General features: G+C 62.6%; 97 protein-coding genes. 37 read left to right on the top strand and 60 right to left on the bottom strand.

What is annotated here, in order from left to right:
- Positions 1–109: 109 nt before the first annotated feature.
- On the bottom strand, positions 110–565 hold the full coding sequence (locus BLP82_RS18915) for a hypothetical protein (RefSeq protein WP_092171453.1): 456 nt from the start codon (positions 563–565) through the stop codon (positions 110–112).
- Between the two features lie 376 nt (positions 566–941).
- On the opposite strand from BLP82_RS18915, the gene BLP82_RS18910 reads away from it, so the two are divergent.
- Entirely contained in the window at positions 942–3,017 is a 2,076-nt protein-coding gene (locus BLP82_RS18910) for an AsmA family protein (RefSeq protein ID WP_092171449.1), read from the top strand.
- A 130-nt stretch (positions 3,018–3,147) separates the two neighbouring features.
- Here BLP82_RS18910 and BLP82_RS18905 read toward each other — a convergent pair whose 3' ends face one another.
- Both BLP82_RS18905 and BLP82_RS18900 read right to left on the bottom strand, forming a co-directional pair.
- On the bottom strand, positions 3,148–3,678 hold the full coding sequence (locus BLP82_RS18905; RefSeq protein WP_092171445.1) for a ferritin-like domain-containing protein: 531 nt from the start codon (positions 3,676–3,678) through the stop codon (positions 3,148–3,150).
- A gap of 143 nt (positions 3,679–3,821) precedes the next feature.
- Positions 3,822–4,742, bottom strand: coding sequence for a LysR substrate-binding domain-containing protein (locus tag BLP82_RS18900; RefSeq protein ID WP_092171440.1), 921 nt, complete (start codon positions 4,740–4,742; stop codon positions 3,822–3,824).
- 136 nt (positions 4,743–4,878) lie between these two features.
- On the opposite strand from BLP82_RS18900, the gene BLP82_RS18895 reads away from it, so the two are divergent.
- The 4 genes from BLP82_RS18895 to BLP82_RS18880 all read left to right on the top strand — a co-directional run bounded on the left by BLP82_RS18895 (position 4,879) and on the right by BLP82_RS18880 (position 8,258).
- The gene (locus BLP82_RS18895; protein ID WP_092171436.1) at positions 4,879–5,517 is read left to right on the top strand and encodes an FMN-dependent NADH-azoreductase; all 639 of its coding nucleotides are present in this window, start codon (positions 4,879–4,881) and stop codon (positions 5,515–5,517) included.
- Between the two features lie 125 nt (positions 5,518–5,642).
- Entirely contained in the window at positions 5,643–6,533 is an 891-nt protein-coding gene (locus BLP82_RS18890) for an esterase/lipase family protein (protein ID WP_092171432.1), read from the top strand.
- Positions 6,534–6,731: 198 nt separating this feature from the next.
- Positions 6,732–7,013: a PsiF family protein gene (locus BLP82_RS18885; protein WP_092147012.1), complete on the top strand. Its 282-nt coding sequence runs from the start codon at positions 6,732–6,734 to the stop codon at positions 7,011–7,013.
- 231 nt (positions 7,014–7,244) lie between these two features.
- The gene (locus BLP82_RS18880; protein WP_092171427.1) at positions 7,245–8,258 is read left to right on the top strand and encodes an AI-2E family transporter; all 1,014 of its coding nucleotides are present in this window, start codon (positions 7,245–7,247) and stop codon (positions 8,256–8,258) included.
- Between the two features lie 103 nt (positions 8,259–8,361).
- Here the strand turns inward: BLP82_RS18880 and BLP82_RS18875 are convergent, their stop codons facing one another.
- Positions 8,362–9,627 carry an Hsp70 family protein gene (locus BLP82_RS18875; protein WP_092171423.1) on the bottom strand — a complete coding sequence of 422 codons (1,266 nt, stop codon included), beginning with the start codon at positions 9,625–9,627 and terminating at the stop codon, positions 8,362–8,364.
- A gap of 296 nt (positions 9,628–9,923) precedes the next feature.
- Here BLP82_RS18875 and BLP82_RS18870 point away from each other — a divergent pair, with 296 nt between their 5' ends.
- The 3 genes from BLP82_RS18870 to BLP82_RS18860 all read left to right on the top strand — a co-directional run bounded on the left by BLP82_RS18870 (position 9,924) and on the right by BLP82_RS18860 (position 16,477).
- On the top strand, positions 9,924–10,865 hold the full coding sequence (locus BLP82_RS18870) for a DnaJ C-terminal domain-containing protein (RefSeq protein ID WP_092171419.1): 942 nt from the start codon (positions 9,924–9,926) through the stop codon (positions 10,863–10,865).
- 175 nt (positions 10,866–11,040) lie between these two features.
- Positions 11,041–11,340, top strand: a complete 300-nt coding sequence (locus BLP82_RS18865; protein ID WP_092171416.1) for a chaperone modulator CbpM — start codon at positions 11,041–11,043, stop codon at positions 11,338–11,340.
- 112 nt (positions 11,341–11,452) lie between these two features.
- A complete protein-coding gene (locus BLP82_RS18860) occupies positions 11,453–16,477 on the top strand; it encodes an NEL-type E3 ubiquitin ligase domain-containing protein (RefSeq protein WP_092171413.1) in 5,025 nt (1,674 codons plus the stop codon).
- Between the two features lie 200 nt (positions 16,478–16,677).
- On the opposite strand, the gene ureC is transcribed toward BLP82_RS18860, so the two are convergent.
- The 21 genes from ureC to cbiE all read right to left on the bottom strand — a co-directional run bounded on the left by ureC (position 16,678) and on the right by cbiE (position 36,472).
- A complete protein-coding gene (ureC, locus tag BLP82_RS18855; protein WP_060743085.1) occupies positions 16,678–18,378 on the bottom strand; it encodes an urease subunit alpha in 1,701 nt (566 codons plus the stop codon).
- Between the two features lie 124 nt (positions 18,379–18,502).
- Positions 18,503–18,811, bottom strand: coding sequence for an urease subunit beta (locus BLP82_RS18850; protein ID WP_092171409.1), 309 nt, complete (start codon positions 18,809–18,811; stop codon positions 18,503–18,505).
- Positions 18,808–19,341, bottom strand: a complete 534-nt coding sequence (locus tag BLP82_RS18845) for a GNAT family N-acetyltransferase (RefSeq protein ID WP_092171405.1) — start codon at positions 19,339–19,341, stop codon at positions 18,808–18,810. The genes BLP82_RS18850 and BLP82_RS18845 overlap by 4 nt, the downstream gene beginning before the upstream one ends.
- Positions 19,342–19,348: 7 nt before the next feature.
- Entirely contained in the window at positions 19,349–19,882 is a 534-nt protein-coding gene (locus BLP82_RS18840) for a GNAT family N-acetyltransferase (protein ID WP_092171402.1), read from the bottom strand.
- A gap of 9 nt (positions 19,883–19,891) precedes the next feature.
- Positions 19,892–20,194 carry an urease subunit gamma gene (gene ureA / locus BLP82_RS18835; RefSeq protein ID WP_003197350.1) on the bottom strand — a complete coding sequence of 101 codons (303 nt, stop codon included), beginning with the start codon at positions 20,192–20,194 and terminating at the stop codon, positions 19,892–19,894.
- Between the two features lie 150 nt (positions 20,195–20,344).
- The gene (locus BLP82_RS18830) at positions 20,345–21,196 is read right to left on the bottom strand and encodes an urease accessory protein UreD (protein ID WP_092171398.1); all 852 of its coding nucleotides are present in this window, start codon (positions 21,194–21,196) and stop codon (positions 20,345–20,347) included.
- Between the two features lie 30 nt (positions 21,197–21,226).
- Positions 21,227–21,925: an urea ABC transporter ATP-binding subunit UrtE gene (gene urtE / locus BLP82_RS18825; RefSeq protein WP_092171393.1), complete on the bottom strand. Its 699-nt coding sequence runs from the start codon at positions 21,923–21,925 to the stop codon at positions 21,227–21,229.
- Positions 21,926–22,036: 111 nt separating this feature from the next.
- Positions 22,037–22,897 (bottom strand): urea ABC transporter ATP-binding protein UrtD, encoded by an 861-nt coding sequence (urtD, locus tag BLP82_RS18820; protein WP_092171388.1) that lies wholly within the window; start codon positions 22,895–22,897, stop codon positions 22,037–22,039.
- Positions 22,897–23,973, bottom strand: coding sequence for an urea ABC transporter permease subunit UrtC (gene urtC / locus BLP82_RS18815; RefSeq protein WP_092171384.1), 1,077 nt, complete (start codon positions 23,971–23,973; stop codon positions 22,897–22,899). Before urtC ends, urtD begins: the two co-directional genes overlap by 1 nt.
- Positions 23,973–25,475, bottom strand: coding sequence for an urea ABC transporter permease subunit UrtB (gene urtB, locus BLP82_RS18810; protein WP_092171379.1), 1,503 nt, complete (start codon positions 25,473–25,475; stop codon positions 23,973–23,975). Before urtB ends, urtC begins: the two co-directional genes overlap by 1 nt.
- Before the next feature lie 161 nt (positions 25,476–25,636).
- A complete protein-coding gene (gene urtA, locus BLP82_RS18805) occupies positions 25,637–26,902 on the bottom strand; it encodes an urea ABC transporter substrate-binding protein (protein ID WP_025211599.1) in 1,266 nt (421 codons plus the stop codon).
- A 381-nt stretch (positions 26,903–27,283) separates the two neighbouring features.
- Positions 27,284–28,663, bottom strand: a complete 1,380-nt coding sequence (locus tag BLP82_RS18800) for a PepSY-associated TM helix domain-containing protein (RefSeq protein WP_092171375.1) — start codon at positions 28,661–28,663, stop codon at positions 27,284–27,286.
- 176 nt (positions 28,664–28,839) lie between these two features.
- Complete coding sequence (locus BLP82_RS18795) at positions 28,840–30,966, bottom strand: TonB-dependent copper receptor (protein WP_092171371.1); 2,127 nt, start codon at positions 30,964–30,966, stop codon at positions 28,840–28,842.
- An 82-nt stretch (positions 30,967–31,048) separates the two neighbouring features.
- Positions 31,049–31,453 (bottom strand): DUF2946 domain-containing protein, encoded by a 405-nt coding sequence (locus BLP82_RS18790; RefSeq protein ID WP_092171368.1) that lies wholly within the window; start codon positions 31,451–31,453, stop codon positions 31,049–31,051.
- A 57-nt stretch (positions 31,454–31,510) separates the two neighbouring features.
- On the bottom strand, positions 31,511–31,990 hold the full coding sequence (locus tag BLP82_RS18785) for a copper chaperone PCu(A)C (protein ID WP_092171365.1): 480 nt from the start codon (positions 31,988–31,990) through the stop codon (positions 31,511–31,513).
- 46 nt (positions 31,991–32,036) lie between these two features.
- On the bottom strand, positions 32,037–32,435 hold the full coding sequence (locus BLP82_RS18780; protein ID WP_092171362.1) for a DUF2946 domain-containing protein: 399 nt from the start codon (positions 32,433–32,435) through the stop codon (positions 32,037–32,039).
- Positions 32,436–32,656: 221 nt separating this feature from the next.
- On the bottom strand, positions 32,657–32,947 hold the full coding sequence (locus tag BLP82_RS18775; RefSeq protein WP_024617344.1) for an addiction module antidote protein: 291 nt from the start codon (positions 32,945–32,947) through the stop codon (positions 32,657–32,659).
- Positions 32,948–32,950: 3 nt separating this feature from the next.
- Entirely contained in the window at positions 32,951–33,253 is a 303-nt protein-coding gene (locus BLP82_RS18770) for a type II toxin-antitoxin system RelE/ParE family toxin (protein ID WP_092171359.1), read from the bottom strand.
- Positions 33,254–33,445: 192 nt separating this feature from the next.
- Positions 33,446–34,174, bottom strand: coding sequence for a cobalt-precorrin-6A reductase (locus tag BLP82_RS18765; RefSeq protein ID WP_092171356.1), 729 nt, complete (start codon positions 34,172–34,174; stop codon positions 33,446–33,448).
- Positions 34,171–35,268 (bottom strand): cobalt-precorrin-5B (C(1))-methyltransferase, encoded by a 1,098-nt coding sequence (locus tag BLP82_RS18760; RefSeq protein WP_092171353.1) that lies wholly within the window; start codon positions 35,266–35,268, stop codon positions 34,171–34,173. The genes BLP82_RS18765 and BLP82_RS18760 overlap by 4 nt, the downstream gene beginning before the upstream one ends.
- On the bottom strand, positions 35,261–36,472 hold the full coding sequence (cbiE, locus tag BLP82_RS18755) for a precorrin-6y C5,15-methyltransferase (decarboxylating) subunit CbiE (protein WP_092171350.1): 1,212 nt from the start codon (positions 36,470–36,472) through the stop codon (positions 35,261–35,263). Before cbiE ends, BLP82_RS18760 begins: the two co-directional genes overlap by 8 nt.
- Before the next feature lie 373 nt (positions 36,473–36,845).
- Between cbiE and cobG the strand changes: the two genes are divergently transcribed.
- The 5 genes from cobG (at position 36,846) to BLP82_RS18730 (ending at position 48,710) form a co-directional block, all read left to right on the top strand.
- The gene (gene cobG / locus BLP82_RS18750; RefSeq protein WP_092171347.1) at positions 36,846–38,165 is read left to right on the top strand and encodes a precorrin-3B synthase; all 1,320 of its coding nucleotides are present in this window, start codon (positions 36,846–36,848) and stop codon (positions 38,163–38,165) included.
- Positions 38,158–38,784, top strand: a complete 627-nt coding sequence (locus BLP82_RS18745; RefSeq protein ID WP_060739362.1) for a precorrin-8X methylmutase — start codon at positions 38,158–38,160, stop codon at positions 38,782–38,784. Before cobG ends, BLP82_RS18745 begins: the two co-directional genes overlap by 8 nt.
- Positions 38,784–39,515 carry a precorrin-2 C(20)-methyltransferase gene (locus BLP82_RS18740; RefSeq protein ID WP_060739361.1) on the top strand — a complete coding sequence of 244 codons (732 nt, stop codon included), beginning with the start codon at positions 38,784–38,786 and terminating at the stop codon, positions 39,513–39,515. Before BLP82_RS18745 ends, BLP82_RS18740 begins: the two co-directional genes overlap by 1 nt.
- Entirely contained in the window at positions 39,515–41,212 is a 1,698-nt protein-coding gene (gene cobJ, locus BLP82_RS18735) for a precorrin-3B C(17)-methyltransferase (RefSeq protein ID WP_092171344.1), read from the top strand. Before BLP82_RS18740 ends, cobJ begins: the two co-directional genes overlap by 1 nt.
- 427 nt (positions 41,213–41,639) lie before the next feature.
- A complete protein-coding gene (locus BLP82_RS18730; RefSeq protein ID WP_092171341.1) occupies positions 41,640–48,710 on the top strand; it encodes a TcdA/TcdB pore-forming domain-containing protein in 7,071 nt (2,356 codons plus the stop codon).
- 13 nt (positions 48,711–48,723) lie between these two features.
- Here the strand turns inward: BLP82_RS18730 and BLP82_RS18725 are convergent, their stop codons facing one another.
- Entirely contained in the window at positions 48,724–49,320 is a 597-nt protein-coding gene (locus tag BLP82_RS18725) for a MarC family protein (RefSeq protein WP_092171337.1), read from the bottom strand.
- A 244-nt stretch (positions 49,321–49,564) separates the two neighbouring features.
- On the opposite strand from BLP82_RS18725, the gene BLP82_RS18720 reads away from it, so the two are divergent.
- From BLP82_RS18720 to BLP82_RS18710, 3 genes are all read left to right on the top strand, one after another.
- On the top strand, positions 49,565–50,374 hold the full coding sequence (locus BLP82_RS18720; RefSeq protein WP_092171333.1) for a hypothetical protein: 810 nt from the start codon (positions 49,565–49,567) through the stop codon (positions 50,372–50,374).
- Positions 50,375–50,437: 63 nt separating this feature from the next.
- Positions 50,438–51,163, top strand: coding sequence for a hypothetical protein (locus BLP82_RS18715; RefSeq protein WP_092171330.1), 726 nt, complete (start codon positions 50,438–50,440; stop codon positions 51,161–51,163).
- The gene (locus tag BLP82_RS18710; RefSeq protein ID WP_256576644.1) at positions 51,160–51,840 is read left to right on the top strand and encodes a hypothetical protein; all 681 of its coding nucleotides are present in this window, start codon (positions 51,160–51,162) and stop codon (positions 51,838–51,840) included. Before BLP82_RS18715 ends, BLP82_RS18710 begins: the two co-directional genes overlap by 4 nt.
- A gap of 38 nt (positions 51,841–51,878) precedes the next feature.
- Here the strand turns inward: BLP82_RS18710 and BLP82_RS18705 are convergent, their stop codons facing one another.
- The 7 genes from BLP82_RS18705 to prmA all read right to left on the bottom strand — a co-directional run bounded on the left by BLP82_RS18705 (position 51,879) and on the right by prmA (position 61,527).
- Positions 51,879–54,653 carry a hybrid sensor histidine kinase/response regulator gene (locus BLP82_RS18705; RefSeq protein WP_092171327.1) on the bottom strand — a complete coding sequence of 925 codons (2,775 nt, stop codon included), beginning with the start codon at positions 54,651–54,653 and terminating at the stop codon, positions 51,879–51,881.
- Positions 54,654–54,752: 99 nt separating this feature from the next.
- On the bottom strand, positions 54,753–56,048 hold the full coding sequence (purD, locus tag BLP82_RS18700; RefSeq protein WP_092171324.1) for a phosphoribosylamine--glycine ligase: 1,296 nt from the start codon (positions 56,046–56,048) through the stop codon (positions 54,753–54,755).
- Between the two features lie 142 nt (positions 56,049–56,190).
- Positions 56,191–57,798, bottom strand: coding sequence for a bifunctional phosphoribosylaminoimidazolecarboxamide formyltransferase/IMP cyclohydrolase (gene purH, locus BLP82_RS18695; protein ID WP_060739352.1), 1,608 nt, complete (start codon positions 57,796–57,798; stop codon positions 56,191–56,193).
- An 83-nt stretch (positions 57,799–57,881) separates the two neighbouring features.
- A complete protein-coding gene (gene fis / locus BLP82_RS18690; RefSeq protein WP_003186237.1) occupies positions 57,882–58,202 on the bottom strand; it encodes a DNA-binding transcriptional regulator Fis in 321 nt (106 codons plus the stop codon).
- Entirely contained in the window at positions 58,199–59,206 is a 1,008-nt protein-coding gene (gene dusB / locus BLP82_RS18685) for a tRNA dihydrouridine synthase DusB (protein ID WP_053181619.1), read from the bottom strand. Before dusB ends, fis begins: the two co-directional genes overlap by 4 nt.
- 185 nt (positions 59,207–59,391) lie before the next feature.
- Positions 59,392–60,618 carry a DUF3426 domain-containing protein gene (locus BLP82_RS18680; protein WP_092171319.1) on the bottom strand — a complete coding sequence of 409 codons (1,227 nt, stop codon included), beginning with the start codon at positions 60,616–60,618 and terminating at the stop codon, positions 59,392–59,394.
- 30 nt (positions 60,619–60,648) lie between these two features.
- Entirely contained in the window at positions 60,649–61,527 is an 879-nt protein-coding gene (gene prmA, locus BLP82_RS18675; protein ID WP_013692161.1) for a 50S ribosomal protein L11 methyltransferase, read from the bottom strand.
- Between the two features lie 192 nt (positions 61,528–61,719).
- Here prmA and BLP82_RS18670 point away from each other — a divergent pair, with 192 nt between their 5' ends.
- Positions 61,720–65,691: a dermonecrotic toxin domain-containing protein gene (locus tag BLP82_RS18670; RefSeq protein WP_092171315.1), complete on the top strand. Its 3,972-nt coding sequence runs from the start codon at positions 61,720–61,722 to the stop codon at positions 65,689–65,691.
- A gap of 80 nt (positions 65,692–65,771) precedes the next feature.
- Here the strand turns inward: BLP82_RS18670 and accC are convergent, their stop codons facing one another.
- The 5 genes from accC to gcbA form a co-directional block, all read right to left on the bottom strand.
- Positions 65,772–67,127 (bottom strand): acetyl-CoA carboxylase biotin carboxylase subunit, encoded by a 1,356-nt coding sequence (gene accC, locus BLP82_RS18665; RefSeq protein ID WP_060739349.1) that lies wholly within the window; start codon positions 67,125–67,127, stop codon positions 65,772–65,774.
- A 17-nt stretch (positions 67,128–67,144) separates the two neighbouring features.
- Complete coding sequence (accB, locus tag BLP82_RS18660; protein ID WP_053118072.1) at positions 67,145–67,609, bottom strand: acetyl-CoA carboxylase biotin carboxyl carrier protein; 465 nt, start codon at positions 67,607–67,609, stop codon at positions 67,145–67,147.
- Positions 67,610–67,633: 24 nt separating this feature from the next.
- Positions 67,634–68,089, bottom strand: a complete 456-nt coding sequence (gene aroQ, locus BLP82_RS18655; RefSeq protein WP_072410269.1) for a type II 3-dehydroquinate dehydratase — start codon at positions 68,087–68,089, stop codon at positions 67,634–67,636.
- Between the two features lie 252 nt (positions 68,090–68,341).
- A complete protein-coding gene (locus BLP82_RS32080) occupies positions 68,342–69,235 on the bottom strand; it encodes a methyl-accepting chemotaxis protein (protein ID WP_371914141.1) in 894 nt (297 codons plus the stop codon).
- 1,105 nt (positions 69,236–70,340) lie between these two features.
- Positions 70,341–72,011 carry a diguanylate cyclase GcbA gene (gene gcbA, locus BLP82_RS18645; protein ID WP_092171305.1) on the bottom strand — a complete coding sequence of 557 codons (1,671 nt, stop codon included), beginning with the start codon at positions 72,009–72,011 and terminating at the stop codon, positions 70,341–70,343.
- Between the two features lie 284 nt (positions 72,012–72,295).
- Between gcbA and BLP82_RS18640 the strand changes: the two genes are divergently transcribed.
- The 6 genes from BLP82_RS18640 (at position 72,296) to BLP82_RS18615 (ending at position 78,941) form a co-directional block, all read left to right on the top strand.
- Complete coding sequence (locus tag BLP82_RS18640; protein WP_060739344.1) at positions 72,296–73,363, top strand: DUF2333 family protein; 1,068 nt, start codon at positions 72,296–72,298, stop codon at positions 73,361–73,363.
- 3 nt (positions 73,364–73,366) lie between these two features.
- Positions 73,367–73,924: an NUDIX hydrolase gene (locus BLP82_RS18635; protein ID WP_060739343.1), complete on the top strand. Its 558-nt coding sequence runs from the start codon at positions 73,367–73,369 to the stop codon at positions 73,922–73,924.
- Between the two features lie 168 nt (positions 73,925–74,092).
- The gene (locus BLP82_RS18630; RefSeq protein WP_003197435.1) at positions 74,093–74,464 is read left to right on the top strand and encodes a translation initiation factor Sui1; all 372 of its coding nucleotides are present in this window, start codon (positions 74,093–74,095) and stop codon (positions 74,462–74,464) included.
- A gap of 210 nt (positions 74,465–74,674) precedes the next feature.
- Entirely contained in the window at positions 74,675–76,588 is a 1,914-nt protein-coding gene (speA, locus tag BLP82_RS18625) for an arginine decarboxylase (protein WP_060739342.1), read from the top strand.
- A gap of 254 nt (positions 76,589–76,842) precedes the next feature.
- Complete coding sequence (locus tag BLP82_RS18620; protein WP_092171300.1) at positions 76,843–78,150, top strand: type VI secretion system Vgr family protein; 1,308 nt, start codon at positions 76,843–76,845, stop codon at positions 78,148–78,150.
- Positions 78,147–78,941: a DUF4123 domain-containing protein gene (locus BLP82_RS18615; protein WP_092171297.1), complete on the top strand. Its 795-nt coding sequence runs from the start codon at positions 78,147–78,149 to the stop codon at positions 78,939–78,941. Before BLP82_RS18620 ends, BLP82_RS18615 begins: the two co-directional genes overlap by 4 nt.
- A gap of 2 nt (positions 78,942–78,943) precedes the next feature.
- Here BLP82_RS18615 and BLP82_RS18610 read toward each other — a convergent pair whose 3' ends face one another.
- Both BLP82_RS18610 and BLP82_RS18605 read right to left on the bottom strand, forming a co-directional pair.
- Positions 78,944–80,293, bottom strand: coding sequence for an MATE family efflux transporter (locus tag BLP82_RS18610; RefSeq protein ID WP_092171294.1), 1,350 nt, complete (start codon positions 80,291–80,293; stop codon positions 78,944–78,946).
- A 235-nt stretch (positions 80,294–80,528) separates the two neighbouring features.
- Positions 80,529–80,822: a hypothetical protein gene (locus tag BLP82_RS18605; RefSeq protein ID WP_003197447.1), complete on the bottom strand. Its 294-nt coding sequence runs from the start codon at positions 80,820–80,822 to the stop codon at positions 80,529–80,531.
- Positions 80,823–80,986: 164 nt separating this feature from the next.
- On the opposite strand from BLP82_RS18605, the gene BLP82_RS18600 reads away from it, so the two are divergent.
- Genes BLP82_RS18600 through BLP82_RS18585 form a run of 4 tightly spaced genes read left to right on the top strand, consistent with a single transcriptional unit; the run spans position 80,987 to position 83,259 of the window.
- Entirely contained in the window at positions 80,987–81,292 is a 306-nt protein-coding gene (locus tag BLP82_RS18600) for a MazG-like family protein (protein WP_092171291.1), read from the top strand.
- The gene (locus BLP82_RS18595) at positions 81,289–82,038 is read left to right on the top strand and encodes a methyltransferase (RefSeq protein WP_092171288.1); all 750 of its coding nucleotides are present in this window, start codon (positions 81,289–81,291) and stop codon (positions 82,036–82,038) included. The genes BLP82_RS18600 and BLP82_RS18595 overlap by 4 nt, the downstream gene beginning before the upstream one ends.
- Positions 82,039–82,063: 25 nt before the next feature.
- Positions 82,064–82,681, top strand: coding sequence for a DUF4136 domain-containing protein (locus tag BLP82_RS18590; RefSeq protein ID WP_092171285.1), 618 nt, complete (start codon positions 82,064–82,066; stop codon positions 82,679–82,681).
- Positions 82,682–82,701: 20 nt separating this feature from the next.
- Entirely contained in the window at positions 82,702–83,259 is a 558-nt protein-coding gene (locus BLP82_RS18585; RefSeq protein WP_092171282.1) for a DUF4136 domain-containing protein, read from the top strand.
- Between the two features lie 228 nt (positions 83,260–83,487).
- Here BLP82_RS18585 and BLP82_RS18580 read toward each other — a convergent pair whose 3' ends face one another.
- Positions 83,488–84,342, bottom strand: coding sequence for a MaoC family dehydratase (locus BLP82_RS18580; protein ID WP_092171279.1), 855 nt, complete (start codon positions 84,340–84,342; stop codon positions 83,488–83,490).
- A gap of 2 nt (positions 84,343–84,344) precedes the next feature.
- Positions 84,345–85,697, bottom strand: coding sequence for a 3-oxoacyl-ACP reductase (locus BLP82_RS18575; RefSeq protein ID WP_092171275.1), 1,353 nt, complete (start codon positions 85,695–85,697; stop codon positions 84,345–84,347).
- Between the two features lie 256 nt (positions 85,698–85,953).
- Here BLP82_RS18575 and BLP82_RS18570 point away from each other — a divergent pair, with 256 nt between their 5' ends.
- The gene (locus BLP82_RS18570; RefSeq protein WP_092171272.1) at positions 85,954–87,231 is read left to right on the top strand and encodes an acetyl-CoA C-acetyltransferase; all 1,278 of its coding nucleotides are present in this window, start codon (positions 85,954–85,956) and stop codon (positions 87,229–87,231) included.
- On the opposite strand, the gene BLP82_RS18565 is transcribed toward BLP82_RS18570, so the two are convergent.
- Positions 87,218–88,246, bottom strand: coding sequence for a bile acid:sodium symporter family protein (locus BLP82_RS18565; protein WP_092171269.1), 1,029 nt, complete (start codon positions 88,244–88,246; stop codon positions 87,218–87,220). The genes BLP82_RS18570 and BLP82_RS18565 overlap by 14 nt on opposite strands.
- Before the next feature lie 79 nt (positions 88,247–88,325).
- Here BLP82_RS18565 and BLP82_RS18560 point away from each other — a divergent pair, with 79 nt between their 5' ends.
- Complete coding sequence (locus BLP82_RS18560) at positions 88,326–89,117, top strand: AraC family transcriptional regulator (protein WP_092171265.1); 792 nt, start codon at positions 88,326–88,328, stop codon at positions 89,115–89,117.
- Positions 89,118–89,338: 221 nt separating this feature from the next.
- Positions 89,339–90,232 (top strand): PA4780 family RIO1-like protein kinase, encoded by an 894-nt coding sequence (locus BLP82_RS18555; RefSeq protein ID WP_014336406.1) that lies wholly within the window; start codon positions 89,339–89,341, stop codon positions 90,230–90,232.
- Positions 90,233–90,439: 207 nt separating this feature from the next.
- Here the strand turns inward: BLP82_RS18555 and cueR are convergent, their stop codons facing one another.
- The 3 genes from cueR to BLP82_RS18540 form a co-directional block, all read right to left on the bottom strand.
- Positions 90,440–90,841 carry a Cu(I)-responsive transcriptional regulator gene (cueR, locus tag BLP82_RS18550; RefSeq protein ID WP_072410319.1) on the bottom strand — a complete coding sequence of 134 codons (402 nt, stop codon included), beginning with the start codon at positions 90,839–90,841 and terminating at the stop codon, positions 90,440–90,442.
- Entirely contained in the window at positions 90,838–93,231 is a 2,394-nt protein-coding gene (locus BLP82_RS18545; RefSeq protein WP_092171261.1) for a heavy metal translocating P-type ATPase, read from the bottom strand. The genes cueR and BLP82_RS18545 overlap by 4 nt, the downstream gene beginning before the upstream one ends.
- Before the next feature lie 193 nt (positions 93,232–93,424).
- Complete coding sequence (locus BLP82_RS18540) at positions 93,425–93,808, bottom strand: hypothetical protein (RefSeq protein ID WP_092171257.1); 384 nt, start codon at positions 93,806–93,808, stop codon at positions 93,425–93,427.
- Between the two features lie 148 nt (positions 93,809–93,956).
- Here BLP82_RS18540 and BLP82_RS18535 point away from each other — a divergent pair, with 148 nt between their 5' ends.
- Entirely contained in the window at positions 93,957–94,154 is a 198-nt protein-coding gene (locus tag BLP82_RS18535; protein ID WP_092171253.1) for a heavy-metal-associated domain-containing protein, read from the top strand.
- Between the two features lie 95 nt (positions 94,155–94,249).
- A complete protein-coding gene (locus tag BLP82_RS18530) occupies positions 94,250–95,452 on the top strand; it encodes a multidrug effflux MFS transporter (RefSeq protein WP_092171249.1) in 1,203 nt (400 codons plus the stop codon).
- Position 95,453: 1 nt separating this feature from the next.
- Here the strand turns inward: BLP82_RS18530 and BLP82_RS31195 are convergent, their stop codons facing one another.
- On the bottom strand, positions 95,454–95,624 hold the full coding sequence (locus BLP82_RS31195) for a hypothetical protein (protein WP_170842341.1): 171 nt from the start codon (positions 95,622–95,624) through the stop codon (positions 95,454–95,456).
- Positions 95,625–95,887: 263 nt separating this feature from the next.
- Positions 95,888–96,901: a zinc-binding alcohol dehydrogenase family protein gene (locus tag BLP82_RS18525; RefSeq protein ID WP_092171245.1), complete on the bottom strand. Its 1,014-nt coding sequence runs from the start codon at positions 96,899–96,901 to the stop codon at positions 95,888–95,890.
- A 114-nt stretch (positions 96,902–97,015) separates the two neighbouring features.
- Here BLP82_RS18525 and BLP82_RS18520 point away from each other — a divergent pair, with 114 nt between their 5' ends.
- The 3 genes from BLP82_RS18520 (at position 97,016) to BLP82_RS18510 (ending at position 100,321) form a co-directional block, all read left to right on the top strand.
- A complete protein-coding gene (locus BLP82_RS18520) occupies positions 97,016–97,945 on the top strand; it encodes a LysR family transcriptional regulator (protein ID WP_092171241.1) in 930 nt (309 codons plus the stop codon).
- Positions 97,946–98,086: 141 nt separating this feature from the next.
- Positions 98,087–98,821, top strand: a complete 735-nt coding sequence (locus BLP82_RS18515; protein WP_060739319.1) for an ArsR/SmtB family transcription factor — start codon at positions 98,087–98,089, stop codon at positions 98,819–98,821.
- 117 nt (positions 98,822–98,938) lie between these two features.
- Positions 98,939–100,321: an MFS transporter gene (locus BLP82_RS18510; RefSeq protein WP_092171237.1), complete on the top strand. Its 1,383-nt coding sequence runs from the start codon at positions 98,939–98,941 to the stop codon at positions 100,319–100,321.
- 119 nt (positions 100,322–100,440) lie between these two features.
- On the opposite strand, the gene BLP82_RS18505 is transcribed toward BLP82_RS18510, so the two are convergent.
- From BLP82_RS18505 to BLP82_RS18495, 3 genes are all read right to left on the bottom strand, one after another.
- Complete coding sequence (locus tag BLP82_RS18505; protein ID WP_060739317.1) at positions 100,441–101,394, bottom strand: adenosine deaminase; 954 nt, start codon at positions 101,392–101,394, stop codon at positions 100,441–100,443.
- A gap of 84 nt (positions 101,395–101,478) precedes the next feature.
- The gene (locus BLP82_RS18500; RefSeq protein ID WP_092171234.1) at positions 101,479–102,444 is read right to left on the bottom strand and encodes a 2-oxoglutarate and iron-dependent oxygenase domain-containing protein; all 966 of its coding nucleotides are present in this window, start codon (positions 102,442–102,444) and stop codon (positions 101,479–101,481) included.
- A gap of 146 nt (positions 102,445–102,590) precedes the next feature.
- Positions 102,591–103,673 (bottom strand): BMP family ABC transporter substrate-binding protein, encoded by a 1,083-nt coding sequence (locus BLP82_RS18495; protein WP_092171457.1) that lies wholly within the window; start codon positions 103,671–103,673, stop codon positions 102,591–102,593.
- A 293-nt stretch (positions 103,674–103,966) separates the two neighbouring features.
- On the opposite strand from BLP82_RS18495, the gene BLP82_RS18490 reads away from it, so the two are divergent.
- A complete protein-coding gene (locus BLP82_RS18490; protein WP_092171231.1) occupies positions 103,967–105,058 on the top strand; it encodes a calcium:cation antiporter in 1,092 nt (363 codons plus the stop codon).
- Positions 105,059–105,183: 125 nt separating this feature from the next.
- Here the strand turns inward: BLP82_RS18490 and BLP82_RS18485 are convergent, their stop codons facing one another.
- The 3 genes from BLP82_RS18485 to BLP82_RS18475 all read right to left on the bottom strand — a co-directional run bounded on the left by BLP82_RS18485 (position 105,184) and on the right by BLP82_RS18475 (position 107,852).
- Positions 105,184–106,542, bottom strand: a complete 1,359-nt coding sequence (locus BLP82_RS18485; RefSeq protein ID WP_092171227.1) for an 8-oxoguanine deaminase — start codon at positions 106,540–106,542, stop codon at positions 105,184–105,186.
- Between the two features lie 247 nt (positions 106,543–106,789).
- Positions 106,790–107,476 carry an SDR family oxidoreductase gene (locus BLP82_RS18480; RefSeq protein ID WP_060739313.1) on the bottom strand — a complete coding sequence of 229 codons (687 nt, stop codon included), beginning with the start codon at positions 107,474–107,476 and terminating at the stop codon, positions 106,790–106,792.
- Positions 107,477–107,501: 25 nt separating this feature from the next.
- Positions 107,502–107,852: a MerR family transcriptional regulator gene (locus BLP82_RS18475; RefSeq protein WP_092171222.1), complete on the bottom strand. Its 351-nt coding sequence runs from the start codon at positions 107,850–107,852 to the stop codon at positions 107,502–107,504.
- Positions 107,853–107,932: 80 nt separating this feature from the next.
- Here BLP82_RS18475 and BLP82_RS18470 point away from each other — a divergent pair, with 80 nt between their 5' ends.
- Positions 107,933–108,361 carry a hypothetical protein gene (locus BLP82_RS18470; protein ID WP_092171218.1) on the top strand — a complete coding sequence of 143 codons (429 nt, stop codon included), beginning with the start codon at positions 107,933–107,935 and terminating at the stop codon, positions 108,359–108,361.
- A gap of 77 nt (positions 108,362–108,438) precedes the next feature.
- Here the strand turns inward: BLP82_RS18470 and BLP82_RS18465 are convergent, their stop codons facing one another.
- The 6 genes from BLP82_RS18465 to BLP82_RS18440 all read right to left on the bottom strand — a co-directional run.
- Complete coding sequence (locus tag BLP82_RS18465; protein ID WP_060739311.1) at positions 108,439–109,365, bottom strand: ABC transporter permease; 927 nt, start codon at positions 109,363–109,365, stop codon at positions 108,439–108,441.
- A complete protein-coding gene (locus tag BLP82_RS18460; protein WP_092171213.1) occupies positions 109,365–110,471 on the bottom strand; it encodes an ABC transporter permease in 1,107 nt (368 codons plus the stop codon). Before BLP82_RS18460 ends, BLP82_RS18465 begins: the two co-directional genes overlap by 1 nt.
- Positions 110,472–110,482: 11 nt before the next feature.
- Positions 110,483–112,036 (bottom strand): ABC transporter ATP-binding protein, encoded by a 1,554-nt coding sequence (locus BLP82_RS18455; protein WP_092171209.1) that lies wholly within the window; start codon positions 112,034–112,036, stop codon positions 110,483–110,485.
- 536 nt (positions 112,037–112,572) lie between these two features.
- A complete protein-coding gene (locus BLP82_RS18450) occupies positions 112,573–113,154 on the bottom strand; it encodes an IMPACT family protein (protein WP_092171205.1) in 582 nt (193 codons plus the stop codon).
- A gap of 7 nt (positions 113,155–113,161) precedes the next feature.
- Positions 113,162–113,812 (bottom strand): TetR/AcrR family transcriptional regulator, encoded by a 651-nt coding sequence (locus BLP82_RS18445; protein ID WP_060739307.1) that lies wholly within the window; start codon positions 113,810–113,812, stop codon positions 113,162–113,164.
- Positions 113,813–114,072: 260 nt separating this feature from the next.
- On the bottom strand, positions 114,073–114,357 hold a 285-nt coding region (locus BLP82_RS18440; RefSeq protein ID WP_139197878.1), incomplete at its 5' end, for an integrase core domain-containing protein.

Genomic DNA, 114,357 nt, shown 5'->3' with positions numbered 1-114,357 from the left:
GCTTTGCCGACGTCGAACGGTAGAGAGGGGGCGGGCGGGAAAAACGAGGGGTTTGAAAAGTCAAAAGCCCGATTGCAGGAATCGGGCTTTTTTCTGGGCCACCATGGGCTCAGCTCACTGCGCTGTTGCGTTCGATCACGCGATCACCACCGCCTTCGGCCACGGTATCGCCCATTTTAGTGCGAGAAGAACCGTCTTCGGCGAGGGTCTGGCCTGGGGTGCGGTCGGAACCGTCGGCTGCCAAGGTCTGGCCTGGGGTGCGGTCGGAACCGTCGGCTGCCAAGGTCTGGCCTGGGGTGCGGTCGGAACCGTCGGCTGCCAAGGTTTGGCCTGGGGTGCGGTCGGAGCCATCAGCTGCAACGGTATCGCTTTGCTTGGTGCGGTCATAACCGTCTTCAACCAGACCTTTTTGTTCCAGACGATCACGGCCACCTTCGGCAACAGTCTGGCTGTAGACAGAATGGCTGTCCTTGACCTGTGGCGTGGCTTGTTCGGAGGCTGGCAGCGCGAAGGCGGTAGAGGCCAGCAGTGAAAGGGACAGGCTCATCAGTAATTGGCGTTTCATGATCGTTGCTCCTTGGGAGGGCGATAAAGTGGGTACGAGGGCAATGCTACTCTCGATAAGTCGATATAAAAGTTCATAAACGCAATGGTAATAATCAACAGAATTGATTGTTCGGGGCGAAGGCTCTAGAACGGGCGTTTCCGAGGTGTTGTTTTGCACCGCAGTGGGTATTTTGTACCCATCACTGCCTCGCAAATGGGCGGCCGCGGTAACGGTTTTTTGGCTGTTCGGTCAGGATCCCGGGATTTTTTGTGCCGTTCATCGGCACCTGTTGGCGGTTCTACCAGTCCAACGCTTCATGGCGAACCGTCTACAGGTTCGTGTTTCCCAAGGCGTCGCGGTAGCGGACGCTGACTTGTCATCAGGAGTTTTGTGCATGACGCGCACCTCGAAAATCCTCGCCTGGAGCTTTGCCAGCCTTATTGTCCTGCTGGCGGTGCTGGTCCTGGTCCTCGCTTTCTTCGACTGGAACCGCATCAAGCCCCCACTCAATGCCAAGGTTTCCGAGGAGTTGCATCGGCCTTTCGCCATCAACGGCAACCTGGCGGTGGTCTGGCAGCGCGAACCGGAGGAAGGTGGCTGGCGCGCCTGGTTGCCGTGGCCCCATGTGGTGGCCGAAGACTTGAGCCTGGGTAACCCGGACTGGTCGAAAACCCCGCAAATGGTCACCCTCAAGCGTGTCGAGCTACGTGTTTCGCCCTTGGCCTTGCTGGCCCGGCGAGTGGCGATTCCGCGCATCGACCTGACGGAGCCCAACGCCAACCTGCAACGCCTGGCGGACGGTCGCGCCAACTGGACCTTCCAGTTCGACCCTAAGGACCCGGACGCCGAGCCGTCCAGCTGGGTGGTGGACATTGGCGCCATCGGCTTCGACAAGGGCCATGTCACCCTCGACGATCAGACACTCAAGACCCGCCTGGACCTGTTGATCGATCCGTTGGGCAAACCCATTCCGTTCAGTGAGATTGTGGGCGACAAGGCCGCCAAAAAAGCCCAGGACCAAGGCGCGACGCCGCAGGACTACGCGTTTGCCTTCAAGGTCAACGGGCAGTATCACGGGCAAAACCTGACGGGCTCCGGCAAGGTCGGTGGCTTGCTGGCCTTGCAGGATGCGTCACAACCCTTTCCGCTCCAGGCCCAGGCGAAGATCGGCGACACTCGCGTCGAACTGGCTGGCACTCTCACCGACCCGCTGAACCTCGGGGCCCTGGACTTGCGCCTGAAACTGGCCGGCAAAAGCCTCGCTCATCTTTACCCGCTGACCGGCGTGACCTTGCCGGATTCGCCACCTTACGCCACCGATGGCCGCTTGATTGCCAAGCTTCATGAGCCGGGTGGGGCGCTGTTCCGCTACGAGGCGTTCAACGGCAAGATCGGCGACAGCGATATCCATGGCGACCTGGCCTATGTCGCCAGCCAACCGCGGCCGAAACTCAGTGGTGCGCTGGTCTCCAATCAACTGCTGTTCAGCGACCTGGCACCGCTGATCGGTGCGGACTCCAATGCCGAGCAAAAGGCCCGGGGCGGCGCCAGCAAACAGCCAGCCGACAAGGTCTTGCCCGTGGAAGAGTTTCGCACCGAGCGCTGGAGCGTGATGGACGCCGATGTGGAGTTCACCGGCAAGCGCATCGTTCACAGCGAGCAGTTGCCGTTCAGCGATCTTTATACCCACCTGGTGCTCAATGATGGGCAGTTGAGCCTGGAACCCTTGCGCTTCGGCGTGGCCGGTGGCCGCCTCGATGCGCAGATCCGCCTCAACGGGCACACCCAGCCCCTTGAAGGCCAGGCGAAGCTGACGGCGCGGGGGTTCAAGCTCAAGCAACTGTTCCCCGGTTTTGAACCGATGAAAACCAGTTTCGGCGAATTGAACGGCGATGCTGACATCGCGGGGCGCGGCAATTCTGTGGCGGCACTGCTGGGCACGGCCAATGGCACGCTGAAAATGCTCATCAACGATGGCGCCATCAGTCGGGAATTGATGGAACTGGCAGGACTGAACGTCGGCAACTACGTGGTGGGAAAAATCTTTGGCGACAAAGAAGTGAAGATCAACTGCGCGGCGGCGGACTTCGACATCAAGACGGGCCTGGCGACCACGCGCCTGTTCGTGTTCGACACGGAGAACGCGATCATCTACATCGATGGCACGGCGAACATGGCGAGCGAACAACTGGACCTGACCGTCACCCCCGAGTCCAAGGGCTGGCGTCTGATTTCCCTGCGCTCGCCGTTGTACGTGCGCGGCCCGTTCGCCAAGCCCGCCGCTGGCGTCAAGGCCGTGCCCCTGATGCTGCGCGGTGCCGGGATGGTGGCGTTGGGCGTGATCGCCGCGCCGGCGGCCGGGTTGCTGGCGCTGGTGGCGCCCAGTGGTGGTGAGCCGAACCAGTGCGCGCCGCTGCTGGAGCAGATGAAGGCGGGCAAGGCGCCGGTGACGGTCAAGCCTACCCGGTAGCCCGGTTGTGCGGTGAGGTGGCTGGCCTCATCGCGAGCAAGCTCGCTCCCACAGGGGACCGCATTCCGTCTGAAAGAATGCGGTCAAAATGTGGGAGCGAGCTTGCTCGCGATTGGGGCCCTGAAGGCTATTACAGATCGGCCAGGATGTCGGCCATATCATCGGCATGTTCTTCTTCCTGAGCCAGGATGTCTTCGAAGATGCGCCGGGTGGTCGGGTCTTTTTCGCCGATGTACTGGATGATTTCCCGGTAGCTGTCGATGGCGATCCGTTCGGCCACCAGGTCCTCGTACACCATTTCCTTGAGGGTGTTGCCCGCGACGTACTGTGCGTGGGAATTGCGGGTCAACAGGTCGGGGTTGAACTCCGGCTCGCCCCCCAACTGCACGATGCGCTCGGCGAGTTTATCGGCGTGTTCGGCTTCCTGGTTCGCGTGTTCGAGGAACTCACTGGCCGCCACGCTGGCCTTGAGGCCGGTGGCCATGAAGTAGTGACGCTTGTAGCGCAGCACGCAGACCAGTTCGGTGGCCAGCGCTTCGTTGAGCAGGCGGATGACTTCCTGCCGATCGGCGCCGTAGCCTTCGGTCACTGCGCCGTTCTGCACGTTCTGCCGCGCACGTTCGCGCAGGGTGGTTACATCGGATAAGTGCATGTCGCTCATCTCGTTCTCCTGGAGGCTGATCCGGTTGGAGCGTCACGCTCTGCTGGCGCGATCACTTCTTAGGTGGAGTGAGGAACGAGGCAAAAAGTTTAATGAAATGTGTCAGTGCAATTCCCATGGGGAGGCGCAGCCTTCGGCAGCTCCTACGCCTGCGACATCGCAAGCACCGACGGAAATCCGGACAGCCGCGCTTCCTCTCCCAGCCACTGGAAAAATGCCCGCACCGGCGGATGGCGTTCACGGCCCGGGACGCACAGGGCGCTGTAGCTGGCGCCGTTGACCTGGACGTCCGGGCGATAGCCCACCAGCAACCCGCTGGCGATGCTTTCCGACGCCAGGATATTACTCGCCAACACCAGGCCCTGCCCGGCGATTGCCGCTTGCAAGGCGTAATGCTCCTCGTCGTACTCGCGCATGCACGGCTGTCGGGTGAGCCAGGTTTCCCCAGCCTGGGCGCACCAGGCATCCCAGCCATGGGCGTAGAGTTTGGAGTTGTACCAGCGCACGCTGATCAGCGTCGGCGGTTGCCGGGCTGCCAGGGCCACTTGTTCAGGTGAGCCGTAGGCCCCGAAGCTTTCATCGAACAGGCACATGCCGTACAGGTTCGGGTAGGCCTCCAGGCTGTAGCGCACCACCAGGTCGACGCTGGCGTCCTGGTGCAGGTCGATCACTTCGCAATGGGTGTCCAGGCGCACATTGATGTTCGGGTGGCGCGCATAAAAGCGTCCCAGGCGAGGCACCAGCCACAGGGCGGCAAACGCGGCGGTGGTGGACAGGGTCAGGTGGGTGTTGCTGCGTTGCGGGCGCAGGGTGTCGACGCTTTGCGCCACCTCCAGCAAGGCCCCGTGCAGGCTGTGGAACAAGCGTTGCCCACCTTCGGTGAGGCGTACCTGGCGTGGCAGGCGGTCGAACAGTATCAGCCCCAGCCAGCTCTCCAGCGCTCGAATCTGGTGGGAGACCGCGGTCGGCGTCACCGACAACTCCGCCGCGGCCGCCTTGAAACTGAGCAGCCGCGCGGCGGACTCGAAGGCGCGCAATGCGTTGAGCGGCAGGTTGGCGAACATTTGAATTCTCCTGGAGTGCAATGGATGAAATTAACTCATCCAGATGAACTAGCGCTCATTTGTCTGAAGGCAGCTCTGAGCTTCAAGCTGCAAGGCACAAGCAATGTTAATTGTAGCCGCATGAAAGGAGATTCAGATGAGCAAGATTCTTGTAGTGCATGGTAGTCCTCGGGGCGAGCGTTCTCATTCCCGGCGCCTGGCCGAGACCTTTGTCTCGGCGTGGCAGGCCGCCCATCCGCAACCCCACGTGACCCGTCGTGAAGTCGGACGCACGGTGATTGCGCCGGTCAACGAAGCCTTTATCGCCGCGGCGTTCTACCCCGAGCCCCAGGCTCGACCGTTGATCATGCAAGCGGACCTGGCCCTGAGCGATGCCTTGGTCGAGGAGCTGCAAGCCCATGACCGACTGGTGATCTCTGCGCCCATGCACAACTTCAGCGTGCCCAGCGGCGTGAAGGCCTGGATCGACCAGATCGTGCGCATCGGGTTGACGTTCAACCACAGCCTGGACAACGGCGTGTCGCATTACGAGCCGCTGGTGTTGGGCAAGAAAGCGCTGATCGTGACCAGCCGCGGCGATTTCGGTTTTGGCCCCGGCGGCCCGTTGGAGAGCATGAACCACGCCGACACGCTGTTGCACACCGTGCTGGGGTTTATCGGCATCACCGATGTGACGGTGGTGGCGGCCGAAGGCGAGGAGTCGGCCGAGCGCAGTTTTGCGTTGTCTTGTGCCGAGGCCGAGGAGCGTCTGCTCGCGCTGGCGCGGACCTTTTGAAGCGGCCCAGCGGGTGCAAGCGCCCTCGCCATGGACGCCTGCACGTACTTGAAGTGACACGGGTGTCATAGACGGGTCATCATCGGTACCGATGCTGATCACCTCTTGATCACAAGGATGTCGCCATGTCGCAACGTTGCGCCACTCGTTACCCGCTGGTACTGGTCCCGGGCATGTTCGGGTTCATACGCCTGGTGCTGTATCCGTATTGGTATGGGATCGTCTCGGCGTTGCGTCGCGGTGGGGCCGTGGCGGTGGCGGTGAAGGTGTCGCCGTTGCATTCGTCCGAGGTACGTGGCGAGCAGTTGCTGGCATTGATCGATGACATCCTGCGGCAAACCGGTGCGCAGAAGGTCAACCTGATCGGCCACAGCCAGGGCAGCCTCACCGCCCGTTATGCCGCCGCCAAACGCCCGGACCTGGTGGCGTCGGTCACGTCGGTGGCCGGCCCCAACCATGGCTCCGAACTGGCCGATTACCTGCAGGCCCACTACCCGGCCGACAGTGCCAAGGGGCGTGTGCTCAGTGCCGTGCTGTGCCTGATCAACGCCCTGATGAGCCTGCTGGACACCGGCTATCGCGGGCCGAAACTGCCAGTGGACATCCATGCTTCCCACGCCTCCCTGACCACCGCCGGGGTGGCGCTGTTCAATCAAGGTTATCCACAGGGCCTGCCGGTTACCTGGGGCGGCCACGGGCCGGAAGAGGTCAATGGTGTGCGCTATTACTCGTGGTCCGGCACCTTGCAGCCGGGCAAGACCGATAAAGGGCGCAATCTGTTCGACGGCACCAACCGCACTTGCCGTTTGTTTGCCCGCACCTTTGTCAGGGAAGCGGGGCAGTGTGACGGTTTGGTCGGCCGCTACAGCTCACACCTGGGCACGGTCATCGGCGATGACTATCCGCTGGACCACTTCGACATCGTCAACCAGTCGCTGGGGCTGGTGGGCAAGGGGGCCGAGCCGGTCCGGTTGTTTGTCGAGCATGCGCAGCGGTTGAAGGCCGCCGGGGTGTAGGGTTTCGGATCGAGTTGTCCGCCATCGCGAGCAAGCTCGCTCCCACAGGGATTTGCAGCGTTCGGCCCATTGTGGGAGCGAGCTTGCTCGCGATGGCGATAGACCCGGCACAGGAGATCCAACGGATGAAGGTGTAACAGGCGTTGTCTACACTGCATTTCATCGCCGTACCCTCGTGCGGCAGCCAGGAGAAACCCCATGAAGATGCTTCGTGTGCCTTTATTGATGATCGGTTTGCTGCTGTGTTCCCAGGGCTTCGCCGAGACGGCGCAGCAGACCAAGATGACCACCTGCAACGCCGACGCCACTGCCAAGGCCCTCAAGGGCGACGAGCGCAAGGCGTTCATGAGCACCTGCCTCAAGGCTGCGCCGAGCACCCCGCAGGAACGCATGAAGACTTGTAACGCCACGGCCACCACCCAGGCCCTGAAGGGTGATGCCCGCAAGGCGTTCATGAGTGAGTGCCTGAAGAAAAAATAACGGTTGGGTGTTCTTCAACCTTTGATGCCCTATCGCGAGCAAGCTCGCTCACACCGTGGATTTGTGTTGCCCGGTTCGTGGTGGGAGCGAGCTTGCTCGCGATGGGGGCGGCACAGCACCGCAAAAAAAACACCTGAACCCTGTCCAGGATCGGCCGATACAATGTCTAGTGCTGTTGGTGGATCGCTGGCAGACTGCCGATCCTTTCACGCCGTTTTGTCCTGAGGCTGTATGCCAACGTTTTCTCAGCGTCATGTGTTGTTGGTGATCAGTTGGGTGATCATTTTTGGTGGGTTGTTGCTGGTGCTGCCGCTGCGCCTGTTGCCGAGCCTGCTGGCCGGGCTGTTGGTGTTCGAGCTGGTCAACATGCTCACCCCGCAGTTGCAGCGCCTGATCGAAGGCCGCCGCGCCCGCTGGCTGGCGGTGGCATTGCTGGGCACGCTGGTGGTCAGTGTGCTGACGCTGATCTTCGCCGGAGCCTTCAGTTTCCTGCTCCATGAAGCGGAAAACCCCGGGGCCTCCCTGGACAAGTTCATGGCGGTGGTCGACCGCGCCCGTGGGCAATTGCCGCCGTTCATCGACGCCTACCTGCCGGCCAGCGCCGCCGAGTTCCGGGTGGCGATTGGTGACTGGGTGAGCAAGCACCTGAGCGACCTGCAACTGGTGGGCAAGGACGCGGCCCACATGTTTGTGACGTTGCTGATCGGCATGGTGCTGGGGGCTATCGTTGCCCTGCAGCGCATTCCCGACCTGACCAAGCGCAAGCCCCTGGCCGCGGCGCTGTTCGATCGCCTGAACCTGTTGGTCAAGGCGTTTCGCAACATCGTCTTCGCCCAGATCAAGATTTCCCTGCTCAACACTTTCTTCACCGGGATTTTCCTGGCGGTGGTGCTGCCGTTGTTCGGCATCCATCTACCGTTGACCAAGACCCTGATCGTGATGACGTTCCTGCTGGGGTTGCTGCCGGTCATTGGCAACCTGATGTCCAACACCCTGATCACCATCGTCGCCTTGTCGTTGTCGATCTGGGTGGCGGTTGCCGCGCTGGGTTACCTGATCGTGATCCACAAGCTTGAGTACTTCCTCAATGCCCGTATCGTCGGCGGGCAGATCAGCGCCAAGTCCTGGGAGCTGCTCATGGCGATGCTGGTGTTCGAAGCCGCGTTCGGGTTGCCGGGAGTGGTGGCGGGGCCGATTTACTATGCGTATCTCAAGAGTGAGTTGAAGCAGGTGGGGATGGTTTAGGAGCAGCGGCAAGTTTCCAGCTGCAAGCTACAAGTAGAAGCCAACCTGCTTTCACTTGCCGCTTGAAGCTTGAAGCTTGAAGCTTGAAGCTTGAAGCTGCTTCTCACCCATACCGCTTCATCGCCTCGATCGCCAGCCCGCTGCCAATGCTGCCGAAGATATTGCCTTCCACATGCCGCGCCTGGGGCAGCATCGCCGAGACGCTGTTGCGCAGCGCCGGGATGCCGCTGGAACCGCCGGTGAAGAACACCGTGTCGACCTGATCGACCCGCACGTCGGCATCGCCCAGCAACTGCGTGACGCTGCCGCGCACCCGCTCCAGCAAGCCGTCGATGGCCGACTCGAACAACGCTCGGCTCAGTTCCACGCTCAGGCCCGGCTCGATCCGGTCCAGGAGCAAATGACGCTGGTCGGTGTGGGTCAGCTCGATCTTGGTTTCTTCCACTTCCATCGCCAGCCAATGCCCGGCGCGCTGTTCGATCAACTTGAACAGCCGGTCGATGCCGCCGGTGTCTTCGATGTCGTAGCGCATGCTGCCCAGGGCCAGGGTGGACTTTTGCGAGTACACCGCGTTGATGGTGTGCCAGGTCGCCAGGTTCATGTGATGGCTGGTGGGCATGTAGGCGCCGCTTTTCATGCGGCTGCCGTAGCCGAACAGCGGCATCAGGCCGGCCAGGGAAAGTTGCTTGTCGAAATCGGTCCCGCCGATGTGCACGCCACCGGTGGCGAGGATGTCGGCGTGGCGGTTGTCGTGGGTACGGCGCTCGGGGGAGAGGCGCACCAGGGAGAAGTCCGAAGTACCGCCGCCGATGTCGACGATCAGCACCAGCTCTTCTTTCTCGATGGTCGATTCATAATCGAAGGCCGCCGCGATGGGCTCGTACTGGAACGAAACCTCCTTGAAGCCGATGGCGCGGGCGACGTCCACCAGGGTGTTTTCCGCTTCCTGGTCGGCCATTTCATCGTCATCGACGAAAAACACCGGGCGCCCCAGTACCACTTCTTCGAATTCCCGACCGGCGGTGGCTTCGGCGCGTTTCTTCAACTGGCCGATGAACAGCCCGAGCAAATCCTTGAACGGCATGGCCGTGCCCAACACGCTGGTGTCGTGCTTGATCAGCTTGGAGCCCAGCAAGCTCTTGAGCGAGCGCATCAGCCGGCCTTCGTAGCCTTCCAGGTATTCGTGCAGGGCCAGGCGGCCATACACCGGGCGGCGTTCCTCGAGATTGAAAAAGACCACCGAGGGCAGGGTGATCTTGTCGTCCTCCAGCGCGATCAACGTTTCCATGCCGGGGCGCAGCCAGCCGACGGTGGAGTTGGACGTGCCAAAGTCGATGCCGCAGGCACGGGCCGGGGATGCGTTTTTCATGTGTTTCGGGTTCCAGTTGAAAAAACGGCCGCGCAGTGTATGCCAGTGCGGCGCGGATTCGAAGGCCGGTTATCTGTTAATTCGCAATCACAGGCCTTGAAAGACGCCCTTATACCCCCAAACTTGCTGGCATGAGCCTGGTAGCCACAAGGCGGTACAAGAACCGCCACCGACTGCCGATAAACTTCTGCTGCACTGCCCGGTCACAAACCTTGAGATCGGTCAAACCCCAGGACTTGTATCACGAGCATGCTGCGGGTGGTGGTGCGATATCGATAACGGATGGTGATCCTTCGATGGACTTCAAAGACTATTACAAGATTCTGGGTGTGGAGCCGACGGCCGACGACGCCACGATCAAGGCCGCCTATCGAAAACTGGCGCGCAAGTACCACCCGGATGTGAGCAAGGAAAAGGACGCCGAGACCAAGTTCAAGGATGTCTCCGAAGCCTATGAGGCGCTGAAAAGCGCCGACAAGCGCGCCGAGTACGACGACCTGCGCCGCTATGGCCAGCACGGCCAGCCGTTCCAGGGGCCGCCGGGTTGGCAGAGCCGTGGCGGTTTTGGCGGTGGCCAGGACGCCGGCGACTTCTCGGATTTCTTCAGTTCGATCTTCGGTAATCGTGGGTCGGGTTTTGGTGGCGGACAGTCAGGTCGCAGCGCCGGCCGTCGGGGGCAAGACGTGGAAATGGAGTTACCGATCTTCCTGGAAGAGACCCTGTCGAGCGAGTCGAAGAAAGTCAGCTTCCAGGTGCCGCAATACAACGCGGCCGGCCAGCACGTGAGCAATACCAGTAAAAGCCTGAACGTGAAGATCCCGCTGGGCGTGACCGACGGCGAACGTATCCGCCTCAAGGGCCAGGGCGCGCCGGGTGTCGGTGGTGGCGCCAACGGCGACTTGTACCTGACCATTCGTTTCGCGCCGCACCCCAAGTTCGACGTCGAAGGCCAGGACCTGATCATCACCTTGCCCCTGGCACCGTGGGAATTGGCGCTGGGTACCGAAGTGGCGGTGCCGACCCTGACCGGCAAGATCAACCTCAAGGTCCCGGCCGGCAGCCAGAACGGTCAGCGCATGCGCGCCAAGGGCCACGGCCTGCGCAACAAGGCCGGCGAGCGCGGCTACCTGTTCGTGCAGCTCAAGGCCGTGATGCCCAAGGCCAACGATGAGGCGGTCAAGGCACTGTGGGCAGAGCTGGCGAAGAAAGCGGCGTTCGATCCGCGGGAGAATTTCTGACAGCGGCCAGTCTTTGTTGGTAGGAGCGTAGGAGCTGACGAGTGAAACGAGGCTGCGATCTCTTGATCTTTCGCTCTAGACTCAATGTGGGGTGGAAAGATCGCAGCCTCGTTTCACTCGTCAGCTCCTACGTTCTTGCACCCCTACACAGTTAAGGCATTGGGAGAAGCAGACCATGAACAACCCGATCATTGAACTGACCCTGACGGAATTCTGCGAGGCTGCCGCGTTGGCGGATGTCCATGTGATCGAGATCGTCGCCCACGGCATCCTCGAACCCCACGGCGCGGCTCCTGCGGATTGGCGTTTTACCGACTACGAACTGGTCCTGGCCCGCCGCGCGGCCAAGTTGCGCCGCGAGCTGGAACTGGAATGGGAAGGCGTCGCCCTGGCGTTGGACCTGCTGGAGGAAGTCCAGCAGCTGCGGGCCGAGAATCGTCGGCTGCGCCAGCAATTGGGCCGTTGGGTGGGATGACCGTGGCGGTTCGTATCCGTCATGTCTTGTCGAAAAAGCAATAAATAGTTACCGCACGCCTCGGCGGCACATTGGTTAGGCTCGGGTTTTCCATCGTCAAGGATGACCCGATATGCCAGGCTTCACTCCCCGTCTCGCCACTCCCCAAGGCGAGCATTTCGACCTGCTCAAAGCCCGCATTCCCGGCTGGTACAGCGGGGCCATCGTGCAGCGCCAGCAGGAACTGAGCGACCATGAACTGACGCTTCCGCACTGGTATGCGAAAGCCTCTCCCGACCTCTGGAACAGCCTCAAGGACAGTCATTCCCGCTACCGCGAACGCCTGAACCAGGTCGACAACCGGCTGGGCAATATCCAGGACATCCGCGCCTTTGCCGAACCCTTGCTCGAGCAGGCGCTCCTGGATGAGTTCAACCTCACGCTGAACGTCAACGAGGTGTATTTCGTCCGCAAGTACGAGCGCAAGACCCGCGATGATCTTTTTGGGGCGCTGGTCCTGGACAGCGAGGGCGGTCACTTCGCTCGCTACGAATATCGTGGCACCTCATTGCTGGAGGCGGCGCTGGCCAATTTCGCGCCGGAGGAAGCGCGCAAGCCCGCCTGCACCGATTGCAGCCTCATTACCACGGTGCGTCCGTCCCAAGGCGGCGCAGTGGTGCCTTTCATCGACGCCGTTCGCGCAGGCGCGTTGCCGATTGCCCCGCAAGCCTTCGCCAAGTTGTGCCGCACCCTGGACCTGGGGCGCCAGTATCAGGAGCACATCAACGCTGTCCTGCGGCCCGACGACAGCAAGATATACAACCCGTTGGATCATTCACTGGAGGAGCATCACCGGCAGGGCCTGGCGCTGAACATCGAGATCGCCTGGGCCAAGGCCGACATCAGTCCGGCGGTCTACGCGATGTTGCAGCAGGTGATCGACGGTGCCAGAAACGTCACCCTCGATGGCCAGGCCGTGACCTTCACCTCCTTGAAAGTGTTCGACATCGACCTGGTCGGCCCGCTGTTGATCGGCCCCGACCTTGAAAACAGTCGCCGGGTGGTGCCGGTCGTGGCCTACCTTCCGGGGGATCCCGAGCATCCCCTGAAAGCCTATGCCTCCAGCGCCGACTTCATGGCCGAACTGCGGCGACGCTTGCACGGTAGCGCCTACCGCCGCTTCTTCAGCCGTTTCGTGCCGCTGCGTCAGCAAGGGGTGTTTTTCCGGCAGTTCAAGCACTTCTATCAAATCTCCCCGACGGCCGATGACCAGGCCGATTACCCACTCAAATCGTCGTTGCGCAACCTGCCCATGGCCACGGCGCCGATTCCCGGCGACCTGTGGGGCTCGCTGCGCTTGCGGCAGATCGAGAAGATCCAGGCTGACGCGCGCGCGGTGGCGGTGCCTACCGGTGATGAAGACCAGAAAGCCCGCCTGGCGCGCCTGGACAGTTACCTGGACGCGGTGGTCGACGTGTTCAACATGGCGGCGTTCGTCGTGCCAGGATTGGGGCCGCTGATGTTGACGGTCGGGGCCGTGCAGATGTTCAACGAGGCCTTTGAAGGCATCGAAGCGTTCGAGCGTGGGGAGACCCGGGAAATGTGGGCGCATTTTTCCAGCGTGGCCCTCAACACGGCCTTCGTCGCCACCGGTGCGGCGGTGCTGCCGCACATTCGATGGTCGGGCGCGGTGGATCAGCTTGAGCCGGTGCAATTGGCCAACGGCGAATCGCGTCTGTGGCGCCCCGACCTGAGCGTTTATCAAAGTGAGCTGGCGCTTCCCCCGGCGTCGAGTCCGGATACCCGGGGCCTGTATCGGATCGACGACCGGCAGGTTCTGCCGCTGGGTGACCGATATTATGAAGTGCAGCAGGACCCGCAGACCCTTCGCTATCGCATTCGTCATCCATCCCGTCCGCAGGCCTACCAGCCCGAGCTGACGGACAACGGCAACGGTGCCTGGCACCACGAACTGGAACAACCGCGCACCTGGGAAGGCCTGACGCTGATGCGGCGCCTGGGCCACGGCGTCAAGGACTTCAGCGATACCGAACTGGAGCAGATCCGCCTCGCCAGCGCGACCCCGCAGGACGTGCTGCGACGGGTGCATGTCGAGGGCGAGCCGGTGCCGGCGTTGCTGGCCGACACTTTGGATCGTTTCGACCTTTGCCGACAAATCGACACGTTCATCGGGCAACTGCAAAGCGAGGAGCCGCTGGGTCATGACTTGGCCGAGCCGATGTTGCACCTGCTGACCCAATATGGCCCGTGGCCAAGAGGGCTGAAGCTGAAGGTCGTCGACGGCGCCGGGCGGACGCGCTGGGAATACGTCCGGCCCTCGGAAGGCGAGACCTCGTTTCGTGAAGCCAGCCTGACCGAGGCCAAGGTCCGCACACCTTCGTTGTTGAAGAACCTGATCGAAGCGGTGGATGCCGCAGGCGCCGACCTGTTGGCCACGGCGAGCCCGCCGATTGCGAAAACCAACATGGATGCTCGCGTCCGGCACCTGCGCCAGGCACTCGCCGAAGCGGCCGTAAATGAAAAGGTGCAGTTGCTCAACGATTACTACGCTATGGACGAAACGAGAGGTGACCCCCATGTCACGCTGATCAAGTCCCGCTTTCCCTCGGTTCCGGCAAAGGCGATCGAGCAGATCATCACCCTGGCCGGTACCGAAGAGTTGCAGCAAATGGCCGCCTGGGATTTCGACGAGGCCAGCCAGACCAAGCCCATCCCGCTGCGCATCGCCGAAGAGCTGCGTCATTATCAGCGCAGGGTGCGTTTGAACCGAGCCTACGAAGGCCTGTATCAGGACGCCTTGGCCACGGCGGACACGCCTCGATTGGTGTTGGCGACCCTGGAAACCTTGCCTGGCTGGAGCGACACGGTGCGCATCGAATTGCGCGAGGCCGATGTGTCCGGCGCCTTGATCGACAGCATCGGGCCGCAAAATGCGCCGCAGACCAAGGTCGTGGTCAAGGACGATGATCTCTACCAGGCCTTTGACGACAGCGGCAATGAGTTGAGCCATTGGGGCAGCGTCTTCGATGCCTTGCAGCATGCCCTGCCGGATGCCGAACGCCGGGCCATGGCTCGGCCCTCGATCCATCACGGCGACCGGTTGAGAGAGGCCATCGGCGCTTCGCCAGTGGACCGGGATGTGCTGGCGAGCCGCTTGAAGATGCCCGCGCTCAAGCCCGCCTTCCAATCACCGATGCGCCTGGCTTCGGGCAAAGTCGGCTACCCCTTGGGTGGACTGCGGGATTGGTTGCGCCTGGGCCGCTCGCCGGAGAGTCGGGTGCAGGAGTTGTACCCGAGCTACACGGCGGAGCAGACCGAGGCGCTGTTGCGATCACTGGGCAATGGCGCGGTGAGGGAACTCAAGCGACGTAAAGTCGAGTTGAAAATGCTGCGTCGGGATCTGGACCGCTGGGTCGCTACCCTCGGATGGCGTCACGTGGGTAATAGCTATCAGCAAGTACCGGCAGGGATCAGGCAGGCGGTGGCCGAACAAATCGAGCGCTGCTGGAGGCGTCAGACCCGGGTCGTTGCAGGGGCCGATGGCCGCCGGCTCGGGTATGAGCTTGATTTGAGCAGATTGAACATCGGCGCGTTGCCGGAGCTGACGGCCGACTTCAGCCATGTGGGTGTGCTCAAGATGTCTGACATGGGCCTGACGCTGTACTACTGCGACATCTTCCTCAGCAGGTTCTCTTCCCTCAAGCGCTTGGAAATGCCCAGGAACAGGCTGATGGATATTCCCGGAACCCTGGAGGGGATGCGAAATCTGGAGACGCTTCGACTGGCGAATAACCAGATCGGCCTGACACGGCGTAGCGTTGAAATCCTGCAAAGCCTTGGCCGGCTGAAAAATCTCGACCTGGATAACAACTTGCTGCTGCGCCTGCCGGACTTCAGCAGGCTACCTGACCTGGAACGATTGCACCTGAAGAACACCGGGATCACTGCCTGGCCCACCGGCCTGCGCGACCAACCGCTGGAGCTGATCGACTTGCGCGACAACGGCTTGGCCCAGGTGCCGGATCACCTGCTCGACCCGCCCGCCGAGCGTGCCCATGCTACCGCACGCCTCAATCGGGTGACGTTGTTGCAGGGCAACCCGTTGAGCGAGGGGGTCCAGCAGCGCATGCGTGATTATTGGGCGACGGTCTTGCAGACGCGTCCTGAATGGGCGGTCCTGCGTTTGCCCGAGGCGTTTGGGTTTTCAGCGCCGGTCGGGCCGGCGAATATGCAGCAATGGCTGCGCGACCTGCCTGCGGGCCAACTGGCGGAAAAAAGAGCCTTGTGGCAAAGCCTGGCGGATGAGCAGCACTCGGGAGAGTTTTTTGAGTTGTTGCATCGGTTGGCTAACTCTTACCAGGGGCTGGAAGATTATCCGGACCTCCAGGCCCGCGTCTGGCAGATGCTCGAGGCGATGGGCAACGCCACCGACTTGCGTCATGAGCTGTTCGACCTGGCCGGCCGACCGGCCTGTGAAGATCGCGCAGCCTTGTCGTTCAGCTACCTGGAAATCCGCTTGATGATCCATAACGCCAGGGCCTTGGCGGTTGGAAAGGATGAGGCGGCAACACTGGTCCAGCTGGCCAAGGGGCTGTTTCGCCTCGATGAGGTAGAGCGTATTGCCCTGCAGGATATCCAGCGGCGCCGTGATGCGATCAATGCCCGCACCGACCTGACCAACGATGAAAAGCGCGAAAACCTGGCGCTGATAGAAGAAGTCGAGGTCCGTCTGGCTTACCGTGTGGGGCTCAAGGATCGACTGGGGCTACCGGGGCAACCCGCCGGCGGGGCTTTTCTCACGCTGGGAGATGTCACCCCTGGAATGCTCGATGCTGCTGCCAATGAGGTGCTGGCGCTGGACGATTCCCCCCAGCAGTTTCAGTCGCTGGTGGGCCGGGATTTCTGGATCGATTATTTGAAGCAGGCCCATGGGCCCTCCTTCCAGGCGCTGAACGACACCCTTATCGCCAACCAGATCGAGCTGGATGAAGCGAAGGCCTCCGGGACCCTGGAGGAAGCCGACTACATCAGCCAGTCCGAGGCGTTGGGCCTGCAACACAAGATCAAGGAAGCGGAGCTGGTCCAGTCGTTGACGCGAACCGAGCTGGAGCAGTTGCCAGGCAGTACCGACCTGTAGGCTGACCCTTTCAGGCAATGAAAACCGTGGCGAGTACGCGTGCTCCCGCCGAATAGGAGCCGTAGGAGCTGTCGAGTGCAACGAGGCTGCGATCTTTCCCCAAACGCTTGAGTCCCAAGCGAAAGATCAAAAGATCGCAGCCTTCGGCAGCTCCTACGGTCCAGCGGGAGCAGCGCCCTCGCCACAGGAACCGCGCCGGTTCAAAACAGGAAATAACGCTGCGCCATCGGCAGCACTTCAGCCGGTTCGCACCACAGCAACACGCCGTCGGCCTTGACCTGGTAAGTCTGCGGATCGACGTCGATGCTCGGCAGGTAGTCGTTGTGGATCAGGTCGGTCTTCTGCACGTCGCGGCAGCCTTTGACCACGGCGATTCTCTTCTTCAGCCCCAGTTGTTCCGGCAACCCGGCCTCGGCGGCGGCCTGGCTGATGAAGGTCAGGCTGGTGGCATGCCGTGAGCCGCCGTAACTGGCGAACATCGGTCGGTAGTGCACCGGTTGTGGCGTCGGGATCGAGGCGTTGGCGTCGCCCATCAGGCTGGCGGCAATCGCTCCGCCCTTGAGGATCAGCGTCGGCTTGACGCCGAAGAACGCCGGGCGCCACAGCACCAGGTCGGCCCACTTGCCCACTTCGATGGAGCCCACTTCATGGCTGATGCCGTGGGTGATCGCCGGGTTGATGGTGTACTTGGCGATGTAGCGCTTGATGCGGAAATTGTCGTTGCCTTCGCCGTCGCCGGGTAGGGCGCCGCGTTGTTTTTTCATCTTGTCGGCGGTCTGCCAGGTGCGGGTGATGACTTCGCCGACGCGGCCCATGGCCTGGCTGTCGGAGCTGATCATCGAGAAGGCGCCGAGGTCGTGGAGAATGTCTTCGGCGGCGATGGTCTCGCGGCGGATGCGGCTTTCGGCGAAGGCCACGTCTTCGGCAATGCTCGGGTCCAGGTGATGGCAGACCATCAACATGTCCAGGTGCTCGTCGATGGTATTGCGGGTGAACGGCCGGGTCGGGTTGGTGGAACTGGGCAATACGTTGGGAAAACCGCAGGCCTTGATGATGTCCGGCGCATGGCCGCCACCGGCGCCTTCGGTGTGGTAGGTGTGGATGGTGCGGCCCTTGAACGCGGCGAGGGTGGTTTCCACGAAACCCGACTCGTTGAGGGTGTCGGTGTGGATCGCCACCTGCACATCGTACTGGTCGGCCACGCTCAGGCAGTTGTCGATGGCCGCGGGCGTGGTGCCCCAGTCTTCGTGCAGCTTCAGGCCGATGGCCCCGGCCTTGACCTGCTCGATCAACGGCTCCGGCAGGCTGGCGTTGCCCTTGCCGGTGAAGCCGATATTCATTGGGAAGGCATCGGCGGCCTGGAGCATGCGCGCCAGGTGCCACGGCCCGGAGGTGCACGTGGTGGCGTTGGTCCCGGTGGCCGGGCCCGTGCCGCCGCCGATCATGGTGGTGACGCCGCTCATCAGCGCTTCTTCGATCTGCTGGGGGCAGATGAAGTGGATGTGGGTGTCGATGCCGCCGGCCGTGAGGATCATGCCTTCGCCGGCGATCACTTCGGTGCTGGCGCCGATGGCGATGGTCACGTCGGGCTGGATGTCTGGGTTGCCGGCCTTGCCGATGGCGGCGATGCGCCCGTCCTTGAGGCCGACATCGGCCTTGACGATGCCCCAGTGGTCGATGATCAGTGCGTTGGTGATCAAGGTGTCGACGACCTCGGCGGCCAACAGTTGGCTCTGGCCCATGCCGTCGCGAATCACCTTGCCACCGCCGAACTTCACTTCTTCACCGTAGGTGGTGAAGTCTTTTTCCACTTCGATCCACAACTCGGTGTCGGCCAGGCGGACCTTGTCGCCGACGGTGGGGCCGAACATGTCGGCATATGCCTGACGACTGATTTTCATTTCTTCGGTCCTCGGAACTGAGCTGCGAGCTTCAAGCTGCAAGCCTCAAGTAAAAACAAAGTTAGGGGGGAGCGCCGCAAACTGCTTTTTCTTGCAGCTTGCAGCTCGAGTCTTGCAGCTGAAGTCAATCCAGGTCGCCCATGACTCGTCCCGCGAACCCGTAAACTCGCCGCAACCCAGCCAGATCGACAAGCTCGACTTCCCGACTCTGGCCCGGTTCGAAACGCACCGCGGTGCCGGCCGGGATGTTCAGGCGCATGCCACGGCTGGCGGCGCGGTCGAAGGTCAAGGCGTCGTTGGTCTCGAAAAAGTGATAGTGCGAGCCGACCTGGATCGGTCGGTCGCCGCTGTTGGCGACGTTCAGCGTGAGCGTGCGGCGACCGACGTTGAGTTCGATGTCGCCGGGCTGGACCTGGTATTGCCCTGGAATCATTGCGGTTGCCCCAAAATCTTGTAGTAAATGGCGGTCGGGGTGTAGGTCCCGTCCGGGCTCTGGCAGTAGTCGGGCAGTTCACCGACGCGGGTGTAGCCCATGGCGCGGTAGAAGGCCTCGGCCTCGGAACCGGCCTCGGTGTCGAGGTACAACAGGCCACGCTTGTGCTGGCGGGCGCCAAGTTCCAGGGCGCTCATCAATTGCTGGCCCAGCCCGCGGCGGCGAGCCTCACCGCGGACCAGCAGCTTCTGCACTTCGGCGCGGTTGAGGCCGTTGGGCTTCTGGCACAGGGCAAGCTGGACGCTGGCCTGTACCTGTTCATCCTTGACCACCACCCACAGCAGCAGGTGGCCCTGGTTGAGGCTTGCCTGGACCTCGTCGAAATGGGCGCGGGCCTGGACGGCATCGAGATCGGCCATGAACCCCACGCTGGCCCCGTAGCCGACGGCGTCGAGCAACAGATCGATCAGGCCCTGGCGATAATGCGCAAAGCTCTCGGCGTGGACCCGACGCAACTGGGCGGCGTTCATTGGCTTTTCACTCCTTGTTGATGGCAGGCGGTAACGCCCCGGGGTTGAGGTTCAACTGCATGAAGGTCAGGTCCAGCCAGCGGCCGAACTTGGTCCCCACCTCGGGCATCTGCCCGGTGATCACGAAACCGGCCCGCTCGTGCAGGCGAATCGAGGCCGCGTTGCCACTTTCGATGGCCGCGACCATGACGTGTTTATCGCAGGCCCTGGCACGTTCGATCAGCGCGTCCATCAGCAGCGGGCCAAGGCCATTGCCGCGTTGATCGCTGCGTACGTACACCGAATGCTCCACGGTGTGGCGGAAACCGTCGAACGGCCGCCAGTCACCGAACGAAGCGTAGCCCAGCACGTTGTCTTCGGCGTCGACGGCCACCAGCACCGGGTAGCCCTGGGTCTGCCGGGCGCTGAACCAGGCCTGGCGATTGCCCAGGTCCACGGCTTGTTCGTTCCAGATCGCCGTGGTGTTGAGGACGGCGTCGTTGTAGATCTCGCGGATCGCCGGCAGGTCTGCGGCACGGGCGTCACGGACATGGGCTGTCATGAGGTGGCCTCAGGCGATGGGTTGGTGGACGGTGACCAGTTTGGTGCCGTCGGGAAACGTTGCTTCGACCTGGATCTCCGGGATCATTTCCGGGATGCCTTCCATCACCTGTTCGCGGCTCAACAGCGTGGTGCCGTAGTGCATCAGCTCGGCGACGGTCTGGCCGTCACGGGCGCCTTCCAGCAGCGCGGCGGAAATGTAGGCCATGGCCTCCGGGTAGTTGAGCTTCAAGCCCCGGGCCAACCGTCGTTCGGCGACGAGGCCGGCGGTGAAGATCAGCAGCTTGTCTTTTTCGCGTGGGGTCAGGTCCATGTGCAATCCATAAGGGCAGATAAAAAATTCGGGCTAAAACATGTCCCCCTGTGGGAGCGGGCTTGCTCGCGAATGCGGGCTCACATTCAACAGTTGAGTTGGCTGACACACCGCCTTCGCGAGCAAGCCCGCTCCCACAGAAAAGCCAATTCAAGTACTCCAGATTCTCGGGGGCATGGCCTCCCGACCGAGCAGCGCCGGGCGCAGAAGCCGCCACAATTCAATCAACCACCCCCGCGCCAGCAACGCCTCGCTCGCCAGGCACCGCGCCACGACCAGGCCGGGCAATTGGGTCAGGTCGCCGCGCACGGCATGGCCCAGGGAGCGGCAGTGTTCCAGCCGTTCGCTGTCGATCTCGCCGGTCACCAGCAACGTGGCAAACACCGGATCACCGCCCAGCCCGATGGGCGAGTCCAGCAGCCCATCACCGCCCACAATGCGCTGGCGCTCATGCCACAGCAACTGGCCGTCGCGGCGAATGTCCAGTCGCGATTGAAAGTGCCCCAGGTCGAACCGCTCGCCGCTGGCCGGTCGGCCGAGGGCGACCATGTCCCAGTAGAACAGGCGTGCGTCGCCCTGCAGGTCGATACTCGTGCCGAGTTCGGCCTGGGCCGCGCTGAAGACGATGGTTTCCTGGGGCAGCCATTCCAGGGTCGCGCCGGGGGCCACGCTCAGGGTCAACTGTTGGTACGCCGGCCCGGCAGCGCGGTACCACTTGGCCGCGCCGGGGCTGGTCAGTTGCGCCCAGGCGCCAGGGCCGACGTGGGCCGAGATGTCCAGCCGGTCACCGCCGGCAATCCCGCCGGGCGGGTGGACGATGATGTGCTGGCACACCTCGGGACCTTCGGCGTACAAGTGCTTCTGCACCCGCAACGGGCCTTTGTGGCGGCGCTGTACCGGGCGTGTGCACTCGCCGAAGCGGGCGTAGCCCAATTCCAGCTCGGCGTGCCAACTGGGGGTGAACAGGGCCGAAGGCGCCAATGAACAGACAGGTAGATTCATGATTTCTGATTATCGTCAGGACGCTACAGACTAGATCGTAACCAGCCCGCGCACACCCTCGGCTTCCATATTTTCTCCGCGCCCCTGCTGCACGATCTCACCCCGGGACATCACCAGGTACTGATCGGCCAGCTCGGCGGCGAAGTCGTAGAACTGCTCCACCAGCAAAATCGCCATGTCGCCCCGGGCCGCCAGCTTTTTGATCACCACGCCGATTTCCTTGATCACCGAGGGCTGGATGCCTTCGGTGGGCTCGTCGAGAATCAGCAGTCGCGGGCGACTGGCCAGGGCCCGGCCAATGGCGAGCTGCTGTTGCTGGCCGCCGGACAGGTCACCGCCACGGCGTTGTTTCATCTGCAGCAGCACCGGGAACAATTCGTAGATGAAGGCCGGCACTTCCTTGGCTTCGGCACCGGGAAAGCGCGACAGGCCCATCAGCAGGTTTTCTTCCACCGTCAGCCGTCCGAAAATTTCCCGGCCCTGGGGCACGTAGGCAATGCCGGCATGCACCCGTTGGTGCGGCTTGAACGCGGTGATGGCCTTGCCTTCCCAACTCACCGCGCCTTCCTTGGCCGGCAACAGGCCCATCAGGCATTTGAGCAGGGTGGTCTTGCCTACGCCGTTGCGCCCCAGCAGGCACGTCACTTCGCCGACCTTCACGTCGAACGACAGGCCGCGCAGGATGTGGCTACCGCCGTAGTACTGGTGGAGGTGTTGGACCTGTAGCATTTGAACTCCGTTTTTTAGAGCTTCAAGCGGCAAGCTTCAAGCTGCAAGTAAGAGCAGGATGGTGTGCGGCTTTTGCTTTCAACTTGCCGCTTGAAGCTTGCGGCTCGACGCTCACCTACCCAAATAAACCTCAATAACCCGCTCATCGGCCTGCACCTGTTCCAGCGACCCTTCGGCCAGCACGCTGCCCTGGTGCAGCACGGTGACGTGGTCGGCGATCGCGCCGACGAAGCCCATGTCGTGTTCCACCACCATCAGCGAATGCTTGCCCGCCAGGGACTTGAACAGCTCGGCGGTGAACTCGGTCTCGGCGTCGGTCATGCCCGCCACCGGTTCGTCGAGCAACAGCAATTGCGGGTCTTGCACCAGCAGCATGCCGATCTCCAGAAACTGCTTCTGCCCGTGGGACAGCAACCCGGCGGCGCGGTCGACTGACGTGGCAAGGCGGATGGTCTCGAGCACTTCGTCGATACGGTCGTGCTGCTCGCCAGTGAGTCTCGCCCGCAGGCTGGCCCACACCGATTTGTCGGTCTTGAGCGCCAGCTCCAGGTTCTCGAACACGCTCAGGGCTTCGAACACCGTGGGCTTCTGGAACTTGCGCCCGATGCCGGCCTGGGCGATCTGTACTTCGCTCATGCTCGTCAGGTCCAGGGTCTCGCCGAACCAGGCCTTGCCGTGGCTGGGCCGGGTCTTGCCGGTGATCACGTCCATCAGTGTGGTCTTGCCGGCGCCGTTGGGGCCGATGATGCAGCGCAACTCGCCGACGCCGATGTACAGGTTCAAATCGTTCAAGGCCTTGAAGCCATCGAAACTGACGCTGATGTCTTCCAGGGTCAGGATGGTGCCGTGGCGGGTGTTCAGGCCCACGCCGGCTGCCTGGCCGAGGCCGATGGCGTCGCGGCTGCTGCCTTGGTCCTTGTTGGGCTCCAGGATGGGTTCGAGCATGAAATCCGCCGTAGGTGTGATTCGCATCATTCGCTCCTTTTCTTCAGCAACCCGATCACACCCTTGGGCAGATACAGGGTCACGACGATGAACAGGGCGCCGAGGAAGAACAGCCAGTATTCAGGAAACGCCACGGTGAACCAGCTCTTCATGCCGTTCACGACCCCGGCGCCCAGCAACGGCCCGATCAACGTGCCGCGCCCGCCAAGGGCAACCCACACGGCGGCCTCGATGGAATTGGTCGGCGACATTTCGCTGGGGTTGATGATGCCCACCTGCGGCACGTACAACGCCCCGGCCAGGCCGCACAACACCGCGCTCAACACCCAGACGAACAGCTTGAAACCACGGGGATCGTAGCCGCAGAACATCAGGCGGTTTTCCGCGTCCCGCAGGGCGGTCAGTACCCGGCCGAACTTGCTGCGGGCCAGGCGCCAGCCGATGAACAGGCTCGCCAGCAGCAGCAACACCGTGGCGAAAAACAGCACCGCCCGGGTGCCGGGTTCGGTGATGCCGAAGCCCAGGATCGAGCGGAAATTGGTGAAGCCGTTGTTGCCGCCAAACCCGGTTTCGTTGCGGAAAAACAGGAGCATCCCGGCGAAGGTCAGGGCCTGGGTCATGATCGAGAAATACACGCCCTTGATCCGCGAGCGGAAGGCGAAGAAGCCGAACACCAGGGCCAGCAACCCCGGCGCCAGCACCACCAGGCACATCGCCCAGAGGAAACTGTCGGTGCCGGCCCAGTACCAAGGCAACTCGGTCCACGACAAGAAGGTCATGAACGCCGGCAAGCCATCCCCGGCGGCCTGGCGCATCAAGTACATGCCCATGGCGTAGCCGCCCAGGGCGAAGAACAGGCCGTGGCCCAGGGAGAGCAAGCCGGCGTAGCCCCAGACCAGGTCCAGTGCCAGGGCGACGATGGCGTAGCAGAGAATCTTGCCCACCAGGGTCAGGGTGTAGGCCGAGACGTGCAGCGGATTGTCCGCCGCCAGCAGCGACAGCAAGGGCAGGCTCAGCAGCACGGCCAGGATCAGCGCGCCGACGGCGAGGGTGACTTTGGGACCGGCCTTTTGCGTGGCCGTGAGCATCAGGGGCTGGTTCATCAGTCGATTACCCGTCCTTTGAGCGCGAAGAGGCCTTGCGGACGCTTCTGGATGAACAGAATGATCAGCGCGAGGATCAGGATCTTGCCGAGCACGGCGCCGATCTGCGGTTCGAGGATCTTGTTGGCGATGCCCAGGCCGAACGCGGCGAACACACTGCCGGCCAACTGGCCGACACCACCGAGCACCACCACCAGGAACGAGTCGATGATGTAGCTCTGGCCCAGGTCCGGGCCGACGTTGCCGATCTGGCTCAGGGCCACGCCTCCGAGCCCGGCGATGCCCGAGCCGAGGCCGAAGGCGAGCATGTCGACCCGGCCGGTGGGCACGCCGCAGCAGGCGGCCATGTTGCGGTTCTGGGTCACCGCGCGCACGTTCAGGCCCAGGCGCGTCTTGTTCAGCAGCAGCCAGGTCAGCACCACCACGAACAAGGCGAAGGCAATGATCACGATGCGGTTGTACGGCAGCACCAGGTTCGGCAACACCTGGATCCCGCCCGAGAGCCAGGCCGGGTTGGCGACTTCGACGTTCTGCGCACCGAACACCAGGCGCACCAGTTGGATCAGCATCAGGCTGATGCCCCAGGTGGCGAGCAGGGTTTCCAGCGGCCGCCCATAGAGGTGGCGAATCACCGTACGCTCCAGGGCCATGCCGATGGCCGCGGTGATGAAAAATGCCACCGGCAAGGCGATCAGCGGATAGAACTCGATGGCGTTCGGGGCGAAGCGCTGGAACAGCAACTGCACCACATAAGTGGAATAGGCGCCCAGCATGAGCATCTCGCCGTGGGCCATGTTGATCACCCCCAGCAGGCCGAAGGTAATCGCCAGGCCGAGGGCGGCGAGCAGCAGGATCGAGCCCAGGGACATGCCGCTGAAGGCCTGGCCCAGCAATTCGCCCACCAGGAGCTTGCGCTTGACCTGGCCCAGGCTGGTTTCAGCGGCGGTGCGCACGGCGGCATCGGTTTCGACGCCGGGTTCGAGCAGGCCTTCCAGGCGGGTGCGGGCCAGTGGATCGCCGGTTTCCCCCAACAGGCGGACGGCGGCCAGGCGCACGTTCGGGTTGGTGTCCACCAGTTGCAGGTTCGCCAGGGCCAGGCTCAGGGCGGCGTGTACGTTTTCGTCCTGCTCACCGGCCAGTTGCCGGTCGAGAAACGCCAGTTGCGCCGGGCGGGCACTTTTTTGCAGTTGCTGCGCGGCGGCCAGGCGTACGCGGGCATCGACGGCGAGCAGTTGATGGCTGGCCAGGGCGGTTTCGATCAGCCCCCGCAAGCGGTTGTTCAGGCGCAGGGTTTTTGGCTGGCCGTCGACGATCAACTGACCTTGTTGCAGGGCGTTGATCAGTTCGACACGTTCAGGCTCCGGCTGCGCGGCCCAGGTTTCCAGGAGTCTGGCCTGCTGGGTCGGGTTGGCGGCGACGAAGTCTTCGGCGTCGCCGGCGTGGGCCTCCAGTGGCAACAGCAGCACCAGGGCGAGGATGAGGCGGTAGAGGGCGGTGGGCATATGCTAGGCCTTGCGCAGTGCTTTTTTTGTGGGAGCGGGCTTGCTCGCGAATGCGGTGTGTCAGGCGACTCAAATGTTGAATATGAGTCCGCATTCGCGAGCAAGCCCGCTCCCACAAGGGTTGTGTGTCGGCCCGGGGATTGGGGCCGACACCCACGGGCTCAGTTGCTCTTCACCGCATAGTCAGGCTTCTTGTCGTTGCCGGCGATGAACGGGCTCCACGGTTGCGCGCGGATCGGGCCTTCGGTCTGCCAGACCACGTTGAACTGACCGTCGGCCTGGATCTCGCCGATCATCACCGGCTTGTGCAGGTGGTGGTTGGTCTTGTCCATGGTCAGGGTGTAGCCCGACGGTGCGGCGAAGGTCTGGCCGGCCAGGGCTTCGCGGACTTTGTCGACGTCGGTGGACTTGGCTTTCTCCACCGCTTGCGCCCACATGTGGATACCGACGTAGGTGGCTTCCATCGGGTCGTTGGTCACCGCTTTGTCGGCACCTGGCAGGTTCTTGGCCTTGGCGTAGGCTTTCCAGGAATCGACGAATTTCTTGTTCGCCGGGTTATCCACGGATTCGAAGTAGTTCCACGCCGCCAGGTTGCCCACCAGCGGCTTGGTGTCGATGCCGCGCAGTTCCTCTTCGCCCACCGAGAACGCCACGACCGGTACGTCGGTGGCCTTCAGGCCCTGGTTGGCCAGTTCTTTATAGAACGGCACGTTGGAGTCGCCATTGACCGTGGAGATGACCGCGGTCTTGCCACCGGCCGAGAACTTCTTGATGTTGGCCACGATGGTCTGGTAATCGCTGTGGCCGAACGGGGTGTAGACCTCTTCGATATCCTTGTCCGCCACCCCTTTGGAGTGCAGGAACGAACGCAGGATCTTGTTGGTGGTGCGCGGGTAGACGTAGTCGGTGCCCAGCAGGAAGTAGCGCTTGGCACTGCCGCCTTCTTCGCTCATCAGGTATTCCACCGCCGGAATCGCCTGCTGGTTCGGCGCGGCGCCGGTGTAGAACACGTTCGGCGACATCTCTTCGCCTTCGTATTGCACCGGGTAGAACAGCAGGCCGTTGAGTTCTTCGAACACCGGCAACACGGATTTACGCGACACCGATGTCCAGCAGCCGAACACCACGGCGACCTTGTCCTGGGTCAGCAGCTGACGGCCCTTTTCGGCGAACAGCGGCCAGTTCGACGCCGGGTCCACGACCACCGCTTCAAGCTTCTTGCCGTTCACACCACCCTTGGCGTTGATCTCGTCGATGGTCATCAGCGCCATGTCCTTGAGGGACGTCTCGGAGATCGCCATGGTGCCGGACAGCGAATGCAGGATGCCGACCTTGATGGTCTCGGCGGCCTGGACGGTCCAGGCCATGCCCATCGCGGCAATGCTTGCCGAGAGTGTAAAAGCCTTGATCAAGCTACGACGCTTCATTGTGCGATCTCCATGGACTTATGAGTTTTTTTTGAGGGCAGATGCAAACGCTGAAAGCGCTTTTGCAAGGGGTGTGCCCGGTCGGAGAAAGGCTTTGAAACAAGGGGAAGGCGCAGGGGTTGGACAGGGTGGCGCACCATGAGTGCTCGTCATGCGGTGGCTGGTGCGACCTGGTGCGCCACATTGGGGCGTCTTGATCGCGGCCACTGAAGATCCCATGTGGGAGCGGGCTTGCTCGCGAAAGCGGTGTGTCATTCAACACATGCATCGGATGACACACCGCATTCGCGAGCAAGCCCGCTCCCACAATTGATCTGTATGCAGCTTGGAGGGCGAGCGCGATAGTAGAACGTTCGCACCGCCTTCCGTTAGTGCACTGTCTCAGCTTGAGGGTGAAGCCGTCTCAGGCTGGCGATTGAACCGGGTAACAAGCCGGTCCAACAGCCACACGACCACCAGCGAAGCCCCCACCAACGGGAACATCAGCGCCAGGGCCAGCATGATGAACACTCCGGTCTTCCAGGTCGGCAAGTCGTGACGCAGCGGCGGCACGCCGAACTTGCCCTGGGGTCGGCGCTTCCACCAGATCACCAGGCCGCTCACGGCGCTGAGCAGGATCATCAGGCAAACCAGCAGCACGAGGATCTGGTTCACCGGGCCGAACATCTTGCCTTCGTGCAGCATCACCCCGGTTTCGGTGGCGCGGGCCACGATGCTGTAGTGCTCCCAGCGCACATCGGCCAGGACCTTGCCGGTGTACTGGTCCACGTGCAGGGTGGCGTCGTTGCGCGGGTCATCGGCGAACACGGCGACGGTGAACACGCCGCTGGCCGTGGTGGGCAACGTGATGCTGTAGCCGGGCGTGACCTGGCGCGCGGTGGCGATATCCTGCACCGCTTGCAGGCTGACGGTCGGGGCGGCGGGGCCTTCGTGCATGCCACCGTGGCCCATGTGCTCGGCATGGTCACCGGACATCGGCATCGGCGTATTTTCCACGGCCCAGGGCACGGTCTGGCGGTGGGCGTTGTTGAGGCTGCCGGCCTCGACATCGGACTTGGGCACGTCATTCCACATCGCCGCTGGGAAGCGGTTCCAGAGGTCTGCGTATTGCTTGCCCCAGAAGCCGGTCCAGGTCATGCCGCTGAGCAGCATCACCAGCAGGAATGCCGCGCCCCAGAAACCCACGACGACGTGCAGGTCACGCCAGAACAACCGACCGCGGGCGCTCCAGCGCGGCCACAGCACACCGGCCGATGATTGCCCGCGCGGCCACCATAGGTATAGGCCGGAGACCACCAGTACCACGCCCCAGCCGGCGGCCATTTCCACCAATCGGTCACCGACGGTGCCGATCAGCAACTCGCCATGGATTGCCCGGGCCATGGCTTGCAGATTGCTCTTCGCATCCTGTTCGCCGAGAACGTCGCCGTGGTACGGGTCGATGAACACATTCAGTTCCCGGCCCTGGTCGATCACCACGAACTGCGCGCTGCGTTCGGCGTTGACCGGTGGCAGGTACTGTTTGACCTGGCCTTCGGGGTAGGCCTGGCGGACCTGCTTGAGCAGGTCGTCTGCCGCCAGGGTATGATGCCCGGCGGGCACGTTCAGCAGGCTGCCGTACATCAGTGGATCGAGCTGTGGCTTGAACAGGTAGATGATCCCGGTCAAGGCCAGCATCACCATGAACGGCGCCACGAACAACCCGGCATAAAAATGCCAGCGCCAGGCCAGGTTGTAGAAATTCGGTTTCGGTTGGCTCATTGCAAAAGCGCTCCGCAGGGTAAATAGGTTGTTATGTTTTTGGTGGTGCTGATCGTTCCCACGCTCCCGCGTGGGAACGCATCCAGTGACGCTCCGCGTCACCGCTGGACGCGGAGCGTCCCGTGCTGCATTCCCACGCAGAGCGTGGGAACGATCAATCAGATCTCCGGTGCCGGTTAGAAACTCATGTCCACCTTGGTCCAGAGCGTGCGCCCCGGTTCGTTGATGGCCTGCGGGTCGCTCGCCGGGTAGCCGAACCCGGCGTTGCCGGCCAGGTTCAAGTGTTCGGCGTAGGCTTTGCCGAACAGGTTGTCGACACCGCTGCTGACCTTCCAGTGTTGATTGATGCGATAGGCGCCGTTGAGCGAGAACACGCCGAAGCCCGAGCTTTTGCCGTAGTCCTTGCCCACCACGTTGCCCTTGTTTTCATCGACACGGTGTTGCGCCGCCACCACCCGCCACAGGGCCCCGGCGCTCCAGCGGTCTTCGCTGTAGGTCAGGCCCAGGCGCGCGTCCAGCGGCGGCATTTGCGCCAGGGCGCTGCCGTCGCTGCTGTTTTTGCCCCAGGCGTAGGCCAGGGTGGCGTCGGCTTTCCAGCGCTCGCTCAGTTTGTAGGCCGCACCCAATTCACCGCCCATGATCCGCGCATCGATGTTCTCGGCCCGGGAGGTGCTGCCCATCATCCCGGGGGTGTAGTCGAAGAGGATGTAGTCGCGGACCTGGCCGACATAACCCGACGCCCAGGCTTCGAGGATTTCGGTCTTGTACTGCAGGCCGAAGTCGAGCTGGGTGGTTTTCTCCGGCTTGATCGAATCGAAGGCATTCAGCGACCCGCTGGGGCCGGCGTCCGGCGAGAACAGCTCCCAGTAGTCCGCAAAGCGCTGGGTGTGACCGACGCCTGCGTAGAGGGTGGTGGGGCTGTCGTCCAGGTCGTGCTCGTAGCGGACAAAACCGCTGGGCAGTGTGTCGGCGCGAGTGTCGTCTGCGGTGGGGTTGGGGCGGGCCGACATGCCGGAACCGATGCTCTGGCGGTAATCCTTGGCTGAGGCGCGGTCGAGCCGGGCGCCGGTGATCACCCGGTCGCGATCGGCGGCGTACCAGGTCAGTTCGCCGAACACCCCGTAGTTGTGGAAGTCGGCGTCCTTGGTGTACGGCAGGTCCTTGTAGGTGTCCACGCCCATGCTGCTGCGTTGGCGATGCTCGTTGGTCTGGGCGTCCAGGCCGCTGATCAATTGCACATCGGCCCAGCGCCAGGTGGCCTTGATGCGCGCGCCGAGGGTGCGGCGGTCGACGTTGGAAGCCATGGGCCCGGCCATCATCCCGGTACCGGACGGCGTGCGCAGGGTGTAGTTGTCCATCACGTGGTCGGCGTAGTTGTAGTAGACCTGGGCCTCGACCTTGTCCAGCAGCTCGCCGATGTTCGAGCGCTCGAAACGCAGCCCGAGGCTTTCGCGCTTGAACTGTGAGCCGTCCATGCCGCGTCCGGCGTAGCGCGCTTCACCGTCGCCCTTGCCGGCCGTCAATTCCAGCAAAGTGTCGGCGTCCGGCGTCCAGCCAAGGGTGACGTCGCCATTCCACTTGTCGTAGCGTGACGGCACGGTGTCGTTATTGCCGTCGCGGTAATCGTCCTGATGGGCGGTGTTACCGATCACCCGTACGTAGCCCTGCGGGCCACCGGCGGCGGCATCCACCACTTTGTCGAAACGGCCGTTGGAGCCGGCCAGCACACTGGCGTTGACCCGGGTGCCCAGCTCGCCGAACTGTTCCGGCTCGCGTTCGAACAGCACGGTCCCGGCCGAGGCGCCGGGGCCCCAGAGCACGGTTTGCGGGCCTTTGATGACGGTGAGCTTGTCGTAGGTTTCCGGCGAGATATAGGAGGTCGGTGCGTCCATCCGGCCTGGGCAGGCACCCAACAGCATGCTGCCGTTGGTGAGGATGTTCAGCCGTGAGCCGAACATGCCACGCAGCACCGGGTCGCCATTGGTGCCGCCGTTGCGCACCAGGGCAAAGCCCGGAATGGTCTTGAGGTAGTCGCCGCCATCACTGGCCGGCACCGGTTGGCGCGGGTCCTTGGGGTTGGTGACGACGGTCAGCGGCGAGCTGGGGGCGATGGCGGTGATGACCGTCGGGCTCAGTTCTTCGACCTGATGGTCGTGATGCTCGTGCTCGTCGGCCAGCGCGAGAGGCGTGAGCAGCAGGCCGCACAGGGCGGCGATGGTTTGGCGCAAACGAACCCGTGGCTCGTTCAGGGGGCAGCGAACCTGGGCAGAGCCCAACGCGATGCCAGCAGAAAACCTGGACATGATGATTCCATCGAACAAACGTAGACGACACGGTCGGGCAGCCTGGGACTGTCTTGTACGACCGGGTGAGTGGAGTGTCGGCTTACGCGTCGAGGGGCGGTGCGCGGGTGCGGGCACCCGGGAAGAACGCGGTGCGGGCATGGCCCAGGCGCGGGGAGGGGGTGGTGTAGTTGTTGGCCAGTGGTGTGTCAAAGGTGGCGAAGCCATGGCCGCCAGTCAGCGCCGGACAGTTGAACAGCAGGCTGCAATAGCCACACTTTTCCCACAGTGCGTGGTGCTCGCGCTGGGGCGGGCAGTGTTCGTCGGTTGATGCCTCATGTTCGGCGTGGACTCCCGCCGGCATGTCCATGCTCATGTCCATCGACATGCTCATGTCCATGCTCACAGGCATGCGTTGATCCATCGGCATCGACTGGGAAATCAGCGGACCGATAAAGATCATCAGCATGGCGAACAGGCTGATCCAGCTGCCGCGTGTCAGGCTCATGGGCTGACGGCGGGGCATGGATGGCTTGGCGCGAAGGGCGTGCACGGGCGGCTACGTCTACTGGGCGTGCATGTGTGTCTTGGTGCCGTCGGGCGCTTTTTTCTGCACCGCAACCTCGACCGTGACATCCCCGGCTTTTTCGAAATGCAGGGTCATGGGGAAGCGCTTGCCGTCGCTGAGCAGGCTGCGGTCCTTCAACTCCAGCAGCATCACGTGATAGGCCATTGGCGCGAAGGTGACAGTCGCACCCGGGGCGATATCGACGTCGGATACCGGTTGCATTTTCATCAGGTCGTTTTGCATCACATGCTCATGGAGCTCGGCCTTGCCGGCGATGGGTGAGTCGACGCTGAGCAGCTTGTCGGCGCTGGTGCCGCCGTTGTGGATGACGAAATACGCGGCCACGGTCGGCGCATTGGGCGGCAACTCTTGAGACCACGGGTGGGCGATTTCAAGATCGCCTGTCTTGTACTGGTGAGCTTGGGCAAAGCCGACGGGAAGCAGCAGGGCGGCCAGCAGGATAAGTCTGTTCAACATGGCGATTCTCCGGAACGATTCAGGGCGCAGGTGTGTGCGGAAAGAATCAGACCAGGGGCGAGGCGCGGGGGTTGAGGCTTGGCCATTGCTGGCGGGGCGTGGGGTGGTCGGGCTTCAGGTGGACGCCAGCGCGATGGGCCAGTTGCGCATCCAGATACAACTGCGGGACATGCCCGGCGAGCGCCACCAACGGCGTCGGACCTGAGCAGCACCAGCAATGCTGCATCGTCGAGTGATTGTCTTTCTGTGGCGTGCCCTGTTCGAGCGTGCCCAGGGAAATCGCGACCATTTTCGTGCCGCTGGACGAGCAGAAACTGCCCCACAGCAGTTGCTCGGCTGGCGAATTGGCAGTCGCGCCACCGCTGTTGGAAAGCGGCATGGCAAGCATGTTGAACAGCACTGCGAAGCAGGCGATCCAGGCAAATGCAAGCCGTTGTCGGGACATGGGGCAATCCGCTCGGTTGGGCGATCAGGTGGCGGTATTTAGCCTGATCGGGGTTGAGAAGTAAAAAAGGCGTGTGCGGTATAGGGTCGCAGGGCTGGTGTTAACAGTATCAACAGATCTTCAAGTGAGTGCTTTTGTGGCGAGGGAGCAAGTTCCCTCGTCGCGTGTTTTTGATCAATCGGTATTCAATCACTCCAATACAGGAGGGAAGGGAACCTCTGTCAAATGGCCGTCGCATGTAACCTCAAGCCCAAAGCTTTCATGACTTTCATGATAGTTGTGAACTCCGGATTGCCCGTACTTCCCAGTGCTTTGTAAAGACTCTCTCGTCCCAAGCCTGCATCACGAGCAATCTGCGTCATGCCCTTTGCCCTGGCAATATCGTTAAGAGCTGCCCGAACCAGTACGCCGTCACCCGCATCCTCTTCAAAACAGGCATCCAGATAAGCGGCCATTTCCTCAGGCGTCTTGAGGTAGGTGGCTGCATCGAAACGTGTGAATTCTTCAGTCATGATTCACTCCTCATTACCCATGGTTTGCGCCATTTGAACAGCGCGTGCGATATCCCGTTTCTGAGTCGATTTGTCACCTCCCACAAGCAGCAAATAAAGCACGGAGCCTTGACGGGAGAAGTACACTCTGTAGCCAGGACCCGAGTGAATACGCATCTCATACACTGCGTTACCCACCGGTTCGCAATCACCAAAATTCCCATGCTCTGCCGATCGGAGCCTGGCAATGATGCGAGCTCTCCCAGCAATGTCCTTCAACCCGTTAAGCCAGGTTGAGAATACTCGGGACTGTTCAAATTCGATCATTTGGATCGTATTCCTTGGGATACATATTGGCAAGCAGCACTTTCCTCGGCACGAGACGGGTCGCTCATGCTTAATGACTGCCAGGTGCTGTGGTGGGTATTAAGGAGCGGAACTATAGAATTGAACGTCTTGGACGAAACAGCCGGCTTCGTCTTGAAAACTTGTCAGAAATGTCGCGCGAATGCGCTGAATTCAGACCCCGTTTTGTAAGGATAAAGCGTCCAGCATTTCATTGATCTCTCCAAACTCCCGATCCACCCCCGCCAACACTGGCCGCCGCAAAACCAACACCGGAACCCCCCGCTCCCGCGCCACCTCCAGCTTCGGCTCAGTGGCCGTGCTCCCGCTGTTCTTGCTGATCAGCACATCGATCTGCCGACGTTCGAATAGCTCGCGCTCGCCTTCGAGGTGGAACGGCCCGCGGGCGCCGATGACTTCGCAGCGTTCATTGCCGGGGTAAACGTCCAGGGCGCGCAGGGTCCAGAATTGCTCTGGCGGAATCTCGTGCAGGTGTTGCAGCGGTTCGCGGCCGAGGGTGAACAGTGGGCGGCGGAAGGGTTGCAGGGCCTGGATCAGTTCAGCCCAGTCGGCCACTTCGCGCCAGTCATCCCCGGCCTGGGGCTGCCAGGCTGGACGGCGCAGGGCCCAGCAGGGAATGCCGCAGGCGCGGGCGGCGTGGGCGGCGTTGTGGCTGATTTGCGCGGCGTAGGGGTGGGTGGCGTCCAGCAGCAGGTCGATGCCTTGGTCACGAATGAATTGCGCCAGGCCTTCGGCGCCGCCGTAGCCGCCGACGCGGACCTGGCAGGTCAGGTCGGTGGGGACGCGACCGATGCCAGCCAGGCTGTAGATGTGATTGGGTCCCAGGGTGCGGGCGATGGCCAGGGCTTCGGTGACGCCACCGAGCAGCAGGATGCGTTTCATTGGAAGCCTCCGGCGTGACCGACGATCCCACCCTGGCGGTCGATGGCGAAGACTTCGACCTGGACCTGGGCCGGCACCACGCTGCGAGCGAAGGCCAGCGCGTGCTCGCACACCGCATCGCCGAGGGCGATACCGGCGGCGCTGGCCATCGCCAGGGCCTGTTGGCTGGTGTTGGCGTCTCGGATGCCCTGCTGCAAAACCTCATCGGCACCGATGGCGGCCGCCCATTCGGCCAGTTGCGGCAGGTCGATGCTCGAGTGACGGCTGTGCAGGTCCATGTGACCGGCGGCGAGTTTGCTGATCTTGCCAAAGCCGCCGCAGAGGCTGAGTTTTTCCACTGGCACCTTGCGCACATGCTTGAGCACGGCGCCGACGAAGTCGCCCATTTCGATCAGGGCGATTTCCGGCAGGTCGTAGACCCGGCGCATGGTGTCTTCGCTGGCATTGCCGGTGCACGCGGCGATGTGCAGGTAACCGTTGGTCTTCGCCACATCGATGCCCTGGTGGATCGAGGCGATGTAGGCCGCGCAGGAGAATGGCCGGACGATCCCGCTGGTACCGAGGATCGACAGGCCGCCGAGGATGCCCAGTCGCGGGTTCATGGTTTTCAGCGCCAGGGCTTCGCCGTCCTCGACGTTGACTGTGACTTCGAAACCACCGGCATAGCCGCTTTCCTCGGCCAGGCGGCCCAGGTGATCGTTGATCATTTTGCGTGGCACCGGGTTGATCGCCGGCTCACCGACACCCAGCACCAACCCGGGCCGTGTCACCGTGCCTACGCCGCGACCGGCGACGAAGCGCACGCCGGGTTGGGCGATCAGGCGTACCTGGGAAAACAGCAGGGCACCGTGGGTCACGTCCGGGTCATCGCCCGCGTCCTTGATCGTCCCGGCCTCGGCGCCTTGTTCGGTCAGGCGGCAGAACTCCAGGCGCATCTGCACCTGCTTGCCCTTGGGCAGTACGATTTCCACGGCGTCGGCTTCGATGCCGCGCAGCAGCAAACGGGCCGCCGCCAGGCTGGTGGCCGTGGCGCAACTGCCGGTAGTCAGGCCGCTGCGCAGGGGGGCGGGTTGTTCGGCGGTTTCGTCACGCATCGAGAGGTTTCGTCAGGTCCAGCAATGTAATCGGCAAGGCCTGGCGCCAGGTGTCGAATTCGCCCAACGGCTGGGCCTGGGCGATGTGGATGCGGGTCAGCTCACCGCCGTGACGTTCGCGCCAGTGCATCAGGGTCATTTCGCTTTGCAGGGTCACGGCGTTGGCAACCAGCCGACCGCCGGGCTTGAGTTGGGCCCAGCAGGCGTCGAGCACGCCTTTGCGGGTGACGCCGCCACCGATGAACACTGCGTCCGGACGCTCCAGGTTGTCCAGCGCCTGCGGGGCACTGCCGCGAATCAGTTGCAGGCCGGGCACGCCGAGGGTGTCGCGGTTGCGTTCGATCAAGCCTTGCCGGCCTGCGTCGGCTTCGATAGCCAGGGTTCGGCAACTGGGGTGGGTGCGCATCCATTCGATGCCGATGGAGCCGCTGCCGGCGCCGACATCCCAGAGCAACTCACCGGGGGTCGGGGCGAGGCGGGCGAGGGTGATGGCGCGCACGTCGCGTTTGGTCAACTGACCGTCATGCTCGAACGCGCTGTCCGGCAAACCGGCCAAGCGTGACAGTCGCGGTGTCGACGGTTCGGCCCGGCATTCGACGGCGATCAGGTTCAGGTCGGCGACGGTGTCAGCGGACCATTGCGCGGCGCTACCGTCGATACGTCGTTCTGCCGCACCTCCCAAATGCTCCAGCACAGTCATGGTACTCGGCCCGAACCCCCGCTCGCGCAGCAACGTCGCCACGGCGGCAGGGCTGTGGCGGTCATTGCTCAGCAGCAACAGCCTGACGCCTGTGGATAAATGCCCATTGAGCGCCGCCAGGGGACGCGCCACCAGCGACAGCGTGACTACCTCCTGCAGCGGCCAGCCCATGCGCGCCGCGGCCAATGAGCAGGAGGAGGGCGCGGGGATGACCAGCATCTGATCGCCCGGCAGCTGTTTCGCCAGGCTCGCGCCTACGCCGTAGAACATCGGATCGCCGCTGGCCAGTACACACACCGACTCGCCCCGTCGCGCCAGCAGCGGTTCCAGGGAAAACGGGCTGGGCCACAATTCCCGTTCGCCGCGGATGCACACCGGCAACAGCGCCAACTGGCGAGCGCTGCCAACAATGTGTGATGCCCGCAGCAAGGCATGGCGAGCCGTTCGGCCCAGGCCCTTGAAGCCTTCTTCACCGATGCCCACTACGGTCAGCCAGGGGGTCATCTCTGTTCCTCGAATGAATGGGGTTGATCGACAGGCGTGTTGCCGCCGCGAACCGGGCCGCCATCATACCGCGCCCCGGCGGATCAGGCGCCTGGCGCAACATCATTGTGGCTGCCAGACCGCTTTCGCGAGCAAGCTCGCTCCCACAGGGGATTTGGGGTGAGCACAGAATCTGTGCACAACCTGACCAAAACTGTGGGAGCGGGCTTGCCCGCGAAGGCGGCGGTACAGACAACATCATAGGATCAGGCAGCCCGTGTTCTTGAGCTCTCTGGCTTCAATCCGACCAGCAAGCTTTTCATGACCCCCGGCAAAGCAGGCATAATGGCGCTCCTTCGCCAATGTGGCGTTTCTTATCTTTGCCGGTCTTCCCTTGAACGAACGCCCATCCTCCCTCGTCGTACGCCCCTCCGGTTGCCCGGGGTTGCTGCGTGTCGTCCAGGCGCTGGACGGGGGGATCTGCCGGATCAAGCTTGATGGCGGTTCCATCCAGGCGGATCAGGCCGAAGCCGTGGCCTCTGTGGCCGAGCGGTTCGCCGGCGGTGTAATCGAGGCGACCAACCGGGGAAACCTGCAAATCCGCGGGATCGGCCCTGACCATGACGCGCTGATCGAGCCGTTGCTGGCTGCCGGGCTTGGCCCGCGCAATCCCGCGGGTGATGACGTGCGCAACCTGATGCTCAGTCCCGCGGCCGGGATCGATCGGCGGATGCTGTTCGACACCCGCCCGTTGGCCGCGCAGATCCTCGTCACCCTGCAAACCCATGAACGCTTCCATGAACTGTCGGCCAAGTTCGCCGTGCAACTGGACGGCGGAGAAGCGTTGGCGATGCTCGAACATCACCACGACGTGTGGCTCTCGGCCCTTGTCCGTAACGGCGAGCCCTGGCTGGCCTTCGGCTTGGCCGGCACCCCGCTGGATAAACCGGCGGGCAAGGTGCCCCTGACCCAGGGGCATGCCTTGGTGGTGGCGGTGCTGGAGTTGTTCCTCGACTTGGCCCGCCCGGACCAGATCCGCATGCGCCACTTGCTGGCTGAAGTCTCTGTGGATGAGTTCATGACCCGGCTGGCCCGTCGTGTGCCCCTGCAAGCGTGCCTGGATTGGCAGCGGGATGCGTCCATCGATGGACTGCACCTCGGTGTTCATCCCCAGCACGACGACCGCGTCTACGTCGGTGCGGCGGCGCCCCTGGGGCGGCTCGATGCGGTCATGCTACGGGGGGCCGCGCAACTGGCGCGGGAGAAGGGCGATGCAAGCCTGCGTTTCAGCCCTTGGCAAAGCCTGCTGCTGCCCAACGTGCGCCGCGCGGATGCCGACCAAGTGCTGGCGCGGCTTGAGGAATTGGGGCTGTTAGGTTCGAACGATCAACCCCTGGCGCAACTCATCGCCTGCACCGGTTCCAGTGGTTGCGGCAAAGCCTTGGCCGACACCAAGGCCGACGCCCGCCAACTGGCCGAGCTGCTGCAACGCCAGGGTCAAAACCTGAAGGTTCATCTGTCGGGCTGCCCGCGTTCCTGCGCGGCGGCCCACGTCGCGCCTGCCACCTTGCTGGCGGTCGCCCCCGGTCGTTACGACCTGTATTTTCGCGATGCCACGTTGCCAGGTTTCGGCGCGTTGCAGGCACACAATCTGACTATTGAAGCGCTCGGCCACTGGCTCGACGCTCGCCCCCGGAGCCCCCTTGATGCTTGATTACATCCGCGACGGTCAGGAGATCTATCGCAACTCCTTCGCGATCATCCGCGCCGAAGCCAACCTGGCGCGCATTCCGGCCGACCTGGAGAAACTCGCCGTGCGGGTGATCCACGCCTGCGGCATGGTCGAGGCCATCGATGGCCTGCAGTTTTCCGAGGGCGCGGGCACGGCCGGGCGCCAGGCGCTGGCCGCCGGTGCGCCGATCCTGTGCGATGCGCGGATGGTTTCCGAAGGCGTGACCCGGGCACGCCTGCCAGCCAACAATCCGGTGATCTGCACCTTGCGCGACGAGCGTGTACCGGCATTGGCCCAGGAACTGGGCAACACCCGTTCGGCGGCAGCGCTGGAGTTGTGGCGCCCGCACCTGGAAGGCAGTGTCGTGGTCATCGGTAACGCACCGACCGCGCTGTTCTACCTGCTGGAAATGCTCGATGCCGGCGCGCCGAAACCGGCATTGATCCTCGGTTTCCCGGTGGGCTTCGTCGGCGCCGCCGAGTCCAAGGCGATGCTGGCGGCCAACAGCCGTGGCGTGCCATTCGTGATCATGCAAGGCCGTCTGGGCGGCAGCGCCATGGCCGCCGCCGCCGTCAACGCCCTCGCCACGGAGATTGAATGATGCAGCAGCCTGGACGTCTGATCGGCCTCGGCGTGGGCCCCGGTGACCCGGAGCTGATTACGGTCAAGGCCCTGCGCCTGCTGCGCGAATCGCCCGTGGTGGCGTATTTCGTCGCCAAGGGCAAGAAGGGCAACGCCTTCGGCATCATCGAGGCCCATTTGCAGGACGCGCAGACGTTGCTGCCATTGGTCTACCCGGTCACCACCGAGGTGCTGCCGGCGCCGCTGTCCTATGAACAGGTGATCGCCGATTTCTACGACACCGCCGCCGAGCAGTTGGCCGTGCACCTGGATGCCGGTCGCGACGTGGCGGTGATCTGTGAGGGCGACCCGTTCTTCTACGGTTCCTATATGTACCTGCACGATCGCCTGGCCGAGCGTTATGAGGCCCAAGTCATTCCCGGCGTCTGCTCGATGCTCGGCGGCGCTTCGGTGCTCGGCGCGCCGCTGGTCTATCGCAACCAGAGCCTGTCGGTGCTCTCCGGTGTCCTGCCCCACGACGATCTCAAACGTCGCCTGGCCGATGCCGATGCGGCGGTGATCATGAAGCTGGGACGCAATTTCCCCAAGGTTCGCCAGGTGCTCCAGGAACTGGGCATGGACGGGCGGGCGCTGTACGTCGAGCGAGCGACCATGGCCAACCAGAAAATCGTGCCGTTGGATGAAGTCGAGCCGATGTCTTCGCCGTACTTCTCGCTGATCATCGTGCCGGGCGAACGGTGGCAGGGTTGATGGCCGCCAAGACGCCGGCCATCGTCATCCTCGGCCCCGGCAGCCTGGCAACGGCCCGACGGATCCAGCAGCGTTACCCCGACGCCCTGATCCATGGCCTGGCCGGGCGGGTCGAGGGTGATCGGCAATACCTCGAGTTCGGCGCGACGTTGCGCGAACTTTATCAACAGGACACGCCGATCATTGCCCTGTGCGCAGCGGGCATTGTCATCCGTACCCTGGCGCCGCTGTTGCTGGAAAAAGGCGCCGAGCCGCCGGTGCTGGCAGTGGCCGAGGATGGCAGCGCCGTGGTGCCGCTGCTGGGCGGCCTGGGCGGGGTGAATGGCATGGCCCGGGACATCGCGGCAATGCTGCAGGTCACGCCGGCGATCACCACCAGCGGTGAGTTGCGTTTCGGCACGTGCCTGCTCAATCCACCCAGCGGTTACAGCCTCGGCGACCTGGAGCAAGGCAAGCGCTTCGTCTCCGACCTGTTGGCCGGCGAGCCGGTGCGCATCGAAGGTGCAGCACCATGGCTGGATCAAGCGCAGTTGCCCCAAGACCCGCAAGCCCGGCGCACGATCCACGTTAGCCATGCCCAGCGTGAGGCCAGTGCCCATGAGCTGTTGATTTATCCCCGCAGTGTCGCGGTGGTGGTGAGCGCCGAGGTGGCTGATCTGCCAAGCGCCGTTCGTGCAGCTTTGCAGCAAGCCAACGTGGCGATTGCGAGCCTGGCGTGCCTGGTGGCGGCGGATACGCTGATGGCCAGCACGGCCTTGCGTGAAGCCGCGCTGGAACTCGGGGTGACGCTGCGCTTTGTGGCGGCGACAGGCGATGCCGCCACCTTGGCCCGCAGCTCGATGCCGGCGGCGACCCTCGTTTCGGCAACGGGCAACCTGGTCATCGCCGTCGCCGCGCAGCCCTTGGATGTGGCCCGAATCGGGCGTCCGCGTGGCCGCCTGGCGGTGATCGGCCTGGGGCCGGGCGCTGCCGAGTTGACGGTGCCGGCGGTGAAAGCCGAACTGGCGCGGGCCACCGATGTGCTCGGTTACGAAACCTATGTGCGCATGGCCGGCCCGTTTCGCGACGATCAAGTGCTGCACTGCACCGACAACCGCGAAGAAATGCAGCGCGCTCGTCACGCCTTTGAACTGGCTGCCCTGGGTCGTTCGGTGATTGTGGTGTCGTCCGGCGACCCGGGTGTCTTCGCCATGGCGGCGGCGGTGCTCGAAGCGTTGCACGAATCCAGCGACCCGGCCTGGCATCAGGTGGACCTGGAGATCCTGCCCGGGGTGTCCGCCTCCCTCGCGACCGCCGCCCAGGCCGGTGCGCCGTTGGGACATGACTTCTGCGTGATGTCGCTGTCGGACAATCTCAAGCCCTGGTCGATCATCGAAAAGCGTTTGGACCTGGCTGCCGAAGCCGACCTGGCGCTGGCCTTCTACAATCCGATTTCCCGTGCGCGACCGTGGCAATTGGGGCGTGCGCTGGAGATCGTCGCCCGGCACCGCACGCCGGAGACGCCGGTGGTGTTGGGGCGTGACATCGGCCGTCCGGGCCAGACCCTGCGTGTCACCACGTTGGGACAGCTCACGGCCGAGCAGGTGGACATGCGCACCATGGTCCTGATCGGTTCCTCCACGACATGCGTTTTCCCAAGGGCCGAGGGGGGTGATTGGGTCTATACGCCGCGTTGGTATGGCAGCAAGCCGGTCTGACGAACGGCAGTGGCCTGCCCGGGTCACCGCCTCCTGAATCCTCCCGACGCTGGCGCCTGCTCTCGGTTTATGCGTCGGTATCCAGTTTTATCTGGATGTGATCAATCCTGACTTTAGTTGGCTGTTTTATAGGTGTTGAATAGCAAGTTCTACCGTTCTGTTTGCCAAGTTGTAAAGAAGCAAGATAAAAGCGAGTCGTTGGAAACTTATTGAATTCCTTGTCGATTGAGCGGTGAGCCGGTGAGAGTTATGTTCGTTTTTCAATTCGCTGGCGCTCATGTCCGTGCGAGTGATATCGATTGATTAATCGAGTAAGAGACTTTGTAGGCTGTCAGCGCATGGACGCGTGTCGTTCAACTTCTCGTCACCTGGAAACCTGAGGGTATGCCGGGGTTAGCTATATATACAATAAATGGAAGTATTGTTTATGAGTGAATCTGTGATCTCATCGGCGGACAGTTACGCCGATTTCGTGGACTTGTTAAAACTCAAGGAGCTTGAACAAGCATTAATAGTACACAAGGGCACCGATGAGTACGAGGCGGTGTTGCGTTATTACTTCGGCTGCATCGCCTTGCTCGACTCACCACAGTTGTTGAAGCCATTAGGGTTGCTCAAGCAGGCGCTGGGCGCCTTGCAGGGAAACAGCAGGCCTCCACATACGTCCGAGTCGACGGGTGACGCCGGGCTCATGGACCTGACGCAAATCCATGACAAGATCGAGGCTTTCGAAGCGCGCCTGCGCAACAGCTTCGAGCTATTAAAGCAGCCAGCCACCGAAGTGCCGAAAAAACTGCATTTTGTCTGGTTGGGGGGCGGCGTCGGGGCGATTCAGCGGGACTATATCAATATCTGGAAACAGGTCTTGGGCCCGGAGGGCTATCGCCTCAATCTCTGGTATGACAGTGACGCGCTGCTGGCCTATGAAACCAACCGGATCATTGTCGAAGCTGCCAAGGCCGATGCGATGCTCAAGGGGGCAGACACCAGTGTCGATGCGCTGGAATTGGGTGATCGTTATGAAGAGCGCGTCATCGTTCTGAAGCAGCAGATGTACGCCCATATCACCCAGGCGGTGAAAAACGGCGGCAGCGCCGACGACGCGAGAATCGATTTGTTGGTTCGGGCTTACGGCCAGGATAAAGTGCGGCTGATGGCGCTGAGGGACGATAACCGTCTCAGTCTTGCGGCATTGGCCGAAGGAAGCCTGGAATTGCGCGACCTTGCAAGCGCTGAAGTAGTGCTGCAGTTGCGCGACCTCTACGAACGCGAGATCAGTCTGCGCGGCATGTTCGCCGGGGGCTCCGATATCGTGCGTGTCGAAGTTCTGTTTGCCGAAGGCGGCAGTTACGCTGATATAGACGGCTTGCCTCCACTGGCAGAACGGTTGGGTGAGGTGGATATCCGGGAATTTCAGACTGATGCGCGCTTGGGCGTGTTGCAGCTGCTGTTGGACCAAAACCCCGAGTGGATGCCAGGCCGTCAAGCGCTGCGCGGTAAATACGCGAATTACGTAGATGAAATTCCAACCGCGTATCGTGCGGCGCTTGAGCGTTTCGCTAAGAGTCGACCCGAGTTGAATCGCGTGTTTCGTTCCCCCGTAGAGCGCCTGGCCCGTCCGGACGAATTGCGCGCCGTCATCGAACAACATGCGTTGAGCAACGCGTTCCTCATGGCCCACCCCGGTGCGGCAAGGCTCAAGACCGTGATCGAGCGTTTTCGGCGCAACTATCAGGTCGTTGATATCACTGCGCGCTTGTCCGATGAGCAAAACGTCAGCCTGATGGATATCGAGACTATGAGCGGCCTGGCTCGCCAGGCGGCGACGCAGGTATACGGTGCGTTACACGAGCTGCCACCGGAAATGGACCTGGCCATATCTTTTCTGGTGGAGGCAGCCGCCGCCTATTACAGCGACGGCATCCGTCCCCAGAGCGAAGGGACGATCTATCTCACCGGTCCCAGCGCCTTGCGCCAGGGACTTGCCGATTATCATCGAATGCATTTCACCCCTCAAACCGCCGAACTGTGGCTCGCGGAGGCAGCCATAACGGCGACCTTCACCGTCAATCGGGCAACTGAGGAAGAACTGGATAATTCCTGGAAAGAGAACGAACGGGACACCATGCAATGGCTGGCTAACGAGAAAACAAGCTGGAAAAAAGGGCAGTTCAAGGTTCGTTATGAGGGGGACATGGCGGAGCTGCTCAAATACCGTACCCTACAGTTCGATGAAGGTTGGCCTGTCGTCGAGGGACGGCATGTATTGTCTACTGCCCTGCTGCAGCATCTTGCCGATGAGCTGGGTGCACCGTTCGTTCGGATGATGGGCCATAGTCACAGCGGCGAGGTAGCTTTCGATAAACCCATTCCACTGAGCTTCGATGCGCGGCAGTCGATCCGCGCCCAAAGCCCCTATGCTTTGCCACCCGTTTCGCTAGGCGATTCGCAGACGCGTCAACTGTCCCTCGCCGAGCTTCTGGGGCGCCTCGCCGCCGGGGATTTCGAAATCGCCCAGATGAGCCCCTTGCAGCGCCTGTTGCTAGGCGCCCTGGTCGGTGCGAGCGCCCTGGATAACCGCAGCTTCGACGCGATGCGTCCACAACTGGATAACCTGGCCAACAGCCTCGCCGGACACGGCACCGCCGGCCGCTATGCCGCACTCGAACAGGTGTTGTACCAACGTCAGGCACCGGCGTTCCTGGTCGGCCTTGCCAATGCCAACGACGACCCGCCAAGGCATGGCGAAACCGCTCTGGAGTTGAAAAAGGCCGCACTGGCGCAACCCTTGACGTTGCGTCAATGGGGCCGGCACGTGGCGCGGATCCGGCAAGTGGCGCAGCTTGAATACCGTGTGCGGATCGTCGAGCGTCTCGGTGGGGTGCTGGACGGTTTCGAAGCCGACACCATCAAGCTTGTCCCCCAGGATCTGCTGCTCCAGGGCGAGGGCGACAGGGTCGGCGGACGCTGTTATCCCTTGAGCCTGGCGATGGCTGCCGCATTGTCCCAGGGCAAGGCGGCGGTCAATACCCTGCGCGAGCGCTTTTATCTTGGGGTGATCGAGCCTGAGGCCAGCGACTCGACTATCTTCCTGGGCAGCCTCGAATCACTGCGTGACGTGCAGCTCGGCGACGTCGGCCGCACGCTGGCGCGCTCGGACCTGAACGAGGTCATGGACCTGCTGCACGCGCGGACATCGACCGGCACACTGATGCTCAACTCCGACAATCACGCCATGCTGGTGGCCAAGACTGTGGAGGGCGAGACCAGCACTTATCACTTCTACGATCCGAATTTCGGGGTGTTCGAGTTCGAGCATCCGGCACGCTTCAAACAGGCGCTGACACGGTTTTTCCTCGACGAGGGCATGGCCATTCATTACGCGGCCTATGGCGATGCGGCGCGTCCGACCTTCGACCTGATCGAGCTGGATGGTGGGCGAGTGGCAAGCGTGGTCTTGCCGGGTGAAATTGACGTCGCGAAATTGCTGCTGCCCGGCGCGTTGCCCGGACAGTCGCCGCGCCCGGTCCGGCAACGGCTGGCTAGCGCTCGCGGGCAGTCGTTGCAGAGTAATCCTCGGCTTGGCAACTGTCTGCTGATGCTGGACGCGTATGGGTGGAGCCAACAGATCGAACAGGCGACGGTTCGCCTCCAGCGGGAAAACCAACTGGGCTCACACCTCGTGCCGTTGTTCGACACCTTGGAGGTGACCTCGGACGGCGCCTACCGGATGAACCTGATCGACCCGGCCGATCCGGAACGTCCGGTGCGGATCGTTTCCGCCGACCATGGGCTCCTGCGCATCAAGAACTACCTCTCGGAACGTTTTACGACTTTGGCCAACAAGCCGGTCGTGCCGAGCGATCCCACCGAAGTGGGCAGCGTCCACACCCTTAACGCCGGCTTTGCGATCCAGGCGCTGATGAACGCCTTGCGGGGCCGGGAAGGGGTGGACCGGCCCCTGACCCTGGCCGTCCGGCTGCATGCCTATGTCAACTATGCGCAGCTGGTGCATGGCAACGTGGCTGATGTCGCGGGGCTGTTGGGGCTGGTTCGCCAGGCCCTGGCGGAAGAAAAGCTGATTGCCCGTACCGTGGCGCCGGTGGTCAAGGCGGCGGTGGGATCCAGCGTCAGTGAAGCGACCGGCGGACTGCTGCAATTGGCCAACGTTGGGTTCGATATCTATCAATTGGCGACAGCGCAAAACGAAGCTGAGCGCGCCCAGTTCGGGACCCAGTTGGCTTTCGACTCGGCCAGCCTAGTCTTGTCGGGAGGTGCTTATGCTGTCGGCGCCACGGCCGCCGGGGCTTTCCTGGGGGGCGCCGCGGTGATACTCGGTGGCTTGGCCGTAGGTGTGGCTGCCCTGGCCCAGGGCTTCGCCAGTATTACCGAAGAAGCCAAGCAGGTCGGGCTGTTTTTCGACGAGGTGAGCAAGGCTCATCTGGAGGCCTATCGACTCGACGCCACGCAGGGGGCCTGGGTGCCGCATTCGTCGCTGATTCTCCAGACGCTGGACCTGACCCGTGCCGAACTGGTGTTGGACGGCCCCCGGCTGTACCCGCTGCGCGATCATTTCGGGGTGCCGACCTTCGACGACGATTACGCGCGGGCGATCGATATACGCAGAGAGTTGAGGCTGTCAGGACGAACCACTTTCAGGCCGGGCGCTGGTTCAGTCATCGTCTTGCCCTGTACACCGCAAACCTGTTATCGCTACGAATACAAGGCGCTGCCGTTCGCAACACTGCGCCATGACCGCGGCTTCGACATCGCCCGGCGCCTGGAGAAAAAGAAAGCCGACGGCGGCTGGCTGTTCCTGTTTTCCTTCTATTCGTTTCCGAGTGACTACATCCTCTATCGCATGGTTCCGGACTATCGGCCCACGACGATCAACGTATTGCTCGACGACGTCGATCGCTCGCTGGTCGTCCCGGTGCTGCCCGCGGCCTGGCACGGCAAGGTCGCCTATCAGATTCGCAGCGCGGGCAAGCGCTGCGCATTGGTGCTCCATCCCGGGGTCGGCGTGACCCTTGAATCGCCAAGTCTGAAGCAATCGAGCTGGATCCTGGACGCCCCCTGGGCCAGCGAGGGCGATGTCCGGTTCGAGCGTTACAGCAAGCTGTTCATTGGCGACGTCCAGGTGACCTACACCGGGACGGGGCGCCACCAGACGCTGCTCAGGCTCGCTAAGGGGCAAGTGTTCCAGGTCGACGCCGGCGAGCGCAAACTCATCCTGGCCGAGGCGGATGTGCCACCAGGCATGGATCGCCAGGCTCTGCAGGATCGCCTGCGGACCCTGGCGCGGGAGCACCGCCTGGTCATGCCCTATACGCCGATCCACCACTATCTGATTCCGTTCGAAAAGCCCGAAGAGCCCCGCTATATCACTGCCTGGTACGACGCGAAGGGCGACCGCTTCCTTTATATCCGCAACGACCTGCCAGGGGCCGGCGACGCGGTGTTGGGAGCGGTAGTGGGTGATGCCTGTTATTTCTACGACCCGCAGAGCCCGATCATCTGGCAGGTCGATGCGGTCACCGGGCTGCTGAGCTATCGCTATTGGCTGTGGGGCGCCGGCAGAGTGACAGCCACCATCAAGAGCGTCGAGGCGGATGGGCAAGGGTTGGTGCAGGTCGTGCAGCACGTTACCCGCCAGGATCAGACCCTCGATGTGCTGGTGTATGTGATCCATGAAGGGCAACTGTTGCTCAGTTCGATCACTCGGGACCTGGATCCGGCGCTGGAGTCGGTGTTGAGCGCCGGCGAGACCCTGACGCAATGGTCGCAGGTATTGGGCGACGATTTCCTCGTGACACCGAGCGCCGCCCCTGAGGCCATGTTCCTGACCGTGGTCTGGCAACCGGCGCCCTTTGTTTCGATCTGTTGGAAGTCGGATGAGCAATGGCGGGACATGGCCTGGGTGCGTCGCAGCGACGGCCTGATCATTCGTCCCGTGCCGAGACGCAACGAACCGCATGGATGGGCCGATTCGATCAAGGACATGGCTGACCTGACATTGCTGCCGCCGCTGGGTGACGACAATATGTTTATCATTTACGACCGGCCCAAGCAGGCCCTGTGCTTCAGACGGCGTAGCGTGGTGGCGGGCAAGGCGCGCTGGTCCACTAAGTGGGCGAGTTCCGAGCGTCTGGAAAATGTTGTCGCTGTTGAGGGGGGGTACGTCGCGCTGACTTCGGGAGGCTTGATCTACAACCTGACCGGCGAGGGCAACTTGAAGCTCAGTGGCGTGAACGAAACCTGGTTCAAGGATCGGGTCCAGTGGTGGTCGGCCTTGGACGCCCTGGCTCGGCGAAACGCCAGTGAGAGTCTGGTTCTCATCGGCCTGGGCAACTTCAGCGCTGACGCGAAGTTGTGTGCCTGGTACATCGGTAACCGCCTGTTGCTGGCCGAGGCTGGCCCCGGCAAGGAAATCCGCCTGGTGGGCGTCACCCCGGACGGCGAGGCCGCCTGGTTGTTCGATGTGCAGGAGGGCGAAGTCTATCGCCAGGCATTTTTCGATACCCGGAAACTGGAGGCCGCCTTCGGCCAGGGTTCGCAGTTACTGAAGGCTGATGCGCTGCCTGTTCCACAGCCTGTATGGGCGCAGTGGCAGTTTGCCGAGCTGATGGTCGAAGGTGCCGGGTTGCGTGGCGTGACGTTCGATGGCGTGGTGGTTGCGTTGCGTGATCGAGAGCCGCCGTTGATCACCGGGGTCACTCGTCAATGGGTCATCACCCAGGGCGATCAGGTGCATGAGGGGCTCAGGCGCCTGGCGACTCAACCTTTGCACGGCCCGCTGCTATCGGTGGAGGATCCTTCCAGCCTGAAATGGTTCGTTGCCGAGACCGAACGGCTGATCCAGGTCTCCAAGGGCGCCATTCCCGCGGCCTTCGAAGTGCTCGGCACCCAGCGACAGACCCGTGTACTGGTGCATGAAAGCAATAATGGAAAGCTGCTGGTCCTGCCGGGCAAGGGCCCTGTGGGGGAACTCAGCTACGTCCAGCGTGAAGGTGAAGTGCTGGTTGTCGAGGGGCATGAGATGAAAATCGATGATCTGTTGCCGCTGATGCCCGACGACGTCACTACCCTGGTCCTGCGCATGGGGCAAGGCGCGGTGAGTTATCGATTGTCCAAGGCCGTCTGGCTGAGAGCCAGGTCGGTGATCCTCGATTGCCGGCCTCCGCTGGGCGATACGGTAACTATTCCCGGCAAGTTGATCTGGGAACTGGAAGATCCTGATGCCTTGCTGCTGAGTCTCGTCGATGAACACTTGGTGATCATCGATCCGAACAGCGGCCACAGCGTGATTTTCCGTGAAGTCCATGCCACGGACGTAAGCTTGCGTGGCGAGGTGTTGCTCAGTTTCGAGGGGAATCGACATTACGCCGTTTCGGCACTGGTCCGCTGGCTGGACGGCCAGCCGGGCACCCAGAACGGCGTGACACTCAAAGCCTTCAGCAGCACTTCATCTGCGCAGGAAAACAGCGTAGCGGATTGATCGCGGGTCGCGCCTACGGCACCAGATAACCTCGCACCCCGGTAAAAATGATCTGCGCCGCCAAGGCGCAGACAAACAGCCCCATCAGGCGGCTGACGATCTGCAGGCCCTGGTCGCCGAGGATGCGTTCGATGCGGCTGGACAGGTAAAGCACCACGCCGACGGTAAAGCTCGCCAGGGCGATGCTGATGATGGCCATGAGTTTGTCGTCCCAGTGCGGCTGGCTCACGCCCATCACCAGCAGGGCGCCGATGGTGCCGGGGCCGACGGTCAACGGAATGGTCAGCGGGACGATGGTCACGTCCTGCTGCACATTGTCGGTCTGCACGGCCGACTTGCCCTGGGCCATGCCCAGGGCCGAAATGAACAGCACGCTGCCGGCGCCGATCCGGAACGCATCCACGGTGATGCCGAACACGCTGAAAATCACTCGCCCGAACAAATACAGCAACACGCTGGAGATCAGCGTCGCCGTCGCGACTTTCCAGGCCAGGCGGCGTTGCTCCTTGCGCGAATAGCCGCGAGTCAGGCCGATAAAACATGACAGCACGAAGAAGGGGCTGTAGAGGACCAACATCTTCAGATAAACGCTGAACAGCACGTGGAGCATGGTCGGAACTCGCGACGAATGACAATTGACGTGGAGTCTATCAGGCGCCGGGGTGTCTGTCGGCTGGCCGTGGGCTTAAGGGTTTTAATGTAGTGAAACCTTGGTTTGTTTTTTTCTGTTAGTTGTTGGTTGTTGTCCTGGAATTAAGTGCGGTTACAGTTCTGTGCTTGTTGCCCTTAAGGTGGATAGGTAAGTATGGCGCTCGGGCCCATGGAGGGCTTTAATTAAATAAGGGACATATTCAATGAATACTAAATTTGATTCTATTATCACCTTGGCGGACCGACTGGAACGCCTGAATGCCTACGATATATCGCCGAACGATGTAATTGTTTCCCCTCGGATTGCCAGATATAAAACGGCAGGGTTTGACAACGAAATCGAAAAGCCGGACCGCGCTTCGATTGTCGGAGACGCTATCATGTCGTTCGTTTCAGGTATGACGGCGCAAAATCAAGCGGATATCCAGCATTCCTATCTATTTGCATCGCTGGTTGCCAGTAAGAAGTATCCAGGGGATGACGAAGGCGATAAATGGTATAAAACCTTCCTTGAGGTCATGCAGAGTTGTGGCTGGACCATTCTGCAGCATTACTACGATAAGGTTGCCGCGTCCGGCAAGAGTTTCAAGATGGATCAACTGGTGTTGAAAGTCCTCGGTTCGGCGGTGGCAGCGGCTGCCGTTCCTGGTCCGACTTCGTTGCTGATGCTGAAAGTGGCCGGTGATGCGATCGCCGCATTGCAAACCAATGACAAGTCGCTGCGGCTCTTTGACCAGAATATCCAGGAGTCCGGCACCGGTGGCTTTGGTGTGGCGAGCTGTCACGAAACCCCGCACGGTGAAATACTCATGGCATTAGGCGCCGTGCGCTTTATCAAGCGGACGAACCAGACCAAGGTCCTGTTCGTGGATTGGGATAGCAGTTCGGTAGACTTGTATCGCGGTGAATGCCATATGACCATGGTGCCGACAATTATCAGTGCGACTCGAGAAGCTATCATTAAAAAACTGGGTGATCGCGCAAAACAAAAAATCGACGAATACGAGATCTGATTGATTGATCTCCTGGCGACTACCGAGGTAGTCGCCATCCGTTAATGGAATAAGGTAATTGTCATGAAAGATCATTGTTCGGTTTTTATTGATGCCGGTGCTGTTGTCCTGCTGCCCACTGACCTGATTGGGCAGGACCGGCTCGATATATTGAATTCGATATTGTTTGCCCAGCTGGTAGCCAGTAAAAAATACCCCGCTCTTGCCCGGTCCAGTGACTGGTACTCAGCGTACCGGGAAGTACTGAATAATGGCTGGATGCAAAAGGCCGTGAGTTGGGACAGCTTTACACTCGCAGCCTCATCGAAAACCAACCTGATGGGATGTGTCGAAGAGCGGCTGGGAGAATATGTTGAGCGAACTTTGATTACGCAGGTAACTGATGTATTGAAGCGCGTCGCCCAGTTGTCCAGCACGTTGCCCGCTATCGAATTGCTGCGTGAACATGCCCATCGGCCGAAAAGCCCGGATTCGTCCGAGGCGTCCCATAAAGCACCCGACAGAATCAGGCTGCAAGTCATCCTGGCCCAACAGGGGCCTGTATTGAGTAGCGTCTGCCTGGAGTTCGAGCCCGAGCACGTGACGTCCAACCCTCTTGGACAACTCTTCTCCACCGATCCTGTGGTGGGCAATATTCAATTGCGTTGCTTCAAGGCGAATTTGTCCCAGGCGCTCTATGCGCCCTTCCGTGATGCGATTGTCCACAAACTGGGGGATAAGGCCGCCAGGAACATCATCGATATTTCCGATGCGGTCGAGCAAGCGCAACCGGAAGCGGGTGCGTTATGACGGATCAAGGGTTTCGATCGGCCGACGGGCAGCGGTTGCGCCTGGATGAGGCATCGAGGGCAGCGGTGGTGGGCGGGAGCATCGTGTCCTTCGACGAGGGTTTGTCCCTCCAGGATCGCGAGGATATCTACCTGAGCAACTTGTACGCGCAATTGGCAACCCGTTCGGCGTACAAGGACGGTCTGGTCGGTAACTGGTTCGACTATTACAAGAACAAGCTCAGGTACCTGGGGTGGGACTCGGCGCGTCCTGTCAGTGCGGGGCAGGCCGGGCAAGGATTGATGGCCGATAGCGTTTCGCAGCAGATCGCCCGTTCCTTTGGCGCAGGCTATTCGCGGCAGGCCAGCCAGGCGATAGCAACGCTTGGACGAAGCCCTGCTGCGCTCGAGCTGTTTGAACGAACGAGCCTACAGCGCAATACGGGATTCTTCCAGGTGATCCCCTGCGCGGCCAAATCCCGCGGGAAAGTGGAAATCGCGTTGTATCACAAGCAGTTCCGCACCCGCAGGACGGTCTCGGGATTTCTGTTCAGGCCAATGGAGGAAGTGGTGGAAAGCAGCGTGGAGGAAATGGCCGTCGTGACATTCAGCACGCTGCATTACGCAACGTTCAGGCAAAAAGTCGCGGCCGCGGTGATCGCCGAAACGACTCGTCACCTGCATGAGCTGGAAATCTGAACGACACTACGGGTAGTCGCTGAATGCTCTTCGCGGGTTCAGGGCGTATGCACGGCCTTGTTCTGCTGGTCGCGCTGGGCCACCCAATGTTCGATCAGCTCGCGCAGTTGCGACAGTTCCACCGGCTTGGCCATGTGCCCGTCCATCCCGGCCTGGCGGGCGCGTTCCTTGTGCTCGGCCAGGATGTGCGCGGTGAGCGCCACCACCGGCGTGCGGGTGCGCTGGTTACCCATTTCCCAGGCTCGCAGCTGCTGGGTGGCGGAAAACCCGTCGAGGATCGGCATTTCGCAGTCCATCAGGACCAGGTCGTAGCGTTGCTCCTTCATGGCCTTGAGGGCTTCCTCGCCGTTGCTGGCGGTGTCGGGTTGCAGGTTGAGCTTGCCGAGCATGCCGCGGATGACCTTGGTGGAAATGCTGTTGTCCTCGGCCACCAGGATGCGGAAATCGCTCGGCACCTTCACCGGGGTGGGAGGACCGGCGTTCACCTGCACGTTCGTAGTCTGGCCCCGATTGCGCTGGTTCAGCTCGTCCGCCAGGGTGGTCTTGAGGGTATAGCCGGCCACCGGTTTGGCGAGGATGCGCTTGACCCCGCTGTTGCGCGCCACGATCTTGCTCGGCGCATTGCTGATACCGGTGAGCATGATCAACAGGATGTCGTGGTTCAGGCTCGGGTCTTCCTTGATCTTGGCCGCCAGTTGCATGCCGGTCATGCCCGGCATGTTCTGGTCCAGCAGCACCACGTCGAAGTAATCCCGCAGGTGCGCCTTGGTGCGCAGCAGCGCCAGGGCCTCCTTGCCCGAAGGTACCGCACTGACGTTCAGGCCCCAGGCGCTGCACTGCTGCACCAGCACTTTGCGGCAGGTGTCGTTGTCGTCGACGATCAATACCCGTGCCCCTTGCAGCGGGCCATCGAGGTCGGAAGTCGGGTGTTCGAGGCGATCCGGGTCCAGGGGCAAGGTCAGCCACAGGGTACTGCCCTGGTTGCTGCCGCTTTTGATGCCGAATTCCCCGTGCATCAGGATGATCAGCTGGCGAGCGATGACCAACCCCAGGTTGCCCCCCAGGCGCGTGGCCGAGAGGAAGTTCTTGCTGTGCAGCTCGGCGTGCATCAGCGTGTCGCGCTCTTCAGCGTCCATCGGCGTCCCACTGTCCTGCACGGCGATGCGCAGGCGCGGCTGATGGCTGCGCTCGTCGAGGGCGACGACGATCAGCACTTCGCCCTCGTCGGTCTTCTTCAGGGCGTTTTCCAGCAGGCTCAGCAGCGCCTGGCGCAGCCGCGTCGGGTCGCCGCTGATCACCCGGGGCACCTGGGGCTGGATGAAGCTGATCAACTCGACATTCTGCTGTTCGGCCTTGGCGCGGAAGATGCTCAGGCAATCCTCGATCAGCGCATTGAGGTCGAACTGCACATCGTCCAGTTCGATCTGCCCGGATTCGAGCCGGGAAATGTCGAGGATCTCGTTGATCAGGGTCAGCAGTTCATTGCCGGCGCTGTGGATCGTTTGCACGTAGTCGCGTTGCTTGACCGACAGTGGCGTGCCCAGCAGCAGTTCGGTCATGCCCAGCACGCCGTTCATCGGCGTGCGGATCTCATGGCTGATCTTGGCCAGGAACTCGGCCTTGGCATTGATCTCGGCATTGCTCGCCGCCAGGTCGCGGCTGATGCTGAAGCGGCTTTCGTTGATCGAGCGCTGGCGCTCGCCCAGGGCGACACTCATCAACAGGCCGCTGATGCAGATGAAGATCAGCAGGGTGATGATCAAGCCCTGGGGAGGGACTTCCGTGAGCCCTTGCAGGGCCGGAAGAATGATCAGCGTGCCCAGGTTGAAGACCACCATGGCCGCGACGAACAGCCGGGCCGGGCGGTAGCCCTTTTGCCAATGCCAGGCGCTGACGAACAGCATGCTCAGGCCGGCCAGGGCCACCAGGGTGTAGGTCATGATATTGAGTGGCAGCGTGTTGACGAACAACAGCAGCAGGCTGCACAGCATGACGAACACAATGTCCCCCAGCAGCAACCGGTTCAACGGGTGCGGCCCCAGGGGCGCGAAGAAGCGGTAGGCGAACATCAGGCCGCAGGGCGCCGTCAGCAGCAACGCCAGGTAAGCCCCGGGCGTCTGCACCGCCGGCCAGTCGGGCAGCCAGGGGCCGGCCAGGTTCAGCAACAGCACCAGGCTGAGCATCAGCAGCCCTTCACAGGCGGCCAGCCACAGGCAACTGCGGGAACGGGTGTAGGCGTAGCGGGTGAGGTTGTGCAGGATCAGCATGGCGATGCAGCCGAACAGCAGCCCATAGATCAGCGTCTGGTTCTGATCGGCCGCCGCCACGACGGCCGATTGCAACGTGACGTAGGGGCGCAGTTCGTGACGCGAGGCCAGTCGCAGGTAGACGTCCAATGATTTATCGCTGCGCGGCAGCGGCAACATGAAGTCGCTGCTGGGAATCGCCGGTTCCGTATGCGGCGTGGCATTGTCGCTGATTTGTTGCTCGACCAGGGCGTCGCCGTCCAGCACATAGAGGTTCAGGCGTGACAGGTCGGGGGCGAAGATGCGCAGGATCTGTTCGTGCCTGTCCGGGGCCAGGCGGAAGCGCAGCCACAATGCACCGCCGGGCTCGGCGGCCTGGAGGCGGTCCAGGTCGATGGGGCTGAATTGATTGGTGTAGCGAGCGGAGCGGATGTCGCTCAGCGTCAGGTCGCCCTGTTCATCGAGCAATACCGCCCAGCCACTGCCTGGCGCGGCCTGGGCCGGGAGCATGCAGAGCAGCGTCAGCAGGGTGACGGTAAAGCCTATGGCAATCCTGAGCCAGCGCACGGCGAAATCCCTTCGTAGGTTGATGCCAGATTATAACTATGCGCGGCGCCGGAACAGTCAGGCAAGGGCCGCAGACCCTTGCCTGGCTGAATGGCCGGGTTATTCCAGATTTTCGCCACGCTCACGGGCAATGGCACGGTAGCCAATGTCCTTGCGGTAGAAACAACCTTCCCAGTCGATCTCGGCGGCAAGCTTGTAGGCCTGCTGCTGAGCGTCGTCGACACTGGCGCCCAGGGCGGTGGCGCAAAGCACACGACCGCCGGCGGTGACCACTTGCCCATCCTTCAACGCGGTGCCTGCATGGAAGACTTTGCCTTCCAGCCGGGCCGCGGCGTCCAGGCCCTGGATTGCGCTACCTTTGGCGTAGTCGCCCGGGTAACCGCCAGCCGCCAATACGACGCCGACGCTTGGGCGCGGATCCCATTGGGCTTCGACCTTGTCCAGGGCCTGGGCCAGCGCGGCCTCGACCAGCAGGACCAGGCTCGACTGCAGGCGCAGCATCACCGGCTGGGTCTCAGGATCGCCGAAACGGCAGTTGAATTCGATGACTTTTGGGTTACCAGCCTTGTCGATCATCAGGCCCGCGTAGAGGAAGCCGGTGTAGACGTTGCCTTCATCGGCCATGCCGCGCACGGTCGGCCAGATCACCTGGTCCATGACGCGCTGGTGCACCTGGGCGGTCACCACCGGGGCAGGGGAGTAGGCGCCCATGCCGCCGGTGTTCGGGCCGCTGTCGCCATCGCCGACACGCTTGTGGTCCTGGCTGGTGGCCATCGGCAGTACGTTCTTGCCATCGACCATGACGATGAAGCTGGCTTCCTCGCCGTCGAGGAACTCTTCGATCACCACGCGGGAACCGGCGTCACCGAAGGCATTGCCAGCGAGCATGTCGCGCACGGCGTCTTCGGCTTCGGCCAGGGTCATGGCAACGATCACGCCTTTACCGGCGGCCAGGCCGTCGGCCTTGATCACGATCGGTGCGCCTTTCTCGCGCAGGTACGCCAGGGCTGGCTCGATTTCGGTGAAGTTCTGGTAGTCGGCGGTCGGGATCTTGTGGCGCGCCAGGAAATCCTTGGTGAACGCTTTCGAGCCTTCCAGCTGCGCGGCGCCAGCGGTCGGGCCGAAGCAGTCCAGGCCACGGGAGCGGAACAGGTCGACCACGCCGGCGACCAGCGGCACTTCCGGGCCGACGATGGTCAGCGAGACGTTCTTCTCGGCGAAGTCGGCCAGTTGCTCCAGGGCCAGCACGTCGATGGCGACGTTTTCGCATTTGGCTTCGATGGCGGTGCCGGCATTGCCCGGGGCCACGAAAACCTTCTGCACACGGGGATCCTGGGCCACTTTCCAGGCCAGGGCGTGTTCGCGGCCACCGCTGCCAATGATCAAAACATTCATTTCAAAAACCTCGGATGACGCTGATGGGGGCTGATCGTTCCCACGCTCTGCGTGGGAATGCCTCTACGGACGCTCTGCGTCCGGGGACGCGGAGCGTCCCGAGCTGCGTGCCCACGCAGAGCGTGGGTACGATCAAGCAAATTTAGTGGCGGAAGTGGCGCATGCCAGTAAATACCATGGCGATGCCGGCTTCGTCGGCAGCGGCGATCACTTCAGCGTCACGCATCGAGCCACCCGGCTGGATCACCGCGGTGATGCCGACCTTGGCCGCGTTGTCGATGCCGTCGCGGAACGGGAAGAACGCATCGGAGGCCATGACCGCGCCTTGAACTTGCAAACCGGCGTGTTCAGCCTTGATCGCGGCGATGCGGGCCGAGTTCACGCGGCTCATCTGGCCGGCGCCGACACCGATGGTCTGGCGGTTCTTGGCGTAGACGATGGCGTTGGACTTGACGTACTTGGCGACTTTCCAAGCGAAGATCAGGTCGTTGATTTCCTGCTCGCTCGGGGCGCGCCGGGTCACCACTTTCAGGTCTTCGCTGCCGATCATGCCGATGTCACGGCTCTGGACCAGCAGGCCGCCATTGACACGCTTGTAGTCCCAGGCCGGCGCGCGATCGGCCGACCATTGGCCGCAGGCCAGCAGGCGCACGTTGGCCTTGGCGGCAACGATGGCGCGGGCTTCTTCGCTGACGGAAGGGGCGATGATCACTTCGACGAACTGGCGCTCGACGATGGCCTTGGCGGTCTCGGCGTCCAGTTCACGGTTGAAGGCGATGATGCCGCCGAAGGCCGACTCGGTGTCGGTGGCGTAGGCCAGTTCGTAGGCCTGGCGGATGCCGCCCTCGGCGTCCGGGCTTACGGCCACGCCGCACGGGTTGGCGTGCTTGACGATCACGCAGGCTGGCTTGACGAAGCTCTTCACGCATTCCAGCGCGGCGTCGGTGTCGGCTACGTTGTTGAACGACAGTTCCTTGCCTTGCAGTTGGGTGGCGGTGGCAATGCCGACTTCGGCCGGCTTGGCTTCCACGTAGAACGCCGCGCTCTGGTGCGGGTTCTCGCCGTAGCGCATTTCCTGGGCCTTGACGAACTGGGTGTTGAAGGTGCGCGGGAATTCGCTGCGGCCTTCGGTCGACAGGGTTTCGGCGGCCTGGTTCACGGTGCCCATGTAGTTGGCGATCATGCCGTCGTAGGCGGCGGTGTGTTCGAAGGCCTTGAGCATCAGGTCGAAACGCTGGGCGTAGGTCAGGCCACCGGCCTTGAGGTTCTCCAGCACGCTGGCGTAGTCGCTGGCGTTGACCACGATGGCCACGTCCTTATGGTTCTTGGCCGCCGAGCGGACCATGGTCGGGCCGCCGATGTCGATGTTCTCGATGGCGGTCGGCAGGTCGCAGCCAGGCTTGTTGATGGTGGCTTCGAACGGGTAGAGGTTGACCGCCACCAGGTCGATCGGCTTGATGCCGTGTTCGTTCATGATGGCGTCGTCGATGCCGCGACGGCCCAGGATGCCGCCGTGGATTTTCGGGTGCAGGGTCTTGACCCGACCGTCCATCATTTCCGCAAAACCGGTGTAGTCCGCGACTTCCACTGCGGCGACACCGTTGTCCTGCAGCAGCTTGAAGGTCCCGCCGGTGGAGAGAATCTCGACGCCCAGCTGTTGCAGCTCGCGGGCGAATTCGAGGATCCCGGTCTTGTCGGAGACGCTGATCAAGGCGCGGCGGATCGGCAGGCGGGTGGTCTGGTCGGTCATTTCAATTTCCATCAAAAGCAAGGGAAGTCAGCAAAAAAGGCGACCGTTTTTTATGCGGGCGCCTTTCTGGTTTGATTGAATGCTTACAGCAGATCGTACTGCTTGAGTTTCTTGCGCAGGGTGCCGCGGTTCAGGCCCAGCAGCTCACTGGCCTTGGTCTGGTTGCCCTTGACGTAGTTCATCACGCTTTCGAGCAGCGGTGCCTCGACTTCGGAAAGCACCAGGTTGTACACATCCGTGACGGCAGCGCCCTCAAGGTGGGCGAAATAATTGTGCAGCGCCTTCTCGACACTCCCGCGAAGGGTCTGACCTTCTTCGCTGGGCGTATTGAGGTGCTGTTTCAAATTCACGTTGTCGCTCACGGGTGTTGTTCCACTCACTAAAGTCTCGGTCATCATCGTCATGCGGCCACCCCTTCGTCCCCTGTCAGGCTCTTGTAACGCTCAGCGAAGAACGCCTGAACGTCGGCGCATTGTGCTTGCGTACCATCCAAACGATTGAAACGGGCGCGAAACTCCCTGGCGCCCGGCAGGGTTGCGAGATACCAGCCCACATGCTTGCGAGCGATGCGTACGCCCATGACTTCTCCGTAGAAGGCATGTAGCGCGGCCAGATGCTCTAGCAGAATACGTTCCACCTCGGACAACTGCGGCGCCGCCAGCTTTTCGCCAGTGCGCAGGTAGTGTTCGATCTCACGAAAAATCCATGGCCGCCCTTGGGCTGCCCGGCCGATCAACAGGCCATCGGCACCGGTCGCGTCCAGCACGTACCGGGCCTTCTCGGGCGAATCGATGTCGCCGTTGGCAAAGACCGGAATCGACACCGCCTGCTTGATCGCGGCGATGGTGTCGTACTCGGCTTCGCCGGTGTACAGGTCGGCACGGGTGCGGCCATGGACCGCCAACGCCGTGATGCCCGCCTGTTCGGCGATCTTCGCCACCACCAGGCCATTCTTGTTCTCCCGGTCCCACCCGGTGCGGATCTTCAGGGTCACCGGCACATCGACCGCGGCCACTACGGCCTGCAGGATCTCGGTGACCAGCGCTTCATCTTTCAACAGTGCCGAGCCTGCGGCCTTGTTGCAGACCTTTTTCGCCGGGCAGCCCATGTTGATGTCGATGATCTGCGCCCCCAGCTCGACGTTCGCCCGGGCCGCCTCCGCCAGCATCTGCGCGTCGCCACCGGCGATCTGTACCGAGCGGGGCTCGGGATCACCTTCGTGGATCATGCGCAGACGCGATTTGCGGGTGTTCCACAAACTCATGTCGCTGGTGACCATTTCCGATACCACCAGTCCTGCGCCCAAGCGTTTGCACAACTGACGAAAGGGCTGGTCGGTGACGCCCGCCATAGGGGCGAGAACCAGGCCGTTCTGCAATGTATATGGGCCGATGCGTACCGCCGACATAGGACTTCCCTGAAGTGGGGCCGGATCATGAGACTTCGAAAAAGGGTTGGCATGATACCCGCTCTCGATGACTGGATAAAGATCGAATTGGATAAAATCTGAACAGCTATTTTGTTATCGCCAGCGGTTTGGTCTGGGTGGGGTCAGTCAGAAAGCTGCCGTCAATTGGCCGACCCTGGCCGGTTTCATTCGGGAGAATGAAAGCTCAAGCTGTAGTTCACCGCCTTGGGGCCAGGATCCAGGATATCCAGCGCGATGTGGATGGGCGTTTGCGGCGGCATTTCGCCGCGGCCCTCGAGATCGCCACCCAGGTACTCCCCGGGCTTGAAGCGACGACTGGCGATCAGGTGCCCGTTGAGGTCGGCAAAGCGCAGCTCCAGCAACGGAAAAGGTTGGGAGAAGGGCGCACGGTTGTAGATGATCGCGTCCACCACCAGGGCGCCGCTGAACTCCGGATGGCTGCGCACCACCAGGTTGCTGCTTTTGATCTTGGCGATGTCGACCTTGGACGGTACGTCGCAACCGATGGTCGGACAGATTTGCAGGAACCACGGCCGGTACTGGTCCTGGCGGGCCAGTTCTTCGAAATGGTAGGCGATGTATTGGCCACCCAGGGCCGCGGCGGCGAGCAGGATCAGCAGGGCCCACAACAGGCGTCGGCCCCAGGGCGAGCGGCGTTTGCGCCAGTCCAGTTGCAGCGGGTCGTCGTCGAGGTCGTGGAGGGCCTCGGCGCGTATCCCCGGCTCCTGGCGTTCCCGTGACTTGCGCAGTGGCAGCGGTCGCTCGGGCTCATCGTCGTGGTCATCGGTGGCGGACAGGCGCTCGAGGTGTTCGTCGGGCTCGTCGTCCGGCGCGAGGTGGAGCGGGGCGACCGGCTCGTCGTCCGGTTCCAGCGGTTCGAGGGCCAGGGACAGGGACGGCTCGGTACGCGGCGGTCGCGCCGGTTCGTGGGGTTCGAACGGTTCGAAGGGGGTATCGAGGACGGTTTCGACGCGCTCGTTCGAGGTTTCGCTGTACAGGCTGTCGGGCCAGGTTTGCTGCTCGCTGGAGAGCGAATCGCGTTGCGCGCTCAGGTTGTCTTCCCGGCGCCGGCCGGCATTGCCCGGGGCGCGATTGTCGCGGCGCTCCAGGCGCGCCAGTTCCTTGTCCAGGTCATCCAGATCCAGCTCGGCGGCGCTCCACTGTTTCTGGCTGATCGCCCGGGGCGGAGCTTCGGCGGTCGGCTTGGCGGGTGGCGCTACGGCAGGCGCCGCTTGCCTGGCTGTGCGTTGTTCCAGCAACTGCTGTGCGGCATTGAACACCTGCAGGCACGAGCCGCAACGAACCACCCCGCGGGCCACGCTCAATTGAGCATGGCTGACGCGAAAACGGGTGTGGCAATGCGGGCACTGGGTGACGAAGCTGTCAGTCATGCGGCAATCCGGTGGATACAGGCGCTCATTCTAGCGCCGACGTCCGGTGATGCGCACCCAGCCATCGCGATTGGCGATCGGGTCCAGGTCAAAGTCCGCGGCATAAGCGGCGGCGACTTCTTCACCTTGTTCGGCAAGGATGCCCGACAGCGCCAGGCGTCCGCCCGGCTTGACCAGGCTCGACAGTTGCGGCGCCAGGGATACCAGCGGGCCGGCCAGGATGTTGGCCACCAGCACGTCGGCCTGGACTTGTGGCAAGTCCTGGGGCAAATACAGCGGGAACAGGGCTTCGGCGATGTTGTTGCGCCCGGCATTGTCGCGGGAGGCTTCCAGGGCCTGGACGTCGATGTCGGTGCCGACCGCTTCCCGGGCGCCCAGCAGGAGCGCGGCAATCGCCAGGATCCCCGAGCCGCAGCCAAAGTCGAGTACGTTGCAGCCCTTCAGGTCCTGGCCGTCGAGCCATTCCAGGCACAGCGCGGTGGTCGGGTGGGTGCCGGTGCCGAACGCCAGGCCCGGGTCCAGCAGCAGGTTGACCGCGTCCGGCTCTGGCGCGGCATGCCAGCTCGGGACGATCCACAGGCGCTGGCCGAAACGCATCGGCTGGAAGTTGTCCATCCAGCTGCGTTCCCAGTCCTGGTCCTCGATCACTTCACTGTGATGCTCGGGCAGCGGGCTGCCGGTCAACAGCTCAAGATGGGCCAGCACGCTGGCTGCCTCGGTGCCGCCTTCGAACAGGGCCAGCAGGTGGGTGTGGGACCACAGCGGGGTGGTATTGAGCTCCGGCTCGAAGATCGGCTGGTCTTCGGCGTCCATGAAGGTTACCGATACAGCGCCTACTTCAAGAAACGCGTCTTCGTAGGTTTCGGCTTGTTCCGGGCTGATGGCCAGGCGTACTTGCAGCCAAGGCATGGCGGGCACCTTTGAAAAAATCCACAGGGGGGCAGCGCAGGGCTGCAAAGGCGCGCAGTGTACGCCAGGTCGCGGCCAAAGTGGATAAGCGAGTCTCGCGTCGTCGGGGCGGTGTTTCGATATATATATGTATGCCATGGGCATGTCGCAGGGCGGATAAGGTGCCGGTCCACACAACAGGGAGGATTGTGCATGGACATCATTGCCGAACGGCAAGGCAACATGGAACGCACGGGGTCGGTCGATTCCCCGCCGGTGGCGACCGCACGGGCGATCCTGGAGAAACTGACACGTTGGCAGGAGGCGATCGATGCGCGACTGCACACCCAGATGAGCCTGCTGGAGGTGCTGGAAGAGTTCTTGCTGGTCGAGCTGCGCACCTACCACTACCAAGGCAATATCGATCCACACTTCCTGGGTACCCTGCTCGATACCGTGCTGCAGCGCATGATCGACCAGGCGCCTGTGGTGTATGACGAGGAGCAAGACGCGCCCTACCGTTGGCCCGACGGGCCAGACTTGGGTTTTGCGGCCGAGCGCCGGGCGTTCGTTGTCCAGGTGGTGGAGGGCGTGGCCTCAAGGTTTGTCGATCACTACAAGGACTATCTGCGGCGGCATTGGCGAATGACTGCGTACGATGCCTCCCTCGAAGACGTGGTCAGGCAAAAACTGGACGAGCACAGGGGGGCGGTCGACGAGCTGTTTCGGCCTGGCCGTCTGGTTGGCCTGGGTGTCGACGAGTTGCGAGAACAGATCGAAGCGCTCCAGGACGGCTGGCGCCGGACGAGTCGCTTGACCGTGTTGGCAACCACGGCCGAGCGCCGGGACCTTGGTGCGCTGGCGCGATTGCAGTTGCCGCATTGGCTGCGGGGGCTGAGCCCTCCAGATCGTGAATTGTTGCGGGCTTTCGAGAGTCAGGCCGCGCTGGCGCAGGCGCTGGTGGATGAGCGGGTCGATGGCCTGGGCTCGCTGCGGGCCTTCGCTCGGCAATTGGCCAGGGACTATGTCAGGCATGAGTTGGACATGGAGGTCGAGCCGGACAGCATTCGTGTGCAGCTGCAGTGGCGAACGGTCATTGGTCAGCCCGTACGCACCTACAGCCTGAGTGAGCTGGTGGCGGCAGGCCCGGTCCGGCCGGACGCGGTGTCGGTGTTCCTGGTCGAGAACGGCGGCATGCTCCGTAACCAGCCTCTTTCACCGGCCTTCATTGCGCAGTTGTTGGCCAGCGTCGACGCGCCTGCCGGGTACTTGCCAGCTTTGGCCGAACGCTACGAGGGTGGGGATCTGAAGGACGCCATGCTCGATTGGTTTGTGGCGCGGTTGCAGCACAGTGCGTTTGTCGCCCGTTGTGCCGGCCAGTTGTCGGTGACCAGTCATGATCACCTCGCTGCCCTCTGGGAAAGCGACGGCGCAACGCCAATCGCCGGCGGGTTGCGTGTCGCCGGCCTGGTGCTTCCCCATGGCCTGAAGTGTGCCGATCTCCTGGTGTTTTATCGTGAAGACGTGGGCGGTGCTGTCAGTGGCCTGCTGCTGTTCGCCCCCGGCAAACCCGATGGCCAGGAATGGATCGAGTTGCCTTCGCTGCGGGCCCTGAGCGGCGAAGTCGGAGCCTGGACCCAACATCAGGCCGGTCGCGAGTATCTGTTGCAGCAACTCTCGCCGACTGATCGTGGACAGGCCCGAGCGTACTTTGCCCGTGTGATGGAAAAGCCGGTTTCCTGGGATCTGGAACAAGACCTCAGGGGCACGCAGGCAAGTTTCAAGACCTGTCTGCAGAACGCAGTCTCGACCGGCCTGGCCAATAACCTGGCACACGTGGAGCTGAGCGAGTCGCCTCGTTGGTACTCGGCGTTGCCGCTTGAGTCCCGGCGCAATATCAGCGGCCTGAGCCAGGAATTCTTGGTTCAGCGGCAAGTATTCGATGAGCAGTTCGTGGGCTACGAAGTGTTCATGGACTTCGCCAAGCGTACCTTCGCCGACATGATCGGGCCCTACATGCGCAGCAAGGGTGTGCTTGAGGCGGTCGATCCTGCCACGGTCTTCATCGACTACAGTCCGGGGCTGGCCGCCGAGAAAAAAACCGCCAGCCTGCTGCACTTGGCCATCTACGGATACGAGCGCAACGCGGACATCGACGACCCCGCCAAGGGCGTGCGTTCTTCTGTCGGGCAGGATTTGACGCAGGTTCGCAGTGCCGATCTGGCGTCCTATATTCGCGTGGCCTACTTGGGTGAGCGATATGCCAGGCACATCCGTGCTGGCTTCCTCGACGCCACGGCGCCCGAGTATGCCAAGCGCCGCGAGGCTTACTGCTACATGCTGTTGGCCAGGATGGACCGCGACCTGCGTGTGGCTTACGGCAAGTCGCTGTTGAGCGCCGAAGCGTTCCAGTGGCTCACCCGGCAAGTCACGCTATTGAGTGATGGGCGACCTGCAAGCAGCGCCACGTACCCCGGTGTCGCCGTGACGCGTGAAGGCGTGATCAAGCTGACCGTCGCCGGCCATGTGGTGTTGGGCGTCTACGTGTTCACCTACTTCGATCCGAAGGCTTCTTATTGGTTGTACACACCCGATGCGCCGGACGGCATCCTGTTTCGCCCGTACCTGGCGTTTTCCGGGAGCATCGCGGCGCAATTGCACGATTACGTACTGGAGCGGGTCGCACTCGTCGCCCGTGCCGCCGTGGAGCGGACACTGTTGGCGCTGGCCGCCGGGACCACTCGTGTCGACACATTGCGTGAACTCAATCGGCTGATTGATACCCGTGCCGAGTTCGATGCCGGCGTCGAGCGCGCTGTCACCGATGTAGAGGACATCACCACCAGTCGTGCCGAAATGATCCGCAACCAAGTATTCCAAGGCCTGATCTTCGCGGTTGTTCCGGTGTGCATGGTTTATCCGCCCTTTGCCTTGTTGCTGGATATTGGCTTGATTGCCGTCAGCGCCAGGCAGGCCATCCAGGGGCACGTGGGAGGTGACACGGAAGAAGCGCTCGGTCACTGGTTGATCGCGACCTGGGGAACGCTGTTCGCCACGCTCGGCGCCGCCAGCATGGCCACGGCACTGGGGCACGCGGCCAGGCACTTGCAGCGCGCCGTGAAGCCCTTGTCATTGTCTGCGCAACGCTTGAGAAGCGCCTCACCGGTGGTCGCCAAAGAGTCCGGGCCGCTGGTTCCGGCCATACGCCTCAAGCCGCAGCAGGCGGTCGGCAGAACACCAGAGAATCTGCAGTTGGTGACGGATGAGGGGATTTTTTTCGGCACCTATCGCAGCCCGCCCAGCGCTTCGCAACCGCGGAGCACTTACTACATCGCGAGCGGGGGCAGGTACTACCAGGTGAAGAGGGACCCATACTTTGGCGGCCTGTGCCTGGTGGATGCCCGGCGTCCCGGCGCTATTTACAAATTGCCCATCCGCAGGATGGCGAATGGCAAGTGGACTCATAACAAAGTCGGTTTGCGCGGCGGCAATGATGAGGTGCGCAACCTGGGGCGAATAGGCGATTTGCGCGAGGCGTTCCCCGGACATGTCTTCCCGGACGTGACCAGGGGCGCGTTGCAGGGCGAGGCCGTGGTGGCGAGGTTCAGCGAGGCGGCGGACAACTACCTGTTCTCGCTCAATGCACAGACGTGCGTGATCGCTTCGTTATACAACCCGACCACCCGGGTCGGAGCAGTCATCCATTTCGATCACAACATCCGCGCGCTGATCGAGCGAAGTGTCCGGGATGTGATGCGGCGCCTGGGGGGATCGGCCAAGGATGTTCGTGCCACCTTGGTCGGCGGGGACTGGTTGACGGGGGCTGACATCGGCGAGCCGGTCAGGCAGGTGATGAGGAAGCACGGGCTGCGACCGACCTGGGATCACTGGTCGTATTCTTCCTGCCTGGGTAATAACTATGGCGTGTCACTGGATCTGCGCACGGGTGTCACGTCGGTATTCAAGACGTCCGGCAGCCAGGTCGAACGCTTTTACATACCCGTCCTGGCGCGAGCGAAGAACAACACTGACCCGGTGTCCATGCGAGCTCGCGGATTCATGGCGCGCATGCGCAGCGACATTCTGGTCGAAAATGCCAACGGCGTCGTACTCACCCAGCAGGGGAGGCGGGCGAATGCTGCGAAGGTCGAATCACACGCGTACTCCATGGTGGAGTTGAAGTGATCCATCACTTGCTCTTTTGAGGCGCGCACAAAAAAAGACCCCGGCCAATGGACCGGGGTCTTTTTACATCACGTGAAGCATCAGTGCTGGTTGCCCAGCTTGTGCTCCAGGTAATGGATGTTGACGCCGCCTTTGCAGAAGCCTTCGTCACGTACGAGATCGCGGTGCAGCGGGATGTTGGTCTTGATCCCGTCTACCACGATTTCGTCCAGGGCATTGCGCATGCGCGCCATGGCTTCTTCACGGGTCGCCCCGTAGGTGATCAGCTTGCCGATCAGCGAATCGTAGTTCGGCGGAACGGCATAACCGCTGTACAGGTGCGAATCGACGCGAACGCCATTGCCGCCCGGGGCATGGAAATGCTTGACCGTGCCTGGGCTTGGCATGAAGGTTTTCGGGTCTTCGGCGTTGATCCGGCATTCCAGCGCGTGACCGCGGATGACCACGTCATCCTGGGTGAACGACAGCTTGTTGCCGGCGGCGATGCTGAGCATCTCCTTGACGATGTCGATGCCGGTGACCATTTCCGAAACCGGGTGCTCCACCTGAACACGGGTGTTCATTTCGATGAAGTAGAAACGACCGTTCTCGTACAGGAACTCGAAGGTGCCGGCGCCGCGATAGCCGATGTCGATACACGCCTTGACGCAACGTGCCAGGACTTCCTGGCGAGCCTGCTCGTCGATGCCCGGTGCCGGCGCTTCTTCGAGGACCTTCTGGTGACGACGTTGCAGCGAGCAGTCGCGGTCGCCCAGGTGGATGGCCTGGCCCTGGCCGTCGGACAGCACCTGGACCTCGACGTGACGCGGGTTGGTCAGGAATTTTTCCAGGTAGACCATCGGGTTGCCGAACGCCGCGCCAGCTTCGGAGCGGGTCAGCTTCGCCGAGGAAATCAGGTCTTCTTCCTTGTGTACCACGCGCATGCCGCGACCACCGCCGCCGCCAGCGGCCTTGATGATCACCGGATAACCGACTTCGCGACCAATGCGCAAAGCGGTTTCTTCGTCTTCAGGCAGCGGGCCGTCGGAACCCGGAACGGTCGGTACACCAGCCGCGATCATGGCGTGCTTGGCCGAAACCTTGTCGCCCATCAGGCGGATGGTGTCGGCTTTCGGACCAATGAAGGCAAAACCGGAGTTTTCCACCTGTTCGGCGAAGTCGGCGTTTTCCGCCAGGAAACCGTAGCCCGGGTGAATGGCGGTGGCGCCGGTCACTTCGGCAGCGGCGATGATCGCCGGGATGTGCAGGTAGGAGTGCGCAGCCGACGCCGGACCGATGCAGACGGATTCGTCCGCCAGGCCCAGGTGCATCAGTTCTTTGTCGGCCTTGGAGTAAACGGCGACGGTCTTGATGCCCATCTCTTTGCAGGCACGCAGAATCCGCAGGGCGATCTCACCGCGGTTAGCGATCAGAACTTTTTCCAACTTCGCAGTCATCAAAGGCTCTCCGCGGTTCAAACGATGGTGAACAGCGGTTGGTCGTACTCAACCGGCTGGCCGTCTTCGACGAGGATGGATTCGATCACACCGCTGGTTTCAGCTTCGATGTGGTTCATCATCTTCATGGCTTCGACGATGCACAGGGTGTCGCCTTTCTTCACGGTCTGGCCGACTTCAACGAAGGACGGCGAGGATGGCGAAGACTTGCGATAGAACGTGCCCACCATTGGCGAACGAGCGACAGTGCCGTTCAGCGTCGGTGCCGCCGGTGCGGCTGGCGCTGCGGCGGCAACCGGGGCTGCTGCCGGAGCAGGCGCGGCGGCCGGAGCCTGCATCGGGGCCGGTGCATAGAACTGCTGGGCCGGGGTCTTGCTGTGGCGGCTGATGCGTACGGACTCTTCGCCTTCCTTGATCTCAAGCTCGTCGATGCCGGACTCTTCCAGCAATTCGATCAATTTCTTAACTTTACGGATATCCATGAATCATCAACTCCCAAGGGTCGGTCAGGGGCGTATAGCTTGTTGTTCAAGCTGCTCTAGGGCGGCCTCCAGGGCCAGTCGGTAACCGCTGGCGCCAAGGCCGCAGATCACTCCCACTGCTACATCGGAGAAGTAGGAGTGATGGCGGAAAGGTTCGCGTTTGTGCACGTTGGACAAGTGCACTTCGATGAATGGGATGCTCACCGCCAGCAGCGCGTCACGTAATGCGACACTTGTATGTGTAAAAGCTGCTGGATTGATCAAAATGAAATCCACGCCTTCGCCACGGGCGGCATGGATGCGGTCGATCAGTTCATATTCGGCGTTGCTTTGCAGATAGAGCAAATGATGGCCGGCGTTGCGGGCCCGCTGTTCCAGGTCCTGGTTGATCTGGGCCAGTGTCACGGCGCCGTAGACGCCCGGTTCACGGGTGCCCAGCAGGTTCAGGTTGGGTCCGTGCAGGACCAATAGGGTCGCCATCCGCTGTTCCTTGTTATCTGTGAGCAGTTATCAGAACCCGGCGACTATGCCGCAAAGCCTTAATGACTGTCCAGTTCTCGGCAATAGCCAGCACGATGAGCGATGTTTGCGCGAAATTTGTGACCCAGGTCTCTGATCCAGTCATACGGTTGCAAATCGCACCGCTGTGGGAGGGGCCCTCCGAATCAATGTGGGAGCGGCGGTGAGCATCAATTCCCGGGCCTCCCACAGTGATTCATGCAGTCTGTGGCGCTAAACCCGAAATGCCTGCACGGCGGTGTGCAAACGTCCGCCCAGCACCAGCAGATTGTCACCCTGTTCCCGGCCCTGGCCGATGCGCAGCAGGTTGTCTGCGCCCAGTTGATGAATCCGCTCGCTGTGATCTCGGATTTCGCTGACAGCGCCGCTTTGCTGGGCGGTGACGTCGGCGATGCGTACCGCCGTGTCGGAGATGGTCTGGATGGCGCCGACGATCTCATCCAGCGCACCGTCGGCCGCTTGCGCCTGGTTGGCGGTGGCTTCGGCGTGTTCGACCTGGGCGCGCATGCCATCCACCGATTGGCGCGCGGCCAGTTGCAGGCGGGCGATCAGTGTCTGGATTTCGGCAGTGGCGCCGGCCGTGCGCTGGGCCAGGGAACGGACTTCCTCGGCCACCACGGCAAAACCCCGGCCCATTTCCCCGGCGCGAGCCGCTTCGATGGCCGCGTTGAGCGCCAGCAGGTTGGTCTGGTCGGCAATCGAGCGAATCACCGTCAGCACGCCGCCGATGGTGGCCGATTCCTCGGCCAGTTGTTCGATCATCTGCGCGTTGCCTTGCACTTCCCCCACCAACGCATGCAGGCCCGTGAGGCTCAGGCCGATGACTTTCTGCCCTTGCTCCACCGCTTGCCCGGCGCTGCGGCTGGCGTCTGCGGCTTGGCTGGCATCGCCGGCCACTTGCTGGATGGTCGCTTCCAGCTCGCTGAGGGAATCACGGATCAGCGCCGTATCGTCGGCCTGATCCTCCGCACCACTGTGCAGTTCGCCGCTCAGCTCGGCCAGGGTCCGGCTGCTGCCGGCGACCTGTTCGGCGTTCACCCGAATGGTGCCCACCAGGTCCACCAGGTAAGCGCGCAGCCGATTGAGCGAAGCCTCGATGTCCTGCATTTCGCGGTTGCTGGCGCCCACGTGGATGTCTCGGCTGAAGTCTCCCTCGGCCCAGGTCGACAGGGCTGGAGCCAGGTGCGTCAAGGTACGGGCCAGGCGCCGCTGCAAGGTGTCGATGAGCAGCGCGATCAGCAGGATCAGGCCGATCATCACCCCCTGGATCATGCGAACCTCTCCCTGGATCTGCCCATGCTGGGCCCGTACCGCCGGTTCCAGGGTATCGATCGCCGTTTGCACGTCGGCGATTTTCAGGTGCGTGGCATTGCTCAGCTCGGTGCGTTTCTGGATCAGTTCGCGGGTGCGGGTCAATTCCGCCGGGTAACGGCCGAGCAGGCTGTTGAGTTCGCGCTTGAGGGCGATGCCAGCATCTTCGGCGGCGGTTTTTTCCTGGGTTTCCAGGCCCATCAGCGCGGCGAAATCATCGCTGCCCGATTCGCTGCTGGCGGTGACGCCCAGCAGGGGCAGGCCGTCGAGGCGTTCGGCTTCGACACGGATGCTCGCCAGTTCCCGTTCGACATCGGCGGCCAATTCGCTGTGGCCGCTGCTGACCAGTTTGTCCCGCGTGAGGGACAACCGACCCAGGTGCTGCGAAGCGGCAAACAGCGGGGGCAGGTAGGCCGGGGCGCCATTGGCGTATTGGGCCAGTTGATCGAGACTGGCGCTCAGCTCACGCTCGGCCTGCAGCAACAAGGCCTGTGGATCGCCAGCCAGTTTGCCGGCGGCCAGCAGATCGGTCCTGCTGAAGCCGTCGAGGTTCGACAGGCTCGGACGCAGGGTCTTGGCCAGCTCCGGGGGAAACTGGTCGAGGTCTTTCTGCAGCGTCTCCAAGGCCTGGGTGGCCGCGCTCAGGCGCAAGGCGTCGCCGCTGGCCAGGTAGTCCTCGATGTTGCGCGCCACTTCGCCCTGGAATTGCCGCGACAGGCCCAGGTAGCGCTCCATCAGAAAGTAGGGGCGCTCCAGGGCGATTTGCGACCACCACAAGGTGGCTCCGAGGCCCAGGCAGACGGCAACTAAAAGAACGGTGTTGAGATTGGTCAGCAGCTTCAGGCGCATCAAGGGTCTACCGAGGGCAGAATCGTAAGTGCCTGAAGTTATTGCGTTTGCGTTACAGGTTTATGACCGAGTCAGTCGATTCCGATGAAAAGGTGGCACTTTGCTTTGATTGCCGGGCGCTTTGTACCCGGTTGCGTCCGGCGTGCTTGGCTCGGTACAGCGCTTCGTCCGCCTGACTGGCCATCATCAGGCTGTCGGAGTCATCGCTCATCTCCACTACGCCAGCGCTGAAGGTGCACCACAAATCCTGGGGCTGGGCCGGATAGTGGATTTCGGCAAAGCGCTGGCGAATTTCATCCAGTACTTTGCAGGCGGCGTCGATGTCGGTGTCGGGCATGACGATGGCGAACTCTTCGCCTCCGTAACGGCCGATGAAGTCGGTCTTGCGCAGGCGCTGCTTGAGAAACAGCGCCAGGCTCTTGATCACCCGGTCGCCCATGGGGTGGCCGTGACTGTCATTGACCCGTTTGAAGTGATCGATGTCGAGCATGGCGAAGCTCAGGGGTTTGCCTTCGCGACGGGCGCGGAAGCTGCAATCCTCGAGCAGTTGCAGGATATGGGTGTGGTTGTACAGGCCGGTGAGGCTGTCGCGCACCATCCGCGCCTTGAGATTGCGCGCCCGGGCGGCGCGGTTGCGCACGGTGGTGATCAAGTGCCGGGGCTTGATCGGTTTGGTCAGGAAGTCGTCGCCCCCTTCGCTCATGGCGTCGAGTTGCTTGTCCAGGTCGTCTTCGGCGGACAGGTAGATGATCGGCACGCTGACATAGCGGTCATTGTGACGGATGACCTTGGCCAGTTCCGTGCCGGTGCAGGCTGGCATGTACATGTCGAGGATGATCAGGTCGGGCTGGAAATCCGCCAGTTCGGCCATGGCCTGGATCGGCTCGATCAGCGTGCGGGTGATGATGCCGGCGCTGTTGAGCAGGCGCTCGGTGTGCAAGGCCTGGGCGCGGGAGTCATCGATGATCAGCACTTTGTAGGGGTCGTACTGGGCGACGCAGGTCAGCACTTCGATCTTTTCCAGCAGGCTCGAGGCTTCGAGGGTGCCGGTGAGGAATTCCTGCCCGCCGGCGCGTACCGCGGCCAGGCGTGTCGGGGTGTCGGTTTCCAGCAAGCTGAAGAACAGCAGCGGCAATGGTTGTTCCAGGCCTTCCTGGGCTTCGGCGGCCAGTTTCAGGCCGGTCCCCGGGCCGCTGAAGTCCACGTCCATGACAATCGCCGCTGGCAGGCGCTCGACCATCGAGGCTCGAAATGCCGCCACACTGTCGAGCGCCTGGGCGCTGAGGCCGAAGAACTCCAATTGCTTGGCCAGGCGTTCGGCGCGGTCATGGTCCTGCAGCATCACGTAGATGGGTTTGCGCAGCGGCGGCAGGAAGGTTTGTTCGAGCTGGTCGCCGTGGCGCAGGCCGGTGCGAGACAAGCGCTGCATCAAGCGGTTGATTTCGGTGATCAGGTGGCTGCTCAGGCGCCCGCGATTGGCGTCCACCGCTTGCAGCGACTGGCTGATGCCTTGGGCCAGCAGGGAATGCTCGGGCTGTTCGAAGCGCTCGGCAAAGCGCAGCAGGCGCAGATTGGCTTCGCTGAGCTCCGCCAGGTCGGTGCTTGACCACTCACTGCGTTGCAGGCGCTGCCATATCTCCAGGATCTGGCGAGCCTGATGAATTACCCGCTGGGCAAAGTGGTGCTTGAGGCGCTCACGGCTGGGGTCTTCTGGCTCGGTCATATCCTGACTACTAGTGAGGGTGCATGCTGAGGTCGACTGGTGGCTCTATGCTAGCACCTCTTTTCCTCCGCATGAGTGTCATACGTCAATATTCTGTCCAGTCGGCCCATTCAGTTTGTGACTGGACAGTCTCGTAGGCCGATGGCAACGCTTCCTTTATAGTGCTGTTCGATTGCCCTGTCGCGCCCGGCATGATTGGCGCCGCATTATCGCGTTTCAAATCAGGCACGATGGCGTAGGGTTGTGGTCGAACCGAGAACTCAAGTGATTGAAGGAACATCGCCATGCTGGACTGGAAAAACCGCGCGGGCAGCGCGCCTGAACGTGCCGCCGAGCCGAAATCGGACACCCGCAGCTACCTGGGTGGGCTTTTTTTCAGCCGCGCACTGGCCACGCTGATCGGCCTTTACCTGCTGGTGACCATTGCCCTCGGCTGGTACTGGAGCCAGGAGCCCGCGTTGTTCCCCGTGCAGCAGAACGCCCAGGCCGCAGCCGAGAAGGATGGCCGGCAAATGGTGGTGGGCTACACCACGGTCGAGACGCTCAAGACCGTGGCCGGGACCCTGCTGACCAAGCAAGGCGGCTACATTTCCAACGACCGCTTCCCGCCAGGCTTGTGGATGGACAACATGCCCAGCTGGGAATACGGCGTGCTGGTGCAGGTTCGCGACCTGAGCCGCGCCCTGCGCAAGGACTTCGCCCGTTCCCAGTCCCAGTCCGCCGAGGACGCCGACCTGGCCAAGGCCGAGCCGCGCTTCAACTTCGACAACCGCAGTTGGGTACTGCCTTCCAGCGAATCCGAATACCAGGAAGGCATCAACTCCCTGAGCCGCTACCAGGCCCGGCTGTCCGATCCGAACCAGAAAAGCGCGCTGTTCTACGCCCGCGCCGACAACCTGAACAACTGGCTGGGGGACGTCGGCACGCGCCTGGGCTCGTTGTCCCAGCGCCTGTCGGCCAGCGTTGGCCGGGTCAAGCTCAACACCTCGCTGAAAACCGAAGTCACGGCCCCGGGCCAGGTGCCGCAGGTGGATGAAGAGGTGGTCGAGACCCCGTGGCTGCAAATCGACAACGTGTTCTATGAAGCTCGCGGCCAGGCTTGGGCGCTGTCGCACCTGCTGCGCGCCATCGAAGTGGACTTCGCCGATGTGCTGGCGAAAAAGAACGCCACGGTCAGCGTGCGGCAGATCATTCGTGAACTGGAAGCGTCCCAGGAGCCGGTCTGGAGCCCGATGATCCTCAACGGCAGCGGCTTCGGTGTCCTGGCGAACCACTCGCTGGTCATGGCCAACTACATTTCCCGGGCCAACGCAGCGGTCATCGACTTGCGGCAACTGCTGAACCAGGGCTGAGCCATGAGCGAAAGCCCCAGGGAGGTCGCTCACCGAGCGGCCTCGGATGCCGAGCTGATCGCGTGGGTCGACGAGCACGACAACCTGCTCGGCAGCCTGGTGCGTTCGCAGTTGCGCGAGCGCGGCCTGATTGGGCGTGGCACCTACATCATGCTGTTCAATTCGGCCGGTGAACTGTGTGTTCACCGGCGCACCCTGAGCAAGGCCATCTACCCGGGGTTCTGGGACGTGGCGGCGGGCGGCATGGTCCAGGCCGACGAGACCTACGCCGAGTCGGCCGCCCGTGAGCTGGCGGAAGAACTGGGCGTGAGCGGTGTCGAACTGACTGCCCACGACCATTTTTATTTCGAAGACCCCGGCAGCCGCCTGTGGTGCTCGGCGTTCTCGGCGGTGTGGGACGGTCCGCTGGTCCTGCAGCCCGAAGAAGTCCTCGAAGCGCGTTTCCTGCCACTTGAACAGGTGCTCGATGAAATCCAGCGCATGCCTTACTGCCCGGACTCCCTGGCGGCGCTTGAACGCTATTTGCGTGCCCAGGGTGGCGACGTCGCAAAGAAGCTATAAATTGGCGCTGATTGGCCCTTAGCAAGTCGGCTTTTTGCCGTTACACTGCGCGACTTTTCAAGCTGAACCGCGTCTGCGGTCCAGTAGCGCTGCCCCTGCCTGAGTGGGGTTTCGCGGTCGAGGCAAGTTCCCCCTCGACCAGTCTTTGTCCTCCCGAGAGGATTGCCGGTGGCCAAAAAAGCCGCATCCTTCGCCGCCCTGGGCGGCCTGGTATTTTCTACCGACGCCGGTCGTCATTGCCCTGATTGCCGTCAACCGGTGGATGCCTGCATCTGCAAACAGACCGCCATCCCTGCCGGTGACGGCATTGCCCGTGTGCGCCGTGAAAGCAAAGGTCGCGGCGGCAAGACGGTGACCACGATCACCGGCGTGCCGTTGGCCGAAGACGCGCTCAAGGAACTGGCCACCACATTGAAGAAACGTTGTGGCACCGGTGGTGCGTTGAAAGACGGCATCATCGAGATCCAGGGCGATCACGTCGAGCTGCTGCTGGCGGAACTGGTCAAGCACGGTTTCAAGGCAAAGAAATCCGGCGGCTAGCAGCTTCTGTGAAAACCACCCTCGGCTTGACCCGGACCGACGTTCGAGGTCGCCCGCATGGTTTTCACAGAGCCTGTTCTGAACGGGTTTCTAAACTCATCGCTGGGAGCAGGGTCTACCTTGCTAACAGGCAATTCGTCATTTTCACTCTCTAGACTGCCCCAGCCTCCGACCGGATGGTGCATTTTGACTTCTTTATAGGGGACTTCGATGTCCGTACGACGCACACGCAAAGACGATGGCAGCCAATGGACAGTTGCGGACAGCCGCAGCGTTTACGGGATTCGCCATTGGGGGGCCGGGTATTTCGCGATCAATGAAGCCGGTCGCGTCGAAGTCCGTCCGAACGGTCCCGGCAGTTCGCCCATCGACCTGTTCGAGCAAGTCGACCAGTTGCGTCAGAGTGGCCTCTCGCTGCCGTTGCTGGTGCGCTTTCCCGACATCCTGCAAGACCGTGTGCGCCAGCTGACCGGCGCGTTCGACAGCAACATCGCGCGCCTGGAATACCAGAGCAAGTACACCGCGCTCTACCCGATCAAGGTCAACCAGCAGGAAGCGGTGATCGAGAACATCATCGCCACCCAGAACGTCTCCATCGGCCTGGAAGCCGGTTCCAAGCCGGAGCTGCTGGCGGTGCTGGCCCTCGCGCCGAAGGGCGGGACCATTGTCTGCAACGGCTACAAGGACCGCGAATTCATCCGCCTGGCGCTGATGGGCCAGAAGCTGGGGCACAACGTCTTCATCGTCATCGAGAAAGAGTCCGAAGTCGGCCTGGTGATCGAAGAGGCCGCGGTGCTCAAGGTCAAGCCACAGGTCGGCCTGCGTGTGCGCCTGTCGTCCCTGGCGTCGAGCAAGTGGGCCGATACCGGTGGCGAGAAATCCAAGTTCGGTTTGTCGGCCGCGCAACTGCTGTCGGTGGTCGAGCGCTTCCGCGCCGCTGGCCTGGACCAGGGCATTCGCCTGCTGCACTTCCACATGGGCTCGCAGATCGCCAACCTGGCGGACTACCAGCACGGTTTCAAGGAAGCGATCCGTTACTACGGCGAGCTGCGCAATCTCGGCCTGCCGGTGGATCACATCGACGTCGGCGGTGGCCTCGGCGTGGACTACGACGGCACGCACTCGCGCAACGCCAGTTCGATCAACTACGACATGGACGATTACGCCGGTGTCGTGGTCGGCATGCTCAAGGAGTTCTGCGATGCCCAGAGCCTGCCGCACCCGCACATCTTCTCCGAAAGCGGCCGCTCGCTGACCGCCCACCACGCGATGCTGGTGGTGCAGGTGACCGACGTCGAGAAACACAACGACGACGTGCCGGTGATCGACAACAAGCAGGAACTGCCGGAAACCGTACAATGGCTGGTTGACCTGCTGGGCCCGACCGATATCGAGATGGTCACCGAGACCTACTGGCGCGCCACGCACTACATGAGCGATGTGGCGACCCAATATGCCGACGGCAAGCTGACCCTGGCGGAAAAAGCCTTGGCCGAGCAGTGCTACTTTGCCGTGTGCCGTCGTCTGCACAACTCGTTGAAGGCCCGCCAGCGCTCGCACCGCCAGGTGCTGGATGAGCTCAATGACAAGCTGGCCGACAAATACATTTGCAACTTCTCGGTGTTCCAGAGCCTGCCGGACACCTGGGCCATCGGCCAGGTGCTGCCGATCCTGCCGCTGCATCGCCTGGACGAAGAGCCGCTGCGCCGCGCCGTGCTGCAAGACCTGACCTGCGACTCCGACGGCAAGATCAAGCAGTACGTCGACGAGCAGAGCATCGAGACCAGCCTGCCGGTTCACGCCCTCAATCCGGGTGAAGACTACCTGCTAGGCATCTTCCTGGTGGGCGCCTACCAGGAAATCCTCGGTGACATGCACAACCTGTTCGGCGACACCGACTCGGTGAACATCTACCAGAACGCCGATGGCAGCGTGTACCACGCCGGTATCGAAACCCACGACACCATCGAAGACATGCTGCGCTACGTGCACTTGTCGCCGGAGGAGTTGATGACTCACTACCGCGACAAGTGCGCCAGCGCCCGCATCAGCGCCGCCGAGCGCACTCAGTTCCTCGATGCGCTGCGCCTGGGGCTGACGCGTTCGTCGTATCTGTCTTCCTGATGGAGAGACAGCGCCAATAGCCGTCTCCTCAATGCCCACCGGGGCTGTCAGAAAACACACCGCACATCGCGGGTTTTTTCGGATAGTCCCGGAGGGCATTTTTGTTTACGCCACGGCTATTTCTTCACACCGGTGCATTTAATCGGTGATGTCCTTATTTCGTGTAGTCCCTTTCCTAACCTGTACTTGGCCCCTCTACTCGGCCATGGCGGTCGGCGAGAATCCCCGGCCGCCCCTCCTGTAGAGAAACGCCGATGTCCGATCCAGCCTGCGAGCCAGCCTTTCGTCTGGAGATAGCCGGTCTGCCCGAGCCCGTTGACGTGGTGGCCTTCACGGGTAGCGAAGCCATTAGCGAACCCTTTGTCTATGAAGTGGAGCTCCTGTTGTCCGATGCGAACCTGGACTTGGCGAGCCTGCTGTACCGCAGCGTCTGGTTGAGTTTCGGTCCCCCAGGCCGGGGCATTCATGGGCAGCTCCATGAGTTGGTCCAACACCGTCAGGGCGCCGGTTGCCGGGTGCGTATCGGGCCGAAGCTGGCCTGTCTGGCGCAGCGCTTCAGCCAGCGGGTGTTCAGTGCTCGCTCGGTGCCACAGATCATTCGCCAGGTGCTCAAGGCCCATGGCATTAGCGGCCGCCGGCTGTGCCTGGACCTGAGCGGCGATTATCCACCGCAGGATTTCTGTACCCAGTATCGGGAATCGGACCTGCAGTTCCTCCAGCGCGTGTGCGCCCGGGCGGGTATTCACTTTCATTTTGAACACACGCGGGACGGGCATTGCCTGGTGTTCGCCGACAATCCCCACAGTTTTCCCCCCGCCGGTAAGGCGGTCTACGTGGACGACGGGCCGCCTGCCGCGGTGCGGACCTTCAGCGTGCACACCGATGTGTCGGGGCAGCAGGTCGCCCAGGGGCGCAGCGAACTGACGAACCTGCGCAGTGGTCAGGTGCTGACGTTGACGGACCATCCGTTTACCGGCTGGAACCGGCGCTGGCTGTTGACGAAGGTCGAGCATCGCGCCCAGGCGGGTGTATATGGCAACCATTTCAAGGCCATTCCCCGAGGCGTTCTGTTCGTGCCGGACAGCGTCCCGGCCAAGCCACGCATGGTGAGCCGGCAACGCGGCTGGGTCGTGGCGGTGGATGAGCCGCCGGAGCTGGGAGCGGGGCGCGTGGCGGTGGAATTTGACTGGGTCTACCAGGGCGAAGGTTCCAGCCCCAGTCATTGCTGGCTGCCCTTGGCTCCGGAACTGGCAGCCGGCGGGGTGGCCGCGTTGTGTGACGGTACCGAGGTGCTGGTGAGCTTTATGGAAGGTGATCCGGATCGGCCGCTGATCAGTGCCTTTCTGAACACGCCTGCCTCGGCAGTGGTCGTGGATGAGTCATCTTCAGGCGAAACACTTGGGCGGTCGGTTGTCGATCCGGTGCTGTTGTCGGCGATGCGGGAGGCCGAGCCGCTGGTCTTGTTGTGCCTGTTGCCCGAAGGCGGGCCTTTCAGCCCCTGCGCTCAACCGCTGTGCACCTGCCGTATGCTCATGGGGCGCGGCGCGGGCGTTGCTCGATGAGCGCGGTCGTGCCTGGATCAACGCCGCAGTGGTTGCTGCTGGACGCACCGAGTGCGCCTGAGGCGGTGCGGCTGGTGCACGCGCAGTTCGCCGAGGCCCGGCGTTTTGCCCTGTTCGAAGGCACCGAGTTGCATGGGCTGCGCGAGCACGGCCCGCTGTTGGTGGAGCTGCGCCAATCACCCGCGCTGGTCAGCCTTTGTCACCTGGACCCGCGTGCCTGGCCGGGGTTGTTGTTGGCCAGCCCAACGCCCGTCGGGCAATTGCTCACGCATCTGCGGCGCATGCTGACGGTGACACTGGGCCTGCATCACAAAGCCCTGTTGAATTACTACAACCCGCACACCGCCAGCTATTTTTTCGACGGTTGCGATTCCCAAGAGCTCAGCTGCTGGCTGGGCCCGATCAGCTTGGCGCGCTGGTTCGGTGGCACGTGGGCCGACCGGGCGATCGGCAGCCAGGGCTGGCAACAACTGTCCAACCCGGGACTGCCGGTGGCGGCGTTGGAGAAAGAACACGGCCTCAGCGACCGACAGCAGGGCCAGTTGCAACGATGCCTGTTGGAGCGCCACGCGTGGCAATGGTGCCGCTCCACCGGGCGTGATTACCGTCGGCTCTGGGAGGATTTGCAGCAGGGGCTGGCGTTGGGATTCACCGAGCGGACGGTGCTCGATGACTGGCTGTGGCTGCGCCTGCAATACCCTGATGCCCGGCCCGTTCCGGGGCCGGAGGGAGGCTCGCAGCGCGAGCGTCTCGATCACCTGCGGCGGCGGTGGCAGGGTCGCCAGGATTGAAGTTATGGGGGCGGCGCGCCGAGCCAACGGTCGCGCCGCTGCAAGTGCCAGGCAAACCCACCGAGGGTCAGGCTGCGCAGGGCCATGAACAGCAGAAAGGTGATCCACAGTCCATGGTTGCCCAAGCCCAGCAGCATCCAGGCGATTGGCGACACGAGCAGAAGGGTCAAGACCATGCCGTTGCGCATTTCCCGGGCGCGGGTGGCACCGATGAACAGGCCGTCGAGCAAGTAGCTCCAGACCGCGATCAGCGGCAAGGTCGCCAGGTAGGGCAGGTAGTCGTAAGCGGTGGCGCGTACGTCGGGGATATCGGTTTGCATGTCGATGAACAAGTGGCCGGCGAGCAGGAACAGCAGGGCAAAGCCGAGGCTTGCAATCAGTGACCAACCGCCGGCGACCACCAGCGAGCGGCGCAGGGCCAGGCGGTCGCGGGCGCCAATGGCATGGCCGCACAGCGCTTCCACGGCGTGGGCCAGGCCGTCCAGGGCATGGGCGGTCAGCAGCAGGCCGTTGAGCAGCAAGGCATTGGCCGCCACGGTGGCGTCCCCCAGGCGCGCGCCTTGCACCGTGATCAGGAAAAACACCGCTTGCAACGCCAGGCTGCGAATGAAAATGTCCCGGTTCACCGTCAGCAGCGGACGCCAGTTCTGCCACACGCCCAGGGCCGCCCAGGCCATCTGTCCGGGCCAGGCCCGCAGTGTCTTGCGAGCCAGGGCCAGGCCGACCAGCGCTCCGGTCCACTCGGCAATCACCGACGCTCGGGCCGAACCGGTCACGCCCCAGTCCAGGCCGATCACGAACCAAAGGTTCAGGGCGATGTTGACCAGGTTGGTCACCAACAGGATCGCCAACGGCGCCCGGGCATTCTGGGCGCCGAGGAACCAGCCCACCAGCGCATAGCTGGCCAGCGCCGCCGGCAAGCCGAAGAGTCGGGCGTGGAAGAAGTCGCGGGTCAACTGGTTGAGCTCGGCGGACGGCTGCATGAAATGCAACGCCACGTCGCTCAACGGCACGCCGACGGCACCGAGCAGCAGCGCCAGCCCCATCGCCAACAGCAGTCCTTGCCACAACACTTGCCGCAGCGCCGCTCCGTCACCCCGCCCGGCAGCCTGGGCGGCGAACCCGGTGGTGCCCATGCGCAAGAAACCCATGGCCCACGCCAACACCGTATATAAACTCGCCCCGACCGCCACGGCGCCCAACTGATGGGCATGGGGCAAATGGCCGATGACGGTGCTGTCCACCAACGCCACCAGCGGCACGGAGATGTTCGAGAGAATCATCGGCGCAGCCAGTGCCCAGACCCGGCGATGGGTCAGGCGGTCGCGCCAGTCGGTGATCAGGTTGGACATGCGGGCTCCTTGATGGAGCGCGATTGTAGCGGGTTCTAGGGAGGATCGTTCCCTAGGGTATTCGGACTCATTGTGGCGAGGGGATTTATCCCCGCTGGGCTGCGAAGCAGCCCCAAAACCAGACACTGCAGTGTGTCAGATTCATTGAATCCAACCTTCAAGGGGCTGCTGCGCAGCCCAGCGGGGATAAATCCCCTCGCCACAAGGTTGTGTTCGGCTTGGGATCGAGGGTGCTTTAGTGAATGATCCAACTCAACAACCACAACCCCAGCACCAGCCAGATGATGCCCATGACGATCGAGGCCCGCATGAAGGCGCGGATGGCCGAGTACAGCAGCATCAGCCCAAGGATCAGCGCAATGATGCTGATGATCGAAGTGTCCATGCCCAAGGTGCGTGACAGCCCATCGACGAAATTGCCGCCGGCGTTGGCCAGGGTGTTGAAGAGGCCGCTGAGCAGGTCGACGATGAAACGGATTACCGAACCGAGCGCCTGGCCGAGCCATTCGAAAAAGCTTTCTACCTGCATATGTGCATCCTGATGGGAGGGAATCCGAACTGAGCCGTTGGCTCCTGATTGTAGGAGCTGTGGCGGCCGAGTTGGTTCGATTATGGGGCAAACCGTCGCTTCGTACCGAGACTCTTGCCTTCCCCGGTCATCCCCCTGAAGCTATGCGCATTCAGGAGAACCCGATGAACCTTGTTGAACTGACCGCACGCCTGCATGCCATTCGTGACCATAACGATTGGCGGCAATTCCACAGCCCGAAAAACCTCGCCATGGCCGCCAGTGTGGAAATGGCCGAGCTGGTGGAGATTTTCCAGTGGCTGACCGAGGACCAGTCGCGCCAGTTGCCGGCGGACAAACTGGCCCACGCCGGGCAGGAAGTCGGTGACATCGTGTTGTACCTGTTACTGCTTTGCAGCGAGCTGGGCCTGGACATGGACGCCGTGGTGCGCAGCAAACTGGCCGACAGCGAACGGCGGTTCGGCCGATGAGCGACCGTCATTTCGATCAGCTCGCCACGCGTTTCGCGGAAAAAATCTACGGTGGGGCCAAAGGCGCGATCCGCCTGGCGGTGCTCCAGGCCGATCTGCTGGAAACCCTGCCGCAGCGTCCATTACGTGTGCTGGACATCGGCGCTGGCCTGGGCCACATGTCGTTGTGGTTGGCCGAGCGCGGTCACCAGGTGACCCTGGCCGAGCCGGCCGAACCCATGCTCGAAGGCGCTCGCCAGCGTTTTGCCGAGGCCGGCCAGCAGGCCACGTTCATCCAGGCACCGTGGCAGGACCTGCTCGGCCAACTGACCGAGCCTTACGACCTGGTGCTGTGTCACGCGGTGCTGGAATGGCTGGCCGAGCCCCACGCGATCCTGCCGGTGCTGCATCAACTGACGGCGCCTGGCGGTTGGCTGTCCCTGGCGTTCTACAACCGCGACGCGCTGGTCTATCGCAACCTGCTCAAGGGGCATTTCCGCAAGTTGCGCAAAAACGACATGGCCGGCGAAAAACAGAGCCTGACCCCGCAACAACCCCTTGATCCGCGAGATTTGGCGGCGCAACTTGAAGGCCTCTGGCAGGTCGAAAGCCAGAGTGGCGTGCGGGTTTTCCATGACTACATGCCGGTGGAGTTCCAGGGCCGCGTGGAACTTGCGCAGTTGCTGGAAATGGAACTGGTCCACCGTCGCCATCCGGCGTTTGCCGGGTTGGGACGTTATCTGCACTGGATCTGCCGTCCCCTCTGATCCGCAAGTGCAACTGGAGCGCGAAATGAAAGGTCGTTCAGGGTTGTTGGTGCTGTGCCTGGGGCTGGTGGCCTGCCAGGGCAGCAACCCCTATGTCGCCACCTCCAATCCGTTGCCGCCGGCGCCACCGGAGGCCGCCACGGTGTTCGACCGCAGCGCCTACCCGGCGCCGCCCCGTGATTACGGGCGCTATCGCAGCTGGGCCTGGCGCGACGGGCGCCTGCCGCCGGGCACGGCCTGGGCGGATTCGGCCCAAGTGGCCGAAGCGGTGAGCAATGCCCTCGACCAGCGTGGCTTGCGGCCGCTGCATGACAACCGGCCCGCCGATCTGTTCGTCAGCGCCGACCTGCGCCTGGAAACCCGCGTGCGCCAGGTCCGGGATGATTATGATGCCGGCTATTACGGCGGCTATAACCGTTATGATCGCTACGGTCCGGGTTATGGCGTGTACCATCCGATGCCGATGGTGCGCACGTATCAGGAGCAAGTCGTGGTGGTCCGGGTGGACCTGTTCGATGCTCGGACCGGTCAGCCGGTGTGGAGCGCCAGCGCCGAGACGGGCCAGAGAGGCAGCCAGAGCGAACGCACCGATGCCATTCGCGAGGCCGTGGAAAAAGCCATGTCGGCGTATCCCCCCAGTTGATTACGCAACGGAGAAAAACCATGTTTCGCCGTCTTGCTCTATTGGCCTTCACCCTGTTGCTGGGGGCTTGTGCTTCTAACCAGGTCAACCATGACTTTGACACCAGCCGTGATTTTGCAGCGTATCGCAGTTGGAGCTGGAAAGACCCGGCGCTGCAGTATCGCCCCGATGACCCACGCATCAAGAGCGACCTGACCGAACAGCGGATCCGCCAGGCGGTGGCCGATCAACTCGACCAGCGCGGCTTGCGCCCGGCTGCGGCGGGTGGGCGCGGCGATGTGCTGGTCCAGGCCTATTTGATCGTCGAGGACCGCCAGCAACAGGTCACCACCAACTATGGCGGCGGTTGGGGCGGCCCATGGAATGGCTACTGGGGTGGGCCGATGTACAACGAAACCCGCAACATCAGCTACAAAGTCGCCACCGTGCAGATCGACCTGCTCGACGGTAAGGACGGCAAGCTGGTGTGGCGTGGCAGTGATGAACAACTGCTCAGCAATTCCCCCAACCCGGCCGACCGCAACACGGCTGTGCGCGAGACGGTGGGGCGGATTCTGTCCAACTACCCGCCGCGTTGACCACGGCGAATTCAAGATGGGTGGAGGCTGACCCACCACCATCGCGAGCAAGCTCGCTCCCACAGGGATTGGCGGTGGACATCGTATCTATGAACACCCTGAAACAAACTGTGGGAGCGGGCTTGCTCGCGAAGACGGCGGCACATTCAACCTTGATGCAAGCTGACCCAGCGCCATCGCGAGCAAGCCCGCTCCCACAGGGGGGGGCGGTGAATGCTATCGACCTACTCAGGTTGCCGGCCGCCACTCTCCCACCATATGTTCCAGCGCCCCGGTCCCCACCAGTTGCAGTTGCCCACTGGAGCCCGCCGCGCTGGACAGCAGGGTCACTTCACTGGGCAGGCGCACCGGTTTCTTGAAGGTCACCTCGATCTCGATGTTGGCCTCGGGCAGGTGGTCATCCAGCGCCGCCAGGGTCCTGGCCTTGTTCCACAAGCCATGGGCGATGGCAGTGGGGAAGCCGAACAGCCTGGCGCTGATACCGCTCAGGTGAATCGGATTGTAGTCGCCGGAAACCTTGGCGTATTGCCGGCCGATGCCAGCCGGTGCGGTCCAGTGCGCGACTTCAATCAAGGGCAGGCTGGCTTGAGGGGATTCGTCCACGAGCGCGCCGTCAAGCTGGACGCCTTTGCACAGCATCTGGCTGCGGGCCTCCCACAAGGGGCCCAACTGATCATCAAGGCCGGTCACTAGGTCGAATACCGCGCCTTTGGGGTGGGCTTGCAGGTTCTCGACATGGACGCTGGCCCGCACCTGGCCGACCCCGCCCATCGGGCGCAGCACCCGGATGCGGTTGCTCAAGTGGATCAGCCCCAGCAGCGGAAAGGGAAAGCCCCGCCCCGTGAGCAATTGCATCTGCAGGGCAAACGCCAGGACGTGGGGATAAGTCGGCGGCAGCAGTCCGTTATCGACGAAACCGCACACCTTGCGATAGGCCGCCAGCCGTTGTGGATCGACCTGAAGCACCTGGCGCAGGCCTTCCTCGGGCAAGGTCGTTCCGGTGACCTTGCGCCGCGTCGCCGCTTTTGAATAGAGCCCGGACATGGATGGCGGGCTGCTGACCTCATGCCATTGGATCGTCATGGTCATGCTCCCAAAAGGCTTTGGCCGCATACCCGCAGGGCCTGTCCGGTCACGGCGCCCGTGCCCGGCTGCGCGAGCCAGGCCACGGCTTCGGCGACATCTTGAGGCAGGCCGCCCTGGCCGAGGGAACTCATGCGCCGTCCGGCCTCGCGCAAGGCGAAGGGGATCTCGGCGGTCATGCGGGTTTCAATGAAGCCCGGCGCCACGGCGTTGATGCTGATGCCCCGAGATTGCAGCAGCGGCGCCCAGGCCTGGGCCAGGCCGATCAGCCCGGCCTTGCTCGCCGCATAGTTGGTCTGCCCACGGTTGCCGGCAATGCCGCTGATGGAGGCCAGCAGAACGACCCGGCCATTGTCGCGCAGGGTGCCGCTGTCGAGCAGGGCCTTGGTCAGCACTTGCGGGGCGTTGAGGTTGACGGCCAACACGGCGTCCCAGAATTCCGGGGTCATGTTGGCGAGGGTCTTGTCCCGGGTGATGCCGGCGTTGTGCACCACGATGTCGACGCCGTCGGGCAGGTGCTCGATCAACTGGGCGGCGGCATCTTCGGCGCAGATATCCAGCGTGACGCTGCGCCCGCTCAAGCGCGCCGCCAAGGCATCGAGGTCAGTCTTGGCCTGGGGGACGTCGAGCAGGATCACGTCGGCGCCATCGCGGGCCAGGGTTTCGGCGATGGAGGCGCCGATCCCGCGGGCCGCGCCAGTGACCAGCGCCTTGAGCCCCGTAAGCGGTCGCGTCCAGTCATGGACCTGGGTGCCACAGGCGTCGAGGCGAATGACCTGCCCGGAAATGAAGGCACTCTTGGGCGACAGGAAAAACCGCAGCGCACCTTCCAACTGCGCTTCGGCACCGTCGCCGACATACAGCAGTTGCAGCGTCCCGCCGTGGCGCAGCTCTTTGGCCAGGGAACGGCTGAAACCTTCCAACGCCCGCTGGGCACTGGCGCTGAACGGATCGCCAAGGCTTTGCGGTGCGCGCCCGAGGATGACGATATGGGCGCTGTGGTCGAGGTTCTTCATCAGCGGCTGGAAAAATTCCCGCAGCTGCTTGAGCTGGTCGGCCTGCACCAAATGGCTGGCGTCGTACACCACTGCCTTGATTTTCGGGCCGTGGCCGGGGATCCACTCGGTGGCCACGGTCGGTTCGCCGCCGTAGATGAAAATGGTGTCGGTCAGGCGCTTGGCGAACGTGCCGATCTGTTCGGTCAACGGCCCGCCGCCCAGCAGCAGTGCGCCTTCGATCGGCCGTAGCCGCCCGGCCTGCCAGCGTTCCAGGCGTACCGGCGATGGCAGGCCGAGGGACCCGACCATGCGCCGGCCAATGGGCGAATTGGCGAAGTCGATATAACGGTCAGACATGGAACACACTCCGGCTGATGAGGTTCCAAGTGTGGACCATGATTGGCAATCAGTCGTTCGATCGGCGAGATAAAGCCTAAGCTTGAGCGGGAGCGCTTTGTCCAGGGCACCGAACCCCTGTGGGAGCAAAGCTTGCTCGCGATGAACGATGACGCGACCTACCTGAAAAACGCGGTGTCTGCATCGCGAGCAAGCTTTGCTCCCACAGGGGGCGGTTGAGTTTTCTTAGTGTATTAGACCTACAGGGGAGTTCTTCATGACACAACTACGCCGCGTCGCGATCATCGGTGGTAACCGCATTCCCTTCGCCCGTTCCAATGGGCCCTATGCCACCGCCAGCAACCAGGCGATGTTGACGGCCGCCCTTGAGGGGCTGATCGAACGCTACAACCTGCATGGCCTGCACATCGGCGAAGTGGCGGCCGGAGCCGTGCTCAAGTTTTCCCGGGATATGAACCTGACCCGCGAATGCGTGCTCGGTTCGCGGCTATCACCGATGACGCCGGCCTATGACGTACAGCAAGCCTGTGGCACCGGGCTGGAAACAGTGCTGCTGGTGGCCAACAAGATCGCCCTGGGCCAGATCGACAGCGCCATTGCCGGCGGCGTCGACACCACGTCGGATGCGCCAATCGGGGTCAGTGAAGGGTTGCGCAGGATCTTGCTGCAAGCCAATCGCGCCAAGACCGCCGCTGAGAAAATCAAAGTATTCCTGCAATTGCGCCCCCAGCACCTGATGCCGGACTTGCCGCGCATCAACGAACCGCGCACCGGCCTGAGCATGGGCGAGCACTGCGAATTGATGGCCCAGACCTGGCAGATCCCCCGGGAGGCCCAAGACCAGTTGGCCCTGGAAAGCCATCAGAAAATGGCCGCGTCCTACGCCGAAGGTTGGCAGAACGACTTGATGACACCGTTTCTCGGCCTGACCCGGGACAACAACCTGCGCCCGGACCTGACCCTGGAAAAACTCGCTTCCCTCAAGCCGGCCTTCGAAAAAAGTGCCAAGGGCACGCTGACGGCGGGCAACTCCACGCCACTGACCGACGGCGCCTCGTTGGTACTGCTGGGCAGCGAAGAGTGGGCCAAGGCCCGGGGCCTGCCGATCCTGGCGTATCTGCGCGACGGTGAAACGGCAGCGGTGGATTTCGTCAATGGCGCCGAAGGGTTGCTGATGGCCCCGGTCTACGCCGTGCCGCGATTGCTGGCGCGCAACGGCCTGACCTTGCAGGACTTCGATTACTTCGAGATCCACGAAGCGTTCGCCGCCCAAGTGTTGTGCACGCTGAAGGCCTGGGAAGACCCGGACTATTGCAAGACCCGCCTGGGCCTCGACGCACCGCTGGGGTCCATCGACCGCAGTCGCTTGAACGTGAAGGGTAGCTCCCTGGCCGCCGGGCATCCGTTTGCCGCCACGGGCGGGCGCATTGTCGCCAACCTCGCCAAGTTGCTGGACGCCGCCGGGCGAGGTCGCGGGTTGATTTCCATCTGCGCCGCCGCCGGCCAGGGAGTGACGGCGATCATCGAGCGTTGACGAGAGTGCCCTCCTGGCGGGACGCCAGTGCCTTGTGCCGGCTGGCGTAGCGCTCGGCCAGGATCGAGCAGACGATCAATTGCAAGGGGTGGTAGATCATGATCGGCAGCAGAATCAGCCCGAGGCCGGGATGGTTGCCGAAAATCAACGCCGCCATCGGCACCCCGGCTGCCAGGGATTTCTTGCTGGCGCAGAACACTGCGGCGACTTCGTCGGCGTTGTTGAATTTCAGGGCGCGGGCGGTGCGGGTGGTGGCCCACAGGATGATTGCCAGCAGCACGGCACTGCCCACCACTGCGCTGAGCAACACGCCGTTGCCTTGCTGGCGCCAGATGCCGGACACCATCGAGTTGCAGAAGGCCGCGTAGACCAGCAGCAGGATCACCAGCTTGTCGATGACGCTGGTATAGCGTTTGTACCGACCGAAGAAGCCGGCCAGCCAACGCCGCAGGAACTGCCCCAGCACCAGCGGCAGCAGCAACATTATGCACAGGTCGAGCAATGTTGAACCCAGGTCGATGCCGCCGGCGCCGCTGCCGACCACGAAACTGACCAGCAACGGTGTCAGGAAAATGCCCAGCACGCTGGACAGGCTCGCGTTGAGAATCGCCGCCGGCACGTTACCTTTTGCGCTGCCAGTCAGGGCCACCGAGGAAGAAATCGTCGAGGGCAGGGCGCACAGATAGAAGAACCCCAGCATCAGCAGCGCCGGCACATGGCTGCCCAGCAGCCAGTTGCTGAGCAGCCAGAGCAACGGAAATACGCCAAAGGTGAAAGCTTGCACCATCACGTGCAGCCGGATGTTCTTCAGGCCGTGGCGGATCTGCTCGCCGGACAGGTTGACCCCGTGCAGGAAGAACACCACGAAGATGCCGATGTTGACCACCCATTCGGCATGCATGGCACCGCCCGTGGCACCAAAGGTGGGAAAGAAGTACGCCAGCAGCGTGGCGAGCACCATGCCGCACAGGAACCAGTCGGTCACCATGCGTTTGAGGTGTCTGAAGATATGCATAGGGCACCGCATGTTGTAAGAAAAGTCGACTTAGCCTAACGTCGTCCTCATCAGTCGTCTTGCGACATAAGGCCAATCAATGCCGCCTAAGGGACACCAGCAACTGGAACGACGTATCCCCGACCTGGCGCAATTGCCGAGGCCGCTGTATGCCCGTGTCGAAAGCTTGAGCGCCGGTTCCTGGACGCAAGCTCATCGTCATGACTGGGTGCAATTTTCCTACGCCATCAGCGGCGTTCTCGGCGTACACACCGCCGCCGGCAGCTTCTTCGCCCCACCACAACGGGGCATCTGGATCCCTGCCGACCTGGAACATCAGGTGGTGACCTCCACCCGGGCGGAAATGCGCAGCCTGTATGTCCATCGTCACGCCTGCCCCTGGGCCGATGAGCGCTGTCGGGTGCTGGAAGTCACGCCACTGGCCCGTGAGTTGATCAAGGTATTCTGTCAGTTGCCGGTCGATTATCCCCAAGGCGATACCCAGGAAGAACGGCTGGTGCAGGTGCTGCTGGACCAGTTGGCGACGTTGCCGGAAGTGGGATTTTCCCTGCCGCTGCCGCGACATGCCCGCTTGCTGGCGCTGTGTAACGAATTGATCGAACAACCCGAACAGAACGTCACCTTGCAAGCCTGGTCTGAACGTCTGGGCACGTCGGAAAAAACCCTGATGCGTCTGTTCCAGCGTGAGACCGGCCTGAGCTTTCGTGCCTGGCGCCAGCGCATGCGCTTGTTGTCGTCCCTGGGCTCGTTGGAGAAAGGGGACAGCGTCACCAGCGCCGCGTTGTCGTGTGGGTACGATTCAACGTCCGCATTCATTGCCGCGTTCAAGGGGATGTTCGGGTATACGCCGGGGGAGTTGTTCAAGCATTGAGTTGTCGGTAGACATGCCTGTCAGCTCTTGTCGCAAATACCTGGGTATTCAGTTGCCAACGCCAGCGCCGGTCTCGGCTATGATTCGACGCCGTCGATTGATCCGGCACATTGTGTGCATCACAGGTTCATAGGTCGGCAACCCCTCCCCGCGGAGGAAGGATTGCCGTATAACGACTGTCATTCGCGTGTTTGGTAATAAAGGACCCACAATAAAAGCTGATGAAGACTCCAAAACGCATTGAACCCCTGATCGAGGACGGTCTGGTCGACGAGGTGCTGCGCCCACTCATGAGTGGTAAAGAAGCAGCTGTTTATGTGGTGCGCTGCGGCAACGAGCTACGTTGCGCGAAGGTCTACAAGGAGGCGAACAAGCGAAGTTTTCGTCAGGCGGCCGAGTATCAGGAAGGCCGTAAGGTGCGCAACAGCCGTCAGGCCCGGGCCATGGCCAAGGGCTCGAAGTTCGGGCGCAAGGAAACCGAGGACGCCTGGCAGAATGCCGAAGTGGCGGCATTGTTCCGCCTGGCAAGCGCGGGTGTGCGCGTGCCCAAGCCGTACGACTTCCTTGAAGGCGTGCTGCTGATGGAATTGGTGGCCGACGAGTACGGCGATGCGGCGCCGCGCCTGAACGACGTGGTGCTGGAGCCGGACCAGGCCCGTGAATATCACGCCTACCTGATTTCCCAGATCGTGTTGATGCTGTGTACCGGTCTGGTGCACGGTGACCTGTCGGAGTTCAACGTGCTGCTGACGCCGACGGGGCCGGTGATCATCGACCTGCCGCAAGCCGTGGATGCCGCGGGTAACAACCATGCCTTCAGCATGCTGGAGCGGGACGTGGGCAACATGGCGTCCTACTTCGGCCGGTTTGCCCCGGAACTCAAGCGCACCAAGTACGCCAAGGAAATGTGGGCGCTGTACGAAGCTGGCACCCTGCACCCGGCCAGCGTGCTGACCGGCGAGTTCGACGAGCCGGAAGAGCTGGCGGATGTCGGCGGGATCATGCGTGAAATCGAGGCCGCTCGCCTGGATGAGGAGCGCCGTCAGGCCGTCCGCGCCGCCGACGATGCCCCACCCGGCAAGACCGAAGAACCACCGCCGCCGTGGATGCAATGATCGGCTGAACAGAAACCCGGCCAATGGCCGGGTTTTTTGTGGGCGCTGCAAAATCCTCTATCCACCGCAGGCCTCCTGTGGGAGCGAGCTTGCTCGCGATAGCGGTGTGGCAGCTTGCATCGATGTTGAATGTGCTGCCGTCATCGCGAGCAAGCTCGCTCCCACCGTTTTGCTTCGGCTGTTCACAGCATTGTTTCTTTGTGGGCATCAACTCTTGCAGCACCCCGACGCCAGTTCCTTGAGGATCGGGCAATCCGGACGGTGGTCGCCGTGGCAGTGCTCTACCAGGTCTTGCAAGGTGTCGCGCAGTTCGGCCAGTTCGCGGATTTTCTGGTTCAGCTCATCGATGTGTTGCCGGGCCAGGGCCTTGACGTCGGCGCTGGCCCGTTGGCGGTCTTGCCAGAGAGTCAGCAATTTGCCGACCTCTTCCAGGGAAAACCCCAAGTCGCGGGAGCGCTTGATGAACGCCAGAGTGTGCAGGTCATCGGCGCCGTAGATCCGGTAGCCGCTGTCGGTGCGATGGGCGGCCTTGAGCAGACCGATGGATTCGTAATAGCGGATCATCTTCGCGCTCAGGCCGCTCTGGCGGGCCGCTTGGCCGATGTTCATCGCTTGTCCTCCAACTGCTTGGGTGTCCAGAATTTCAACAGTAACGCATTGCTCACCACACTGACGCTCGACAGGGCCATGGCCGCGCCGGCCAGCACCGGGTTGAGCAAGCCGAACGCGGCCAGGGGGATGCCGATCAAGTTATAGACGAACGCCCAGAACAGGTTCTGGCGGATCTTGGCGTAGGTCTTGCGGCTGATGTCCAGCGCCGCCGGTACCAGTCGTGGATCGCCACGCATGAGGGTGATCCCGGCGGCGTGCATCGCCACGTCGGTGCCGCCGCCCATGGCAATGCCGATGTCGGCGGCGGCCAGGGCCGGGGCGTCGTTGATGCCGTCGCCCACCATGGCCACCACCGAATGGCGCTTCAATTGCTGGACGATGGCGGATTTATCCGCTGGCAGTACTTCGGCATGGACATTGGAAATCTCCAGCGCCTGGGCCACTACCCGGGCGCTGCCCTGGTTGTCGCCGGTGAGCAGATGGCTGGCGATGTGCTGTTCATTCAAGGCCTGTACGGCGGCGAGAGCGCCGGGCTTGAGGGTGTCACCGAAGGCGAACAGGCCTAGCACCCGCGGCGTCGCGCCTTGTTCGAGCAGCCAGGACAACGTACGGCCTTCGGTTTCCCAGGCATGTGCGGATTCGGCCAGCGAGCCGGGGTTCAGGCCCAACTCGTCCAGCAGACGGCGATTGCCCAGAGCCAGGCGGTGCCCAGCGAGGTTGCCGGCAATGCCGCGCCCGGCCAGGGACTGGCTGTCGCTGACATCCGGCACATCCAGGCCGCGCTCGGCGCAGGCGTCCAGCACGGCTTTGGCGAGCGGGTGTTCGCTGCCGCGTTGCAGCGCGCCGGCCATTTTCAGCAACGCATCTTCATCGCCGTCCAGGGCCGTCAAGTGGGCGATACGCGGGGTGCCGGAGGTCAGGGTGCCGGTCTTGTCGAACACCACGGTCGTGACTTCATGGGCGCGTTCCAGGGCCTCGGCATCCTTGATCAGAATCCCGTGGCGCGCAGCCACACCGGTGCCGGCCATGATCGCCGTGGGCGTCGCCAGGCCCAGGGCGCAGGGGCAGGCGATCACCAGCACGGCGACGGCGTTGATCAGCGCTGTTTCCAGTGGCGCACCGTACAGCCACCAACCGATCAACGTCGCTAGGGCCAGCACCAGCACCACCGGTACGAAGACCTGGCTGACTTTATCCACCAGTTTCTGGATCGGCGCCTTGGCGGCCTGGGCGTCCTCCACCAGGCGGATGATGCGCGCCAGGACGGTTTCGGTGCCCAGGGCTTGCGTGCGGACCAGCAGCCGGCCTTCGCCATTGATGGCGCCGCCGGTAACCTTGTCGCCGGGCTGCTTGGGCACCGGCAGGCTTTCACCGCTGATCAGCGCTTCGTCGGCGTGGCTCTGGCCTTCCAGCACTTCGCCGTCCACCGGGAAGCGTTCGCCGGGCTTGACCAGCACCAGGTCATTCAAGCGCAGGGCGCTGATGGCAACGTCCCGCTCCTGGCCATCGATCACCTGGATCGCCCGTTCCGGGCGCAAGGCTTCGAGGGCGCGGATGGCGCTGGCGGTCTGGCGCTTGGCGCGGCTTTCCAGGTATTTACCGAGCAACACCAGGGCGATCACGACGGCCGAGGCCTCGAAATACAGGTGCGGCATGCTGCCGGGACGGGCGATCGCCCATTCATAGAGGCTCAAGCCGTAGCCAGCGCTGGTGCCCAGGGCCACCAGCAGGTCCATGTTCCCGGCACCGGCCCGCACGGCCTTGAAGGCGGCGACGTAGAAACGCGCACCGAAGATGAACTGCACCGGCGTCGCCAGGGCGAACTGCACCCAGGCCGGAAGCATCCAATGCACGCCGAACGGCTGCAGCAACATGGGCAGCACCAACGGCACCGACAGCACAATCGCCAGCACCAGGGCCAGGCGTTCACGGTTCAGACGGTTGTTCTGCGTGTCGGCGACCTGCTCGGCCTGCCAGACGGTGGCGTCATAGCCGGCGCGCTTGACCGCATCGATCAGGGTTTGCGCATCCACCTGGCCGAGCAGTTCGAGGTGAGCCCGCTCGTTGGCCAGGTTGACACTGACGCTGTTCACGCCGTCGACCTTGCCCAAGGCCCGTTCGACCCGGCCGACACAGGAGGCGCAGGTCATGCCTTCGATGTTCAGTTCCAGGGTGTGAACCGGAACGCTATAGCCTGCCTGTTCGACGGCCTGCTTCAAGGCCGGCAGGCTGCCTTCGGGGGCCTGGACACGCGCCAGCTCCGTCGCCAGGTTGACGCTGACGGCGCTGGCACCGGTGACTTTGCTCAAGGCTCGCTCGACCCGCCCGGCGCAGCTGGCGCAGGTCATGCCGGCAATGGGTAGATCGAATGTGGTGGATTCGGACATCGGTCACGCTCCCTGTAGTGAATGACTACAGGATCAACCTTGCCATGCTGGCAAGGTCAAGCGCCAATCCTCTGTGGGAGCGAGCTTGCTCGCGATAGCGGTAGGTCAGTCGACATCCATGGTGGGTGTTAGATCGCCATCGCGAGCAAGCTCGCTCCCACAGGGGCTCGCAGCCACAAGTTCGAGTGGCGTGTCAGTAACCCAGCCCAGCCTGCTTGAGGTACATACCTTGTTCATTCATCGCGATGCGGAACTTCAAGATGTCCCCGGCCTTGAGGGTGATGTTCTGCGACCCTGGCGCGAGCATGCCCGGGTTGCAACCCGGGGCCTGTCCCGGCAGCAATTTCAGGCGCAAGGAAAACTGGCCCGGCGGCAGGTTGAACGAGGTGCTCTGCTCCTGGAACAGCCTGGCCGAGAGTTGATCCTGAATGTAGATGCCGATTTCGCAACTGGTCGCCACTTCCAGGCGCTCTCGGGAAATGATCAACACGCCATAGTCTTCGCCGACGGCCGAGGCCTGGGGCGCCACCGCTGAAAAACCGAGCATGCAAAACAGGCTGAACGCTGACCAGCGCATGGCTGAACCTCCGGTGTGAAATCCTTGATGTGTGCAGCTTGGCTGAGGGCGATGCCGATTGCCAGCCCGGCAGTTTTTGTCAGAACTTGACCTTGCCATGATGGCAAGCTTGAGACTGGCAACAACCTCAATCCAAAGGAGTCATCCCATGCAAACATTCAATGTCCAGGGCATGTCCTGTGGTCACTGCGTCAAGGCCATCACCCAGGCTGTCCAGGCCAAGGACCCGGCGGCGGACGTGCAAGTCGACCTGGGTGCCAAGACCGTCCGGGTCCAGAGCTCGTTGGCGACCGATGCCGTGCTCGCGGCCATCAAGGAAGAAGGCTATGAGGTGAGTCCTGCCTGAAGTTTTTTAATCGTTAGCGACCTATCGGAATGTTCAAGAGCGCCCGGCACGGCTAGACTGTCGGGCTGTCGAACGACGCCTGAGCTGGACGCCCGATGAACCTTCGCACCATTCTGATTCTTGGCGCCTTGAGCGCTTTCGGTCCCTTGGCGATCGACTTCTACCTGCCCGCCTTTCCGGCGATGGCCACCGCCTTCGGTACTGACGAAAAACACATCCAGTTGACCCTGGCGGCCTATTTCCTCGGCTTGTCCATCGGTCAACTGGCTTATGGGCCGGTGGCGGATCGCTTCGGGCGGCGCATCCCGCTGCTGACGGGCGTCGGCTTGTTCACCCTGGCGTCCCTGGCCTGCGCCTATGCGCCGAACCTCGAATGGCTGATCGGTGCCCGCTTCGTCCAGGCCTTGGGCGGATGCGCCGGGATGGTGATTTCCCGGGCGGTGGTCAGCGACAAATGCGACGCGGTGGGTTCGGCCAAGGTGTTTTCGCAGTTGATGCTGGTGATGGGCCTGGCGCCGATTCTCGCGCCGATGCTCGGTGGGTTGTTGGTGAACCTGCATGGCTGGCAATCGATCTTCATTGCCCTGACCGTGTTCAGTGCGCTGGCGTCGACGGCCGTGGCCCTGTGGCTGCCGGAAAGCCTGCCGGATCATGTACCCCGGCAACCGTTGTCGGGGGCGTTGCGCCAATATGGACGGTTATTGACCGACGCCGTCTACCTCGGCCATGCGCTGACGGGGGGCATCGCTATCGCCGGGATGTTTGCCTACATCGCCGGTTCGCCTTTCGTCTTCATCAAGCTCTACGGTGTACCGGCCGAACATTTCGGTTGGCTGTTCGGCACCAACGCGGCGGGCTTCATCCTGGTCGCCCAGGTCAACGCCCGGCTGCTGTCCAGGCGCGGCCCGGCGTTCCTGCTGAGCCGCGCGGTATGGGTCTACCTGGGCGCGGGGCTGAGCCTGCTGGCCGTCAGTTCATTGCAACCTGCGCAGTTGTGGCCGCTTCTGGTTCCGCTGTTTGTCTGCATCGCCAGCCTGGGTTGCATCCTGCCCAATGCCTCGGCCTGCGCCATGAACGGGCAGGGCGCCCGGGCCGGCAGTGCTTCGGCGATGCTGGGATGCCTGCAGTTTTCCGTCGCCGCCGGGGCAGCCGCGTTGGTAGCGGCGCTGCATAACGGCACCGCCGTGCCAATGGCGCTGGTCATCAGCCTTTGCGGGCTGTTGGTGGTGAGCGCGGCGATGCTGACTCGTCGCCTGCAAAATGCCCGGGCATTGGCCCAGGCCAGTCGCGAGGGCTGATTCAGCCGGCCGCGCGCTGCTGCTGTTCGGGGAAATGATGGGGCGCGAGGATCCGCGCTTGCAAGGTTGTGGCGAAAGCCTGGGCTTCGGCCTCGGTACGGAAGGTGACGACGTGCCGGTCAAGACGCACTTGCCATTGGTTTTTTGCCACTTCTTTTATCAGGATCTTCATTGCTGACCTCCTCACGAAAAGATTACGTTGCAAAGGCCTCGAGTGTAGACCCGAATACGATCGGAGTTGTGACAACGGTCAATTCTCGGACTGACGGTTAGTCGCCGGATAATGGCGAGGGAGTTTGCTCCCGCTGGTTTCTGTAGGAGCTGGCGAAGCCTGCGATCTTTTGATCTTTCGCTTGCGACTCAAGTGTCAGGGGAAAGATCGCAGCCTCGCTCCGCTCGACAGCTCCTACAGAGCTCGGCGGGGTTGATGTACAGTCAGAAGCCTTCAAGCACAATCTTGCCCTTGGACTGGCCGCTTTCCAACAACGCGTGGGCCCGGCGCAGGTTCTCGGCGTTGATGGTGCCGAAATGCTCGCCCACCGTGGTCTTCAGGGTGCCGGCGTCGATCAGCGCGGCCACGCGGTTGAGCAGTTTGTGTTGTTCGAGCATGTCAGCCGTTTCGAACAGCGAGCGGGTGTACATGAATTCCCAATGCAACGACAGGCTCTTGCGCTTGAGCTTGGTCACGTCCAGCGCCTTGGGATCGTCGATCAGCGCCAGTTTGCCCTGGGGGGCGAGGGCTTCGACCAGTTGGTCCAGGTGCTGGTCGGTCTGGGTCAAGCTGGCGACGTGAGTCACCTGGGGCTGGCCTGCTTCCTTCAATGCTTCGCTCAAGGGGCGGCTGTGGTCGATCACCAGGTCGGCACCCAGGTTGCGCACCCATTCCTGGGTTTGCGCCCGGGACGCGGTGCCAATCACCTTCAGCCCGGTGAGTTGGCTGGCCAGTTGCGTCAGGATCGACCCCACGCCGCCCGCGGCACCGACGATCAACAGGCTCTGGCCCTGGTTGTCCTGGCCTTCCTGGATGTGCAGGCGCTCAAACAACAATTCCCAGGCGGTGATGGCCGTCAACGGCAACGCCGCCGCGTCGGCGAAACCGAGAGTCTTGGGCATGTGGCCGACAATGCGTTCATCCACTACGTGCCATTCGCTGTTGCCACCGGCCCGGGCGATGGAACCGGCGTAGAACACCTTGTCCCCGGCCTTGAACAGCGTGACTTCGCTGCCCACCGCCTTGACCACGCCGGCCACGTCCCAGCCCAGCACCTTGGCGACGCCATCTTCGGGCTGGACGTTCTGGCGGACCTTGGTGTCCACCGGGTTGACCGAAATGGCCTTGACTTCCACCAGCAGGTCCCGGGGACCGGCGACCGGTTCCGGCAGCTCGATGTCCTGGAGCGATTGTGGGTCGGTGATGGGTAGCGAGTGGTAGTAGGCAATGGCTTTCATGAAGCGGCTCCGTGAGGTGAGTTTCGATGAAGGCCATGTTTAGCTATTTATAGCCGAGATAAAACCGGCTAAAACAACAGGCTCTTTCAATATTCTTTTGAGAATGGGCGCGCGATGCTTCGCTTCGATGACTTGCAATTGTTTGTCCGGGCAGCGGACCTGGGCAGTCTTTCGGCCGCGGCCAGGGTCATGGACCTGTCGGCGGCAGTGGCCAGTGCCGCGTTGAAACGGATCGAGCAGCACCTCGGCGCCCGGCTGCTGGCCCGCTCCACCCGCAGCTTGCGCCTGACGGCCGAAGGCGAGGGTTTCCTCGAATATGCCCGGGCCGCATTGAGCAGCCTTGACGAAGGCCGGCGGTTGTTGACCAGCGGCCAGGACCAGGTCAGCGGGGTGTTGCAGTTGTCCGCGCCGTCGGACCTGGGACGCAACCTGCTATTGCCCTGGCTGGATGCGTTCCAGCGCGAGCACCCCGGGCTGACGGTGCGACTGCTACTGGGCGATCGCATCGCCGACCTGTTCAAGCAGCCGGTGGACATCGCCCTGCGTTATGGCGAGCCGGAAGATTCGAGCCTGGTGGCTTTGCCGGTCGCCCCGGATAACCATCGAGTGCTGTGCGCGTCACCGGATTATCTGGCTCGCCAGGGCGAACCTCATCAACTGGAACAACTGGCCCAACACAATTGCCTGTTGTACATGCTGGGCAGCCGGGTCCATGACCGCTGGGCTTTTCATGACGGCAAGCGGGAGGTGAGCCTCACCGTCAGCGGCGACCGTTTCAGTGACGACGCCGACGTGGTGCGCCGCTGGGCGGTGGCGGGGGGCGGGATTGCCTATAAATCGTGGCTGGATGTGTCCACTGACGTGCTGGCCGGGCGTTTGAAAATCCTCTTGCCGCACCTGCAATGCGAACGCGCGCCCCTCAATCTGCTGTGTGCCCACCGGGCGCAATTGAGCAAACCGATCAAACTTCTGCGGGACATGCTCCAGGCTCGCTGCGGTGAGTTGACGGCGCGATTTCCACTCCCGACGGGGGCCGGCCATTAGTCGCGCGCAAATAGAGACTTTTCCCTCATGAACAATCGCCTCCAAAGGTTTCCGGAGGACAGGAAAGCTCGATCGTCGCGCTTATACTAACGACCGCCTGCGCCAGAGCAGTAGACGAATGATTCAACAGGGAGTGAATACATGGAACATGCACCTTGCATCAGCCAGATCGCCACGCTGCTGGCTGACCCCAAGCGCAGCGCAATGATGTGGGCCTTGATGGATGGCACGGCCCGCCAGGCCGAAGAGTTGGCGTTGCTCGCCGGGTTGTCGCCGTCCTCGGCCAATGCGCACCTGGGGCGCTTGTCCGCCGGAGGCCTGTTGAAAGTCGAAGCCCGGGGTCGCAAGCGGTTTTTCCGCCTGGCCGCGCCTGAAATCGGCGCGGCCGTCGAAGCGCTGGCCAGCGCGACCCTGGTCAGTACGCCCCGGCAGATTCCGGATGTCTTCAAGCGCCGGGTCATGCCGACCAAGGCCCCATCGGCCCCCGCTTCGTTGATGCGGGCCAGGCTGTGTGACGATCACTTGGGGGGAACCCTGGCGGCCGATCTCTACCAGCGTCTGCTCGACGCGGGGTGGATCGAGCAGTTCGAACAACGGGTGATCGTCACGCACAAGGGCGCCAATCAACTGGCCGAGCGTGGCCTGTTCATCCAGGCCCTGGCCCATCGCAACGCCCGTGTCGCCTGTCCTTGCCCGGACTGGAGCGAGCGTCGTCCGCACCTGGGTGGCGCGCTGGGGGCAGCGGTGCTGCAACTGTTCATGCAGTCGGGTTGGCTGACTTTGCCCAACGATTCGCGGGCCTTGCAGGTGACGACGCTCGGCCAGCAGGAAATCCACCGGTTCGCCCGGCAGGATGCCGTAGAGATGGCGCTCTAGGGAACAGGCCTGGCGCGTCGCTCAGGGCTGTCGACAGGTCGTATTCAGCAATAGTCGCCTGCAAGGTTCGCGCACACTCGGTCCGGGGAATTTTTTTCGGATTGGGGAGGCAGCAGCATGGACACTCATGGTTACAGCGCGGCGGAACGCCTGGAGCGGTTACCCATCAGCGGGTATCACCGGGTGATTTTCATCATCATCGCCCTGGCGTTTTTCTTCGACTCCATGGACCTGGCGATGATGACGTTCCTGCTGGGCTCGATCAAAGCCGAGTTCGGCCTGAGCACCGCCCAGGCCGGTCTGCTCGCCAGCTCCAGCTTCTTCGGCATGGTGCTGGGTGCATCGCTGTCAGGCATGCTGGCCGACCGTTTCGGGCGTAAGCCGGTGTTCCAGTGGAGCATCGTGCTGTGGGGCATCGCCAGTTACCTGTGCTCCACCGCCCAGGACGTCCAGACCTTGACGCTGTTTCGCGTCCTGCTGGGGATCGGCATGGGCATGGAGTTTCCGATTGCCCAGTCGATGCTCTCGGAGTTGATCCCGGCCAAGCGTCGAGGGCGCTACATCGCCTTGATGGACGGCTTCTGGCCGCTGGGTTTCGTGGCGGCGGGGGTGCTGTCGTATTTTCTGCTGCCGGTGATCGGCTGGCGCGACATCTTCCTGGTGCTGGCGGTACCAGCGGTGTTTGTCCTGGCGATTCGCTTCTTCATTCCCGAGTCGCCGCGCTGGCTGGAGCAGGCCGGACGGAACGATGAAGCGGACACCGTGCTCAAGCGAATCGAAGACAAGGTCCGGGCCTCGCTGGGACGGCGCGACCTGCCGGAGCCGATTCGCCTGCCGAGGGTCGAGAGCACACCGGGCAATTTCTTTTCGGCCCTGGCGCAGATCTGGTCGCCGCTGTATCGCCAGCGCACGATGATGATCTGGAGCGTCTGGTTCTTTGCCTTGCTCGGTTTTTATGGCCTGACGTCCTGGCTCAGCGCGTTGTTGCAGCAGTCGGGGTTCGCGGTGACCCAGTCGGTGTATTACACCGTGCTGATTTCCCTGGGCGGGATTCCCGGCTTCCTGATGGCGGCCTGGCTGGTTGAGCGTTGGGGGCGCAAGCCGGTGTGCATCATCACCTTGCTGGGCGGCGGGGTGATGGCGTTTCTGTATGGACAGAGCGCGGTGTTTGGCGGCAACGTCGGCCTGTTGATCGGCACCGGGTTGCTGATGCAGTTTTTCCTGTTTGGCATGTGGGCGGTGCTCTACACCTACACGCCGGAGCTGTACCCCACCTCGGCGCGGGCCACGGGTTCGGGCTTCGCTTCGGCGGTGGGTCGTATCGGTTCGCTGCTCGGCCCCCTGGTGACCGGCCAGGTGTTTCCCATCACCGGCCAGGGCGGTGTCTTCGCCCTGGGCGCGTTGTGCTTCGCCGTGGCGGCGGGGGTGGTCTGGGTGTTCGGGATGGAAACCCGGGGCAAGACGCTGGAGGAGTTGAGCGAAGCGACCGCTGCCGACTAAACACTACCCCCCCTGTGGGAGCGGGCTTGCTCGCGAAGGCGGAGTGTCAGTCGATCACAAGGTGACTGACACTCCGCTTTCGCGAGCAAGCCCGCTCCCACAGGGAATGATCGTGACGCCTAAGGTTTTACTAGCCGCGCATCCAGGCTGTTCTGTGCCAAGCGCTTGGCCTGGTCCTGGGTCATGCCCAGGTGGGTGTGCAGGGCATGGAAGTTTTCGGTGACGTAGCCGCCGAAGTAGGCCGGGTCATCGGAGTTCACCGTCACCTTCACTCCGCGCTCGAGCATGTCGAGGATGTTGTGCTGCGACATGTCGTCGAACACACACAGCTTGGTGTTGGACAGTGGGCACACGGTCAATGGAATCTGCTCGTCGATGATCCGCTGCATCAGTCGCTCATCTTCGATGGCCCGCACGCCATGGTCGATGCGCTGGATCTTCAGCAGGTCCAGGGCTTCCCAGATGTACTCGGGCGGGCCCTCTTCGCCGGCGTGGGCGACGGTCAGGAAGCCTTCGTTGCGCGCGCGGTCGAAGACCCGCTGGAACTTGCTCGGTGGATGGCCCATTTCCGAACTGTCCAGGCCCACGGCCACGAAAGCCTCGCGGAACGGCAGCGCCTGGTCGAGGGTTTTCTCGGCTTGTTCTTCACTCAGGTGACGCAGGAAACTCAGGATCAGGCCACTGGTGATGCCCAGTTGCTGTTCACCGTCCTTGAGGGCGGCGGCGATGCCGTTGAGCACCACTTCGAACGGGATGCCACGGTCTGTGTGGGTTTGCGGGTCGAAGAACGGTTCGGTGTGGATCACGTTCTGCGCCTTGCAGCGCAACAGGTAGGCCCAGGTCAGGTCGTAGAAATCCTGGGAGGTGCGCAGCACATCGGCACCCTGGTAGTACAGGTCGAGGAACTCCTGCAGGTTGTTGAAGGCATAGGCCTTGCGCAGGGTGTCGACGTCGTTCCATGGCAAAGCGATCTTGTTGCGTTCGGCCAGGGCGAACAGCAACTCGGGTTCCAGGGAGCCTTCCAGGTGCAGGTGCAGTTCAGCCTTGGGCAGGGCGTTCAGCCAGTCGTACATGGTCTTTTCTCATCAGCGAAGCGATGGCGGGCATTCTACAGGGGGCTGGCCGCCCTGTCGGGTAAAACCTGACCGGCTGATCCACTACACGGCGTGGGGCTCCCGTCGGTAAGCATAGGTGTCGGCGAAGCGCGAGAGCAGGAATTCGGCGCAGGTGGTGGTCGGGTACTTTGGCGGGTGGGCGTCATCCTGGCAACCGGGCAGGCATTGGATCAGCGTGTCGGGGTGCGGCTCGGCAAAGAATGGCATCGAATAACGGTCCACTCCCAAGGGGCTGATCACCCGATGCGGCGTAGACAGGTAACGGTCGTTGCTCCAGCGCGCCATCATGTCGCCGAGGTTGACCACGAAGGTACCGTCGATAGGCGGCGCGTCGATCCACTGGCCGTTGACGTTGCGCACTTGCAGGCCGCCGGCGGCGTCCTGGTAGAGCAGGGTGATGCAACCGTAATCGGTGTGTGCCCCGGCACCTTGCTGTTCGGCGCAACTGGCGGCATCGCGGGGTGGGTAATGGATCAGGCGCAGCACGCTCACCGGCTCGTTGAAGCGCGTATCGAAAAAGTCCCGGTCGATGCCCAGGGCCAGGGTCATGGCCCGCAGCAGGGTTTGCGCAAGCGCCTGCATGTCACGGTAATGCTGCTCCATCAAGGTTGCCCAACCGCTCAGGTCGGGGTGCCGGTTGGGGCCGCGCAGGGGGTTTTCCGCCAGCACCTCGGGGTGATCGACTGGCAAATGCAGGCCCATGTCGAAGGTTTCCTTCAGGTCGCTGGGCTTGGTCGGGTCCAGTTGTTCCGTGGCGACGGCGCCGTAGCCGCGATGGTGGCGGGTCTGGGTGATGTCGATCTTGAGCTTTTCTTCGACGGGCAGGGCGAAGAAGCGTTGAGCATTGCCCAGCACTTCGGCGATACGCGCGGCGCTGATGGGGTGGCCCTTGATATAGAAAAAGCCCCACTGGCGGCAAGCGCGGTCGATTTGCCCGGCGACGGCTTGCCAGGCGTCGGGCTCATCGCCGTAGAGCGGGCTGATGTCGATGATGGGCAGGCTGTTCATGCGGCTGTCCTGAAATGGAATAGAGGCCCCATTGTGGGAGCGGGCTTGCTCGCGAAGACGGCGGTACATTCAGCATCAATGTTGACTGGTGCTCCGCCTTCGCGAGCAAGCCCGCTCCCACATGGGATTGATATTGGGCTTGAAGGCTATTTGGGAATCTCGGCCTTCATGCCTTCGACGTAGTAATTCATCGACGCCAGTTCCGCGTTGCTGGCGCTCGCGCCCGCGGGGATTTTCTCGACGCCGGTCTGGTCCTTGATCGGCCCGGTGAACGGGTGGAACGCGCCGCTCTCGATGTCTGCGATGATCTGTTCGGCTTCGCCTTTGACCGCTGCCGGCACCAGGTCGCTGATCGGCAGTTTCACTGTGCCTTCCTTCAGGCCGCCCCAGTAGTCCTGGGATTTCCAGTTATGGTCGAGCACACTTTGGGTTGCTTGGATGTAGTGCGGGCCCCAGTCATTGACGATGGAGGTCAGCACGGCCTTGGGACCGAAGTGGGCCATGTCCGAAGCGTAGCCCACCGCATAGACGCCGCGTCGTTCGGCGGCCTGGATCGGCGCCGGGCTGTCGGTGTGCTGGAACACCACGTCCACGCCCTGGTCGATCAGCGCGTTGGCGGCGTCGGCTTCCTTGCCTGGGTCGAACCAGGAGTTGACCCACACCACCTTGATCTCGGTACCGGGGTTGTATTTGTTCAGGGCCAGTTGGATGGCGTTGATGTCGCGGATGACTTCCGGGATCGGGAAGGAGGCGACGTAGCCGATCTTCTTGGTCTTGGTCATCTTGGCCGCGAGGAAACCGCCGACGTAGCGGCCTTCGTAGGTGCGAGCCAGGTACGTGCCCAGGTTCTTGTCCTGCTTGTAGCCGGTGGCGTGTTCGAAGATCACCTTGGGGAACTGCTTGGCGACTTTCAGCGTCGGGTTCATGTAGCCGAAGGAGGTGGTGAAGATCAGGTCGTATTTGTCCTTGGCCATGTTGCGGATCACCCGCTCGGCGTCGGCCCCCTCCGGCACGTTTTCCACGTAGTTGGTGGTGATCCTGTCGCCGAATTTCGCCGCCAGCTCCTTGCGCCCTTGTTCATGCTGATAGGTCCAGCCGTGGTCGCCGATCGGGCCGATGTAGACGAAGCCGACCTTCAGCGGGTCGGCGGCACTGGCATTCAGGCCGGCGCCCAGGCCGACGGCTGCGACGACGGCGCAAAGCAACTTCTTCAAGGGACGTTTGTGCATGAACTCGAACTCCATTTTGTTGTGAGGTTGGCTGTGCAGCACCAATGCAAAATGCTGACCAACAGGACAACAAAATCTGCGATCTTTTCGGGGCAGCCATCGCGAGCAAGCTCGCTCCCACAAAGGCAATGCACAACCTGTGGGAGCGAGCTTGCTCGCGATGAGGCCCTCCAGATCGATAAAGGTGCACCCGCCAGCCACTCGCCACTCCCTGGTGCGTCACACTCGAACGAAACGTTCGCCGCCCCCTACAGTCAGTAACTCATGACCCCGCTCACAGTGACAGGCCCGCGATGCTCACTTTGCTCAAGCAAGAAAAACTGCTGTTGCTGGCGCTGGTCGCCGCCTGTATGGCCTATCCGCTAGAGCACTGGTTGCTGGGCAACGGGCAAGGGGTGGCGTTGATCGGCGGCCTGGTGCTGATCGGTTTCATCGTCGCCGCCTCCATGCGCGTGGCCCATCATGCCGAGCTGTTGGCGGAAAAGGTCGGTGATCCCTACGGCACGATGATCCTGACCCTGTCGGCGGTGCTGGTGGAAGTGGTGATCCTGGCGATCATGATGAGCAACGAAGCGTCGTCGACACTGGTGCGGGACACGATCTACTCGGCGGTGATGCTCGACATCAACGGCATCCTCGGGCTGGCGGCGCTGATGGGTGGGATCAAGCATGGCGAGCAGGCCTACAACGATGATTCGGCGCGCACCTATAGCGTGATGATCCTCACCGCCATGGGGGTGTCGATGGTGGTGCCGGAGTTCATTCCCCAGCAGAACTGGAAAATGTATTCGGCCTTCACCATCGGCGCGATGATCGTGCTGTACACCCTGTTCCTGCGCATGCAGGTCGGGCCCCACAGTTACTTCTTCAGCTACAGCTACCCGGAAAAACGCCGCAAGAAAGAGCCGGTGGAAAACGAGCCGGAACCCATCAGCCTGACGCTTTCCATCGGCGCCCTGGTGTTTGGCGTGGTGGTGATCGGTGCCCTGGCCGAAGTCATGTCCAAGGCCCTCGACCTGGGGCTGGAAGGCTCGGGCGCACCGCCAGTGGTCACGGCGATCCTGGTGGCCGCGATCTCCGCTGCACCGGAAATCCTCACCGCCCTGCGCGCGGCCCTGGCGAACCGCATGCAGTCGGTGGTGAACATTGCGTTGGGCGCTTCGCTGTCCACGGTAATCCTCACCGTACCGGTGATGGAGGCCATGGCCCTCTACACCGGCCAGCCCTTCCAGATGGCCATGACGCCGGTGCAGACGGTGATGATCTTCATCACCCTGATCGTTAGCGCGATCAACCTCAATGATGGTGAAACCAATGCCATTGAAGGCATGACCCACTTTGTGTTGTTCGCGACGTTTATCATGTTGTCGTTGCTGGGTCTTTAAGCCCTGCACAAAGCCACACTGTGGGAGCGGGCTTGCTCGCGAAGGCGGTGTACCAGTCGACATCTATGTTGAATGGCACCCCGCCTTCGCGAGCAAGCCCGCTCCCACATGGGATTGATGTTAAGTTAGATGCCGGCGATCAATTCCTGCGCCGCCTGGCTGTGATCGGCAATCAGCCCCTTCAAGTCCAATCCCTCGACCTGCCCGTCGATCACTCGCCATTGCCCACCGATCATCACCCGATCCGCCCGGTCCGCGCCGCACAGCAGCAGGGCCGAGATCGGGTCGTGGCTGCCGGAGAATCGCAGCTCATCAAGCTTGAACAGCGCCAGGTCGGCCTGCTTGCCCACGGCCAGTTCGCCGATATCGCTGCGCCCGAGCAGTTGCGCCGAGCCCCGGGTCGCCCAGCCCAGTACGCGTTCCGGCGTGATCGCTTGAGCGCCGTAGCGCAGGCGCTGGATGTACAGCGCCTGGCGGGTTTCGAGGATCATGTTCGAGGCATCGTTGGACGCCGAGCCGTCTACGCCCAGGCCCACGGGAGCGCCGGCGGCGGTGAGCTCCAGGGTCGGGCAGATGCCCGAGGCCAGGCGCATGTTCGAACTTGGGCAGTGACAGATGCCGGTACCGGCGGCACCGAGACGAGCGATTTCATCCGGGTTGAAATGAATGCCGTGGGCCAGCCAGGTACGGGGTCCGAGCCAGCCGACGCTGTCCAGGTAATCCACGGTGCGCAGGCCGAAGCGTTGCAGGCAAAAGTCCTCTTCATCGAGGGTCTCGGCCAGGTGCGTGTGCAGGCGTACGTCGAGTTGCTCCGCCAGCTCGGCACTGGCCTGCATGATCTCGGGCGTGACCGAAAACGGTGAGCAGGGCGCCAGGGCAATCTGGATCCGGGCGCCGTCACCGCGCTCGTGGTACTCGGCGATCAAGCGCTGGCTGTCGGCGAGAATCACCTCGCCCTGTTGGACGGTCTGCTGCGGCGGCAAGCCTCCGTCGGCCTCGCCCAGGCTCATGGAACCGCGGGTCAGCATCGCGCGCATCCTCAGCTCACGGACACTTTGCACTTGCACGTCGATGGCATGTTCCAGGCCCTGGGGAAACAGGTAATGGTGGTCGGCCGCCGTGGTGCAGCCCGACAGCAGCAACTCGGCCAAGGCCACTTTGCTCGCCAGGGCGAGTTTTTCCGGGGTCAGCCGCGCCCAGACCGGGTAGAGGGTCTTCAGCCACGGGAACAACGGCTGGTTCACCACTGGCGCCCAGGCGCGGGTCAGGGTCTGGTAGAAGTGATGATGGGTGTTGATCAATCCCGGTAGGATCACATGCTCGCGCGCGTCGAAGATGTGGTCGCAGGGCTGGGCGGGTTGTTGGCCGGCCCTCAGCAGTTCGACGATCACACCGTCCTGCAGGACGAGACCGCCATGGGCATCGAGGTCGTTGGCGGTGAAAATGGCGAGGGGATTTTTTAACCAGGTACGGGTCGCAGGCATGGTGGCCGGCTCCTCTGAAAGTGGGTTCAGGTTAGCCAGCTCAGTGATGCCCTGTCTGCTGATCCAGGGTCGCCCGTTGGGTGGGCGAGGGTGGAGTTTACTCAGGTTGTATTGCAGATTTCCAGAGCTTGCCGAGATCCGAATGTGGGAGCGGGCTTGCTCGCGAAGGCAGACTGTCATTCAACATTGATGTCGACTGATGGTCCGCCTTCGCGAGCAAGCCCGCTCCCACAGGAGCAATGGTGGGTTACCAGGGAATCGTTTCACCCTTGTAGTTGACGAAGTGATGCCCACCCTTGCCGGCGAAGGCATTGACCTGGTCGATCAACCCGCGGGTGCTGGTCTCGACATCGATGTCCGCGCCTTCACCGCCCATGTCCGTCTTGACCCAGCCCGGGTGCAGTGACAGCACGGTCAATGCCTGCTCGCCCAGTTGGCTGACGAAGCTGTTGGTCATGGAATTGAGTGCAGCCTTGCTGGCCTTGTACAGCGCCAGTTCCGGTGCGTCGGGCATGGTCACGCTGCCCAGCACCGAGCTCATGAACGCCAGCACACCGCTGCCGTCGCGGATCTGGCCGACGAAGCGCTGGGCCAGGTTGATCGGCGCCACGGCGTTGGTGAAGAACAGTTGGCCGACTTCCGCCAGCGTCGCGCCGCCTGGGTTCTGGTTGTCCGGGCCTTTGACGCCGGCGTTGACGAACAGCAGGTCGAAGGTCTCGCCCTTGAGCTGCTGGCTCAGGGCGATGACGGCTTGCTGGTCGTCCATGTCGAGTTTTTCAATGCGCACCGGGCCTAGCGCCTTCAAAGCTTCTGCGTTCTGCGGGTTGCGCACGGTGGCGGTCACGTTCCAGCCATCGCTGAGCAGCGTCTTCACCAGACCGAGGCCCAGGCCCCGGGAGGCGCCGATGATCAATGCGTTTCTTGCCGAAGTCATGAGAGGCATCCTTGAAAGAAAAAGGTCACGGGTTTAATGGACAACGTTGCCCGAGCCGTTGTTTCAGCTCCTGACGCAACGCGTCGAGTTCGGTCATGCGGGTTTCGATCAGGTTCAGTTTGTCTTGCAGCAATTGTGTCACCGCGCAGTCGGGGTCGGGGGCGTTCCACAGGGCGGCGACACTGGCGCCGATCTCGCCCAGGGTAAAGCCCAGGCGCTGGGCGGTCTTGATATAGAGCACCAGTTGGACCACGTCGGCGGGGTAATCGCGATAGCCATTGGCACTGCGCGTTGCCGCGATCAGGCCCCGCTGTTCATAGAAGCGCAGGGTGTCTCGACTGACGGCGCAGGCTTGGGCTAATTCACCGATACGCATGGACGACTCCGGAGGGCTTGACCTTGGAGCATACCCCAGGCTTTAGCCTTTTCGCTCCCCAATTATCTGGAGCAACGTGTATGTGGAGTTCGATGCAATATCGCCAGGTGGTGCGCGGCAGCGCCTGGTACGACCTTATCGTGTCGGCCGTGCTGGCCACGCCGTGGACCTTTGCGGCGTTGCATGGTGTGTTGATGAGCCTGGCTCAGCTATTTGATCTGCCTGGAGAACTGCCGCCGTTTGCGCCGGCACATATGCTGATGGTGAATCTGCTGGGCTCGATTGTCTGCGTGTGGGCGGTGCTGCGCATTCGTGATCCGCAACCGCTGTACGGACGGTATGACGCGGTGGGGCGGTTTCTGTTTGCGGCCTGGCTGCTGTATGCGCTGCTTCATGGGGCCAGTGCGGTGTTGTGGGTTTTCCTGTTTCTGGAGGTGGTGTGGGGGTTGGTTCAGGTGTTGCCTGTTCGAGCCTCATCGCGAGCAAGCTCGCTCCCACAGGGGGCCTGAGTCAAACACTGAACTCAGTGTTCACCTGGTCTAGTGTGGGAGCGAGCTTGCTCGCGATAGGTGCGCCGCGGTCTATCTCAATGTCCCGCCTGCCAAGGCTGCCCCAGCGACACCGGCGCATACAACCGGGTGCGTACGGCATCCCGGGACAGCAGCACCAGCACCACGATGGTCGCGGCATACGGCAGCATCGCCAGCAGACTCGATGGAATCGCCAGCCCCAAGCCCTGGGCCACCAGGTGCAGGATGCTGGCGAGGCCGAACAGGTAGGCACCCAGCAGCAGGCGCCACACTCGCCAACTGGCGAACACCACCAGGGCCAGGGCGATCCAGCCACGGCCGGCGCTCATGTTCTCGGCCCACATCGGCGTGTAGGCCAACGACAGATAGGCGCCGGCCAACCCGGCCATGGCGCCGCCAAACAATACCGCCAGGGTCCGCACTCGTAGCACCGGCAGGCCCATGGCACTGGCGGCGTCGGGGTTCTCGCCGACGGCCTGGATGATCAGTCCGGTGCGGCTTTTCATGAGCACCCACGCCACCAGGGCAAACAGTGCGAAGGACAGGTAAACCAGCAGATCCTGGGCAAACAGCATCCGTCCGATCAAGGGGATGTCACTCAGGTAGGGAATGGCCAGCGGTTCGAATCCCGCCAGCGGTTTGCCGACCCAGGCCGCCCCGACAAAACTCGACAGGCCCACCCCGAAAATCGTCAGCGCCAGCCCGGTGGCCACCTGATTGGCGTTGAACACCAGTGCCACCAGCGCGAACAATGCCGACAACAGCATCCCGGCAGCCATCGCCAGCAGCACGCCGAGCCAGAGGTTGCCGCTGTTGAACGCGACGATAAAGCCGATCACCGCGCCGAACAGCATCATGCCTTCCTGGCCCAGGTTGAGGACGCCGCTTTTTTCGCAGACCAGTTCACCCAGGGCCACCAGCAGCAGGGGTGTGCCGCAGCGGACCATGGCGTAGAAAATATTGCTCAACAGGTCGATATCCATTACAGCGCTCCTGCCTGTACGGCGGTGGTCCGGGTGCGCCGGGTCCAGCGCAGGTTCAGGCGTGGCCGGTACAGGATCAGCACGTCGCAGGCCAACAGGAAAAACAGCATCATCCCCTGGAACAACTGGGTGATCGCCTGGGGCAGGTTGAGCGACATCTGCGCGCTCTCGCCGCCGATGTACAGCAACGCCATCAACAGGCTGGCAAACAGAATGCCGATGGGATTGAGCCGTCCCAGGAATGCCACGGTAATCGCCGCATAGCCGTAGCCCGGCGACACCTGGGGCACCAGTTGGCCGATCGGCCCGGTCACTTCGCAGACGCCGGCCAGCCCGGCCAGCGCACCGCTGATCAACAACGCCAGCCACACCAGCGGCTTCTGGCGAAAGCCGGCGAAACCGGCGGCGCGGGCGTCGAGGCCCAGCACCTTGATCTGAAAACCGACGAAGCTTTTCTGCAGCAAGACCCACACCGCCACCAACGCCAGCAGGGCAAAATACAGCCCGGCATGGACCCGGCCATCCTCCAGCAGCAATGGCAGGCGACTGGCCTCGCCGAACATCGCCGACTCCGGGAAGTTGAAACCCGCCGGATCCTTCAACGGCCCGTGAACGCAAAACAGCAGCAGGTTAAGGGCGATGTAATTGAGCATGATGCTGGTCAGGATTTCGTTGGCATTGAAACGCGTGCGCAGCCACGCCGTGAGTCCGGCCCAAGCCGCCCCTGCCAGGGTGCCGGTCAGCAGAATCAGCACCAATGCCCAGCGGCTTTGCACGCCGATGATGTTCACCGCCAAGGCACTGCCGGCCAGGGCGCCCAGCAGCAGTTGGCCTTCGGCGCCGATGTTCCAGATGCGTGCCTGATAGGCTACCGCCAGGCCGAGGGCGCAGAGCAGGATCGGCAAGGTCTTGACCAGCCACTCGGACACGCCATAAAGATCGCTGATCGGGGCGATCAACAGGGTGTACAGCGTTTGCAACGGGTCATGCCCCAGGGTGATGAACAGCAGTGAGCCGCAGCCCAGGGTCAACACGGCGGCCAGCAGCGGCGAGCACCAGAGCATCAGGCGCGATTGCTGGCCGCGGGGTTCGAGAGAAAGCAGCATGTGGAACTCCGTTATACCGGCGCGGGGGCAGGGGATTGAGGGGCGTCGAACTGGCCGGCCATCCAGCCGCCGACGTCGCTGAGCCGGGTCTCGCCCGTGGGGCGCAAGGCCGACAGGCGCCCGCCGCACAAGGCGCCGAGGCGGTCGCTGATCTGGAACAGTTCGTCGAGGTCTTCGGAGATCACCAGAATGGCAGCGCCCGCATCGCGCAGAGCGATCAGGGCGCGATGGATGGTCGCCGCCGCCCCGACGTCCACGCCCCAGGTCGGGTGCGCGGCCACCAGCAGTTTTGGCTGTTGGAGGATTTCCCGGCCAAGAATGAATTTCTGCAAGTTGCCCCCCGAAAGGCTGCGTGCCGGGGTTCGGGTGTCAGGTGTCTTCACGCCAAAGCGACGGATGATTTCCTCGGCCAGGTGTTCGACCTGGCGGCGTCGAATCAGCCCATGGCTGACCAGGCCCTGTTGGAAAGCGCTGAGCAAGGCGTTATCCGCCAGGCTCAATTGCGGCACGGCACCGTGGCCCAGGCGTTCGGCGGGGACAAATGCCAGGCCGAGTCGACGACGGGCATCGGGGCGCAGGTGCGCGACGGGTTGACCGGCGAATCGGATCGTTTCGCCTTGCTGGCGGGGTAGCTGCGTTTCTCCGCTGAGCAACGCCAGCCATTCATCCTGGCCGTTGCCCGCCACCCCGGCGATGCCGACGATTTCGCCGCTGCAGACCTCAAGATCAATGTCCCTCAGCGAACAGCCGAACGGGTCCGGGTTGTGCCAGGACAGCTTGTTGATTTGCAGGAAGGCTTTGTCTGCGCTGACCTTGGGGTAGTCCGTGATCAGCCCGGCCGCTTCGCCGACCATCAGTTGTGCCAGCTCCCGGTCCGAGCAGTGCGCCGGGGTGCAATGCCCCGAAACTCGCCCGCCCCGCAGTACCGTGGCGCTGTGGCACAAGGCTCGCACCTCTCCGAGTTTGTGGCTGATGAACAAAATGCTACAGCCCTCGCTCGCCAGGCGGCGCAGGGTCACGAACAACTCTTCGGCTTCCACGGGCGTGAGCACCGAGGTCGGCTCATCAAGAATCAACAGCCGAATGTCCTGCATCAGGCAGCGAATGATCTCTACCCGCTGGCGCTCGCCAATCGACAGGCTGTGAACCAACCGTTGCGGTTCCAGTGCCATGCCGTAGCGTCGGGACACTTCGCGAATCCGGGGTTCCAGCTGGGCTGGCGAACCGGCTGTCGCGCCCATTGCCAGGGCAATGTTCTGTGCAACGGTGAGGGTTTCGAACAGAGAGAAATGCTGGAACACCATGCCGATGCCCAGGCTGCGGGCCTGGGCCGGGTTACGCAGGTTGACGCGTTGGCCTTGCCAGATCACTTCACCCGAATCGGCAGGGGTGACGCCGTAGATAATCTTCATCAGGGTGCTTTTGCCCGCACCGTTTTCGCCGAGCAGGGCGTGGATTTCGCCGGGCTGGATGCTCAGGTCGATGGCGTCGTTGGCCAGGCAACCGGGGTAGCGTTTGCTGATCTTGCGCAGTTGCAGGCGCGCGATGGAGTCGGGGTTGGACATGACAGGCTCGAGCCGATGGACAGGAATGCCTGTGGATAAAGCAATTTCCTGGCCATAAGGTCAGGAAAAGCACCTTGGTCCCGCCTCCAAGGCCATATTGCGAATGGCCTGGGTACCTGCAACAGGAAATTCTGCACCGGGTTGGAGCGCGCATGTTTCATGCAGGCATCGGTTTGCCCTGAAATGGGTGGTTAAAAATTGAACAAGCGACCGCGAGCCGTGATCTTCTTGGGGCGGGAGGAGCCATGAACGGGTTATCCACAGATTGCTCCACAGTTATTGTGAGCAAGCTGGACACGCGGGCATAAGCACTGCGAGGCTTTCTTCTAAAGGTGATAAACCCCTGCAAGCTTTTGTTTTGCAGGTGGATTTGTCGGTTGGGCAGGGCTTTGGACAAAAAATGAGCAAGCCTCTGAAACCCGCATGACAGAAGGGTTACAGAGGAATGTGCTCAGGTTATCCACAGTCGGGTGCACAGTGGATGTGGGCAAGTTGAACGATTGCGCGATGCTCTGAAGGGTTGCATGCCTGCGAACTCAGCGTTCCAACAGGATCCGTCCACGGCTCAGGTCGGCCAGTTGCGTTTGCAAGGTTTCGATGTGAGCTTCACCCACGGCCAATTGCAGGTCTACGCCATTGGCGGTGAAGCGCTCTTCATTCACCAGCCCGCCGCATTCGGCGACGCGCAGTTTCACCAGGGGCAGTTCGGCGAACCCGCAGCTACAGTGCAGCGGTACACGGCTGATCAGTTCGATTTTTTCGGCGTTTTGCAGGCATTTGTTCGCGCCGCCCCCGTAAGCCCGGGCGAGCCCGCCCGTGCCCAGTTGAATCCCGCCGTACCAGCGAATCACCAGCACCACGACTTGATCGCAGGCCTGGGCTTCGATCGCAGCCAGGATCGGCCGCCCGGCGGTGCCACCTGGCTCGCCATCGTCATTGCTGCGGTATTGATCGCCAAGTTTCCAGGCCCAGCAATTGTGCGTGGCATTCAGGTCGCTGTGCTGCTCGATGAACGCTTGGGCATCGGCGGAGCTTGTGATGGGCGCGGCGAAGGTGATGAAGCGGCTTTTGCGAATTTCTTCGCGGTACTCGCAAAAACCGGCAAGGGTAAAGGGCATGGCGATCTTAAAGAGTGGGTGTCAGGCCGCAGCCCTTGAGAATGATGCGGATCAGGTTGTCACCCGCGTCGATCATGTCTTGCTTGGTCAACTTGCTGCGACCGGTCACGCGACAGATCTGGGTGGCGAAGTCGGCGTAATGCTGGGTGCTGCCCCACAACAGGAAAATAAGGTGCACCGGATCGATCGGGTCCATCTTGCCGGCGTCGATCCAGGCCTGGAACACGGCCGCCCGACCATTGAACCAGGCGCGATAATCCTGGTTGAAATACTCGGTCAGGCATTCGCCACCGCTGATCACCTCCATGGCAAACAAACGCGATGCCTGGGGCTGGCGACGAGAGAACTCCATTTTGGCGCGGATATAGCGGGTCAAGGCTTCGGCCGGATCATCCTCGGCGGTGAGGGTATTGAAGGTGCTGTCCCACAATTCGATGATGTTGCTCAGTACCGCCACGTACAAGCCGAGTTTATTGGTGAAGTAATAATGCAGGTTCGCCTTGGGCAGCCCAGCCTTGAGGGCGATGGCATTCATGCTGGTACCTTTGAACCCGTGGCGAGCGAATTCATCTTCGGCAGCCTTGAGGATCGTCTCTTCGTTTTTTTGACGAATGCGACTGGTGGGCTTGCCACTGTGGGCTGGGACTTCAAAGGTCATGGGCGTTTCCGGGCTGGGTCTGTGGGCAAGCAAGTGCGTTGATAGCGCACCGGCATCGATCCGACAAGTGCCATCACACTAAAAGCTTCTTGATGGCGGTCACCTGCCCCCTGTGGGAGCGGGCTTGCTCGCGAAAGCGGAGGGTCATTCAATAGAGGTGTCGACTGATACAACGCCTTCGCGAGCAAGCCCGCTCCCACAGGGGGTTAACGGGTGGCCGCATGAACTGGTCAAGTAATCCCGGACACCGATTACGGTGTTTATGCCGCTTTTTGCTCCATGGCTATTGGCGACAGGTAGTTGTTGTAGCTGTGGAGCCTGGTGCGGTTGTAGTACATGAAGAAACGCACCATGTCCGTTTTTGCCTCCTCGATCAGGCTGTAGCCATTGCGAGGTACCCACTCTGACTTCAGCGTGCCGAAAAAACGCTCTGTTGGAGCGTTGTCCCAGCACTGTCCCCGATGGCTCATGCTTTGCACAATGCCGTGGCGGGTCAGTTCTTCTTGAAACTTGCGACTGGTGTACTGACATCCTTGGTCTGAGTG

Source organism: Pseudomonas sp. NFACC37-1, assembly GCF_900101575.1.
GTDB classification, from domain to species: Bacteria; Pseudomonadota; Gammaproteobacteria; order Pseudomonadales; family Pseudomonadaceae; genus Aquipseudomonas; species Aquipseudomonas fluorescens_AA.
The sequence above is the reverse complement of the archived record's forward strand: the minus strand, read 5'-3'. Positions and strand labels throughout refer to the sequence as shown.

Coding starts and splice junctions, on each gene's coding strand:
- BLP82_RS18915 (WP_092171453.1), bottom strand. CDS start 565: ATGAAACGCCAATTACTGATGAGCCTGTCCCTTTCACTGCTGGCCTCT.
- BLP82_RS18910 (WP_092171449.1), top strand. CDS start 942: ATGACGCGCACCTCGAAAATCCTCGCCTGGAGCTTTGCCAGCCTTATT.
- BLP82_RS18905 (WP_092171445.1), bottom strand. CDS start 3,678: ATGAGCGACATGCACTTATCCGATGTAACCACCCTGCGCGAACGTGCG.
- BLP82_RS18900 (WP_092171440.1), bottom strand. CDS start 4,742: ATGTTCGCCAACCTGCCGCTCAACGCATTGCGCGCCTTCGAGTCCGCC.
- BLP82_RS18895 (WP_092171436.1), top strand. CDS start 4,879: ATGAGCAAGATTCTTGTAGTGCATGGTAGTCCTCGGGGCGAGCGTTCT.
- BLP82_RS18890 (WP_092171432.1), top strand. CDS start 5,643: ATGTCGCAACGTTGCGCCACTCGTTACCCGCTGGTACTGGTCCCGGGC.
- BLP82_RS18885 (WP_092147012.1), top strand. CDS start 6,732: ATGAAGATGCTTCGTGTGCCTTTATTGATGATCGGTTTGCTGCTGTGT.
- BLP82_RS18880 (WP_092171427.1), top strand. CDS start 7,245: ATGCCAACGTTTTCTCAGCGTCATGTGTTGTTGGTGATCAGTTGGGTG.
- BLP82_RS18875 (WP_092171423.1), bottom strand. CDS start 9,627: ATGAAAAACGCATCCCCGGCCCGTGCCTGCGGCATCGACTTTGGCACG.
- BLP82_RS18870 (WP_092171419.1), top strand. CDS start 9,924: ATGGACTTCAAAGACTATTACAAGATTCTGGGTGTGGAGCCGACGGCC.
- BLP82_RS18865 (WP_092171416.1), top strand. CDS start 11,041: ATGAACAACCCGATCATTGAACTGACCCTGACGGAATTCTGCGAGGCT.
- BLP82_RS18860 (WP_092171413.1), top strand. CDS start 11,453: ATGCCAGGCTTCACTCCCCGTCTCGCCACTCCCCAAGGCGAGCATTTC.
- ureC (WP_060743085.1), bottom strand. CDS start 18,378: ATGAAAATCAGTCGTCAGGCATATGCCGACATGTTCGGCCCCACCGTC.
- BLP82_RS18850 (WP_092171409.1), bottom strand. CDS start 18,811: ATGATTCCAGGGCAATACCAGGTCCAGCCCGGCGACATCGAACTCAAC.
- BLP82_RS18845 (WP_092171405.1), bottom strand. CDS start 19,341: ATGAACGCCGCCCAGTTGCGTCGGGTCCACGCCGAGAGCTTTGCGCAT.
- BLP82_RS18840 (WP_092171402.1), bottom strand. CDS start 19,882: ATGACAGCCCATGTCCGTGACGCCCGTGCCGCAGACCTGCCGGCGATC.
- ureA (WP_003197350.1), bottom strand. CDS start 20,194: ATGGACCTGACCCCACGCGAAAAAGACAAGCTGCTGATCTTCACCGCC.
- BLP82_RS18830 (WP_092171398.1), bottom strand. CDS start 21,196: ATGAATCTACCTGTCTGTTCATTGGCGCCTTCGGCCCTGTTCACCCCC.
- urtE (WP_092171393.1), bottom strand. CDS start 21,925: ATGCTACAGGTCCAACACCTCCACCAGTACTACGGCGGTAGCCACATC.
- urtD (WP_092171388.1), bottom strand. CDS start 22,897: ATGCGAATCACACCTACGGCGGATTTCATGCTCGAACCCATCCTGGAG.
- urtC (WP_092171384.1), bottom strand. CDS start 23,973: ATGAACCAGCCCCTGATGCTCACGGCCACGCAAAAGGCCGGTCCCAAA.
- urtB (WP_092171379.1), bottom strand. CDS start 25,475: ATGCCCACCGCCCTCTACCGCCTCATCCTCGCCCTGGTGCTGCTGTTG.
- urtA (WP_025211599.1), bottom strand. CDS start 26,902: ATGAAGCGTCGTAGCTTGATCAAGGCTTTTACACTCTCGGCAAGCATT.
- BLP82_RS18800 (WP_092171375.1), bottom strand. CDS start 28,663: ATGAGCCAACCGAAACCGAATTTCTACAACCTGGCCTGGCGCTGGCAT.
- BLP82_RS18795 (WP_092171371.1), bottom strand. CDS start 30,966: ATGTCCAGGTTTTCTGCTGGCATCGCGTTGGGCTCTGCCCAGGTTCGC.
- BLP82_RS18790 (WP_092171368.1), bottom strand. CDS start 31,453: ATGAGCCTGACACGCGGCAGCTGGATCAGCCTGTTCGCCATGCTGATG.
- BLP82_RS18785 (WP_092171365.1), bottom strand. CDS start 31,990: ATGTTGAACAGACTTATCCTGCTGGCCGCCCTGCTGCTTCCCGTCGGC.
- BLP82_RS18780 (WP_092171362.1), bottom strand. CDS start 32,435: ATGTCCCGACAACGGCTTGCATTTGCCTGGATCGCCTGCTTCGCAGTG.
- BLP82_RS18775 (WP_024617344.1), bottom strand. CDS start 32,947: ATGACTGAAGAATTCACACGTTTCGATGCAGCCACCTACCTCAAGACG.
- BLP82_RS18770 (WP_092171359.1), bottom strand. CDS start 33,253: ATGATCGAATTTGAACAGTCCCGAGTATTCTCAACCTGGCTTAACGGG.
- BLP82_RS18765 (WP_092171356.1), bottom strand. CDS start 34,174: ATGAAACGCATCCTGCTGCTCGGTGGCGTCACCGAAGCCCTGGCCATC.
- BLP82_RS18760 (WP_092171353.1), bottom strand. CDS start 35,268: ATGCGTGACGAAACCGCCGAACAACCCGCCCCCCTGCGCAGCGGCCTG.
- cbiE (WP_092171350.1), bottom strand. CDS start 36,472: ATGACCCCCTGGCTGACCGTAGTGGGCATCGGTGAAGAAGGCTTCAAG.
- BLP82_RS18745 (WP_060739362.1), top strand. CDS start 38,158: ATGCTTGATTACATCCGCGACGGTCAGGAGATCTATCGCAACTCCTTC.
- BLP82_RS18740 (WP_060739361.1), top strand. CDS start 38,784: ATGCAGCAGCCTGGACGTCTGATCGGCCTCGGCGTGGGCCCCGGTGAC.
- cobJ (WP_092171344.1), top strand. CDS start 39,515: ATGGCCGCCAAGACGCCGGCCATCGTCATCCTCGGCCCCGGCAGCCTG.
- BLP82_RS18730 (WP_092171341.1), top strand. CDS start 41,640: ATGAGTGAATCTGTGATCTCATCGGCGGACAGTTACGCCGATTTCGTG.
- BLP82_RS18725 (WP_092171337.1), bottom strand. CDS start 49,320: ATGCTCCACGTGCTGTTCAGCGTTTATCTGAAGATGTTGGTCCTCTAC.
- BLP82_RS18720 (WP_092171333.1), top strand. CDS start 49,565: ATGAATACTAAATTTGATTCTATTATCACCTTGGCGGACCGACTGGAA.
- BLP82_RS18715 (WP_092171330.1), top strand. CDS start 50,438: ATGAAAGATCATTGTTCGGTTTTTATTGATGCCGGTGCTGTTGTCCTG.
- BLP82_RS18710 (WP_256576644.1), top strand. CDS start 51,160: ATGACGGATCAAGGGTTTCGATCGGCCGACGGGCAGCGGTTGCGCCTG.
- purD (WP_092171324.1), bottom strand. CDS start 56,048: ATGAATGTTTTGATCATTGGCAGCGGTGGCCGCGAACACGCCCTGGCC.
- purH (WP_060739352.1), bottom strand. CDS start 57,798: ATGACCGACCAGACCACCCGCCTGCCGATCCGCCGCGCCTTGATCAGC.
- fis (WP_003186237.1), bottom strand. CDS start 58,202: ATGACGATGATGACCGAGACTTTAGTGAGTGGAACAACACCCGTGAGC.
- dusB (WP_053181619.1), bottom strand. CDS start 59,206: ATGTCGGCGGTACGCATCGGCCCATATACATTGCAGAACGGCCTGGTT.
- BLP82_RS18680 (WP_092171319.1), bottom strand. CDS start 60,618: ATGACTGACAGCTTCGTCACCCAGTGCCCGCATTGCCACACCCGTTTT.
- prmA (WP_013692161.1), bottom strand. CDS start 61,527: ATGCCTTGGCTGCAAGTACGCCTGGCCATCAGCCCGGAACAAGCCGAA.
- BLP82_RS18670 (WP_092171315.1), top strand. CDS start 61,720: ATGGACATCATTGCCGAACGGCAAGGCAACATGGAACGCACGGGGTCG.
- accC (WP_060739349.1), bottom strand. CDS start 67,127: ATGACTGCGAAGTTGGAAAAAGTTCTGATCGCTAACCGCGGTGAGATC.
- accB (WP_053118072.1), bottom strand. CDS start 67,609: ATGGATATCCGTAAAGTTAAGAAATTGATCGAATTGCTGGAAGAGTCC.
- aroQ (WP_072410269.1), bottom strand. CDS start 68,089: ATGGCGACCCTATTGGTCCTGCACGGACCCAACCTGAACCTGCTGGGC.
- BLP82_RS32080 (WP_371914141.1), bottom strand. CDS start 69,235: ATGCAGGACATCGAGGCTTCGCTCAATCGGCTGCGCGCTTACCTGGTG.
- gcbA (WP_092171305.1), bottom strand. CDS start 72,011: ATGACCGAGCCAGAAGACCCCAGCCGTGAGCGCCTCAAGCACCACTTT.
- BLP82_RS18640 (WP_060739344.1), top strand. CDS start 72,296: ATGCTGGACTGGAAAAACCGCGCGGGCAGCGCGCCTGAACGTGCCGCC.
- BLP82_RS18635 (WP_060739343.1), top strand. CDS start 73,367: ATGAGCGAAAGCCCCAGGGAGGTCGCTCACCGAGCGGCCTCGGATGCC.
- speA (WP_060739342.1), top strand. CDS start 74,675: ATGTCCGTACGACGCACACGCAAAGACGATGGCAGCCAATGGACAGTT.
- BLP82_RS18620 (WP_092171300.1), top strand. CDS start 76,843: ATGTCCGATCCAGCCTGCGAGCCAGCCTTTCGTCTGGAGATAGCCGGT.
- BLP82_RS18615 (WP_092171297.1), top strand. CDS start 78,147: ATGAGCGCGGTCGTGCCTGGATCAACGCCGCAGTGGTTGCTGCTGGAC.
- BLP82_RS18610 (WP_092171294.1), bottom strand. CDS start 80,293: ATGTCCAACCTGATCACCGACTGGCGCGACCGCCTGACCCATCGCCGG.
- BLP82_RS18605 (WP_003197447.1), bottom strand. CDS start 80,822: ATGCAGGTAGAAAGCTTTTTCGAATGGCTCGGCCAGGCGCTCGGTTCG.
- BLP82_RS18600 (WP_092171291.1), top strand. CDS start 80,987: ATGAACCTTGTTGAACTGACCGCACGCCTGCATGCCATTCGTGACCAT.
- BLP82_RS18595 (WP_092171288.1), top strand. CDS start 81,289: ATGAGCGACCGTCATTTCGATCAGCTCGCCACGCGTTTCGCGGAAAAA.
- BLP82_RS18590 (WP_092171285.1), top strand. CDS start 82,064: ATGAAAGGTCGTTCAGGGTTGTTGGTGCTGTGCCTGGGGCTGGTGGCC.
- BLP82_RS18585 (WP_092171282.1), top strand. CDS start 82,702: ATGTTTCGCCGTCTTGCTCTATTGGCCTTCACCCTGTTGCTGGGGGCT.
- BLP82_RS18580 (WP_092171279.1), bottom strand. CDS start 84,342: ATGACGATCCAATGGCATGAGGTCAGCAGCCCGCCATCCATGTCCGGG.
- BLP82_RS18575 (WP_092171275.1), bottom strand. CDS start 85,697: ATGTCTGACCGTTATATCGACTTCGCCAATTCGCCCATTGGCCGGCGC.
- BLP82_RS18570 (WP_092171272.1), top strand. CDS start 85,954: ATGACACAACTACGCCGCGTCGCGATCATCGGTGGTAACCGCATTCCC.
- BLP82_RS18565 (WP_092171269.1), bottom strand. CDS start 88,246: ATGCATATCTTCAGACACCTCAAACGCATGGTGACCGACTGGTTCCTG.
- BLP82_RS18560 (WP_092171265.1), top strand. CDS start 88,326: ATGCCGCCTAAGGGACACCAGCAACTGGAACGACGTATCCCCGACCTG.
- BLP82_RS18555 (WP_014336406.1), top strand. CDS start 89,339: ATGAAGACTCCAAAACGCATTGAACCCCTGATCGAGGACGGTCTGGTC.
- cueR (WP_072410319.1), bottom strand. CDS start 90,841: ATGAACATCGGCCAAGCGGCCCGCCAGAGCGGCCTGAGCGCGAAGATG.
- BLP82_RS18545 (WP_092171261.1), bottom strand. CDS start 93,231: ATGTCCGAATCCACCACATTCGATCTACCCATTGCCGGCATGACCTGC.
- BLP82_RS18540 (WP_092171257.1), bottom strand. CDS start 93,808: ATGCGCTGGTCAGCGTTCAGCCTGTTTTGCATGCTCGGTTTTTCAGCG.
- BLP82_RS18535 (WP_092171253.1), top strand. CDS start 93,957: ATGCAAACATTCAATGTCCAGGGCATGTCCTGTGGTCACTGCGTCAAG.
- BLP82_RS18530 (WP_092171249.1), top strand. CDS start 94,250: ATGAACCTTCGCACCATTCTGATTCTTGGCGCCTTGAGCGCTTTCGGT.
- BLP82_RS31195 (WP_170842341.1), bottom strand. CDS start 95,624: ATGAAGATCCTGATAAAAGAAGTGGCAAAAAACCAATGGCAAGTGCGT.
- BLP82_RS18525 (WP_092171245.1), bottom strand. CDS start 96,901: ATGAAAGCCATTGCCTACTACCACTCGCTACCCATCACCGACCCACAA.
- BLP82_RS18520 (WP_092171241.1), top strand. CDS start 97,016: ATGCTTCGCTTCGATGACTTGCAATTGTTTGTCCGGGCAGCGGACCTG.
- BLP82_RS18515 (WP_060739319.1), top strand. CDS start 98,087: ATGGAACATGCACCTTGCATCAGCCAGATCGCCACGCTGCTGGCTGAC.
- BLP82_RS18510 (WP_092171237.1), top strand. CDS start 98,939: ATGGACACTCATGGTTACAGCGCGGCGGAACGCCTGGAGCGGTTACCC.
- BLP82_RS18505 (WP_060739317.1), bottom strand. CDS start 101,394: ATGTACGACTGGCTGAACGCCCTGCCCAAGGCTGAACTGCACCTGCAC.
- BLP82_RS18500 (WP_092171234.1), bottom strand. CDS start 102,444: ATGAACAGCCTGCCCATCATCGACATCAGCCCGCTCTACGGCGATGAG.
- BLP82_RS18495 (WP_092171457.1), bottom strand. CDS start 103,673: ATGCACAAACGTCCCTTGAAGAAGTTGCTTTGCGCCGTCGTCGCAGCC.
- BLP82_RS18490 (WP_092171231.1), top strand. CDS start 103,967: ATGCTCACTTTGCTCAAGCAAGAAAAACTGCTGTTGCTGGCGCTGGTC.
- BLP82_RS18485 (WP_092171227.1), bottom strand. CDS start 106,542: ATGCCTGCGACCCGTACCTGGTTAAAAAATCCCCTCGCCATTTTCACC.
- BLP82_RS18480 (WP_060739313.1), bottom strand. CDS start 107,476: ATGACTTCGGCAAGAAACGCATTGATCATCGGCGCCTCCCGGGGCCTG.
- BLP82_RS18475 (WP_092171222.1), bottom strand. CDS start 107,852: ATGCGTATCGGTGAATTAGCCCAAGCCTGCGCCGTCAGTCGAGACACC.
- BLP82_RS18470 (WP_092171218.1), top strand. CDS start 107,933: ATGTGGAGTTCGATGCAATATCGCCAGGTGGTGCGCGGCAGCGCCTGG.
- BLP82_RS18465 (WP_060739311.1), bottom strand. CDS start 109,365: ATGGATATCGACCTGTTGAGCAATATTTTCTACGCCATGGTCCGCTGC.
- BLP82_RS18460 (WP_092171213.1), bottom strand. CDS start 110,471: ATGCTGCTTTCTCTCGAACCCCGCGGCCAGCAATCGCGCCTGATGCTC.
- BLP82_RS18455 (WP_092171209.1), bottom strand. CDS start 112,036: ATGTCCAACCCCGACTCCATCGCGCGCCTGCAACTGCGCAAGATCAGC.
- BLP82_RS18450 (WP_092171205.1), bottom strand. CDS start 113,154: ATGCCCTTTACCCTTGCCGGTTTTTGCGAGTACCGCGAAGAAATTCGC.
- BLP82_RS18445 (WP_060739307.1), bottom strand. CDS start 113,812: ATGACCTTTGAAGTCCCAGCCCACAGTGGCAAGCCCACCAGTCGCATT.